Genomic DNA, 115,343 nt, shown 5'->3' on the forward strand with positions numbered 1-115,343 from the left:
AAATATAAACTATATAATACTCTTATTTACAGTATATTTTTATTTATTGTTAAATAATGAAATTATATATATAGTATAAAATAGAAAAAAATGATATAATAATCCATACTACCTTGCACATACTAAAAACTAATACTATGAGCACAATATACAATCAGCGGAAAAAGATTGTGGTCATCGGTAGCTCCAATACTGATATGACTGTGAAAGCACAAAGATTGCCAATACCCGGAGAAACAATTCTGGGAGGTACATTCATAATGAATCCAGGAGGAAAAGGAGCTAATCAGGCAATTGCCGCGGCGCGTTTAGGCGCGGATGTTACATTCATCTCGAAAATCGGTAACGACTTATTTGGCATACAGGCTCTGGAAACATATAAATCCGAAATGATAAAAACCGAGTATATATTTACCGATAACCAGAATCCATCGGGAGTAGCATTGATCTCAATCGACTCATTCGGAGAAAACTGTATAATTGTTGCGGCCGGAGCCAATATGTCATTATCTCCACAAGATATAAATAAAGCTTTTAATTCTATAAAAGAGGCTGATGTAATACTTATTCAATTAGAAATTCCATTAGATACGGTCGAATATGCAGTGGATATGGCATATGGCCTGGGAAAAAAGGTTATACTTAAGCCAGCTCCCGCACGACCGCTGAGTGTTAAGTTAATAAAAAAACTTTATGCAATAGTTCCCAATCGTGTGGAAGCTGAAATCCTTACAGGAATAAAAGTCTCAGACGAAAAGAGCGCCCATAAGGCGGCACAGATAATTAGCCGTAAAGGCGTTGGGAATGTTGTCGTAACAATGGGAAAAAACGGCGCCTTTGTAAAAGAAGGAGACGCTTGCCGGTGGTTATTGGCAAAAGATGTGGAAACGGTAGACACCACCGGATCAGGAGATGTATTCTGTGGAGCGTTGAGTGTTTATTTGTCTGAAGGGTATTCACTAATGGAATCTGTAGCTTTTGCAAATACTGCGGCAGCAATTGCCGTGACACGTATTGGTGCGCAGAGCGCTATCCCATTTCGTTACGAAGTAGACATAACCTGATTGATTATTTTATTTATCAACAAATATTAGACATTATGTTTATTGTAGAAAAATATTCTATTGCAATTCTGTTCTGCATTATTACAATGCTGTGTTGGGGTTCCTGGGGAAATACACAGAAAATGGCGGCGAAAAACTGGCGTTATGAATTGTTTTATTGGGACTATGTGATCGGGATTGTGGTTCTGGCTCTCGTACTTGGGTTTACACTCGGTAGCCATGGTGAATCCGGACGCGGTTTTATGGAGGATTTACAACAGATAGAAAGTTCAAACTTCTGGAACGCCTTTTCTGGCGGTATCATTTTCAACGCAGCCAATATTTTATTAGCAGCTGCAGTATCATTAGCCGGAATGTCTGTTGCTTTTCCTGTAGGAGTGGGGTTAGCGTTGATTATAGGAGTATTTGTTAACTATTTCGCTGTCCCCAAAGGAGATCCGGTCACATTGTTTACCGGGGTTGCTTTAATTGCTGTTGCTATTATTCTGAATAGTATTGCATCAGGTAAAATGACTACTACCGGAGAAAAGAAAAGTTCAGGAAGAAAAGGTCTGTTGCTCGCTGTATGTGCAGGTATACTCATGTCATTGTTTTATCGTTTTGTAGCAGCATCCATGGATTTAGATAATTTTGAATTTCCGACTCAGGGTATGGCTACACCATATTCCGCCTTTTTTATTTTCTCTTTGGGGATACTCGCTAGTAACTTCGTTTTCAACACCTTTGTTATGAAAAAACCATTTGTTGGCGAACCTGTTGCATATAAGGAATATTTTTCAGGAAATTTCAAATCACATTTAGTAGGAGTTTTCGGAGGAGTTATCTGGGGTGTCGGCACACTATTCAGCTATATAGCTGCAGGAAAAGCCGGAGCTGCTATTTCATATGCTTTAGGCCAAGGTGCGCCTATGATAGCTGCTCTTTGGGGAATATTTATCTGGAAAGAATTTAAAGGTGGACCGAAAATAAATAATACTCTGCTTACCTTAATGATTGTCTTTTTCTTATTAGGCTTAGGCTTGATCGTTTATGCAGGGAAATAAATTGTGATGAATTATGAAAGATGTAAAAGCAGAAATACTTGTTGTAGGTAGCACCAATATCGATACGATAATCAGGGTTTCTCATCTTCCGGCGCCAGGCGAAACAGTTGGTAATGCTACATATACTACTGCTTATGGCGGAAAAGGTGCTAATCAGGCTATTGCGACAGCACGTTCAGGTGGTGAGGTAACATTTGCAACCAATTTAGGAGAAGACTCCTATACCTATAATCTGATTCCGTATTTTGAAGAAAACAGTATAAATACAGATTATATCTTTTTAGAAAAAAAGTATCAGACAGGAGTTGCTTTTATTTTTGTAGCAGATAATGGAGAAAACTGTATCGCTGTTGCGCCGGGAGCAAATGGTGTTTTTAAAGATAAAAAGCTGGATCAGATTCTGGATAAAATCGGACGGTATAAAGTTTTACTTTTACAACTTGAAATCCCTTATCAATCTGTTACTGAATTGATAAAATACGCAAAACAGGCAGGAGTGAAGGTGGTGCTTAACCCGGCTCCCGCAAGGCCGATCGAATCTGAAATCCTGAGTCAGATAGATATCCTCATCCTGAATGAAACCGAAGCGGAAATAATATCCGGAATTAAGTATGCAGATTCCACACCTGAAATAATAGCAGAAAGCTTATTTAAAAAAGGACCCGGCATAGTCATATTGACGATGGGTGCAAAGGGTGCTTATATTTATACCGAAACTATCCGGAAATATATTAAAGCTCACAGTGTCAAATCAGTAGATACTACTGCGGCAGGCGATACATTCTGCGGTGCTTTTATCGCGCACTTGATGGATACGGACAATATCATTGATGCTGTAAATTATGCTACTGCCGCCGCTGCAATCTCCGTAACCAAACTTGGCGCACAACCTTCAATCCCGAAAAAAGAAGAAGTTATGGAATTCTTAAACTCTCAATGCGAATTGAAAGAAGAACTAATAAACTATCAAACCATAAATAAATCTAGTCTATAATGAAGAAAGAACAACTAGTAATAATTATTCTTGTCTTGTTTGCATTGTTCTCGTGTAAGCAGGTTGAAGAATTTCCTCCTGAAGTAACATTAACTAAAGAACGTCTTCTGGATAAAATAAAAGGGGGGTGGGCCGGACAAGCTTTGGGTGTAACTTATGGAAGTTCTACAGAGTTTAAATTCAATGGAACCTTTATACAGGATTACCAACCGATAGAATGGTATGAAGGTTATGTAAAAGATGTGATGACAGAAAGGCCGGGCATATATGATGATATCTATATGGATTTGACCTTTGTGGAAGTCTTTGAGAGAGTGGGCATGGATGCTCCTGTCGATTCTTTTGCCCATGCATTTGCCCATGCCGATTATGAACTGTGGCACGCCAATCAGGTTGCACGCTATAATATTGTAAAAAGAGTGAAAGATCCAGGTCATTGGCTCAATAATCCACATGCAGATGATATAGATTATCAGATAGAAGCCGATTATGCCGGATTGATGACCCCGGGCATGCCGAATACAGCTTCAGAGATAAGTGATAAAATCGGCCATATTATGAATTCGGGAGACGGATGGTATGGAGGAGTATATGTTGGAGCTATGTACAGTCTGGCATTTATTTCTGACGATATAGGGTTTGTTGTCAGTGAAGCATTAAAAACAATTCCTCAGCAAAGTAAATTTTACAAATGTATTGCTGATGTAATAAAATGGCATAAACAATATCCTAATGACTGGCATCAGACATGGTTCAAAATTCAGAAAAAGCATTCGGAAGACATCGGTTGCCCCGATGGCGTATTTGAAGCATTTAACATTGATGCTACAATAAATGCAGCATATGTTGTATTAGGATTACTGTATGGTGAAGGTAATTATACAAAGACTATTGACATTTCGACTCGTGCCGGATACGATTCAGATTGTAATCCGGCAACAGCAGGAGGAATTTTAGGAACAATCCTAGGCTATAGTAATATTCCTGAATATTGGATGAAAGGCCTTAAGGACGCTGAAGATATCAATTTTAAATACACAGATATTTCCTTAAATAAAGTCTATGAGATGAGCCTGAAGCATGCTTTATATATGATAGAGAAAAATGGAGGAAAAGTAGAGGAAGAGAATATTTTTATCAAAACACAGAAACCTGTAGCAGTCCATCTCGAACAAAATTTTGAGGGCATGTATCCCTCCAAAAAAGTAGAATTTTACAGTACGGATAAAAATCCTGTTGAATTTGAATTTGAAGGAACAGGCTTTGTTCTGAGAGGTGATGCGCAAAGGAGGCACGAGAAAGCTCCATATGGCGAATTGACAGCCAAATTGTATATAGATGGTGTAGAAGTAGAAACAGCAGAGTTCCCAATGAGTTATAAATATCGCCGCCACGATTTATTTTGGAAATACCAGCTGCCATTTGGCAAACATAAAGTAAAAGTGGAATATGCTCCGAATGACGACTATCGTCTGAGGACATGGGACTATGTAATTTACTCGGATAAACCGGCTATCACAAAACACTCCGAATAAGTTAAGATTCAGAATCTGGAATATAATGCTATGAAACCCAACTACTACCAAAACTGAAAACACTATGAAATCAATTATGCCTTGTTTAATTTATTAAACAAAATTCTGATAAGCTAAGTCAAAGTACATAAATATAATAACCCATAGAATATTAGTTTATACCGGGAACCCGAGTGTTTCTGGTATAGACGGAACTTAAATTTTTATCTCATGAAATCACAAATTATTTCAATTTTATGCTGTTTCCTTAGTATATATGGCTATGCTCATGAAACTAAGATCAGCATTAGCGAGAACAAATCTATTGAAAATGAAACACGTGCTGCTCCTGAACAAAAGGATATAATTTCAGGAACAGTTACCGATCAGACCGGATTCCCTGCTACTGGAGCTACTGTTTCTATTAAAGGGACTACTAAAGCTACAATGACTGATATAGATGGAAAATTTGAAATTGATGCCAAAGCGGGAGATGTGCTTATTTTTACATATGTAGGTTTCCTGACACAGGAAATCACAGTCGGCTCACAGAAAATGATAAATGTTACATTAATTGAAAACAGCCTTTCTTTAGAGGAAGTTGTAGTAATGGGATATGGGGTTCAAAAAAAGAAACTCATTACCGGGGCTACTGTACAAGTAACGGGACAGGATATTGAAAAACTGAATTTCACAGATGTATTAGGAGCATTGCAAAGCCAGTCGCCGGGAGTAAATATTACATCCAACTCAGGTTTGCCGGGAGAAGGATACAAAATCAACATCCGCGGTTTGGGTACAATCAAAGATGCCACCCCCTTATATGTAATCGATGGAGTAGCCGGAGGAGATATTAACAATCTAAACCAATCGGATATTGAAGCTGTGGATATCCTGAAAGATGCTGCATCGGCTGCTATATATGGAGCGCGCGCCGCTAATGGGGTTGTTCTTATTACGACCAAAAAGGGAAAGCGAGGTAAACCCACAATATCATATGATACATACTATGGGTTTCAGAATGTGTATAAAATGTTGAAACCACTGGATGCCAAACAATATATGGCAATTCAAAACGAAGTGAACTTCAATGAAGGCACTCCTGCCTTTGACTATGCAGAAAGGTTACCTGTCATTTACAAACAAATAATGGATGGCACCTTTAACGGAACTGACTGGATGGATGAAACCCGGAATAAAAATGCACTTACCTATAGCCATGCTATAAATATGACGGGAGGAACAGATATGTCTACATACTCTCTTGGTTTCTCATACACTTCACAAGATGGTATTTTGGGTAAACAGGCAGATCCCGGTTATGAAAGATATACGGCACGTATCAATTCTGACTATGTCTTGTTGAAAGTAAAGGACTTTGATGCGATAAAAATAGGAGAAAATGTAACATTTACCCAAAGGATAAAAAATGGAAGGATCGGGATTGATGATATGTATTGGAACGATATCAGGAACATGTTGACTAATTCTCCGTTGATACCTGTTTATAATAAAGATGGTGGATTCTATGATCAGACCAACAAGTTGGAAGACGAATGGAATATAGAAGGAACTACCTACAACCCTATTGCCGCGATGGTTTACCAGCGGAGTATGAATAAAGAAAAATCAAATTCGCTGCTGGCAAATGTATATATAGAAATACAACCTATTAAAAACTTAAAGTTTAAGAGTAGCTATGGCTATAAAAAAGAAGACGGAACATACCGCCAATATGTACCAGCATTCCAGTTGTCTTCTACTACCGGTCAGGCTGTAGACCAGATAAGCCAATCAGCATGGAATGGGTTCAATTGGACTTTGGACAATACACTTTCATATATCTTTAAAGTAAAAGATGTCCATAACTTTGATGTCATGGTAGGGCAATCAGTAGAAAAGAGTGGCAACGGAGAATCTGTAGGCGCCTCTAATACAAGTTCTCAATTCCCTGGTTCTTTTGACTATGCATGGGTTAGTAATGGATCAGGAGATGCTAATATGAGATCTTCATCAGGTTCGAAATGGGGTGATAGCGCATTAGCTTCTTTCTTTGGGCGTGTCAATTATAATCTGAAAGAAACTTATTTGTTCTCTTTTATTTTCCGTGCCGATGGATCCTCTAACTTTGCAAAAGGTAATCAATGGAGACAATATCCATCTGCTTCGGCAGGATGGGTAATGACTAATGAAAAATTTATGGAACCTGTCGCTGGCATTGTGGATTTTTTCAAATTGAGGGCTAGTTGGGGACAAAATGGAAACTGTAATATTGGTTCATGGTTATATTCTGCTCAAATGGCTCTTTACGCACCATATGGTTTTGGTACAGACAAAGATAGGAATTATATAGGAGCTTATCTTAGACAGATACCAAATCCTGAGATAAAATGGGAGACTTCGGATCAGACAGATATAGGCTTTGACTCGCGTTTCTTTAATTCCCGTTTAGGCATATCTTTCGATTGGTACAGAAAAAAAACAATAGACTGGCTAGTGGAAGCTCCCGGACTTGATATTTGGGGAGCAGATCCTCCAACAATAAATGGAGGTAGTGTAAGAAATCAGGGTATTGAAGTTGCTTTGAACTGGAATGACCGGATTCAGGATTTCAATTATGGAGTTAAACTGAATCTTGCGTCAAACCGCAACAAAATATTATCAATTGATAATGACGAAGGTATCATACGTGGACCTTCAGGTGTATTGATTGATGGAACACCTGAAATATTCCGGGCTCAGGTCGGTTATCCGATAGGCGCTTTCTGGGGATATAAAACAGCAGGAGTATTCCAGAACGCCGAACAACTGGCAAGCACACCGGTAAAACTAAATAATGCAAAAATAGGAGACGTTATTTTTGTCGACCATGATGGTAATGGTGTCATAGATGATAATGACAGGACAATGATTGGTAATCCTCATCCAAAATTGACACTTGGTTTTAGCTTGAATTTGGGATGGAAAGGAGCTGATCTGTCTGTAACTACTTATGGGGCGTTTGGACACCAGATTGCCCGTTCGATACGGGCTTTCAATACACAGCAGATATTCGAACGCTGGCATGGAGAGGGAACTTCAAACTATCTGCCTCGCCTGACTAATATGAGTCACCCTAACTGGAATTACTTTTCGGAAACCCACATAGAAGATGCCGATTACCTGAAAATTCAGAATGTCACATTAGGATACGACTTTAAGAACATTCTGCCGAAACTTCCACTTGGGCAGGCCAGATTGTATATTGCTGCCCAGAATTTGTTCACATTCACCAAGTATTCGGGTATGGATCCCGATATAGGATATTCGGCTGGTGTTCCTTGGTCAAAAGGAGTAGATTTAGGTTATTATCCTACTGCTAGAACAATAATGTTTGGTGCTAATCTTAAATTTTAAAATAATAAGGATATGAAACGAATAATATATTTTATATCAATAGTTACTATCTTATCTTTGGTAAGTTGCGATGACTTTCTGGACACTAAGAGCTATAATGAAAAAGAACTGACTAATTTCCCTGAAACAGTGGACGATATCAATCAGATGCTGACGGGTGCTTATGCTTCGATGAATGTTGATATATTATCCGGCTTTTACCTTGCGGAATTAGCTTCTGACGACCGTTTTGGTGGTGGCGGGGAAGGTGATAAGTTTATGCATGCAATAGACCGGCTGATGAACGTCGGCACAGATATGTGCGGTGGCTTGTGGTGGGGACGCTACAGAGGAATCCAAAGAGTAAACTTATTGTTTGAGAACATAGATAGGGTAAAAGCTTGGAAGAATGAACAACAAAAAAATCAGATAATTGGTGAAGCTCTCTATTTACGGGCTATGTTCTATTTCGAACTGGCACAGGTATACGGAGAGGTTCCATTGATGCTGACGACAGAAGCTTTAAATCTGCCCAAATCTCCGGCTAATGAAGTTTATGCCCAGATAGCTTCTGATTTGAAGAATGCAATCGGTATGATGGGAACAGATAAATACAATCCCGAAATGGCCGGACATGCCACCAAATGGTCGGCAGAGGCGCTGATGGCTCGTGTTTTCTTATTCTATACAGGATATTATAAAAAAGACGCGTTGTCTTTGGTAGAAGGAGGCAGCGTGACAAAAGCTGAAGTGATCAATTGGCTGAACGACTGTATCGAAAACAGCGGACATGGATTAATCATTGATAACACAAATCCGGGAAATGGTTTTTATAACCTTTGGCCTTATTCAAATGAATATACAGCCATAGATTACCAATGGGCGAAAGATAAAAAAGTGAAATGGGTAGGCGATGGTAATGAAGAAACTGTATTTGCTATTAAGTTTAACAATTTTGGTAGCTGGGACCAGACAGGCTATACTAATATGCATGCCACGCATTTTGGAATACGCACGCCAAATGGAAATACATCTACTTTCCCATTCGGAGAAGGTTATGGTGCGGGAACAGTTAATCCTCAACTTGTAGAATATTGGAAAACAGCAGAACCGAATGATATCCGCCTGTGGGGATCGATTATCGATGTAGAGAATGATTTGCCTGATTTTCAATGGGGTGCCGATTTGCAAATGGAGGAAACAGGTTATGTCCAAAAGAAATATCTGGCCATTACAGCTTATGATCATACAGATGGTGGTTCGGAATTCCTTACTTCTTATTCCCCTCTTATGTACAATACCCCTAGAGCTCCTGTAGAACTGGCTTCCACTCAAGACCTTGTGCTTATACGTTTCGCTGATGTACTTTTAATGCACTCCGAACTGACTCAAACGGCAGCAGGAATAAATAAAGTACGCGACCGTGCCGGACTAACAGGTATCGGTGCTTATACTCTGGATGCATTGAAGAAAGAGCGTAGGCTTGAACTGGCATTTGAAGGAGTTCGTTGGTACGACCTGATGCGTTGGGGGGATGCTCCTACTGCATTGGCCCGGCAGGGAGATGTAATGGTGAGGAATATGGCAGGCGATCCTGTGCAAATGGCATCATATGGCGGCGGTTGGGTAGCCCGATATGCGGCTACCGGAGGATTCTGGCCGATACCGGGAACTCAGATTGCTCGGTCTGCCGGAGTTCTGGTGCAAAATGAAGGTTGGGGAACTACCGAAGCTGAATATCGTGGATGGTAACATATTATTAAAGAATTATACGCCAAATTAAAAGATATAAATTATGAAAAAGATAATATATACAATACTGTCATTGACTCTGTTAATAGCTTGTAGCCCTATTGAGAAAGAATATTCGATGGGTAGGGATTATACTGCCGATGAACTTGATGTTTCAGTCAGGGCTGTTGTTGTGAATGGTAAGAATACCAATAAACTGATATTTGAAAATCACTCGCCCATTTTGGGTGAATGGGACTACTCTTTTGGCGTTACCAATCAACAGGTTGTAGATACGGCCATAATTGTGGTAGAAGGGCCTCTGACAGTTACTTTCAAAGGATTGAATCCAAGCGGATCGATGATAACTAAGAAGTTTGAAGTGGATATTCAAGATTTATATTTTCCAGTTCCACCGGAATGGGGTCTATTCTGTGGAAACGGAACAAAAGTTTGGGAATGGGAAGTTGACGAAGATCCTTTTGGTGCAGGAGGATATATGGATAGTCATGAGCCATGGGATCCGACAGACCTTTCAGAATTGGAAGGTGGATGGTGGAACCAAGCCGGATGGGGAGAAGGAGCAACTATGTCGTTCTCTATACGGGGGGCTGCATTCTCTAAAACCAATGCCTCCGGAACAAAAACAGAAACAGGAACTTTTACCTTTGATATGTCGCAAAAGCTAATGAATATATGGGAGCCAGATGAAATCTGGTCTCATGGAAAATTACGCATAAATGGAGGAACATCCATTTTGGCAGGACGGGTTCCTCACTACGATTTTTGGTATATATACGATGTATACGAATTTGACATCGTCGAATTGGAAGAAGACAGGATGGTATTAGCTCATTGGATGGAACCCCGGGAATGGAATGACGAAGCGTATTTTTGGATTTTCAGAGCTAAAGAATGACAATTTGAAGGAATCAGTACTGTATTCTGATTTCTGATTCACATTATTTAAAGAAAATCAGAGAGTAATAATTCACTCTCTGACTTTCTTGATTTCGATATTTATTTTATAAACTTTATTATATTAATTCAGGGCAAACGCACAAAATATGTGTTTTTATGCAGAAAGTTTATCTATATATAGCTGATAGCCTTTAGCTATTGGCTTATAGCTCTTTGAAAAATTGATTAGCAGAAAAGTTACGAGTTTGCCTCGCCTTCGCTTCGGCGAATGTTATTTCTTCGCCCTGCAGGCAGTTACGAGTAGACGAGATACAAGATACAAGTTGTTAACTGATAACTGTTGACTGAAAAAACTGTTACATGTGTTACCTTTTTTAATTGAAAGTTGAAAGTTGGCCCGATCGCGCAGACGTCCCGTCTGTGTGTTGCGTAGCAAACATTTTGCTCTATCGAGCAAGACACGGACTAGAAGTCCGCGCCAACAAAGGGCAAATCCGATGAAACGAGAGGATATGAGAGTTTTCAAAAAGCTACCGGCTAAAAGCTATCAGCTAATAGCTGAAAAAGTGTCAGATATGTCAGATTTTAACTAAATACAGTTAATAAATTCAAAATAAATCGATAGCTAAAAATCCTCTATTTTCATGCGTTTGCCCTAATATTAATTATTATGAAAAAGACTATTCTATCCTTTTTATTCTTGTTTTCGATAGGATTATCAATATCTCCTATAATTTCAGCTCAGGCAGGATTATATGATTTACAATGTGAGGCTCTCAAAAATCCATTGGGTATAGATAATATATCGCCTAATCTCAGCTGGAAAATTAAATCGGAAAGAAATGGATTTAAACAGTTGTATTATCAGATACTTGCTGCTTCCGATGAACAATTGTTATCAAAGGATAATGGCGATTTATGGGATTCCGGAAAAGTAAAATCAGATAAGTCTGTGTGGATTCCATATTCAGGAAAAGCCTTGAAATCGAGAAGTTTGGTTTATTGGAAAGTAAGGATATGGGATGAGAAAGGAAATGTTACGACCTGGAGTGAGAATGCCTCTTTTTCCATAGGTTTACTATCTACCAATGATTGGGATGCTGTTTTTATTGGAGGAGCAATAACAGAAGATGCAAAAGCAGAATCTCCATTATTAAGAAAAACATTCAACTGCACAGGCGAAGGACAAATATCTTTATTGCATGTCAACTCATTAGGTTATCATGAAATATATCTAAATGGCAAAAGAGTTGGTGATGTTGTCCTTACTCCGGCGGTATCACAGTTTGATAAGCGTTCTTTGGTTGTGACATATGATGTGTCTTCTTTCCTGAAAAAGGGTAAGAATGATTTAGTTTTGTGGTTAGGGAAAGGATGGTACAGGAATCAGGGTGTAGTGAGCGGAGGCCCCTATGCTAGGGCTCAGTTGGAAACATACTTTAAAGGGAAATGGATAAATCCGGTTAATACTGACGAAACTTGGCTTGCAAGAAGAAGTGGTTATTCAGATCCGGGAAAATGGACGGCATGGCAATTTGAAGGAGAAATAATAAATGCGACTGAACTTTTACCGGATTTCACTTCCGGCTCACTTAATAGTGTGGGATGGGAGAAAGCCCGATGTGCGAAAATACCCCGGCATGTAGCTTCCCCGCAAATGGTAGAGCCGGACAGAATACAGAAAACAGTGAATCCCATTTCTGTTAAACAATTAAATGATTCAACCTGGATATTTGATATTGGCACGAATATAACCGGTTGGACAGAAATTAAATTCCCCCAATTAAGAGAAAACCAGAAAATAAAGATTAGTTATTGCGATTTTCTGAACAATGACGGAAGTTTCAGGGATAAGAATGACTGCGATTACTATATTGCTTCGGGAAAGAATAATGAAACATTTATAAACAAATTCAACTACCATGCATACAGGTATATCAAAATAACTAATCTTAGAGAATGCCCTGCGTTGTCGGATATATCTTCTTATCTGATCCATACAGATTATGGCGGAAATTCTTCCTTTAGCTGTTCTGATAGAGATCTGAATGCAATACATGATATGGTGCAGTATACCCTGCATTGCCTTACTATCGGCGGATATATGGTAGACTGTCCGCATCTCGAACGGCTGGGATATGGAGGCGATGGTAATGCCTCTACTTTAACGGCACAAACCATGTATAACCTTGCTCCGCTATACAATAACTGGATGCAGGCATGGGCAGATTGCATCCGAGAAGATGGTAGTATGCCGCATATTGCGCCTTGTCCTTGTTCAGCTGGCGGAGGCCCTTATTGGTGCGGCTTTATTATAACAGGTTCATGGCAGACCTATGTCAACTATGGTGACAAGCGGCTGATAAAAAAGCATTATCCGGTAATGAAAAAATGGTTGGAATATGTAAAATTATATATGAAAGACGGATTGCTGAAACAATGGCCCGATACAGAATACAGGAACTGGTATTTAGGGGATTGGGCAACGCCGGAAGGTATAGACCAAACGAATGCCCTATCAGTAGACTTGGTTGCCAATTGCTTTGTCAGTAACTGTTATAATACAATGGAAAAAATAGCCGGAATTTTGGGTTATAATGAAGATAAAAATGAGTTTGCCAAGAAACGTGATGAACTGAATAATCGGATACATTTTGCATTCTATAACCCTGAACGAAAGAGTTATTCTACAGGTACACAAATAGACCTGGTGTATCCGTTGCTGGTGGGAGCAACTCCTCTAAATATAACACAGGATGTAATAAATACTTTACATAAAGAAACAGAAAAACGGTTTAATGGGCATTTGTCTGCAGGGCTGGTTGGTGTACCTGTTATTACCCAATGGGTTACACAGACTGGTTCCGCTGACTATATGTATAATATGTTGAAAAAAAGAGAATATCCCGGATATCTCTATATGATAGACAATGGCGCTACTACAACATGGGAACACTGGAATGGAGAACGTAGCCATATACACAACTGCTATAATAGTATTGGCTCGTGGTTCTATCAGGCATTGGGCGGCATCATTCCTGATGAAGAGCAGGCAGGCTACAGGCATGTATCGATCCAGCCTCAATTGATAAAAGGTATTGAATGGGTAAAAGTTTTGAAAGACACACCTTTCGGAAACTTGTCTGTCGAATGGAAACTGGCAGACGATAAATATATACTGGATGTGGACATTCCTGTTGGTTGTAGCGCAACTGTTACGCTTCCTGTTAATGGAAAAACATTTATAAACGGCAATAAGAATAATTCCGAAATAATGCAGGTGGAAAGTGGTAAATATCAGATTATAAGTGAGCTTTGATTGAATTTTTATCCTTTACTTAGATTAATAACTATGAATACACTTCACAAAATATCCTCTCTGGTTTTAATAGGAATAAGCCTTTTCCTTATTTCCTGTAATGGAAATAAAATCGAAAATGTAGAATCTATACAGATCATACCTATACCACGGGAAATAATTATAGGGACTGGCACATTCGCGCTGAATACAAATACCTCGGTTTATACAAATATGATAGGTGATGAAAAGAATCGTATTTTAGAATATTTAAGGCTATCATCACTACTGCTTAACAAAGAAGCGCAAAAAGAAAAGACAGGAACCCTTCAGTTACTTTTGGTAGAAAGTACGAACAAAGAAAATTCTGAATCTTATCATTTACAAATTAATTCTTCAGGAATCAAAATAGAAGCAACAGACGGAGCCGGCATATTCTATGGCATTCAGACATTATTGCAACTTGTAGAACAATATGGCATGGAAAAGATCCCTGCAATTTCAATAAATGATTATCCATATCTTAAATACCGGGGACTTCTTATAGATGTGTCCAGACATTTCTTTTCGAAGGAATTCATAAAAAAGCAAATAGATATGATGGCCTATTATAAGATGAATCGTCTTCATTGGCATTTAGTTGATGGTGCGGGCTGGAGGATCGAAATAAAGAAATATCCTGAACTGACAGATAAAACTGCATGGCGGCTTCATGAGAACCTTGTAGAATGGTCAGATAATGGAAAACAATATTGCAGTAAAGGCACACAGGGGCATATGGTGGTTATTATACACAGGAAGATATAAAAGAAGTCGTTGAATATGCTGCCAAAAGATATATTACAATTATACCGGAGATAGAGATGCCAGGGCATAGTGAAGAAGTACTGGCGGCTTTTCCTGAGCTATCCTGTGCTGGAGAGCCATATGTGAATTCAGATTTTTGTATCGGTAATCCTCAAACGTTTGTTTTCCTCGAAAATGTATTAAGTGAAGTAATGGAGCTTTTCCCTTCCGAACTTATCCATATAGGCGGTGATGAAGCTGAAAAAAATGGATGGAGAACATGTGCCAAATGTAATAGACTGATGAATCAAGAAGCGTTGAAGGATGCGGATGAACTTCAGAGTTATATGATTCATCGCATTGAGACTTTCCTGAATGCCAATGAACGCAGGCTTTTGGGTTGGGATGAAATAATGCAGGGAGGGCTGGCTCCAAATGCTACTGTTATGTCCTGGCAGGGTGAGAAGTATGGTATTGATGCCGCACGAAAAGGGCATGATGCAATTATGACACCTATTAATTATTGTTACCTTAATTTTTATCAGGATGCGCCGGATGCGCATGTTCTGTCATGGGCCGGTTACACTCCATTAGAGAAGGTTTATGCATATAACCCAGTTCCGGATTCTCTGGATATGGAAGCACTAAAACATATATTGGGTATACAAGGCAATGTTTGGGCTGAATATATTCCTACAGAAGAAAATGAAGAAATGATGATTTGGCCGAGAGCTTTGGCAATAGCGGAAACAGGCTGGTCATTACCTGAAAAAAAGTCATACGAGAGATTCAGAAAGAATGCATTGAAAGCCGTTGAATTTATGCAGTCTAAAGGGTATAGTCCATTTGATCTCAAAAATGAAGTGGGACAACGTAGAGAATATGCTGACACGGTATGTCACCTGGCCTATCAAAAGCCTGTTGAATATAAGAAAATGTATACGTATGAATATACGGCAGGAGGAAAAACAGCTTTAACAGACGGATTGCTGGGTGGCTGGGCTCCGGATGACAATCGTTGGCAAGGATTTATAGGCAATAGCATGGATATAGTAATAGATATGGAAACTGTACAGGTAATAAATTCTATAGAAGCTACATTTATGCAGGACGGCTTTGGTTGGTACTGGATGCCTAAAGAAGTAGAAATATCTATATCTCCAGACAATAAAAATTTTACTTTGTTGACAACTGTAAAAAATGATATACCTTTTACTCAGACTGGCTTTTTTCTTAAGAACTTCGGATGGAACGGAAAGACGGGTGGCCGTTATATTCGCTACATTGCAAAGCCTGATAAGGAAAGTCAAAAAGTAGGATTTCTCTTTGTTGATGAAGTAATCGTCAAATAACATATAAACAGGCCCGGATAAAACCGGGTAAATTATTTATTTTCAGTATCATATTACTGTATTAGTGAAATTTTAAGAAATCAATAAATTTAAAAGGGATATGAATCATTTTATCGATAAAGATTGTAACCAGTCATAAAATTATATAACTTTTAATATAGCTTCCTTAAATTTCCAAAGAAAATGATTCGGCTATTATCCAACCAGCGCCGACCATTAGTTATATAAAGAATATATTTATTGACTTATTTGCCTGGCCTTTTGAAATATCAGGGATGTTTCTTTGTATTAAAAAACATTGTGTATCTTTGCTGAAAGAGTTATTTGAATCTATGAAAATAAAGCAGAACGAGGTATCCCGGTTGTTTCTAAATCGTTACCTGTCTCTCTCTTTTCTCTTCCTTATCAATTGAATATCAATTAGATTCTATTTTTCTGTATAGTATAGATACAAAAGTACCAAAAGAATTCTTCCCTTAGATTATTTTCTTATTACAGACTTTAAATTTGTACTCTTTTTCAATTTTAAAAATGATTTCATTTGCTATTTTATTTTTGTAAACATGGGGCAACAGTTTAATTTTGAACAGATTCATTCGGGTAATATATTGTAATAATTTTAAGATTAATTTATTGTACGAAGAGAAACCATAGTATATCCATTCGATAAAGGCTCCTGACATTATTTTAGGATAATAGCTGGTTTGTCCAAATTCTACTATTCCCTTATCCATCTGTTCAGAGAGTTCAATAATCTTAAATAACATATTTATATAAAGGATTCTGGCATCATCCGTTCCATAGGTCATACCCAAATATAATGGGATTAACCGGTCCTCCTCCTCTACAACTAAAGCCATAGACCTGATCAATCCTTTTCCGTCTCTTGATATGATAAAAAAAGTATTATCAGGAAGATTCCTGTTCAGATTAAGAAAAAAAGATCCATTTAAAATTTCAAGTTTATTTTTAGCTTTACGGAGAACATTTAAATACATTTCTTCGAATATGTCTTTATAGGGAGTAATATCCCTGATTATTTCCCATGTATAATACTTATTATATTCGTTTCGTTTCTTTCGGTATCGCCGCTGATGGTTAGCTTTTAAAGCATTCGGATATGGCCTGCATTCCGGGAATGTTGGCACAAAGGAATTGGGAAAAGACCGGCAGAAACAAAAATTTTTCCCTAGTGTGTTTCTTGCCTTATCAATTTGTGTTTCCCTGATTTCTTTAATTAATATTAGTTTGGCATTTTTGTTTTTTGCCTTTAATTTCAATTGTTTGTTTATCAAAGAGAATATTACCGCCTCACAATTTTTATATCCACTACTTACACCTACAAAATATTCACAACTGGCAGCATAGGATCCTATAACAAAAGTTTTAATTTTAAGAAATCTTGGAAATTTACTTCTTACTTTATAAAATAAAACCTTTAAACTTGATTCATCAAGCAAATCAATCAAATCCAGTTTAAAATAAAAGCATGGTACTATCGCAACAGTTTTTGAATTTTCTGTAATCAGTAGATAGTAAAATTCTACATCCGGAATATTAGATTGTTGTATAGATTTAATAAAATTTATGCCTGTTATATGTTTGGTACCGAAAATTAATTTCCATTGTTCTTCATCTATCAGATTAATATCCGTCAACCATTCACATTTAAAGTCTCTGTATGTCATATTTATTGAACAGATTAATTAAAATTGAAACAAGCATATCCAAATCACTTTTTGTATGAGTAGCCATTACACTTATTCTTAACCGCGATAAATTTGCAGGTACGGCCGGAGTAAATATGGGATTTACAACAACACCTAAATCTAAAGCATCTTTAGATATAAGTGAGGCTTTTAAATCATCTCCAATGATTACGGGGATTATCGCCGTTTTGCTGTTTAAGATTTCAAAGCCATTATCTTTTAACTTCTCTCTCAGATAGTTTGAGTTAAAAAACAAGCGTTTAACAATATCTGTGGATCTTATTAATTCTAAAGATGCCAGGACAGATGCACAATCACCCGGAGGCAACGATGTTGAGAACATATTACTTCGTGCGTATACTCTCAGGTAATCGATTATCTCCTGACTTGCAGAGATATAGCCACCAACCACACCGAGTGCTTTACTTAAACAGCCTGTAAGAATTATATCTTTAGAATAACCAATATTAAAATAAGAAAGCGTCCCGCCTCCATTTTCACCAATTACACCTGTTGCATGTGCTTCATCTATAGCCAACAGGCATTTGTATCTTCGAACAATATTTAATATAGCCGGAATATCTGCAATATCACCATCCATACTGAATACACCGTCTGTTACTACCAAGATACCACCGGGATATTTTGAAGTATTTTCCTTCAGTATTTTTTCTAAATGGGTTAAATCATTATGTTTAAAACGTAACATTTTTGCTCCGGATAAAATAGTTCCATCAATCAGGCTGGCATGATTCAACTTATCATGAACTATTAAGTTTTCCGGACCTAATAAGCCTGAAACCATTCCTAAATTAGCGCAATATCCTGAAGTAAAAAGAATGCTGTCTTCAAAACCCGTAAGTGAAGAAATTGAGCGCTCCAGTTCATTTTGAACAATCGTCGTTCCTGTTAAAAGAGGAACACCTCCGGAACCAACACCGAGTTCTTTAATACATTCAATAGATTTATTAATTACATATTCTGAATTACAAAGGCCTAGATAACTATTGGAACCAAACATAATGGCATTTTGCTCTTTAGATTCATGGCGATCAATATATCTTACTTGGCGGTCACAAGCTGTGATAAAAGGATTTTTTTTATATACATTGTAGGAGGAATTCTCATGTTTTATCATCTCTTCTTTAAAATCCAATACTTTCCCCATAATTGAACCATCTTTACTCTTGCGGTTTGCTGTTAGACTAATACGATAATCTTCCATAATAATTTAATCTTTCTTAAAAACATGTTGAACGTTCGGTATTATTTTAGCAAATTTAAAGTTTTCAGTTAATTATAATATACTAATTGTTATTTTTTTTTACAGAAAAATTATATCCAGGCTATATGGAATCGATTTTATATAATATTTCTGTTTCTATCAGAGACTAACAGGTATAACATTATGATTATTACTTTTTTAATATTACTTTTGTTTCTTATTATTTGTAAAGTGTATGTAGTGTATGAAAAAAACGAAAGATAAAATTCTATTTGAGACATTTAAACTTTTGGTACAAAGTTCTTATGAACGTACAACATTTGATGAAATTGAGAAAATAACGGGCGTGACCAGAGGCGCGATATCTTATCATTTCAAGACAAAAGAAAATCTCTTTATGGCCGTTATTGAAGAATTTGTATTCAAGCGAGGTTCTATTTTGCAAATACCTGTAAGGGATACTGAAAAGTTTATATTAAAAAATTTTATTGGTAACTTTATTGAACACTGTTACGAGGAAAATCAACGTGTCAACAATCTTGGCATAACAAACTTCAATCTGGCTTATTTTAATATTGAACTCCAGGCTCTGTTTTTTTATCCTAATTTTATCAATAAAGTTCTCCAGTGGCTTGAAATAGAGAATAAAGTATGGGAGGATATTATAAAGGCAGCGATCGAGAACAACGAAATTAGTGAAAATGTTGATATTAAAAGATTAGCCTCTATATTTGTGAAATCATATCTTGGGGATAGTTATATTGGCATTTTTCATAAGAATGGACAGGATTTAGAAGAGTTGAAAAAAGACTTTATGCATATTTACGATTTAATTAAATTAAAGTGAGTAGTTTGTAAAAATATACATTTCATTCTCTCTTTCTATTTATGAAAATAAGCATTCCTGTTATACAGGAATGCTGTTGGCTCGTAAATTCTCCAAATTCAAATACAATCCGGCTTTATCAGTCCTGCCCTCTTTTAATAATTCCCATAAAATATGACAACCCAATGTCGCCAAAGAACTGTTAATGAACAGGTCTTGTTTTGATAAAGCCTGAGCTTGCGAACAGGAAGGTCCGGAATCCTTATCTTTTATCTTCTTCAGGTCAAAACGTTCACTTATAACCGGTAACTGCGAAATGTTCTCATATTTTCTGGACTTAGGCTGTTCAATATTTTGCAGCGTACCCAGAACGGCCTGCCCTGTCTTCTGCATATTGCCATAATCCATCCAGTATAGGGGATTCTGATAAGGACTATATGATCCATTCCCTGTTTTAGACAAGATTTCGCCTATTTCCAATCGTGCTTTTACATTATCCACACAGGATATGTAAATATTGGCTCCACCTGCTGTTTTTTTATTGAAATGCTCAGGAACTGCATTCCATGCCGAACCAAAGGTGCGGTTAATCCTGGAAACCAATACCACGGCTTTATTCAGGGAAAGGTCGCATTCATAAAACAATTGGCGCCCTATATTCGGTGTTTCTACTATATCCCCGTCATAAACCGTAACGTAAAGTCCCGGATGCCCTAAAGCCTGAAGACTTGCATCCATCATTGCTAAAGAAGTGAGTACACGGCAGCCGGTTCCTCCGCAACCGATCATGATCACAGTGACCGGATGGGACGGATTCAGCAGGTATTTGTCTGTATAATGATATCTCTTTTTCATTTGATTAAATCTTTAAGTGTCTTATCGTATGGCAATAACTCTTCATAGTCAAATCCATCCTGCCATTTTTGAGTCGCTGTAAACAGGTTGCTCTTTGTCGGATTACTATGTCCTCCCAAATGGGAAAACTCGGTCATCCAGAATTTCTTCTCCCAATACAACAAAAGATCGTTGTAATCCGGTGATTCCGGATAATCCAAACTTGCATTTCCCAAACAAACACTGGATTCCGTCACATTGAAAAAAGGTGCTTTATAGAGCTTGTTGACCGGTTTCTTCCCTTTAAATGCATAAATATGGAGTGAAATGTTTGTAGCTACATAAAGCACGCCGGGGATATAGTACATGGCATTTTCCAGATTCAGGTCTTTGGTAAAATACATCATGCGTTGTCCCGGAGGATTAAACCAGACATACCTTTCATGCCCTGTCCGGTTGTCCGCATAGAGCAGGTTAGCCGGTATTTTCCCCGAAGGCATCTGACTTTGCTCTAAGGAGAAACCACTGACAAGATCAGAGATACATTCTTTACTTAAAGGGACTCCCTCCAGCAACCTTCCCTCCGGGTCAATAGTATGGGACTCAATATAATATTCACTATCCTTATCTTTATCTTTATAGGCCACCAGTGCGATAACAGGCTTGCTAACTCCAGCCGATTGTTCTAATATTTCATCCGTTGTATAATACATAACTAAAATCGTTTATCCATTCTAAAAATTCAATCACAAACTTATCAGGCTTAAACAGGCCTTTTGTACGGGGTGTCACTGTCCTGTTTACAGACGAGAAAAATTCATAGCCGGATTCATAGGCATAATTATTCATATATTCTATCAGGTTCTCAAGAATAAGATCATCATCATAAATGATCATAAAGGTTTCATCGGCATCAACGGGATATTCATCACTGTGATGCCTCGGAGCATTCGTATAATGCAACAGCACTTTCCCTGTCCTTAGCAGCTTGAGTCCTTTTCTCATCCCGGAAAGTATTTTTTTCTCTTTGGCGGAAGCCGGCTTATAGTGGTCGATCAACGCCCTGAGGGAATAAACATCAAATTCCGGCTTCTGATCCACCAGATTTAATGTTTGTGATATATCTCCTTCTATATATCGTTTTACCAGTTCCATCCATATATCCTCCGGCTCCTCCCCTGTATTTTCACAATAGCTTTCCACTTCTTCTTTCCACATTTCAAAATGCTGGCTTTCCAACAATGGTGTCATCCTTTGTTTATCCTGCAACAGCCGGAAGAATTCAATCAGGATATTACGGAATACACCTTGTGTTTCATCTATTATCTTACAAGGGATATAATACAGGAGGTTATCAGCCAGATTATCTATAATTTTCAGGCGTATTTTGTTATTCTTTTCAAACAAACGTACCTCCAAATCATTGGGTAAAAGGCTATTAAGTTTATCACAAATAGCCTCGAAGTTTCTGGGTTCCGGATCCAACACAAAGTTTTCGCCGAACAATCCGGCACAGTTCTTTGCCGAATCATAGAGGTAATGATAACTGTCCGGTTGAAACATCGGATTTACATCTGCTTCATAGAACGGTTTAAATACAGTGGTCAGAAAACCATTAACTGGTTTTCCGACTTCTGTAATTTCCTTTTGTAATTGTGTATCCCCCACCGGATGCCTTTGCGCGACTCTTCGCTGCTTAGAATGCGTCCTATTTTTTGGTGCAATGATTGTTGTTGTTCGCATAACTGTTTTCTCATCCTTTAGTTCCTATGGTTGTTTTGAATGTATATACTGCTTTATCGTCCTCGAATTCGGGGCCTTGTACGCTTGCTGTTGTTAACTGGGGATAAATGGCGGAGTAAAATCCCATTACATCTTCCAGTGACATTTCCGGATCAATATCATTGAGTTCTATGTCTGTTTTCTCAATCCTGAATACCCGTGTTACGGTTGTTATATTTAGTGCCATATGTTTATCTCTTTTATGTTTAACCTATTTTTTTTGCTATTCCCATTATTTGAGCGAACATATCTACAGGAGCCTGTTCTGTGGGCTGAGATGAAATATTGTCCTGTTCCGGAACACCAGTTCCGGTAACTTCTAAGTCCTCAGACTCCTCATCATCTATTTCCTCTTCCTCAGTTTCTTCGTCACTATCATCTTCCATTGATGGATCCGCCAAAGTATCTTCGGCTTCTACCTGTATCTCATCCTCTTCAGGTTCAAAAAGCGGTCTTTGAGCCATTTTACTCCATACTTCCATGACCTTTTCTTTCAGTTTTATATTGTCAGGATCTGCCGCTGATACTTTTTTATAAATTGCGTAGGCTTCCGGCCAGCGACCGGCTTTTTCATGAACCTCTGCATCTGCAAGCATACGTTCACTTTTAGATGTCTTGGTATCTTTTGCCGCATTGGTAGTGGTAACCTGCGTTTTCTTCGATGTTGCCACTTTTGTGTTCTCGCGGAAAGCATCCACATTGGTTAAAAGGCCTAAACGTTCCTGCAGCGGTTGGCTGATTGCTTCCAGGAATCCCTGATCCAGCTCTGTAGGGGTTCCGCTTACATTCAGGGGAATAAGCTTTATTATCGCCGATCCCGGCATGTCCTGTACTTTAGGCATAAGGCTGACAATCAGCCTATCCCCTTTTTTCAGCAGGTTCAGATTTACGATCTGACCTTCCTGCATTAATTCTGATAATCTTGTAAAAAACATAAGATCTGATTTTAATTTATAATTCAAGTAATTAGTTTATTGTTATTCTTTTAAATACATAGCCTTCAATTTGTATAAATTGTTCTTCAAGCAGCTGCACGCCAAACAATGCATAATCAAAGTCAGGATTGGTTATTGCAAGGCATTCTTTGGCATAGTACCTGCCGAATAATTCCGTTTCTTCATAATATCCCTGATAGGAGTTTTCAAATAATCGGATAATCTCTCTTGATTTGCAATTAAAAATTTCTGGGCTAAATCGATCAATCCATAGATGGAACGCTTTGTTCCGGTAGCTGTCAAAACCGGAAAGAAGATTCATCAACTTAAATATTTTTGATGAAATATCATTTATACAGATTAAAGGCTTTGGTACATCCTGCCAGTAGAGGATTAATAATACAGGTTCCTTTTCTGAAGGATATAGTGAACAAAATGCCGATCTGAATTCCTGCTTATTCTTATAATCGCATAATTGCATCCATTGTCCAAAAAAGTTTCCGCTGTTATATACATAATCAGTGGATACATATATCCTTGCATCCATCATGTTTATCAACCTATCCATAATAATACATATTGGGTTTATTCCTGAATTTTTCGAGGTAATAAAAGGTTCGTGTTTTGTCTTGGTCAAGTTTTTCGAGAAAAATACCGCAACGCGCAGCGGCGGCTATTTTTCGAAGAAACCGAATGGCTTGAACTTGAACAGCCCAAAACACGTATTACCTTTACCGGAGAAAAAGAGGAATAAACCCGATTGATTTTTTAGACCTATCCGGCTTGGATATTTTACTTAAGGAAGTGAAATGAATGAAAATGCTATTCTAGTAAGAAGAGAATAATATAGCTGTCCTTTATATGATTTTATAAAGATGTGATGTGTTTAAATTTCAAAATCGGGGTTATAAGAGTTATAATTGATGCTATTCCGGAAAAATTCTTTCATCAGGCTCTGACATTCCGTGTTCGGTTATATGTTGGTATCCGGCGGGTAGTTCTTCAATTATAATCCCGTCTTTGCGTTGCAGTAAAATCCGGCCATTGTCATCTAAAGCCTGAAAAAAGATACGAAAACCCTCTTCATATAATGCTGAATACCAGCACCTGTCAACAAAATCTGTAAGCGTCTCCGCGATGACGTCTATCCTGTAAAAAAAATAAGCAGGGAGTACGCTTGCCTGCTATTTTTTTGTCCACATGTCCGGGAGTAAGTCGCGGTATTTTTCGAGTGATGTATCCGGTGGAAGTGCCGCAGCATTGTTGATCACATCGCTAAGGTATTCGAAGAAGTTGATATTATTGAGCCTGCACGAACAAGCCAGCGAGTAGAAGATAACGCCTCTTTCGGCTCCCCTATGACTACCAAAGAACAGTGAGTTCCTTCTGGAAAGGGATATGTAACGGTTTAGCCTTTCAATAGTATTTGTATCAAGTTTATAAAGTCCGGAGGTAAAGATATTCTCCAGGCCTTTCCATTCACCCAGCATATAGTTTGCTGCTGCATACATCAGACTCTTTGGAGGATATTCCGGAGAAGATACTATTCTTTTGAGTGCGACCTTCAAGGCTTTCATGATATCTTTCGAGTATTTTCTTCTCCATTTCAAGTTATCATCCCGGGTCCACCCATCCACTCCAATACGATGCTGATGCTCTTGTCTGTAAAGCTGGTTGATCAGTTCGATTATGCTGTCCGCATCCGGATTGTCCCGGATATCCAAAAACTTGCGTTTACAATGCTGGAAGCATGACAGCCTGAGGATTCCATCCCCCAGGGATTTGTAAGGAGCATACCCGTCACTCTGGACTGTCCCTTTATACTTTTCCAGTTTCTTGTATATGACTGCACCCTGTCTTGAACCATTCTCGTAGAAGTAGTATGCCAGATTGAGGTTCATTGCGGATATGGCCCAGATATATTCCTTGTTGATGTTTGGCGCATCCGCATTATCAGCCCTGTCCATTACTTTATAGTAGGTCTCATCACAGCTTATGTAATCATCTTCCAATACAGCCCTGCCGAGAGCTGTATAAAGGTTCTCGAACATATCTGCCGTCTTGGACAACAGTCCGTTTGCCGTTGCCTTGTTTACATGAAAGCCGTTGTCATTGAAGTACCTGACTATTCGTTCAACAGGCATTGAGTAGATATACCTGAGCTGTGCCATTCCTGCTATAAAGGAACCGTCAAAACTTGAGTTCTGGAGCGGGGCCTGGCTTGCCTTACAGGAGTAAATCCGTTCATCCTGTCTGTATGTGTGAAGCCTGTAGACTATCTTCTGGAACTTCATCGGAACCATCCGGTACCGGATAGATTCACGGATGCCGATTTGGATAGCCGTTCGTATATCAAACTCCGTATCATCGGGATAGACATCTTTAACCACTTCTTCCAGTTCATAATGCATATCCCGTTTTGCTCCATTATTCTTGCGGGCTTTCAGGTCGGCTTTCGGCTTTACTTTTCCGGAAGCTGTTTCTTGTTCCTGCCTGGGTTGTGACTGCTTTTCTGATTTATTGGATATGAGTTTGGATATGCCTCTTATTTTATTTGCTGATTTAGTGAGGGATTCGTCTTTCTGAAGCAAGGCTTCCTGTAAGGAAGCGATGGTTCCCTCCATGGATTTAACCGTTGCGGATAGCGTTTCTATCTGGGCCAACAACTGCTTGTTGAACGCATTGACTGCTTCCAATTGCGCCGCCAATATTTCTTCCATTCTGCTTCCTGCCATGCTTTAAAGGTACAAAGAAATATGGAGATAAGCAAGAGTTTGCGTAGCTTATTTAATTGATTATCAAATTATTAAATGGACAAAAAGCGCGTTCTGTAGCGTTTGCGGAAGCGTACACTTTCAAGTGAGACCCCCGACATGATGAAGCTGAAAGTCTCCCAGGATAGCTCATAATAGCCTGTAGCCGGATCTATTTTAGGCAGTTCAAAACTGCCCCGTTCAAGGCGCTTGTGATATAACAGAAAACCGTCGGTATCCCACTTTAAGATCTTTACGTTTTGTCTGTTCTGGCCAAAGAAGATATAGATATCACCGTTCATTGGAGAAAGCGGGGATTCGGACTTGATCAGATTGAACAATGCGTCAATCCCTTTATTCATACGAACAGGGTGTTGGCACATAAAGTACCTTACATTATCGTTAAGGCCAAACATAGAATACTACTTTTCAGGATGATACAATGACAATAACGAAATCAGGCTTTCCGCCGTACATTCCTGCAAGGTCAGACTGATATTGTGTGGAAAGGTAATGCTGACTCCTTTGAGAACACTGCCTGTCCCGACAGGATGGCTCTGTGGCCTGAACTGGATAAAGGTTTGTTGATCTTCATTGGTGATACCTTCGCCTCTTGCCTCTGCTTGAAGCCGTCTCATAAAGATTCCGCGACGTTGCGCCCAATCTAAGATTTTTTCATATTTAATGTTATTATCCCGGCAATAAGATTTGAATGATAAATATGAATCTTTCTTCAAATATTCTTTATAACATTCAATAGCTCTCATCTGTACTGATGATTTATTCATTTCTACGAAATTATTTTCCATGCTCTTTTATTTGCAAATGTACAGGGTTACAAAAAGCGAATCAAGACGTCATCGCGGAGACGCTTACCAAAATCTTCCATTAGAATAATAAATATTAAGCACAATTCCAGTTTTGTTCTGTCTTTAAGAATTGTAATGCAAAGATAAGCCAATAAAGAACGTAGGTCAATAATTCATAAAAGAAAAGAAATAGAAAATAGGGACACGATATATATCAAAATATATATGCAGAGGTTAAGGCAGGCAGCTTTTGTTCCCCTTAAAGACCGGATTTATTATAATTGAGGGCTTTTCGTATGACTCTTTTGTACGGATAATGACAAGAGAAGCTCGTCCCGCTATATGCGTCGGAATCGGCTTTGCATGCTATGTCCCGTCGGCCCGTAAATGTAGTGTTCAAAACGTCAAATTTTTAACAGGAAATACGACACGAAGTGTACGAGGTGTCGTATTTATTGTTAAACCCACAGGGCCTGAATTTGACCGGTGAAGAACACAAATATAATTTTGCCGGCAAGCGGACATAGGCTAAAGACGTATTCGGTGTAGTGTGGAATTAGTAGTCTATGTAAAACCATCGTAATTATAACCGGACTAATTTTGCTATAATAAGCCCGACTTTTGTTTCATCCTCAAATTTTTCCATAGAGATCATATAATTTTGGCTGAAATTTGGCCGCTCTTTATTACAAATCTGTGCCTTCAGATTATATTCGGATATATTATAGTTCTGGCTAAAGCAGTTAATTGTAGCTTTCAACTGACGGCAAGCTGATGAAACCCACCCGCTGTACTGGCGTTCTTTTAGTTCTATAAAATGAACTGAATTATTATAATGTAAAAGGCAATCACACTTATTTTCGATAGATCCATCTTCACGAAAAATAGCCAAATGATTGTCAACCGGATAAAAATCAACTGTCATTTTAGATGGATTTTCAACTACTCCGATCCAGGCTAAAGGATTTTGAATATCCAAGTAAGCAGGCGCGGGTACTTGGCCTGGAAGAGTTTCATCATCGCACAAACCGAATGATTCCGCATCTGTTGAAGCTCTAACTGTAGGTTCAAAAAAGTCTATCGGCATTGTCTTTCTATTTCTTTAAGGTCTGAAAATAGATAATTGGCTTCGGATAACAGATTATTCAGGTAATTCTCATCTGAAGGCAACCCTTTATAATTTTCTAATACCGATATTATACCATTAGCTGCTATTTCATAAATAACTATATCTGAACTGCTAACTGTCGAATTAACAGGAACAATATGATTTACCCTTTCTCTGAGTTCTTCTGTAATCTTTGGATTATCCAATATCATTTTAGCTTTTATTGCCAACGTCAGGTAATTTATGATATAGGGGCTATGGGTAGTTATAACAAGTTTATTCCCAACCGAAAGATTATTGTAAGACAAAAGGCTATTTAATATACTTCTCTGGGAAGATGGAAAAAGATTCTGCTCCGGTTCTTCTACGATATTTATAAATGCTGTTTTGTTGAAGCGGGCGGATAAAACAGACAAGGCAGCCCGGCGTTGCTCATCGGAAAGAGAGTAATCTGACCAAATAGTAGAAACACCATCTTTGAACCGTTGCAGATCCTCGCTACTCATATCAGTTGCATTTTTTGTTTGACTTAAAATGGAATTTGCCAGATAATCTGTCACAACAAACAAAGGTACTATTGACTGGAAACCACTGGAAGATTCATGCAACTTAATCTTATAGTCTTCTCCTTCAATATAAGTAATATCATTTTTTTTATCGTAATTCAGATATGCATTATTGATAGGTAATTCCATGGGTGATTCCAATGACTTTAATGCCAGGCCGAATTCTGTTGTCAGTTCCAAAACAGGCTCAGCTATTTGCCTTAATTTACGGGCATTACCATCCTGTACATTACTGATAAAACTTCTTTCAGCAGGAACATACATTACTTGAGGAAGCTTATATATTGAATTCTTTTTCTCCTGAACAAAAAATTGCCCGTTTTTATATTGCATGGAATAGGACTCGCCTTCGTATTCGATTTCGGCTTTATCAATTCCTTCTTTATTATAGAAATAGTTCTCTATCCTGTGATAGGCACAATAAATATCTTTGAATCGCCCGCTTCCGGTAAATTCCTGTGCAGTATAATCACCCCGGGTAAGCGCTTTCTCTATCCAGGTAAAAGTCGATATTAATTTGGCAATGCTGCTTTTACCGGTACCTTGATTTCCGATAAACAATGTGATTTTTTGTATTTCGATCCAGCCTTCATTTTCTTGATAGCCATTTTTTACCGGACCAAAATTGCGTATTCTGATTTTACTCATCTAAGTTTAAATTATTGGATGAACAGATGTTTTATTATTTAAACATATATAATCCTATATTATATAAATATATAATTATACAAATATATACTGAAACATTCAAAGATACATAATATCATTCTATTTTGATTGAATAATAGATTTGTATGCATAATATATGAAAATTATACCCAGCTGATATTTATTCTTTCTGTTTATTTTAATACCAGCCGGGTGTATTCTCTTTTTAAATGGCAGGTACTGCTTTTTCTGCTTTATCTTTTAATGTTTCCAGCTGCTTTTGAATTTTCTGGTATTTCTGATTATAGATATCCGTATGTTTCCGCATGATATCCATCGTTTTTTCCTTGAAGTGTTGCTTAGAGAATTCTATTAACAACATCATCCTCAGATTATGGCCTGTGTGATTGATCAGATTCTTTATTAAAAAGTTTCTATACACAAGTGCCTTTTGTTCTGCAGTCAGAGTCTTGATTATCTTATATTTTTCATCGGCAGTCAGAACATCCTTTTTCTCATCTGTATATCCGAAAGCCGGAAAATATTTTTTATCCAGGTAGTCCAACATCATAAAAATAAGCAGTTCATCTTCAAATACTGACAACTGCCCGTTATTGATTTCTGAATTTTGTAATAGGGAGGATACTTCTTTGGCTGCATTACGCGTTGCTGCCGTTTTATTTTCCTGATCCTGCTTTTGCAGATTTTCCAGTGGGTTCAGGTCCTTTCCTTTGATAACCTCTACATACCTGATTCCGGGGTTATTATCACCCACATAGATAACCTTCTTTATTTTACCTGATTTTTCTTTTTCTTCGAGTTCTTCCATTTCCTTATAGAAAGACATCTCTTCTATCGTGTATTCTTCCAGAGCCGCCTTGTATTCCTGATCCGATTTATAGCTATTTTGAACAGGAGGTAGTGGTTTTTCAGGGTATTCTTCAGCTTTCATTGTTCTTATATCGACACCGATCTCCTTCATGTCATTATTAACGGTATCATTCATCTTGTCATAAGGAGCTATACAAACACTTATTTCCGGATATTTCTCGGATACCACTTTACAGAAATTTATGGTAAACTTGCTCTTTTTCTCCTGTAAACAGGTGTTGTTCGTACATCGCCCTGATTTCTCTGGAAATAGTTCATAAAAGGCTGTATTGAACTGGCATTTTTCACATTCTGACTTTTCAAAATTAAACTTCGACAAATCATTGGTATACAGCTTTTCGATCCGTTCGGTAAAATCTTTTAATCCCAGTTCTTTCCAATTGTTTTCTTCATGGCTGAAATATTCCTTGTAAATTTGTTTTTGTATAGTTTTGGAATATTTTGCAGTTTCAATCCCGATACCGAGCATGATGTCGTCTTTTTCCAACAAATTTCTAAATTCGTCTATCAGGCGTTGTAGTCTCAGGCGTTTACGGATATAAGATTCATTTTTACCTGATTTATAACAAATATCTTCTATACTGTAACCTCTGACATCCATCAGTTTTTGGTAAGCATCGGATTCTTCGATAGATGTCAGGTTTTCCCTGTTGATGTTTTCGACAAGTGTAATCTCCAGTATCTGTTCATCCGTATATTCCCTGATAATTGCAGGTATCTGGGTTTCTCCGTTCAACTTGAAGGCCCTGTAACGGCGTTCACCATTTACAATTTCGTAACCATCCCCTTTTCCACGGAGCGTAATCGGGTGCAACAGTCCATGTTCTTTGATGCTGTGAGCTAGTTCATTTAATTCTTCCTGATTGAATTTCTTTCTTGAATTCTCGGGATTAGGCGATATCTGGTCTATTCCCACTAAAAATACTTTTTCTGCTTCCATAAGTCGGTTTTCTTTTAAATTGGGTTCTTTAATAATTTGATTTTTTTCGTTTATTTTTTGTTTATTCAGGCGTTCATCCCGGTATGCTTCTGTTAAGCCTACAATACAGACCTCACAAATCCATTTGGTATGGTAAAACGGCTCCAGAATGTCTTCCCTGTGCAGCATATCAAAACGCTTCAGGTATTCTACCAGCATCTTCGGGCGTTCTTTATTCATATAATCCTTTGGTATGAGAAGTACTGCCCTACCCTCGTCACTTAGGGCAGAGGATAACCAGCCGAAAAATGAGATTATATCTTTTTGTTCATGTGGCGGATTGGAAACGATCAGATCATAATAGCGTCCGCTTTCCTTGTCACGAAAGTCATACAATTCAAATTTTGCCTGCGGATAAGAAAGTTTACAAATCTCTACCATGTCCGGATCATTATCGAATCCGATGACATTCAAATTGTTTAATAACAGGCATTTTGTCAATTGCCCTGTTCCGCAACAGGCATCCAGCACGAGGTTGTCTTTAGGCAGGAAGTTATTGGTCAGTTCTGCAATCTGGGCTGCTGTTTTCTCGGGTGTCAGGTACTGGCTGTTTTGTACGCCGTGCCGTTTCTGCCGTTCAATCATTGCCTCGTACAGCCAGTTGAAGGCCGTACAATCGAAAGGTAATTCCCCGAATTGCTTCTTGTATTTAACTATATCCAGAATAGTATCCGGATAATTGTGTTTCCTGTTTTTAAAATAGGAATTATTCAGGGCATATTTTTTACCTTCTATTTTTTTTATTGTATTCATGGTTTCCGGATATTGGTATTTGTTTGATATTTCTCGGCAAGCTTATCCGTCCATTTTCCATTCTCATAAATATGGTGCTGGACCAACTCATTAGATATTTCATAGGTGATGACCTGTATATACAGGTCTTTTCCCGTATAATTACCGGTTATATCCTCCATCAGTTTTTTAGGGAAAGGTCCGTGACTTGTAAATTCGAGATCACAACTTCCATTTTCAGTTTCGATATCCGAGTAACACTCGAAATTCTCGGATATTTCTTTTACTGTTTGCTCCAACACCGATTTGTCTGCACTGATTATAACTGCAATATTGGTACATATATTTGCCATCGTTTTTTATCATATTAGTAATTATAAATTATTTTTATCTATCATTTTATAGAGCTTTCGGACTTGTTCCAACCTGTTATTATTTAAATAAGCATGCCAATAGCGGTACTTGCGGCTCCAGCGGAAATTATAGGTCCGTATTTGCTTGCGATGCTCCGGTGGCGGTTTAATAAAGAATACCAGCATGATTTTTTTCTCCTGCATCCTGATAATCAGTTTTAAAAAATTCTTGTCAGGAGTAACCTGTCTTTTACGGTAGCATTTACGTACAAGCCATTTTAGTTCATTATACATATCAGTCCACAATTACAAGTTCATCGGAGAGGACTCCTTCCTTCTGTTTCTTAACCGGTACAGCATCCGGTTTTGCAAATTCCCCGAACGGATTAAATTCCATTTGGATACACATATACTTGACAGCCTGTATTACATCGGTCAGCACATCCATCAAAAAGCTGTTATCTTTATGCAGGGCCTCCAGCCAGCTCTTTAAATAAGAAGCATGGTCTTCCCGGATCGTCGTTTCTATACCCAGATAAAATCCCATCAATGCAGCGGATAATTCGGCCACAAGCTCTTCTTTTGCATAATCATCAGTTCCTTTAGTTGCTCCTTTCTTGATCCGTTTCAACCGGTCTTCATGTCCCGTGGAATGGGTCATCTCATGCAAAGCTGTACCATAAAAAGCTCTTTTATCCGGGAATTGCGTTTTGTAAGGCAGCACAATCTTATCCTCTGATGGTGAGTAATAGGCTCTGTTGGATAGCCTCTCCTGTATCGGGCATACCCAGGATTGGTCAGTAATCACCTTATCCAGTAGGCTGTTATTAAAGTTATCATGATCTTCACTCTGAACAGACACTTGATGTTTCAGAAGTAATGAAGCCCACTCTTCCGGGTATTTCTCATTGTAATCGGTCTGGTCGAGGTTAAATACATCATAACATTTAGGAGTCATAATTAGATAATAGTTTCCTTTTTCTGTTTCCGGAAGCTCTTCATATTTCTCAATAGAGATCCTCTCCTGCAACTTTGGGTTATAATACATCCAGGCAATATGGTAAACCGGAAATGACTGTGCTCCTTTTACGATGTGGATACCCAGGTTGTTTGCTTGGAGAAATGTGAGAAAAACAGGCGTTCGGAAATCAAAATACATGGAATAGATGAGTAACATCAGTGTATTACCCCCACTGTAAAAACGTCCCGTAATATTAGAGGGCAGGTAATCCTTGCGTTTGACGGCCAACCAGGGTTTAGTCCAGTCTTTTCCTACTTCTGTGATACGCCCGATCATCAGGTTCGTGAATTTCTCCGCTGTTTTTTCAAGCCTTTTGTTATTGATCTTCATAATACACTTATTTAATGAATATTATGCGCCATATTAGGCAGGCGCTTTACCTTCAAAGGCCCAAAAGTCCGGGGCCGGGAAACACAAAGATTTTCGGGCAAAATACACTCTGTTAAGAGTGGAGATTTTGCCCGAAACCGGTAAGGGAAATCTTTGTTTTCACGAATTAGCCACGGAATAACTTTGCCTTTGAAAGGTGAAGCGTCCGATTAAACACAGGAAGAGATTTTACCTTGATTCTTAATTAAGGATATTGCGGAGAGTATATTTTAGGATTATTATATTGGGGGGGAGTAAAATAGATTTAAAATGGCATAATTGAAACAGGGAATGGCTATCTGGTTTTATATGCGACCAGATTAAACTTATTTTAATATCAATATTCTGATTGATTTAACTTTTTCGCTCAACAATATACATTCCTTTAACATCTGTCGGAACAATTAAATAAGTCCCCAATTTCTCATAAATTTCTCCCAAGGTTTTACAACCATACCGGCGGGGTTTGTATTTGGGCAATAGTTTCTTTATAGCCATACCTAATTGGGAAAGGGTTACTTCAGATTTTCCATCATTAGACGCATTATTATATGCTTTCTCAAACAGATGAGCCTCTTTCTTGAGCATCGAATCCGGCGTTTCGTTGTTTGTGGATTTTATTGAAGTTGTATCGGTTTTATCTGAAAACTTAAATTCTTTGCAGGAGTTTATAAAGGATTCCGGGGTCTTATTTTCACCATAGCCCAGCACCAGCATGCCTTCTTCACGTATACGTTGAGCCAGGAGTGTATAATCACTATCGCTGGAGACAATACAAAAGCCATCGACAGAACCTGAATGAAGTAAATCCATCGCATCTATTACCAAACTGATATCGGTCGTATTCTTTCCTTTTACATAAGGCAAAGCCTCTATTAAACGGAATGAATATTCCCTAGCTGGCTCTTTCCATGATGACAGGGCAGGTTTGCTCCAGTCTCCATAGATACGTTTTACTGTGGCTTGTCCATAATGTGCCGTAAACACCAGTAATTCGTGTATTTTTGAAACAGAGGCATTATCTGCATCGATCAATATCGCCAGTTTTACGTTCTTATTGTTGGATGGAATCTTATTTTTCATATAATATAATTCAGCATTTGAAATTTGTATACAGATAACAATAAAAAAGAGTAACTTTTAAAAGTTACTCTTTCAAAGATAAGCGATACTTGCTTACTTTTTGCTTTGGTCGATAGATAATTTACGAAATTCTTTCAATTTCTTTTCTATTTCAAGAGATACTTTTCGTGCGCGTTGCCCGGCTGCTTTGTTATTATGTTAATATTGACATAATAATAATTGTACTAAACCTACGGTAGTTTTCATATAAGAATATATAGTTCTATTCTAACTCATTGTGTTGCTTTGCATGGAAATTTAGTTATTCATTTAAATTTAATTTCTATGCAAAATCAACAAAAAAAGTGTTCCGTCTTCAGGGATGAAAATTATGTGCCTATTGTAGAACAGGCCTGCAATAAAGTTACCGGTTTCAGGGAACTGTATAAAGAATTGGAACGGTCTATAACGATTAATGGCAAGAGTAAAAGCGCCCTTGAAAATTATTCGCGTCAGTTAGCTCATCTGGCTCTTCACTACAATCGGATGCCATTGGAGCTGGATGCGGAAGAAGTAATGGATTACCTATATCAGGTAAAAAGGAATGGAGAAGCTTCGGATTCCTTCTTCAAGTTCACAGTGCATGGAATGCGTTATGCCTGTAAAATGCGGGGATTGGATTACGCTCAATTCGAGTTGCCTTCTTTAAAAGGTCCTAAAAAGCTGCCGGTCGTTCTAAACGGTTCAGAGATAAAGGCCCTGATTAGTTCCTGTAAATTACTTAGACACCGGCTTATTATAGGTTTGTGTTACGGATGTGGACTTAGGAGCAGTGAAGTACAACATCTGGAGCCATCCCATATTGATTTGGAACGGAAAATGCTGCACGTGCATCAGGGCAAAGGCTTGAAAGACCGTTGTGTACCGCTTGGAGAACTGTTGCCCAGGGGAATTACCAGCTATCTTGACAATCATGTTCCCGTAAAATACATGTTTGAATCCAAAACAGGAGAGCCTATGACGGGGAACGGCATCCGGTGGGTTGTGAAAAATGCAGCACGCCAGGCAGGAATTATCAAAGATATTTATCCTCACACCCTTAGGCACTCTTTTGCGACCCATCTACTGGAGAATGATGTAAATATCGTACATATTAAAGATTTGCTGGGACATAAGCGAATAGAAACCACCCTTATTTATTTACAGGTAGCCCGGCCCCAATCCGGTAAAATACTTAATCCGCTGGATATCTTATACGGATTAGAATGACTACTGCTATCCATGAGGTTGCCGATATACTGAAACAGCATTGGACCTCAGTGATAGAAAACGGAAAATTGAATACTTGGCAGTTGCGTATCCTCAATGCGGTAAAAGATTGTAGGACGGCAGCACTGGGAGCCCATGTGGATGGTTGTACGCAGTGCGGATATTTACGGATTAGTTATAACAGTTGTCGCAATAGGCATTGTCCAAAATGTCAGGGAATACAACGGGAAGATTGGATACAGAAGAGAGAAAGCGAGCTTTTACCCGTACCTTATTTTCATCTGGTGTTTACATTGCCCGATACGCTTAACCAGCTTTGTCTGTATCAAGGCAAAATACTATATAACCTTTTCTTTAAGACGGCCTGGAGTGTATTAAGCAGTTTCGGTAAAGATCATAAATGGCTGGGTGCCGATATGGGAATGATCGCTGTCCTGCATACATGGGGACAAACAATGAGCCTGCATCCCCATTTACACTGTATAGTACCCGGCGGAGGCCTTACCCGGCAAAGCAAATGGAAAACGGTCAGATCCAAGGGAAAGTATTTATTTCCCGTAAAAGCTGTGAGTAAGGTCTTCCGCTCACGGTTTATCGAAGAGCTAAAAAAGGTACTGCCTGATGAAATGAACCGTCAGGTGGTTGCAACCCTTTATAAAAAAGATTGGGTAATATATGCAAAACGACCGTTCAGCGGACCACAAAGTGTGATTGAGTATCTGGGTCGTTATACGCACAAAATTGCTATCAGTAACTATCGGATTAAAAACATATCGAAAGATAAGATAACCTTTAGCTACAAGGATTACAGGAAAAACGGACTAAAAAGGGAAATGGAGCTTGAACCCCTTGTCTTTATTCACCGATATGCTTTGCATATTTTGCCGAAGGGATTTGTCCGTATACGTCATTACGGTATATTAAGCAGTAGAAGTAAACTAAAATGCCGTATTGAAATAAGCAAGCAGATAATCAGCTGTGATGCAATAAATACTAAACAGCACCACCAATTATTTAATCCGAAAGAGTGTCCTTGTTGTAAGCAGGAAACCCTGAGAACCATCATGTGTTTCAACCGCAGAGCACCGCCGGAAAACTGGGCAGAGCTGGCAACGATAATTTTAAATAGCTATCAACCATCACATTGAAGTCAAATGCACAAGCATAATGGGGAACATATGTCCTACTGTGAGCAATTGTTGACAAATAATCCTAAAACACTTATAATAGGCATGTAAAAGGAAGTCAAATAAAGCTTGCAAGCCCCTGAATAATTTAATCTTTACCTTGGATATAGCACAAACAAAATATCTGCATGAATTATTTACGGATAGACCTGTCCATTAAAAACCCATAATAAAAGACCGATATACTTGCCCGGTTTCGTACAAGCAGGCTTCATTTTTCATGCTTCGCAAAAACGAAGCCTTAACTATTAGGTAAACATATACATAATGTAAAGAAGCGGTTGGAATCTCTTATATTCCAGCCGCTTCTGATTTCAAATCTTTACATAATTATTTATACTTTAGTTATACTTAAAAACAAATAGTTATGTATAAGAAAAACAAACAGATCACAGAGGTTATCGATGAATATCGATATGAGTTAATTGACAGAGATTACAACAAAGGGACTATTCAGACATATTCGAAGATATGTAGGACTATTCGAAAATGGTGGGACGAAAAAGGTCTCGAAGAGTTCAACGAGGTAAATGCGTTCCGGTTTTGTGATGAATTCATAGGAACACGTTATTTAAGCGTCTCTTTAACATCCGACCAAAAGCGTACACTTCGTGTTATTAGAATGATTTTATCTGTATATAGAGGTGATGATTTTGAGAATATATCTCCTTCAGAAAAAAAATCTTTTAAAACAAAGTTGGGAGAAGTATTTGAAAAGTACATTGAATGGTGTGCGTTAAGTTTGAAACTATCATCCAATACATTGGAAACCCATACACGAGTCGCCTTAAAGTACGATTCATATTTGTGGGAAAGAGGGCTTCATCTCGAAGACGCATCAACTCCGATTTTTGAAGATTTCATTACTGCCGAATCAAAATCCAATCGAATAAGATATAAAGCTGTTTTGCGAAACATTTACCGCTTTCTGCATAACTCTCAAATTACAAAAGGAGATTTGTCGATGTTTATTCTTAGAGAGCCACAGACATCACAAGGTTCAAAATTAACAACAACTTATACTGAAGAAGAGGTTCGAAATCTGATTTCATCAGTAGACAGAAGCACATCCTCTGGGAAGAGGGATTATCTCATCTTACTTTTAGCTTCAGAATATGGGATGAGGGCATCGGATATCCGGAGCTTAAGTTTGAAGCATATCAACTGGGAATCCAATACAATATCCTTCAACCAACAAAAGACTGAGGTTCCAATATCTTACCCTCTTATTCCATCCATAGGTAATGCAATTATTGACTATCTGAAATATGGCCGGCCTCCAGGAGGAGACGATGTGATCGTTGTACGACATGATAGTAAACGTAAAGGTCATCAAGTCACATCCAGTGGAATTTACTCCATCGTAGAATCAGCTTTTAAGGCAGCCAACATTCCTAACTGGAGAGAGAAGAAACATGGTCCTCACTCCCTGCGACATAGCTTTGCTTCAAATCTGTTAAAACGCGGTGCTGGATACTACATTATCAGTATGGCAATGGGGCATAGTCATACGAATACGACTCGAACATATTTGAATATCGATATCGAGCGCTTACGAAAATGTAGCCTACAAATCCCGGTTATTCACAGTGTACATTACGCAAATATTGGAAAGGAGGTGATAAATGATCAGGCCTATTCTTAATTCGGTTTTCTCCACGCATATATCTCTTTTTCTGGACTATAGAGAAAAGAGCGGCATAAAATATATGTACGCAGAATTTTATCATCTTAAAAAACTTGATGATTTTTTTATTCAAGAAGGGATCACTGAGATTTCATTCTCCAGGGATCAAGCTATCAAATGGAGACAACGGCTTGAAGGTGAAACCGAAAAAACGCAGTATTATAGAGTCAATACAACAAAAAGATTCTTTGAATATCTTTTTATTCAGGGTTTCCCGGTGTTCCAGCTAAGAGACACTAAATGTCCCAAAACAGATTTTATTCCTCATATTTATACGGATGAAGAAATTGAGAAATATTTCCTGGCATTGGACAACTATGTGTCGGTACAAAATCGGAGACATAATATTCAATTATCCGTATTGTTCAGAATCATGTTCTGTTGTGGAACTCGAATGACGGAAACGATAACTATTCACAAGAAAGACATCGATTTAGATGAGGGTATTATAAAATTATCCGAAACAAAAAACTCGAAGGAACGCTATGTGGTTATGTCCAGTAGCTTATTGGATCTTATGAGATCATTTGCTGATAAAACATTTTACGACTTATCTGATGACGATTACATATTCAGATCTCTTTACCGTAGACATATTTCAGCGTCCATTATTGCTGAAATACACCATAAAGTCCTCCAACATGCAGACATACCTAACTGTGGGAGCGGACGATACGGAAAGCGGGTTCACGATTGGCGTCACACTTTTGCCGTAAGATCTTTCAAACAACTAATTGATTCTGGAATGGATATGTATGTTGCTCTCCCAATTATGTCTGCTTATTTAGGACATAACAATATCTATTCTACAGAGCGCTATTTACGCTTAACTATCAGCTTGTATCCATACCTTACAGAGAAACTTGAAAAGAGTCTTGATGAAATATTTGAAAAGAACGACTATGAAAAGAACTGACTTTGCTAGCGCCCTTCACCGGTACTTTCGTGATTATTTGATAAATGAACGTGGATGTTCGCAGCGCACAATAGAAACCTATCGCTATGCTTTTATCCAATTTATTGACTTTATGGAAAATAGCCAGAGAATAAGGCCAGAGAAAATAGAACTCAAACATATTACCCACAAAAATATTCAATCTTTTTTACTTTGGTTGGAGTACGAGAGAAAAGTATCTCCGGCTACTCGCAACCAACGACTTGCTGCGTTTAAGTGCTTCGCCACCTTTTTGAAATATGATCTTCCAGAATGTATTGATGATGTAATACAAATTCAGAACATCAGGATGAAGAAATCTCTTACAAAAGAAATCACCTATGTTAAGCCGGAAGGGATAAAAATGTTGCTATCTCAGATTGATCGAACTACTCAAGGCGGAAAAAGAGATTTTGCTATGTTCACATTGCTGTATGCTACCGGAATAAGGGTGAGTGAACTAATTAAGATAAGAGGGAGGGATGTTTCAATGAGCGCACCAAAACATATAGTTATTCATGGTAAAGGGAATAAGATAAGGCATGTGCCTATAGTGCAACAACTGTCATCTGTGCTAGGAGATTATTTGAAAGAAACCGGTTCTATGCTTCCTCAAAATCTTGACAAGCCCATTTTCGTAAATCACTCGGATGAAATGTTTACCCGGCAAGGTATTAATCATCTCCTGTCTAAATATGTGAAAATGGCGCGAAAAGTGGATTCATCGCTTATACCAGATAGTTGTAGCCCACATAAAATCCGACACTCTACAGCAATGGCCATGGTAGAAAATGGAACGGATTTAATCATTATTCGGGATTTTCTGGGGCACTCCAGCGTTCAAACCACGAATCCTAAACTCAAACAAATCCTAAATTAAAATATGATAATTCTTTAAATCAATAGATTATCCATAGAAAGTTTAGGATTTATAATATACATTGTCTTTATTCGAGACTAAATATGGTTCTAAGATTATCTTCATTCCATTCCTCCCTCATTGTATTTTCGGTATTTTCATCTTCAAGGTTTTTCAGGGCATTAGTAATCTGGGATATACTGATGTCAAGATATCTTGCCGTAGTCATATAATCTTCATGTCCCAGCATTTTAGATATGACGGGAAGGGTGATGCCATCCTCCAGCCAATGAGAGGCTCGGGCATGGCGAAGCTGGTGTGAATGAAGGCCGAGAGGTACTTCGTTACATTCTTTATTAGCCAACATTGCGTATTTTTTTAATCTGTAATTTACAGCTTCTTCGGTCATCTTTTCATCGCGTCCCTTTTCCCTTGAGAAAAAGAGATAATCATTCGTTGATTCATTTCCGTTGAAGAACCTTTTTATATAAATCTTCAGATTGGCTATAAGTCTTGGGAGTAAGACCAAAGTCCGGGCTTTACGTCCTTTACCAATGACAACAACATAACCTTCAGAACTACTTAAATGAAGATCGGATACTTTTATTGACAGAGCTTCATCTATACGTGCTGCTGTTCCATACAGGAATGAGATAAGTGTAAAGTCCCGACATCCAATCTTGTTTCTTGTATTAATGCTATCCATCAGTGCTTTTATAGCATTCTTACTCATTCCTGTGACCTTTGTTTTAATTTCCTTTCTTCTGGGTATTTGTTGGGCTTCATAGTATAGATCCTTGTATTGTTTCTCTATTCTGGAAAGATATTTAAGAAACGACCTGATTATGGATAATCTTATGTTGCACGTTTGTGGTGTACATTTTCGATGAGTCTTTAGCCATTTTAACCAATCTGAGATTACGGTTTCCGAAAAGCATTTTTCTGTTAAAAAATTATTCCCGTTGTATCCAAGCTCTTCATAAATGAAGTCCATATAAATATCCATAGTCAATTTATAGTTCTTAACTGTAGACGAACTTTTTACGTTTATTGATTCAGCCATCCATCCTCTGTAGAAACGGGCTATTTTTGAGGCTTCTTTTCTACTCTTATTCATATTCTTCATCATAATCTAATTCTTGTACAATGTTATTGTATGATTCTTCGCAAAAATCCTGAAGAATCTTCCCAAAAGAGGGTACGTACGAATAATAATATAACGTATTTACTATAGAGTCATGTCCCATGCTACGGCTTAACGCCAGAAACTGATCAGACACAAAACAGTCCGCGTGCTCTTTTGTTATCCATCTATTCATATTTTTAATAGCATAACCATGTCTAAAATCATATGGTATGGCGTAAACTTTATTGTAGCGATACCACATTTGATTAAAATTATCATTTAACCAGTGATTGCTAAACGGTTTATCATGGATATTGGGGAAAAAGATGGTTCTACCCGGCATGATGTTTTCTATTGCCACATCATATTGTATAAGAAGTTCACGCATAGAATCGTGTAAGACTATAATGTGCTCGCTGTAAGTTTTTGAGATTACAATATTTACTACACCTGTTTCGAGGTTAACGTCACATCTTCTCAGCTCTCTGGCTTCGCAGGTTCTCAGACCACTGCTATAAAGAAGTCTGAAAATTACTGGTACCACAATTCTTCTTATCCTTTCAAATTTCCTAATCTTGTATTTAGATCCTATATTATCGCAAGCCTTGAAGAATTTGCAAAGTTCTTCTTCTGTAAATTCATGAGGAACTCTGTGGCTTGTTTTCTCATTAGGCAAATATGGAGGGTTTTCGAAGTCTATGTAATTTCTTTTTCTCAAAAAGTCAAGAAATGTACAAATCAAACTTATTCTGGTGTTTCGTGAACTTGGCAGTTCATTTTCTCTTTTTGCACACCATGTATCTGTCATATGTTGCGTCAGATGACTTTCTTTATAATTCCTATTACAGGCATTAGCAAATGTCGTAAGATTTTTAAGTGCTGATTTGGATACCTTTAGACCGGAAGCTTTTCTGTACTCAACATATATCCTATATAATTCGTTTCTTGATGGTTTTGTAAATGGTTGTTTACCCAAAGTTTCGTAAGGAATATCCTTTTCCCAGCATGGAATATTCTTCTGAAGTTCAGAGTCTTGTTTCTCCTTAGGCAAAAATTGCGGGAACTCCGGTATTTCAATATTAAAATATCCGGATGTCTTAAGATAGTACAGAAAAGAACGTATAAGATATATCCGTTTATTATAAGAACTCGCTTTTTCCGTTCCTCTTTTCTTACACCATTCATTTATCATTTGTAATGAGAGGTACTCCTCTTTATAATTTTTATTGCAGAAATTGATAAAATTAAAGAGGTTACACAATGCACTGTATGTATTTTTCCTTCCTGTTAACCTTCTGAATTCAACGAAGCTATCGTACATTTGATTTCTGGATAAATTGTTTTTATTCATTGAAAAAGTCCTTTCCTGTTTGATAGTTTGCAATACTAAGAGCACAAGCCTTTAATCTTGTCAAATCAGTTTCAACATATGCATTCAATGATTCCGGGCTTTTGTGTCCTAATACTTTTGATATGACAGGTGCAGGGACACCACCATTAAGTAAACCTGTAGCAAAATAGTGTCGTAATAAATGTAATCCTTTTCTGCCTCCATCTACTCTGACACCTGCTATTCTAAAAAATTTCTGAGCCAATAGTCTGATTGCCTGAGGCGTTATAGGCCTCGTGTCTTTATCGCTGGTTAGGAAGATGAATCTATTTTTATGCTTTGGCCTCTCGTTCGTAATGTAATCGTATATCGCATTCGATACGCAAGGAAGTATCGTCAGTTTTAATTCTTCTCCGTTTTTTTTCTGTACAATATGCAATTCATTATATTCTCTGTTAATATCGTTAATGGACAGTGATGCTATATCACACCCTCTCAAACCTGTGTACATCGTAATTATGACAATTGCCCGGTCTCGTTTCGATGTCAATCCCTTTTTGTTGTCATCAAACAATAAAGTCTTTATTTTTTCTATCTCCGATTCTTCTAAGGCCGGATAGATTTTCTTTATTTTTTTCTTTTGTGGGAAAAAAGAAACCAGACGGCTGAAATCTATATTTTGAACAGTGTCCGCCAATATTTTTATGGACGACCTTATCATTTGCAGATAGTCCGCTCCTCTTAATTCCTTCTCTCCATCATAGAAATAGCCTAAGACAACATCTTCCGTCACGATATCCAATGATGTGATATTATTGACTTGCAAGTGATAGAAGAAACCAGCCAAAATATGTTGCCGGGAATATACAGTACTTTTAACATAACCTTTTTCTCTTATTTTAGAAAGATATGAGTCTATAAGATTATGATAATACATATTCAGCATAGAGTATTTGTCTTTCTTAAACAAAGGTCTGCTATGTTCATGATAACGTGGAAACTGGTCAAGCTCTTCAAAATCTGCTATCCTTTTGATCTTGGTACGTTTTTCCTTTAATGTGGATGCGGCCAGATTAGTTTCACGAACCAAATAATCGTAAACTTCTTCGTAGGATTTGATCTCCGATGTAGATTTTTCTAACTTGAAAATCAGATCAATTACAGCCTGATAATCCCGAACCGTACTTTTTGAATAATGTAACTCTTCTGCTAAATGCCGAATGAAAAGAGGATATGACCTCTTTAATTTTTTGATATTCATGTTAATCGATATTTATATGTTTATCATACAAATATGATAAAATCCTAAATACATTACTCATAACATGTTGATATCTTGTCTTTTTTGTCTTGGGTTTAGGATTTGTTTGAGTTTAGGATTCGTTGTCTAATCCGAAATTTCGTATTAGACAACAGAGATATATGCAAAGCTATCAGCTTCTCGTAGAATAGAAGCGATTGAGGCAGCCAGTAAAGAAATAGTTCCACCGGAAGATGCTCTTTGGGTAAATAACACATCTCTTAAAGAATGGTTAAAGTCTATCACGAACCCCCAAATTATGTAAAGATTTGAAATCAGAAGCGGCTGGAATATAAGAGATTCCAACCGCTTCTTTACATTATGTATATGTTTACCTAATTATTACCATTTTCTACCTGAGAATTAGCATCCTTTGAAAATTCGGTAAATAATCCGCTTAGTTCTTCTACAAGTTGTTCCATTTTTATTTTATTTATATATGTTCTTAATCGGGAACGAAGATACTATTTTATCGGCAAAAGTATGATAGGTTTTTATTTGTGCAAATAAATATTCCGGACTTTTTCAATCATAAAGGCTTCAATTTCTTTGGCTGAAATCATGTATTTAGGTTTTAGCCGGTAAAAAGAAGAATCATTCTTAAACCTGTCCGGGTTGGCTAACATTCCCAATAAATTTTTACTCTTCAAACTGTGGCCCGAATACTTGAGGGCATTATCAATAATAGATTTGACTTCGTGCGGCTGCTTCGTATTTAGAATACAATAAAGATCGTAATAATCAAGGAAAACAGTCCGGCGCATCATTGTTTCCATTTTTAAAGAAGCAATGGTATCAATATCAGCCAGTACCAGATTATTTAAGTAATGAATAGTTTTTATAACCGGGCTTTTTTTTCAGGAGCATAGAATGGCAGCTTTACACCTCCATCAATATAATACTCCACATGGTTAAACTCCAAAATATTTATTGAGTCAATAGTATACTTAACTTTCAACTCTTTTTGGATCTGAGATATATTAATATCCATTTTTTCAAGCTCTCCAATCCATACTTACAATTATTAATCTTATCCATATTATCCCTCTCTTTATACACTGTTTATACTCTGTATATTTGATTAATTCTTTTTTTCAAGATATCCTGCCAACTCATTGATAGCATATAACGGAAGGTTAGTTAACCATATTTCTTCCCTGAAATCCGACATGGAGGTACGTATTGCTATTTTGGGTTTATTCTTTTCCACAAAAGCACGCAAGCTTTTTGCCTGAAGGTTTTCAGCTGCTTTTACTTCTATCGGAACTAGCTCGTTCTTATATTGTATCAGTAAATCTATTTCACTATCCGATTTATCTGACGACCAATAGAATATTGAAATATCCCGGTCGGTCACTAACTGCTGTAGAACATACTGTTCGGTCAAAGCTCCTTTAAACTCGGTAAAAATAAGGTTTCCATCAAGTAAGGTTTTCACATCAAGGTTTGCCATTGCCCCTAACAGTCCGATATCAAGCAGATACAGTTTGAAAGCCCCCATATCTTCATAGGCTTTCAAGGGTAAAGCAGGCTTAGATATTCTATTGACCTTATGTATTAAACCGCAGTCCAACAGCCAGGACAAGGCCAATTCAAATTCTTTGGCTCTGGCTCCTTGTTTTATCAAGCCGTATATGAATTTACGGTTTTCTTTCGATAGTTGAGCAGGAACAGAATTCCAGACCATGCGGATACGTGGAACCACATCTGTGGGAGCATGCTTAGAAAAGTCTTGCTCGTATGAATCGAGTATTTGTTGTTGGATCTGCCGTACTTCGCTAAAATCCTGATTCGAAGCAAAATTAGCAACAACTTCGGGCATACCTCCCACATAGTAGAATTGCTTTAACAGTTCTATATACTTTGTTTTGAAGGTGTTTATCATTTCCCATTGTTGCTTCTTAATTAAATCATCCAAATCATGTTCGCCCAATGCTTCTAAAAATTCAGTAAAGCTAAGCGGATATAAATCTAAAAATTCAACTTTACCAACCGGAAATGATGTATTCCCATGTAATGCAATACCGAGTAAAGAACCTGCTGCTACAATATGGTATTCAGGAGCATTTTCTCGAAAATACTTCAACGAAGTTAACGCTCTTTCTGCTTCCTGTATCTCATCAAATATTATCAGTGTTTTGTTCGGTTCAGGTTTTATCCCTGTTGCGATCTGAATAGCCAGCAGGATACGTGGTATATCAAAATCATTTAGAAACAATGTTTTTAGCTGCTGATTGTCCTCAAAATTTATGTAGGCGAAATTCTCATATTCGGTTTTGGCAAATTCCTTCATCAACCACGTTTTACCAACTTGGCGAGCTCCTCTTATGATAAGAGGTTTTCGTGTATTTTTTTGTTTCCATTTCTGTAAGAAACTTAATGCTGTTCTTCTCATACAGTTATTTTTTAGCCAATTACATTTTTGCCCTATGACTTTATGTGCAAATATACATTTTTACCCTATAACTTTACGCATACAAATACATATTTTATATGCTGGGTCATTGGGGGAGAGTTATATTTATATTCTTTAAGTACATATAGAAATTGAAGATTACACACTATTTAGAGCGTTCTGTCAGTAGTTATATTGCCAGATGGTATATGAACTGCCTTTACCGTCCCTGTAAGCAATACACTTTTCCTGATATTCACTCCATACTGAATGCTGTTTATCAAAGAATGACAGGAAGTTGTCCGAAAAAAACCGCGTTATTATTAAATACAGCAGGTTTTTATCGCCTATATTATCCGGATCAATATAAATAACATACCGGTCTTTTTTATCTTCGATCTGTATAAAGAGGATGTCCGTGCCGTACAGTCGGATTTTATCCGGTTCGGTATCGAAAAAGTCCATGATATCCGGAATTTTATGCTCCTGCATATAGTTATATAAGCCAATATGATGCCCGGCTTCTTCCATGCTTAATACCTCAAGATTCTTCTTGTATTTAATATAATTAAGGATGGTATCAAGAGATAACCCGGTATCTTTTTGAGCAAAATAATATTTTTCTTTGTAACAAGCGTAAAGAGGTAATATTCCGAATGCGGATTCTTCTCCGTCCAGATAGAAGAACTTTAATTCTTTACTTAGAAAATGACGACGGATTTTTGATTCATTGATCCGTATATAAAATTCTTCTTCACTGATTTCGGTGAAATTTGTCTGGCAGGAAGCAATATACACTTCCCGCCTTTTTTCAAATTCTTCTACGCTGACTGCAATTAACCCCGGCAATCCCATTTTTATTTTGTAGGGATCGAGTTTGAGTGCCGTATGGTTTATATATTTGTCATTACTCATTTTGGCTACGATACAGCCATTAAAATTGTCTTTGTCGATTACATATAACATAAGAATCAGGTATTTAATTATAAAATGTATATAAAGTGATTATGTGTTTGACATCATCTATTTCTATTTTTACAGGGTGACCCGGCTTCGCACGGAAAGTTGTTCTTGGCAAGTCAAGAGATTTCCACTTATCTATTGGGATTTTTACATTCTGTTCAAAATAACACCAAAGTTCAAAGCTGTTCGGCCAGTAGACAGTATATAGTTTTCCATGGAATAAAGCCATATACTCATCCAGTTCCTGTTGCGTCCTGAATGCAATTCCGTTACCATAGTAGAGATATTCGGGTTTTGTGGTTGTTACATCTTTAGACAGGTGTATTTTTCGCCAGTCTTTGGTTGTATAATCATCGTAAACGGGATCAGGTTCTGTGTATTCCCAGACACTTACTTCAGCTTTGAAACTGACCGCACCGTTACCCCTTGCGCCACATGCCCCCCAATCTTTAAAGAATTTTTCTTCTTTACCGACATATTTCAGGGCTTTAGGAGGAACACTAAGCCAGGCTCCTCCGCTGGTCGAACAACTGATACCGTTTTTTGTAGGATGCGGGAATATGAAGGGTATATATGGCCGTTCACAGACAGAGAAACCATCTTCATATAGCTTTTCCAGATGGGCACAAGGATAATAGTCCCCATGTTTGGTAGTCAGACGTATCATATCTCCGTTTCGGGGTTGTTTATCCGATCTGGAACTTTCAATCATTCGTACATAAGCATTTGCCATATCGACATCCGATTGCCTGATTCCGTGATCGTAATGGTAGCTGCCGTTTAGTTTTATCAGTGTATGTTCTGTATATTTCTGTCCTTGCGGTTTTATACGGACATAGTTCTTTCTTCTTTTCGGATACGGTTTTCTGTGGCTATGGGGATATTCTCCACGCCAAAGGTCATCCAGATAGGAGCGGTGCCTGAGTGCTTTTACTTCCGGCAAATCCGTTTTTCTCAAGACTTCGGTTTTAGGAAAATCCTTATCGCAATTATAACACTGGAAGTCAAATTCTTTCTGATTCGATTTATACAACGGACGTCCGCACCAGGGACAAAATCTTTTTGTTTTCATATATTTTTTTATTGTTTAGTTTGATTTCAAACAGGTAATAAAGCCTTTACTGTGACAGAGGATATGTTTATCCTGATTGCTATAACTCAGGTCTCCTGCTGCTATAAGGTAGCCTAAGGCGTTCAGGTAAACATCTCCGTATACCCTGTTGCCATCAAGCCCTATCGTGCTTATAGGAACCTGATAACCGGACCTGCTTCTGCCTTGTTTTATCAATGGTACTCCTTCCCTGTTAGAGTCTGGATAGCGGTTAGAGAAGAATGGGTATGCGGAAAGTTTCTGGTGAACCTCATTGTGATATGTATTGTCATGAAACCGGTCATTACTCATTTCCAGCATGCAATCGAGTTGTTCGGGGCGGGATTCTTCTCGCTGGTAAGCATAGAGCTTCGAACAAACGTCTATAAATTCATCTGACATAGAGGTTTGGGAACCGTTGGTAACGATATGGAAACTGCCAACAGGTATTTTCCTGCGTTTAAGACTGCTCCATACAAACCTGATAGCTTCAACATTCATAGAAGGTTCGCCTCCTGTCAGATTCAGGTAGCCGATATTTTGGGTATGACTCAGTATATTGGTTATGTATTCGGGCTTGATATCCGTATTACGGGCTTTTCCATGCATGCAATGGGAACATTTCATATTGCACCGGCGGGTGATCTCTATGGAAAGCCTTTCTATTTCCAGTTTTTTCATTATATCTTATCTATAAAAGGAGAAGGCAGCACCTTTTATACGGTACTGCCTGTTCTATCCTGTATTCTTAACCGGGTTATTTACTGACGATGTTATTTCTTTTTTGAACTGTTTTCCGCCAGATCATATTCATAGGCATACCATGAAGCATAATTTGCATCCGGGTCGGGAGAGATTGCTATGTATTCATACCAGAGGGCATCACACAACAGGTGTTGTTTGGCAATCCGAGCGATTCGGTATATTTCACCCATAAAGTCAAATGAGTGGATGACTTCTGTTTTAATTGCAGGGTGAGTCACTTTTTTGATCCAATTTAATCCTTCGATAATATTATCCGGATCAATCAATACATAGCGGTGTGACCACCAGTTGATTGTATCATCATAGGATGTATCTTTCGGCATCTTTGCATCCAGCCAGTCACAAAAGCCGTCTTTGGTAGTATTCGGATATTTATCTTTAATCTTAGTCCACTCCCTTTTGCAAAGTTCTTCCAGTGATGGGAACCAATCGGGATGCCTGACCGGATTATTGGAATCCCGGAGCACTTCATTCCAGTCTTTATCACAGCAGATAAACTCAACTGACGGATTTACCGGGTAAGCGGGTTCACAATACCCATATGGGGCATCGGACAAGTAATACCATAAATAATGTCCGTAAGTGTATCTGCCCAGCCATATTGATTTCTTATTGTTGGGTTCAGATTGCCAGACTTCCAGACAGTTTCCTGTATCTGTATGATGCAATCTTACCTTCATTCCTGTTATCGGGATATCAGTACAGGGATATACTTCCAAATCTTCATTAAATATTTCGGTATATTCTTTTCCCTGTTTCGTATAAAAATAGATACCTTGTCCGTTCACCTGATACAGATACAGGATACCACCTGCTTCCGTGCAGAACATCTCCCCTACCCCCAGCTCAGCGATCAGGCATCTGTTTCTCTGCCTTAGATCCGGTTCGGTTACGATTATGTTTTTTTGCATCCAGACCATAAGGCTGCCTACCTGCTCTAAAGGCAGGTATTGCAATCCGTATTGGCGGAGGCACTCTCTTGTGCTGTTCTCATTTATTCCATACAGGTAAAGGCATTTAGGAGTCTTTCGATAGCCGGTACAGTAGATATCAACCTTGTTACCCTTATAGCTTATTTGTATTCTCATTGTATGTTGCTTTAGAGGTTTCCGTTATTTTATCATCGTTCCGTCTTTACCGATCCCAACTTCATGGTGGATAACACCGGACGAGGGTTTCAGTGCGTTGAATATGCTTTCATCCCGGTTATCGACTGCCATGCTTTTAATCAAGTCATCGGAGATTTCTTTGGTGAGTTCCTGTAAAACGGTCATATTACGGCGGAGGCATTTCTTATCCATGTAATGATGGAACCTGCCCAAGCCGTAACTCCACATCATGAATTCTCCTGATTTGGTCCAGATACTTACATTTAATATCGGAATCCGTTGTCCGGTATTCCTATACTCTATGATTTCATCCTGAAAATAAAGGGTTGCTTTGATAAGCCTGTTATCGTCCAGATGTATAGTCTTGGACAGGTTCTTGTCTCCACGCTGACGATAATCCTGAATATCGAATTGAAAGCCGTTTGAACAACTGCTTTTTATCTTCTTTATCGATGCGATTGATATGCTTGCCATATTGGTAGATTTTAATTAGTTGTAAATAAGTTTGATTTCTTTTCCCCATGCGGAAGACATGAGTCCATATACCTCGTTGATACAGTAACCGTTGCCGCACCGGGGCTCATCGACACAGATTTCACAGCGGTCATATTCTGTTTTGCGGGTAAACTCGACCGGGATATACAGGTCACGCAGCAGCTCCATTTCCATCAGAGAGCCTCCGCCATTCCAGCTGTTGAACATGCCGCAGTTATTGCCCTTGGGAATAATGATGGTTTTATACTCCCCGAAATTGTTTTGATAGAGGTCTGTCAATGGCATTAATCCCATAAAGGTGAGCAGGCAGTAACAGCATTGGTTTAGCATTTCGTCTGCCAAATCTTCATAACGCACAGCTTCATTGCCGTTACGTTTTGGTTTATTTGGCCATTTACCTATGGTATTAATGCCTTTCTGATTGAATACCTGCTTTACTTTTGCCGGATTCAGGCACAGTATATCGACCATATCCTTGAAATACTCATCGTAATAATAGGTATTGTTCATATCGTAGTTATGGGGGAAGCAGTCGTAATTGGTAAACAGGGTTGCCCTGCCGCGTATTTTACTCCGTCCCAGCATTTCTTTATAGGGTTCACTGGTGTCCCGGTCTTCTATAATTTCGAGAATTTTATTTTTATTATCATCCATATCCAGCCAGTCCTCGATATAGGGATGCAGGGACTCGTACTGGTCAGCGACCATGATTTTATTCTGTAAATTCTCCAGTACATATTCACTGCCTTCGCGCCGGGCATCGGATTCCCAGTGGTTATCGTACAGGGCTTCATCACTTTTTGCATCCAGACATTTCTGGATAAGTTCTCCGCTATTATCATAATTTTCCCTGTAATCGGTATAAATAAGGCTATATTCCTCGTCCATTATATCGGTGAATGCCTGCCGGATGGCTGTCGATATTTCGGGGCTGATCGCTGTTATTGATGCATATTCCATAATGGTATGTATATAAATGCAAAAAGCCCGGACTTTATCAGCCCGGACTTTTCGTGGTTTTATTTATATTTTGTATTAACTGTTATCTTCTTCATAGTTTGACGCGAAGAATTTACGCTGGCAATCGGGACACATACCTGTTTTTACGGTCTCCCGTTGTTCATTATTCAGATAAGGAAAACAATCCTGTACCAACGCACCTCCTGCTTCATACTTATCGTAATCACATTCGAGCAGGTATACCCAGGTAATTTTCTCTCCTTTTGAACAGCTCCGGCATTTAAACCCGAACTTATTCTTCTCCTTTTCTATTTTCTCCCGTTGGTCTGATACCAGTGCCAGTTGATTTTTCCAGTCTATGTGTACGGGAAAATAGTTTTCATTCTTGCTTAGGAATTCAGATAATTCAGCGGTAGCTATTTCCTGTACATCGAATGTAGTACGGCCTCTTTTGTATTTTTTTGTTTCCATTATCTTTTCTGTTATTAAATTGAATCCAGATATTCCTTGATAATATCGCCGTGACAGGGATTGGGTTTGCAGAAACAACCTAAAGTCATTCCTTTGAGTGCTTTGATGCGTTCTTTGAACTGTGGATCAGTTTGCAGCCTGTTATAAAAGTATTCTCTAAACTTTTCAAGTGTTGAACCTCTTGCTTCTCCCTGATTGAGCCGGATGGGATTACCAAAATAGCCGTCCTGCCCCTTGCCTGCCCGACCGATATAGACATCGTAAGCTTCTTTACGGATGTTTACTACCCGTGTTGCCTGTTGCTTAGTCATTTTCAATCGTTGTATCGGCTACTGCCATTAATACTTCTGTTACTACCGAACGGTAAGCAGCCTTGATCTCATTACGCCCCCAACCTGTTTTTTCTTCCAGCTTTTCTTCGAAAGCTTCGTCTATCGCTTTTAATAATTCAGATGTTTTCATTGCTATTTATTTTTAAGTTTAATATTTCGTATTGGCTTTATCGTACATCGTAAAGATCCAGTGGTGTACGCCTTCTTTCATTTCGGTTTTCATATAGCGGTAATACCGGGTAAGAAACTCACAGATTGGCTTATCTGCGATAACTGTGATATAGTCTGCATCCGAGAAAGCTGCAACTTCGATATTTATGTCCTCAAAATGGGAACTCAGTGCCCTGCTGAATATTCCTTTTAACTCCTGTACATCGATCTTTGAGAATTCGACAGGTTTTAATACCGGATAGGGTTGAGTTTGCGATGCCGATGAATTGTTATACTTAGCAAATCGTTCGATACAATCTATTGCTTCTTGTGACATCTTCTTATCGTAATAAGTAATATCCCGGTTATAACCGATATGAGCCACCGTTTTATAATCGCTACACTCTTCCTGATTACGGTCGGCAATAGTTATTCCGTTGCCCATGCTACAGAACATTAAACTTTCTTTCATTTCAGGTAATATTAATAGATTAGTAAATAGATGACATAGAAAAAGATACCGATTTGGATAAGCAGCAAGATCAGCTTGACAAAGAACTTCCATATTCTCCAGGTAAGGATAATCCCTAAGAATATATACAGCGTGGCTTGGGATATGGTATCAAAGAACTGAACCACTGTATAGATTAAAAATGCCAGTAATGATATCTTGATGAGTATCACCCCTAGTTTATAATACTTATTCTCTCTTATATTATTCATAAGGCTTTCATTTTAAATTTCAGCGGCAAGAAGTTGGTGCGTTCCGGATATACAAGGTTTTTTGAATGAAATACACCCGAAGGGTGGAGATTTCTTCAAAAACCCGTCAGGGCGTGACCTTGTAGCATCCGAAAAGAACGCATCATAGCTTCGCCGGATGAAATAAAATGAAAGCTTTGTTTTATTTTAATTCTCTTTGAAAGAGTATGTTCAGTTTGGTAAAATTCCATTACTTTTGCAGTTAATTTTAAATTAGAGAATTATGACAAAAGCAGATGTAGTGAGTGAGATTGTAAAGAATACAGGCATAGATAAAGCAACTGTATTAAAAACGGTTGAATCGTTTATGGAAGTAGTGAAGGATTCCCTTGGCAAAAATGAAAATGTGTACTTAAGAGGGTTCGGTAGTTTTATTGTAAAAACAAGAGCTCAAAAAACAGCCCGGAATATTTCAAAAAACACTACGATTATTATCCCGGCTCATAATATTCCTGCTTTCAAAGTATCAAAAGCTTTCAAGATATAAGATAGAACTTTTGCCTTATTATAGAAAAAGCAAATAGAGGACATATCGAGTATGTGAACTTCTATTTGCTTTCATTTTATTATTTACAGGTCAAACTTTTTGAGTAAATGCATCGATAGCTTCGGTATATAGTTTTAAAGAGAGTGCTTCCAGTTCTGCCTTTGCTTCTTCAGGGGTCAGGTCTGTAATGCAGGATTCTTCGCCATCTACCAGTAACTGTAGGTTAGAATGCCTCAGGACATCATCACGTGTATAATAATTGGGAAGGTTTTCTTCGATAAAATCCCAGAACTCATTTGTCATTTCCATGTCCTTTCACCTTTTTGTAATCATCAATCAATTTTATTCTTTTTCAGATTTTTTATCTGAGGATGGAATATTCAGGATATCAGCAGGTATATTGGTATTAAATATCTGATTCCCCTCCTCTTTAAGTTTTTTGATACGATTTCCCAGCATATTCCGGGAGGAAGGTGTCGATAGCATAACAGTAATAGAGACTTTCTTGTTACCTTTCGTTGTGAACCATGTGTATTGCATTTCTGTTTTGCTTTTCCCGAATACAATATTATTCGCCTCTAGTTTTTTTACGGATTTCTTAAACTCGCGTTCTACAATGTCTACATTAACCAATTGTCCGATAAAAAGTTCAAGATCCATATCCAGATCAAAGTCGTATTCGGTTTTAACTGCGGGTAAGCTTTTGGTATATTCTTCGGCTTCTTTCAGGAGCTTTTCTCGCCCTTTTACAACATGAATATCTATACATCCGCCTTTACCGGTATCTGAACATTCTGCCGTAAGGATATCATTGACATAAAGTTTTGCAGAGAAAGCATTCGTTTCATCTGTCAGTGCATAAAAATGTTTGATGTTCTTTAATTCAATTTTCATTTTTTTCTTCTTTAAGGGTTATTAAAAAACAAAAGACTCACAGTAACCTTGGGCTTCTGTAAGTCTTCTTTTATAAGCTAATTAAAGTCTATATATCACGGGCCCGAATCCAGTGGCCACGTTTTGCCGTTTCGGTAAGAACGTTCCAGAATTGTATGCATTTGGAACGGAATGCTGAATGATCTTCGTCGTTTTTGAAACTCTTAGCTGACAAGCCTGTTATCTCTTCCAGAATACTAACGGATGCCGAATTGAACCAGCGGTCGATAAGTTCAACCGGTGTATTTGATTTATTATATTCCAGATAACCCGTATTTCGCCGGCATTTTTTGCAGAAAACAGTATTATCAAAATTATCATAGAACTCAATAAACTTGTTATCCGCATTGGCATCTACCCATGCCAGTTTTTGAAGGTTAGTCCCGCCACAGAAATAGCAGTGTTTGACAGGTGATACATCATCAAGATAATTCTGAAGTTGCAGCCATTTAATGATTGCATAAAGACTTTCTATTGACAGACAATGTATAAAATCAGCTGAGTCAAAACCTCTTTCTACGTGTATATACTTAAATTTAAGACGTTCTTTTTCTAAATAGATATCGGTTATTATAATCTTTCCCTCCTTTCCAAAATTGGTATATATAAACTTTTCATAGAGTGTATCTACATCATTATCTAACAAGTGTCCTTTATCCGAATAATAAGTGCTAATATATTTTTTGTTGTCGATTAAAACCGACAGTAGCATATCTGTCAGATACTGCCGGATACGGTCTAGTTCTGCTTTAACTATCATAAGTAATTGTTTACCATTTTAGTTAATCCGGTATTGCTGACAAAAATGGTCGACAACTCCAGGAATATATTTCTTGTAATATGGCTGGTTTTCCATACATCATTTTTTTACCTGATCTCTTGTTTCAAGTTTGTCATGACAGCTTTGTCCTGTCATAATCATATCGAATACAGGTTGAAGTTCATCAACAAAGGCCTGCACTGTCCAGCCTTCCCATATATGCTTCGAATAATCTATTGCTTCCATTTCCGATTGTTTTTAGCGATTTTCTTATTCGTTTTATGTGTGGGATAAGAAGGACTTAGTCCTAATTCTGCTCCTATACGATCTTCCAACTGGTCTTTCAGCCGTCTTTTTCGCTTTAATAGCGACTGGCTTTTCTGAAGTGTCAGTAAATCGTCAATCAGGGTCAGTTCTTTTTGTATTTCCTCTGCTGAGGTAATACCATCATTTTTAAAAACTTTCACCCATAAGAGCAAATCCTGGATCGGAATGTTCGCAAACCCGGGAGTCAGTATATGTTTACTCATGTTTAGATGATTATATTTGTTTTATATTTTTTCTATGGAATAATATCAGAGCTTGGATAATTGCTCCATATAGCTTTTAAAATATTCATCGTATTTCTTTTGATAAACTTCTGCATATTTTCCAGGATTGTTTTTATCGCAGAACTCATCAGGAAGCATTTTAAATACATCCGTCAATTCCTTTTCTGCCAGTTGGCTGGCTAATTTCCTGATGGTATTTTGTTTTGATTCTGCTATTATATCATCGGCATTGGTTAATATGGAAGTTTTTAATGAATCGCATTTAAAATACTCTATTGTCGCCTGTCCTTCATTTTCTCTCAGGCTTACCCGGGTATTGGCTTCCAGCAGATACTCAAAAGAGTCATAAGCAATAAGAGGATGATCTTCGAGGTCATACACATCCTGAAAATGAAGTAAGCGAATGGATTCGACGGCTTGCTCATAAGATATGGCTTTAACATTGAATAATGACCTGCCCCACCCTTTCAGTAATTCATCCTGATAGAAATGATGATATTCCATTTCCCTGTTAAACAGGTTAAAAACTTCGAGACCTTTACGGAGTGCATTTTTCACCGTGTAGTATGTACCTCCTTTAGGAACATTATCATAATAGGCTATCAATTGGGTGGAATTATCGACCAGGTAATCGTTCCTTCTCAGAAAGCAACCGTCATAATACTTTTCACTCAGGTATATCTCATAGTCGGCTGCCGACAGAATTGCATTATAACGCAGCTTGTCTTCCGGATTCATCCTGTCGGATTGTCCCGCAAAAGGAATAATACAATGAAGTTCAATATCCGGATAATGTTCTTTTATTTTCAGTACCTCTTCTGCTGCAATCAGATCCAGTCCTTCTGCCATTCCTGTAAGAAAGACTTTATAGCCCTTGAGATAGAAATAAATGACTGCAGCTGTAATAAGACCGGATAACTCTTGTTTTTCGATCCGGATACGATTCATCCGGTGTCCTGTAAAGGCGATTGTTTTTAATTTGTTGTTGTTCATAATTATAGTTTATTAATTATCTTTTTTTCTTACTGAATTGTAGATGATAAGCTTTCAGCATTAATTCGTAAGCTTCGGTGTTATTCATTCTTCCTGATTGATTATCCGAATCCAATAAGCTAAATTCTCCGAAGAATTGATTACGGTGGATGCTCTGTATTTGAGCGGTGTTAGTCTCTATCAACAGGACATACCCTTTAATATTGGGATTAAAAATGAGATAGCTTTTTGTAGATTGGATACCATAAACAATTCGTCCGGAATCAGGCTGGCAGCAGTTCTCCAACCATAGATCCCTCGACTTGCGACAGTCTTCCAATGTTTGCTTTATACACTTGAAACAGGCACCATTGGTATGCAGGTAATTATACATAATATATACGACTGAACGCTTTACCTTTTTAATGGATTCTTTTCCTGCTCGTGGCATGTTACTTTGTTGCTTATTCATGATATACCGGAATATTAGCTTTGTAAAGAGTATTCAGGTTCCCCAAAATACTATCAGACGTTCTTTTACCCATATTATGAAAGGCTACAGAACGGGGTATTTCGAAAGTAAAGTCAAATTCGGCCAGAGTCCTTTTGCCGTCTTCGATGTGGACATCCATGCATTCGGTGCCAGAGGTTACATTGACCCGGTATCCGTAATAAGGAAAAACACCTCCCATATAATCTTTATGGGTTATCTTTTTTAATAATCTCTTATAATTCATAAGCGTGTGATTTTTTTTCGAGGGTGGAACATGCCCGGGTACTGTTCCTGCAAGATTTTTAGCGGAAATACACCCTTCAGGGTGGAGATTTCCGCTAAAACCTGAATAGGGTATCTTGCGGGAACAAAAAGGGGACGGGCGAACTTATCCGAAGAAAAAGAAGCTCACGCATGCAGCAATTTGTAAGGCATTTATCTATATCTTGAATTAAGGATCAACATATTAACAAATGGTAAATACAGTCTATGATTTGACTTTTTTAATCTGAAAGAAAGATACGGGAAGATTATCAACGAAAAGTAGTACACCGTTGATTGTATAAATTATGCGTGTTACTTCTCGGATGTATGTATTGCATGAAGAAAATAGCAGAATAAAAATTGCCTATACTATATAATCGAAAAGCCGGATTACTGTTTTTTATAAATAGCGGACATTAATTTAAGCAGGTAAAAATAATTTGGGCGGAACATGCCCTGTCAGGATAGGAAGATATCTATCGATATGATATAGATAATATTTGGAACAACAAACGCGCAAAAGTTGGCCGGCCGGATTCTCGAAGTTACGAAGAAACAGCTTTCTAAATTTCCGGAATCGGGAACGATTAAGGCTAATCTTACCGGACGAAAATACTTGTACCAATATTTACTGTAAAACAATTTATAGTTTCAATAATTGTTTGGCTTCAATAGTCAAGTGTTTGACTGTAGATTGGATCCTGATAAGATAAATAAGAATGTACATGAAGAAAGCTGGTTATTGATCAACAACCAGCTTTCTTGGTAAGCGTCTCCGCGATGACGTCTTGATTCGCTTTTTGTAACCCTGTACATTTGCAAATAAAAGAGCATGGAAAATAATTTCGTAGAAATGAATAAATCATCAGTACAGATGAGAGCTATTGAATGTTATAAAGAATATTTGAAGAAAGATTCATATTTATCATTCAAATCTTATTGCCGGGATAATAACATTAAATATGAAAAAATCTTAGATTGGGCGCAACGTCGCGGAATCTTTATGAGACGGCTTCAAGCAGAGGCAAGAGGCGAAGGTATCACCAATGAAGATCAACAAACCTTTATCCAGTTCAGGCCACAGAGCCATCCTGTCGGGACAGGCAGTGTTCTCAAAGGAGTCAGCATTACCTTTCCACACAATATCAGTCTGACCTTGCAGGAATGTACGGCGGAAAGCCTGATTTCGTTATTGTCATTGTATCATCCTGAAAAGTAGTATTCTATGTTTGGCCTTAACGATAATGTAAGGTACTTTATGTGCCAACACCCTGTTCGTATGAATAAAGGGATTGACGCATTGTTCAATCTGATCAAGTCCGAATCCCCGCTTTCTCCAATGAACGGTGATATCTATATCTTCTTTGGCCAGAACAGACAAAACGTAAAGATCTTAAAGTGGGATACCGACGGTTTTCTGTTATATCACAAGCGCCTTGAACGGGGCAGTTTTGAACTGCCTAAAATAGATCCGGCTACAGGCTATTATGAGCTATCCTGGGAGACTTTCAGCTTCATCATGTCGGGGGTCTCACTTGAAAGTGTACGCTTCCGCAAACGCTACAGAACGCGCTTTTTGTCCATTTAATAATTTGATAATCAATTAAATAAGCTACGCAAACTCTTGCTTATCTCCATATTTCTTTGTACCTTTAAAGCATGGCAGGAAGCAGAATGGAAGAAATATTGGCGGCGCAATTGGAAGCAGTCAATGCGTTCAACAAGCAGTTGTTGGCCCAGATAGAAACGCTATCCGCAACGGTTAAATCCATGGAGGGAACCATCGCTTCCTTACAGGAAGCCTTGCTTCAGAAAGACGAATCCCTCACTAAATCAGCAAATAAAATAAGAGGCATATCCAAACTCATATCCAATAAATCAGAAAAGCAGTCACAACCCAGGCAGGAACAAGAAACAGCTTCCGGAAAAGTAAAGCCGAAAGCCGACCTGAAAGCCCGCAAGAATAATGGAGCAAAACGGGATATGCATTATGAACTGGAAGAAGTGGTTAAAGATGTCTATCCCGATGATACGGAGTTTGATATACGAACGGCTATCCAAATCGGCATCCGTGAATCTATCCGGTACCGGATGGTTCCGATGAAGTTCCAGAAGATAGTCTACAGGCTTCACACATACAGACAGGATGAACGGATTTACTCCTGTAAGGCAAGCCAGGCCCCGCTCCAGAACTCAAGTTTTGACGGTTCCTTTATAGCAGGAATGGCACAGCTCAGGTATATCTACTCAATGCCTGTTGAACGAATAGTCAGGTACTTCAATGACAACGGCTTTCATGTAAACAAGGCAACGGCAAACGGACTGTTGTCCAAGACGGCAGATATGTTCGAGAACCTTTATACAGCTCTCGGCAGGGCTGTATTGGAAGATGATTACATAAGCTGTGATGAGACCTACTATAAAGTAATGGACAGGGCTGATAATGCGGATGCGCCAAACATCAACAAGGAATATATCTGGGCCATATCCGCAATGAACCTCAATCTGGCATACTACTTCTACGAGAATGGTTCAAGACAGGGTGCAGTCATATACAAGAAACTGGAAAAGTATAAAGGGACAGTCCAGAGTGACGGGTATGCTCCTTACAAATCCCTGGGGGATGGAATCCTCAGGCTGTCATGCTTCCAGCATTGTAAACGCAAGTTTTTGGATATCCGGGACAATCCGGATGCGGACAGCATAATCGAACTGATCAACCAGCTTTACAGACAAGAGCATCAGCATCGTATTGGAGTGGATGGGTGGACCCGGGATGATAACTTGAAATGGAGAAGAAAATACTCGAAAGATATCATGAAAGCCTTGAAGGTCGCACTCAAAAGAATAGTATCTTCTCCGGAATATCCTCCAAAGAGTCTGATGTATGCAGCAGCAAACTATATGCTGGGTGAATGGAAAGGCCTGGAGAATATCTTTACCTCCGGACTTTATAAACTTGATACAAATACTATTGAAAGGCTAAACCGTTACATATCCCTTTCCAGAAGGAACTCACTGTTCTTTGGTAGTCATAGGGGAGCCGAAAGAGGCGTTATCTTCTACTCGCTGGCTTGTTCGTGCAGGCTCAATAATATCAACTTCTTCGAATACCTTAGCGATGTGATCAACAATGCTGCGGCACTTCCACCGGATACATCACTCGAAAAATACCGCGACTTACTCCCGGACATGTGGACAAAAAAATAGCAGGCAAGCGTACTCCCTGCTTATTTTTTTTACAGGATAGACGTCATCGCGGAGACGCTTACCGTAAACGGGCAGGTTCTTGAAGTAACTGACAAAGGTTCCGGGTTCAATATCTGTCCTGTTTTCAGGAAACCACGATGCCTGCGGGTTATGCCTGTCAGGAAAGTTGGGATGCATAACATCTTTCGTACAGGCTGTAAAAACCACTTTAACTTTATTATGAGATTCACATGTTTGTTTCTTCCGTTTGCTTGAAAAACAATTGGCCGTACCTCTGATAATCTCATTTACATCTGCGTTTTTACGGATTTCCGCAAGGATATCCCTGGCTACGATACTGCCGTTAGCCGCGGCGTTTACAAGTCTGGATTTCAATTCGTCACTGACATTAATTTTCATAACTTTTTTGTTTGGTTAATAAATTGTTTAATGGTACGTGAGTATTGAAAATGAATTCTTTATCAGATATACTATCTGTTATTACCTGCTGTAGATGTTTCATTTTCTATTTCACAGGCTGGCAAAACGGGAATGGTTCGGGATGCAAGTTTTTTTGACGAAATACTACCCTTGGCGTGGAGATTTCTTCCAAAACCCTTTAGGGCGTGACCTTGCATATCCGTTAGAACCACCCCGTATTTTTGCCGGACGAAATAGAAAATGAGAGATTTACAGGCAGGAGTGGTCGGAAGAAATATCTTCCGACTATTTTTTTTATATAATCATTTGATATTAAGCTGATTATGTTTGTTTTTATCACATAGTTTTATTATCTTTAAGTATTGATAATCATATATTTATGGCAATATTTAAAGATCATAGGATTGGAATAAATCAACTATTGGGAGTTATTCCAGAGGCACTTTTAAGTCATTTATCCGAAAATACAAAAGTTGACTATTATTCAAAAGTTCTGCATGGCAAGAAATTGTTTTACCTTTTGATGTATAGCATTTTAGAGAATGACAGATTAAGTCAGCGAACCTTAGAGGATACCTTTAATGATCCAGTCTTCAAGATGCTTTTTAACTTAGACAAATCAGAGAGTGTTCGCCGAAGTTCCATATCAGAACGGCTTTCTAAGATTGATGCGGACTTCTTCAAACAAATATATGAATGTATTTATGAACAATTCTCAGCAGCCTATTCATCGACAGAAAAAGAGGAATATAATCTGATACGAGTTGATTCTTCAATGGTAAGTGAAGCTTGTAGCAAACTCTTAGAAGAAGGTATTGACCATAAAAACGGAAAGAAGTCAGTTAAGTATAGCATTGCTTTTGATGGCATTTTACCTTGTGATGTTAAGATATTTACAGACTCCAAATACTCTGGCGAAGAAACAGCTTTACCTGAGGTTATAAGAAGTCATGTGAAACAAGAAACCGGACATCACAATATTTACATTTTGGACAGAGGATTGCAGTCAGCTAGAACCATGAAAGATTTTTCCGGAGAATCTATCCCTTTTATAATAAGAGCAAAAGAGAATCGAAAACATGTTGAACTAAAATCCTTGAAAAGCGATGATATTGATCTAGACTTGGGTAGTTTGATGCTTTTGAAAGATAGTGAAGTTTATTTATATACCGGTAAGCCTATTAATAATAAACGAGGTAATATCCATTACAAAGAAGAGCTGGTAGAAGTACCTTTTCGCTTAATTGTAGCACAAAGCAAAGATGATCCTGATAAAGAATTTTGGTTTATCACCAATGTGCTTAACTTATCAGCCAAAGATATTACGGACGCTTACAGGCGAAGGTGGGATATCGAAGTATTCTTCCGATTTATAAAGCAGGAACTAAATGTGAGTACTCTTGTGTCACTCAATAAAAATGGAATAAAAGTTATCCTATATATGACTTTGATTGTGGCTATACTTATCTTGATATATAAACAGGCTAATAAACTTGGATATAAAACTGCTAAAAGAAGATTTTCCATGGAATTGAGAAACCTGATTATATCTATGATTGTTGTGCAGTGTGGTGGTGATCCTTCTATTTTCTTCAAAACGTAGAAAACAAAAAGTGATCGGAATTTCTTCCGACCACTCCTGGATTTACAGGAGTCCTTTTTTATTATTATATGCTATCATAATAATTATAAGAAAACAAGCTGTTTTTGATAAAAAAAGGAATTAGCCTTTTGACCCGATAGGGATTATGAAATATAAAGGGAAGTTGTTTTTAGATTATATACTAATGTTAGATATATTGAAAGTTGAAAGAATTTATTATAAAGAGTTTTCGCTGGTCTTGGGCTGTTTTTATAAGAGTTAGACAGTAAACTGGTAGATAATTTTCGTATTTTTGTATATATTTTTATATGAAAAATTCCAGAATGTTTTGATTTATGAAAGTCCAATTTGCTTCCGACCTGCATCTTGAGTTTGAGGAGAACTCCTTATTTATAAAGGATTTTCCACTGATTCCGTGTGGGGATATACTTTTGCTTGCCGGGGATATCGGATATATTGGACATGGTACATATAAAGAACATCCTTTCTGGGATTGGGCTTCAGAAAATTTTAACCAGGTATTGGTTGTACCCGGAAATCATGAATTTTATGGCGGTTATGATACCATTAGGCTCAAGAACGGGATGAAAGAAGAGATACGGGATAATATCCACTGGTATTATAACAAATGTGAAGTAATTAACGGTGTAGAATTTCTGTTGACCCCACTATGGTCTTTTATACCGGTATCCGCAGAAGATAATGTTACGAGCCATATGCCCGATTTTAAATTTATTAATTATAATGGGAAAGGGCTGACGGCTGATATTTATAACAAAATGCATGAGCAATGCATTTCGTTTTTAAAGTACGCCCTGCACGAAGATAAGAAAGGGATACGGGTAGTTGTGTCCCATCATTTACCTTCCGTTAAATGTATGGCGGAAGAATTTAAGGGCAGTGCCCTTAGTAATGCATTTTATACGGATCTTGACAGCCTTATTAAAATGAATATTCCTGAATACTGGATATTTGGGCATTCACACAGGAATATAAGGGATATCCGGATAGGGCAAACACGGCTTTATTCAAATCAGCTCGGATATGTAAATCTGAAAGAAAACCTTTCTTTTGACCGTTCAATGTCAATTGTTTTATAGGATATTCCATCGGATGGATTTTCTCCGTGATAAATTTTAATTAAATTCAAATTGACATTTATACCTCAGAAACTGTTTGTTAAATTAGAAGAATTTGGATCTGTCAATCAAACTATCAACTCAAATTTATAATAACAGAAGGTCCTATTTGTAGTATTTAGTCCTGAATATGAAAACACCGGATTTTATAAATTAAAAAACCGATAGAAAATAATCTGCCGGTCTTTTATAATAATTATTCTACTATATATGTAACCAATTATAGAACGCAATAGAACAAAGCATGCTTACCTTTTAAAGATTAACAACAAGAACAACATACTAATTATTAATGCGAATCAGTATTTAAAAAATTAGATAAATAAAAGCGATGGCAATTTTACCCATCGTATGTACTAAAAGTCCGGATGTCGATCTGACTTTCTGCGCTCTTTGAATTTTTGTACATTCATTCAACCAATTGAAGAATGATTCTATGGGTTGTCTGACTTTAGAAACAGCAGTAGAAAATAAGTCATTATATGCTTTGTTCCATTGTTTTTCTTGTTCAGACTGTCCTTTGACTGCTTTAACAGGAGTAAGCATTTGAATATTCTGCGTTTGCTTTTTATTATCATTAAAGTATTCAAAATCAGAATATATTTTATCTCCAAAAATCATTCGGTTAACTATCGTATCACCCCAGTTCTGTTTAAATACAGTCAGGTCGTTATCTTCAGCAGGAGTGTAGGTTATGGATTCCGGAAAAGGGATTGTCCCTTTTCGTCTGAATGCCAGAGCATGAAGCTTTAAACCATAGTAATATTGATTCTTTGTTGAACAATATCCTTTAGTGGTGATTTCTTTAGCAACCTTTGCTATTCTGTTTCGTCCTGCACAAGTGATTACAGGCATAGAATCAACCAGCGATACATCAAAATCACAATCTTTTGGCGTGAATGAACTTATCAATCTCTGGGATAATACCTTAAAACATTCATTCAGGCGGTTTAACCTTAAGTTAAATGTTTGATACGATGGCAATGAAGGAAACCAGGAAGATAGATACTCTTTTGTAAAAGAATGTATATCTTTGACCATGAAATACTTCTGACAACATCCTGCGAACAGGTAAATTGTCATTATTTCCTGATCAGTAAAAGATGGAGCATTGTTGTTACTGTACCGTTGACAGTAATATTTTAGCTCTGAATCGTATAAATCACAGATATACATATAAATTCTTATCAGTTTAAGCTCTTTCTTCTTGGGAATCATTGTTAAAGAAATGTGTGGTAATATTCCTTTAATTTAATGATTTTCAAGAGATTGAGCAAGCATTCGGTACGCTTATTTTATTGATAATTAATCTTTTAATTAAATAAATCAGCCAATAGTTGCAACTACTGATTCGCATAATTAACAACACACTTTACCCGTCAAGCATGAGCGAAAGAAATAAATGATGTTACCTGAGTGTAAACATATGTACTTAAAGTTATCTTTATAATGCATGTTTTTTCCTAAAATTGCATAATGAAATAATCATAAAACAAATATCATTTATCATGAAATTCTTAAGAACACACGTATTAGCCATTTGTATTATCTTTTTATCGAATATCTCCATATTTGCGGGAGATATATCGATCCGGATAACAAAGAAGTATCTGAACCTCCCTGTTTCCCATAAAGCAGACCGCTCCCGGATGTCCTTCGAGATCGACGGCAAGCAGGAACGCTCGTTCGTTATCCGCCTTGCCCCCGGGGAAGCTGACTATTGGGTATTCTGCGATGTCACCTCCCTTAAGGGAAAGACTATAAAAATACAATATGACGGCGATGCTGCCGGACTGGGCAAGATATATCAGGACGATAATATAGAAGGTTGGGAAACCCTGTATAAAGAAAAGAACCGCCCGCAATTCCATTTTACTACGCAACGGGGCTGGATAAACGACCCTAACGGACTGATATTTTATGAAGGTGAATACCATCTTTTCTATCAGCACAATCCATACGAACGTGATTGGGAAAATATGCACTGGGGACATGCGGTCAGCAAAGACCTCATACATTGGCAACAACTGCCCGAAGCGCTCTATCCCGACCACCTGGGCACCATGTTTTCCGGCTCGGCCGTAATAGATTACGACAATACTGCCGGATATAATAAAGGCAATACACCTGCAATGATTGCATTTTTCACAGCCGCAAGCCCCGAAAAGCAGGTACAGGGCATGGCATACAGTCTCGACAAAGGGCGTACATGGACCAAATATGATAAAAACCCGCTGATAGATTCCAAAGCAAAATGGAATAGCCAGGATACCCGTGACCCTAAAGTATTCTGGTATGCACCGTCTAAACACTGGGTGATGGTACTCAACGAGCGCGACGGACATTCGATATACACATCGAAGAACCTGAAAGACTGGACATACGAGAGCCATGTGACAGGATTCTGGGAATGTCCCGATTTGTTTGAACTGGCTATCGACGGGAACAAGAACAATACCAAATGGGTGATGTACGGGGCTTCGGGTACATATATGCTCGGCAAATTCGACGGGAAAGTGTTCACCCCCGAATCCGGCAAGTACTATTACACAACAGGGTCTATCTATGCAGCCCAAACTTTCGCAAATATTCCCGCCAGTGACGGCAGGCGCATACAGATAGGCTGGGGCAGGATACAGCAACCGGGAATGCCATTCAACGGGATGATGTTGTTACCTACAGAGCTGACACTGCGTACTACAAAAGACGGCCCGAGACTGTTCAACGTTCCGGTAAACGAAACCGGGCAGTTATTTACGCCTGTGAAAGAATGGAGTAACCTGACATCCGGCGATGCAAACTCAAAAATGAAGGAGTTCTATGATTCTGACCGCCTCCGCATCAAAACGACAATCAAATTATCGCATGCAACCGATGCCGGATTCAACTTGTTCGGCCAGCGCATAATCGGCTACGATATGAACGGTAATTTGCTGAATGGTATGTTCTATTCACCGCAGGACATGACGAGTATGGAGCTATCTGCCGACATATATGTAGACCGGACTTCAATAGAAGTATTCATCGACGGCGGGGCATACTCGTATTCCATGGAAAGGAAACCGGACGAAAACAACAGGGAAGGATTCCATTTCTGGGGAAATAATATAGAAGTGAAAAAGCTTGAAGTATACTCCGTAAAATCGATTTGGTAATAAGTCTTCATATCGGCAAACGCTCTGTAATATCAATTCAGGGCGTTTTTGTATTTATCCTGATTGTATAATAGTTAAAAACCCGGTTTCATGCTATGGATATAACAAAAGTCATCTACTTTTGACTTAAGCTATAAAAACGCTGAGCGAACTTATTGCAAAGGCCAATATTCCATATACCTTGTCAGTATAATGCTTAGTCACGAAAGTATCTTCCTTATTTTCGACACTATGATAAACAAAATACAAGTCCGCACGCTTCTATTGCTAATATTGCTATCCTGCATCTTTTCATGTAGTGATGAAGGAAAGGAAAAGCAAAAATACGTCATCGGGTTTTCTCAATGCACTTCCGACCCGTGGCGGGAAGCTGTGATTCTGGAGATGCAGATAGAGGCTTCCAATTACAAAAATGTTGAGCTCGTCGTATACAATGCTCTGGGTAACAACAGCCGTCAGATATCCCAGATACGCAAACTTATATCTCAAAATGTAGATGCACTGATAATTTCACCTAACGAGGCTATCCCGATTACCGACGTTGCTGTCGAAGCATATGAGAAAGGAATACCTACGATCATACACGATAGAAAAATAAAGTCGGACAAATATACGGTCTCCATAGGTGCAAACAACTACAATATAGGTTTAGCCATAGGAGAATATATCAACAATATACTTAGCCCCGGCTCGAAAATACTGGAAATATGGGGGCTTGAAGGTTCTTCTCCTGCTATAGAACGTCACGAAGGCTTTATTGCCGCTCTCAACAAAAACAACGACTACAAGATAAATGAAGTTTACGGCAAATGGCAATACAACCTTGCGTTGGAAGAAACCAAGAAAATCAGTTCATATAATGATATCGACCTGATCTTCGCCCACAACGATATAATGGCCATAGCTGCCAGGGACGAGATTATGAGGCGCGATTCACTTGTGGCAAGGCGTATAAAGTTTATAGGCATCGACGGTGTCTATGGAGACAATTCAGGCATAGAAGCCGTTGCCAACGGCAACTTCGAAGCTTCTTTCCAGTACCCTACGGGCGGAGCCCTTGCCATACAGGTTGCAATAGATATACTGAACGGGAAACTTGTGAAAAAGAATTACATCCTCAACACGACAATCATAGACAAGACGAATGCCAAAACGATACTGGCCCAGTCCGAACAGCTGAATAATTATCAGGTAAGGATAAACAGGCAGAAAGAAGAAGAGCTCAATTTGTTGTCGCGGTTCAGGTTTCTGAGGAATTCCACATTCCTGATACTCGGTCTGCTCGCTGTCATAGTGCCCCTGTTGAGTTATGTGATGTATATGAACCTCAAGATAAAAAACAAAAACAGGGAACTGCATGACAAAAACCTGCTGGTAGAGACCCAAAAGCAGGAATTATCCGTCAAGAATGAGCAGATAGAAAATATCTCGAACCAGAAACTGCAGTTCTTCACAAATATCTCCCATGAAATCAGGACTCCGATCACCCTTATTGTCGGCCCTATAAATAAAATAATAAGGAGCAATAAGATCGACGTTTCTTTACGGGAAGATATTATTCTGATGAAACGGAACGTAGACAGGCTTTACCGCATTGTAAATCAGATACTGGACTTCCGGCGGATCGACAATAACAAGATGAAATTGATTCTGACCCAGACAGATATTGTTTCGCTGGCGGTCGAAGTCTTTGATTACTTTAAGGGCATTGCCGGGGAAAAACAAATCCGCTATGAATTCAGGACAGACATAAGAGAGCGGCTCATATATATCGATATCAATAAAATAGAGCAGGTTCTGGTCAATATCATATCCAATGCCTTCAAATATTCTTCTTCCAAAGGATTTGTCCTTGTCTCCATCGAAGAAAATAGCGATTCCATCAAAATAAGCGTAAAAGACAAAGGCATAGGGCTGACCGAAGAAGAACAGAGGCATATCTTCGAACGTTTCTATACAAGTAACAAAAACCTCGGCTCTTCGGGCTTCGGCATCGGATTGAATCTGGCCAAAGAATATATCGACTTACACGACGGAACAATCGACGTGGAAAGCCGGCAGGGAGAATATACAGTCTTCAGCATTACCTTATATAAGGATATCAACCATTATTCGCATGAGTATATAATCGAAGACATTTCATCCTTTATACCGAAAGACCGGAATGAAATGATAAACCAGGGTTTAATCCAGGAAAAGCTGGCTCAGTTTTACGATTATAAAATCCTGATAGTCGAAGACGATCCCGATGTACGAAGCTTCCTGCGAAAAGAGTTATCCGCCAATTTCGAAGTCAGGGTAGCAGAAAACGGGAATGAAGCAATCGGCATATTGAACGAAGGTAGCGATGTTACCCTGATTGTAAGCGACGTACTGATGCCCGAAATGAATGGCTTCGAACTTAGCAATAAACTAAAGACTAATATTGCATTCAGCCATATCCCTATCATATTGCTCACGGCCTTGTCCGAGAACAGCCAGCGCATGTACGGTTTTCTGGAAGGAGCGGACGAATATATCCAAAAGCCTTTTGATATCGATTTCCTGAAAATCAGGATTATAAATATCATATGGGAGCGACTGAGGATAAAAGAAGCCTTCATGGAAAAAATGCAGGCAGGATTCATTGAAAGTTCCGATCTCGACAGTGTAGTAGGCATGGATAATGCTTTCCGGAGTAAACTGATGAACTTGATAGAGATTTCGTATGAAAACTCCGATTTCAGCATAGAAGCCCTGAGCGAACATATAGGACTGTCAAGAGTACACCTTTACCGAAAGATAAAGACGCTTTTCGGCGTTTCACCTACCGATTTTCTCAGGAATTACAGGCTGAACATAGCGATTCAGTTACTGAAGCAGAAACAATACACAGTCAGCGAGATTGCATATATGACAGGGTTTACCTCTCCGGCATATTTTACAAAATGCTTTAAAACGCTGTATGCCACAACTCCTACCGAATATATTACATCTCTGTCTCAGGAAAACTTTCGCGGTTAAAAACTTTCACGAAGAAATCATAAATTAACTATATATAATCAAAAAGTAACAGAAGTAACGGAAAACTAATGTGCTAATTAGCCAATGTGCCAATTTCGTATCTCGTCTACTTGTATCTCGTAACCGTTCGCAGGACGAAGTACCTTGCAATTGAAAAAGGTAACAAACGTAACAGTTTTTTTGCAGGGGCAGACCTATATAGATAAAGTTTTCCTTTACCGATCCACATATTATCAAATTAGTTACATCGCAGTAACATAATTGATAGTATATGCAGCTTTTTTACAGATGTAACTATTGTTATATCATTTGTTTCATCCGTTATACTCCTATTTGTAAGATATGATTAAACTTGCAATGTTTTAGAATATCCATCAACGTTAAATCTAAACCTGTCTTATAAATGAAAAAGAATAATCAATCACTGTTTTTGTATACTTTCATCACGGTTCTGGGAGGACTTATTTTCGGCTTGAATATGGCCGGGATATCGGGTGCGATTCCTTTTATCCGGGAATATTTCGGGCTCGACGATATGACCCTGGGCTTTGTTGTCAGCATACTCACTATCGGCTGCCTGTGCGGTGCCATTATGGGAGGACGCTTCGGAGACCAGTTCGGGCGAAAGAGGGTCATGCTCTTTTCCGCGATATTATTTATCATATCTTCAGTCGGCTGCTCGGTGAGTTCGGGTATATACGGACTGATGATATTCCGTTTAATCGGTGGATTCGGCGTCGGGATGATTTCCGCAGTAGTGCCTGTATACATATCGGAAATATCTCCGGCAAAGCTGAGGGGAACATTAGTCTCTTATAACCAGTTGGCGGTAGTGATAGGTATCCTGATAGCCTATATCGTGGATTACATATTGCTGAATAATGAAAACAACTGGCGGATGATGCTGGGCTTCCCCCTTATTTTCAGCATTGTATATATACTGCTCCTGTTCATCCTGCCCGAAAGCCCGCGTTGGCTCTATATGAAAGGGCAAACCGACAAAGCAGGCCGGACAATAGAAAAGCTCGGATTGAGCAAGCAGGAATTCGACAATGTGACGCCAACAGGGAAAGCGGAAAAAGACGGCATGCAACTGAAATCGTTATTCAAGGGCAAGCTGGCCAAAATACTTATCATCGGCTCATTACTGGCCGCATTCCAGCAGATTACAGGTATAAACGTGATTATAAACTATGCCCCCACCATATTCGAGATGACAGGCGTTGCAGGCGATACAGCGCTGATACAATCCATTTATGTAGGTATTGTAAACCTGCTATTCACGCTTGTTGCCGTGTGGCTGGTAGACAGGCTGGGGCGTAAAGTGCTCCTGCTGTGCGGTTGTGCAGGCATGATACTGTCGCTCTTATATCTCATTTATACATTCATTGTCCCTTCGGCAAACGGTATAGGCGCATTGATTGCCGTATTATGCTATATAGGCTTCTTCGCGGCCTCTCTGGCTCCTGTCATGTGGGTGGTTACATCAGAGATCTATCCTTCGCGTATCAGGGGTACGGCCATGTCTGTCTCTACAGGCATAAGCTGGCTGTGCACTTTCCTCACGGTACAGTTTTTTCCGTGGATACTGAATAACCTGGGAGGTTCTATTGCTTTCGGTATCTTTGCCGCGTTCAGTGTTGTCGCCTTCATCTTCATTCTGGTATATATTCCCGAAACCAAAGGTAAATCATTGGAACAAATAGAAAAGGAACTCGGATTAAATGAATAATTTTATGGGAAATAAACATATAGTCATCGGAATCGGCGAATTATTATGGGATATACTGCCTTCGGGCAAAAAAGCAGGAGGAGCGCCTGTCAACTTTGCATTCCACGCCTCACAGACAGGAGCGGACGGCTATGCCATAAGCGCTCTGGGCGACGATGCCCTGGGCAATGAACTGATGCACGAACTGGATAAGAATAAAATCAATTACCTGATCGAAAAGGTCGGCTATCCGACCGGTACCGTACAGGTTACCCTTAACGAAGGCATACCGCAATACACTATAAATGAGAATGTGGCATGGGATTACATTCCGCTGACGGAAAGCATGAAACAACTGGTATCAAAAGCAGATGCTATATGTTTCGGGACTTTGGCCCAGCGGAGCCCTGTATCGGGAAATACGACTCTAGGGTTGCTCAGGCTGGTGAAAGAAGATGCCTATAAATTATTTGATATCAATTTGCGGCAGCATTTTTATTCGAAGGATATTATCGGGAATTCTCTGATGCACGCGAATTCATTTAAGGTAAACGATGAAGAACTCGAGGTTCTGAAAACACTGTTTTCGCTCGATATGGAAAACGAACAGGCCTGCCGTTGGTTTCTTTCCCGGTTCGGGCTAAAACTCGTTATACTCACGGCAGGAGAACTATACAGCACGGTATATACTCCCGGCGAAACATCGACTATAGAAACACCGAAAGTAAAAGTGGCCGATACTGTCGGCGCAGGCGATTGCTTTTCGGGCGTCCTGATTACGGCGCTGCTGAAAGGAAAAACGCTGAAAGAAGCCCACTCGATGGCTGTAAATGCAGCAGCGCATGTCTGTTCCTGTCAGGGAGCATGGGTAGCGCATCCGATATAATTATTATTTGCTGAGAACTTAAAATCTGATAGTATGAATTTACTCAAACATGCTTTATTACTCACTGCCGGTATTGGATTTATATTCAGTCCGGCAACCTGTAAAGAACACCGGGAAAAAGTCGTCACGATGGAGACACTGCTCGAAGAGATGGTTTCTGTCGAAGAATTATCCCGTTTCCCCGCTCCCTGCTATACCTGCCATCAGGAAAGCAGCTATGACAGGCGGTCTGTATCGCCCGGCGATCCTGCATGGTTCGCAAACGATGATGGATTCGGCATTGTCAGGGTAGATACGACAGGCGGCAGAATAGAGAAAGTAATGTTCGACCAAACAGGGCCGGGCGTGATAACCCGTATCTGGATTACTACATTGGATAAAAGAGGTACGTGGCGTTTCTATTTCGACGGTTCAGCCGAACCGGGATGGATTATTCCGGCCTACGACCTGATGCGGATAAATATTCCTTCTCTGGGACCCGGATTGCTACAGCCTCACACCAGTTATGAACCGGAAGGCAAAGGCGGAAATACGCTCTTCTTACCGATACCTTATGCCAAAGGCTGTAAAATCACATTCGAGGACGAACTGGGTGTGAATCCGACTCCTAAATATTACGGAATTAACTACCGGAAATACCCGGAGAATACAGCCATTGAAACCTTCTCGGCCGAAGTAGTAAAAAGGGCAGAAAAGAAAATTGCCGGAGTGGATAATTTACTGCTAAATCCTGTCCCGTCCAAAAATGGTAAAGTGATAAGCGACACTAAAGTACTGGCTGCTGCCGACTCCTTAACGCTGGAATTACCGGCAGGTGAGAACGCAGTTTATGAGATCAGGCTCAGTGTCAATCTGCAAGACTCAGCCGGTTTCGGACAACTGATGAGAGAAATTATCTTCTGCGCTCAATTCGACGGTAAACAGACAGTCTGGGCTCCCCTGAGCGATTATTCGGGAGGAGGAATGGGCGCACCTTATGTAAAAAGCTGGTATCTGTCCTCCGACGGAAAAGGCAATATCGTAAGCCGCTGGCTGATGCCATATCAAAAGAGCGGGATACTAAAGTTAATGAACATATCTTCCGCAAGCATCGGTGTAAAGATGGAAGCAAATGTATCGCCCCTCGCATGGGACGGGCGTTCTCTTTATTTCCATTGCTCATGGCGTCAGGAAACAGGGATTCCCGTTCACAAGTACGATGAGCCGGAGAATTGCACGGAATGGAATTTTGCGACTATCGAGGGTAAAGGCGTGTATATGGGAGACTTGCTATCGCTGTTCAACCACGCTCCCCGCTGGTACGGAGAAGGAGATGAAAAAATATGGGTAGACGGAGATACTTTCCCTTCGCACTTCGGCACAGGCACAGAAGATTACTATAACAGTTCGTGGGCGCCCGTTGTCCCATTCCACACACCTTTCGGCGGTGCGCCGAGGGCAGATCTGGATAGTTCGCATGGTTACAATGCCTTCTTCCGCACGCGTAACCTGGATGGAATCCCGTTCAGGGAAAAATTCAAATTCGATATAGAGATGATCGGCTGGCAGAGAGGGTATTCCGATTATGCAACAACGATCTATTGGTATGGAGACTTCAATGCCCGGGCCATCGGTACTTCAGGCATCGAAGAAGCTGCAAGAAAGCTAGTCCCTGTACCCGAGGATCCTGCAAACTACAAAATACCTGAAAGTATTGAATTCGAGGCCTTGAAGCCAACAAGAAAATCTACATCGTTACGCCTGGAAAAACAAAACGCTGCCGATTCATGGGATGGCAAATGGAGCGGAGCCGCACATTTACTGGCTCCGAACGGAAAAGCAGGAGATTTTGTCGAATTCGAATTTGATAATCTGAAAGACGGCAAGTATAAAATGGTCGTATATGCGACTCAGGCCAACGATTATGGAACCATCTCTTTCAGTGTGAATAACAGTCCGGCGAATATATCTTTTGACGGATATAGCAGTAATATAAAGCACTCGAAACCAATAAATCTTGGAAACTTTTCACCTGTGATGCAGAAAAGATTAAATTGAAAGTAGAAATTACGGGAACCAATAAATTATCGCAAGGTGCAAAGTATATGTTTGGATTGGATTGTATACAGCTAATTCTTCTACAATAACTTCATAAAACACTGAATATAAGCCTTTCTGATTAAGCCGCTATTCAGGCTTACGACAGATATTGATGACACTCGGAAACAAGTGTCACAGTGGGTACTATATCCCTTTTCGGATGAGCGGATACGAATAATACGAACTAACAGATATATTTTATATTCTATTTTTTTACTAAATCTAATATTGATTATGAATCATTTAAAACATTTGGCGGTGACAAACTTTATCAGTCTGTTACATACGCGGGTCAGGTATCTTGGCTTAGTCTTTCTATTTGTGTGGACAACAGCCATTGCTTACGCTGATACAAACCTCACGGCTCCCCAAAGAGTTGTCTCAGGGATGGTAACGGAAAAGGAAACAGGAGAGTTTCTTTCAGGAGCAACAGTCAGCATCAAAGGTTCTGCTAAAGGGACAATGACGGATGCCGACGGTAAATATTCGATTGAAGTAACTTCTGAAGACGACATCCTGGTATTTACTTTTATTGGCAAGAAGACGGTGGAAAAACCGGTAAGAAACACCAGTACGATAGACGTCGTTATGGAAGATGACGCTACTGCACTTAACGAGGTCGTTATCCAGACAGGTTATATGACGCAACGGAAAGCTGACCTCACCGGGTCGTTGGCTATTGCATCAGCTTCGGATATAGCCCAGAATCCATCTACGAATGTATTGAAATCGTTGCAGGGCAAATTGCCGGGAGTATTCATTACAGGCGATGGCAGCCCCGGAGCCAGTGTAAATATTCAGATAAGGGGGCTTACCTCATTGAATGCCCAGCCCGGGCCTCTGATTGTACTGGACGGACTAGCAGGCGATTATAATCTGCGCGATATAAATCCTGCAAATATCGAGTCCATACAGGTATTGAAGGATGCCTCTTCGGCGAGTATATATGGTTCGCGTGCCGCTGCCGGGGTAATTATTATCGAAACCAAAAAGGGTAAAGAGGGCGAGACAAAGATCAGTTATGACGGCAGAGTGCAGTTTTCTACGTGGACAAACAAGCCGGAACTGCTCAATACCGAAGAATACGGACACGCTTTGTGGCAGGCATTTGCAAATGACGGCAAACTGGGAGAAATAAAGCAAGGTGTAAGATATTTCAATTATGACTGGGATTATGACAGCAACGGGCATCCCGTACTGAAATCGGTGAAACCTGTAGAATGGCTGAACAACGCAAAAACAATGCGCCCTGCCGATACAAACTGGATTGATGAAATATCCCGGACAGGAGTATCCCACAATCATCAGATTTCTATTTCGAGCGGAAACGACAAATCCCGTACATTCTTCAATCTGGGTTATGAAGATACCCAGGGCATTCAGATAGAGACTTTCTGGAAGAAATATTCGGCACGTCTCAACACCGAATTCAATCTGATCAATAACCGATTGAAGATCGGCGAAAACTTCGAGATGAACTATATCAACTACCGTGAAGCAAATGAGGCCAGCTGGGCTGTAATGGAACCGCCTATCATCCCTGTTTATACCGATGCAGGAGGATGGGGAGGCGCCTCGCTGGATGTGGGAATGGATGACTACCGAAACCCTGTCATGAATCTGAAATTAGGCAAAGACAATGTAAATAAGTTCCTGAAAATAATAGGGAATACCTATGCCGACCTGATGATCATAAAAGGCTTGCATGCCCGTACTTCCTTTGGCGTGGATTATCGCGGATCATATTACCGTGCCGTAGATCCTAAATGGGATGAAGCGGATGGAGCCGGCAGGTCGGAGAAACTGAACTATGTGAGAAACGACCAGAACCATTTTCTCGAGTACCAATGGACCAATCAACTGAATTATAGCGGAAGATTCGGTAAGCATGATATCAATGCCGTTGCCGGAATCGAGTTTACAAAAGCGGAAACGGAAGGTTTCTATGCAAGAAAGAACGGGCTGATATTGGAAAACAGGGATTATGCATTCCTGGATGTAGCAACAGGCGACCAGATTACAGAAGCAAAAGGCTCAGGCGATGAATATGCATTGTTCTCTTATTTTGCAAAAGCAAATTATACTTACGACTCAAAATACTTGTTATCGGTAACATTCCGCCATGACGGGTCTTCCAAATTCGGGACTAACAACCAATGGGCTTCTTTCCCTGCATTTTCTTTAGGCTGGAGAATCAAAAATGAGCCTTTCATGGAAAAACTCGATTACCTCTCCGACCTGAAACTTCGGTTCAGCTGGGGTAAAAACGGTAACTCGGCTATTCCGGGCGGATGGCTGCAAAACAGCTATATGGCAAATTATGACAGGACTTCTTATGACCTGAATGGCACGGGAAGCGGTTCGTTAATGTCCGGCTACTATAAAGACAGGACGGGAAATCCAAGCCTTAGATGGGAAACGGTGACACAAACCAATTATGGTATCGACTACGGTTTCCTTGATCAAAGAATCAGCGGATCTATCGACTATTTTTATAAAAAGACAACAGATATGTTATACAGGCCTGAATATATGGCTGCTATCGGCGAAGGAGGCTACCGTTATGTGAACGGGCCGAGTATGGAAAACAACGGTATCGAACTTTTGGTAACTTACAGGAGTAAACCGTCTACGGACTTTAATTACAGCCTGACAGGAAACTTCGCCACTTTTAAAAACAAGATACTCGACCTGCCCGAATCTGTCCGCAGTGTATACGGTGGCAACGGTATGTTAGACGATATGATAGGGCGTCCGCGTTCTTCTTTCTACGGTTATGTCGCCGATGGTATTTTCAAGACACAGGAAGAAGTAGACAATTTGCCTCAACAGCCGGGGAAAGGCGTTGGCCGCATACGATATAAAGACCTCGACGGAGACGGAAATATAACATCCGACTACGACCGCACATGGATTGGCGTCGGTGATCCTGATTTCACATTCGGTCTCAATTTTCAGGCAAACTATAAGAATATAGATATGTCGGTATTCTTCCAGGGCGTATATGGAAACCAGGTGTGGGATGAATGGGTAGAATACAGCGATTTCTGGAATATCACTACCCGAAACAATAAGAATCACCTGAAAGGTGTTTTCGATGCATGGACACCTCAGAATCCGAACTCGGATATACCTGCACTGTCTACACAAAACCTGAATAACGAGGGGCGCTCTTCCACCTATTTTATAAAAGACGGTTCTTATCTGAAACTGAGAACTGTAGAAATAGGCTATACATTCCCGAAAAGCATAATAAAGAAAGCATCTATAAACCGTCTCAGAACCTACCTGTCTGCCAATAACCTGTTCACTATCAAGAAATGGTGGGCCGATGACAAGTTTACAGGGCCGGATCCCGAAAATGCAGGATTTGGATACGTAGTCCCATTTACTGTGACCTTAGGAGTTAATGTAACATTTTAATTAAACGAAGATTATGAAAATAATATATACATCTTTATTGCTGCCTATCCTGGCTTTAATAATGATTGGCTGCAACGACCAGTTGAATGTAAATGCAAAGGGGCTTCTTTCCGAAGATTTTATGTTCGGAAAGCCCGAATATATCGAAGGCTTTGTTACTCCGTGCTACTCGGCAATACCAAACCTGCCGTGGACAGATTCTCATAACGGGTGGATGCATGGCTCGATAAGGTCGGACGATGCTTATAAAGGAGGTTCAGGTACCAGCGACCAGCAAGCCTGGTATGAGATGGAGATTTTTTCGTCGGTAGTACCTACCATCGACAGGAATGACGGGGTATGGACAAGCGGTTATTTTGCCATATCCAGGTATAATACCGCCCTCCATGCACTATCTATGGTAAATGACGAGAACTATCCGCTGAAAAGTGTACGCACGGGAGAAGTAAAGTTCCTGCGCGGGTCTACATACTTTTTCATGAAAACCCTGTGGAGATATATCCCATGGATCGATGAAATTACAGCCCGTGATTCGGACGCAATCAGGCAGACTTCCAACAGAGCTGATGGTTCGGACGACTCTCAACTATGGAAAAACATTGTAGCCGACCTCGAAGAAGCAGTAAGGCTACTACCCGATAAGCAAACCGAACCCGGCCGGGTAAATAAAAACACCGCCCGTGCAATGGCTGCAAAAGCTTTACTCTTCATGGCTTATGAACAAGATGAAAGGCATCAGGTGGTAAATATCAATAAGGAAACGCTCAACCGCGCTTTGGTATACATCAACGAAATTACAGGACAGGAAGGTAAAACCGTAGACCTTTGCAGTGATTATGCTGATAACTTCCTGCCCGAATATGACAATAATACAAAGGAAGCATTATGGGAGCTGCAATATTCCATGAGTGACGGAACCTCGAACGGAGGGAATACAAATAACGGATCGGAACTGAATGCCCCGTCATGGGAGCCTTATTTTCCATGTTGCGATTTTCATAAAGTGAGCTTTAATCTAGCCAATGCCTTCAGGACAGATGCCGACGGGTTGCCACTTTTCACTACTTTCAACGATGCCGAACTGAAAGGCAACTATCCGACTTATTTTGCATCCAACTCATTCGACCCTCGGCTCAGCCACACGGCTGCCATACCGGGATATCCGTTCAAATATGATCCGGAATTACTCTTTCAGGAGAGTGCTTCGCGAAGCCCCGGAGACTATGGATATCTGAAATCCATGAAGGAATTGGTACATCCCGATTGTGCCTGCCTTATCGTAAACCGGAATTCACTGAATGTAAAGCAGATCCGCTATGCTGAAGTTCTGCTGTGGAAAGCAGAAATCCTGATTCAACTGGACAGGTTTGCAGAAGCCCGTCCTATCATCAATCAGCTTCGCAAAAGGGCTGAGGACAGCACCATCCGCCTGAGAAAAAAGGATGGCTCTTATCATCTCAATTACAAGATAAGCCAATATCCGAACGATGCCAAATGGACTAAGGAATATGCATGGAAAGCCCTGATGTTTGAAAACAGAATGGAGACAGCTTGCGAAGGCAGACGTTTCTTCGACTTGCAAAGATGGGGTATACTGGAGCCTACAATGAATGAATATTTCAGAAAAGAAAGAACCCGGTTTTCGTGGATGAACAATGCTTCATTTGTGACTGGAAGAGACGAATATAAACCTATTCCGCAAAACCAGCTGAACTGGTCTATGGGGGTTTATATACAAAACCCGGGCTATTAATCCAATGATCATCAAAAACAGAATAGATATGAAAAGAATAATATATATACTTTCGGTTATATGCATAGCCCTAATGGCTAACAGCTGCTACGACAGAGATATAATCGATTATAAAGAAGGAGTGACGCTCCCCACAGTGACAGAGCTAAAATATACGCTGACCAATCCCGATAAGATTAAACTGGAGTGGAACATACCCGGCAATATACCTGATGAAATGAAAAGGCCTGTATCAGTATATATCCAGGTATACAGGAATACAACTGTTCCCGAACACCAGATCGTACTGACCGGTGAGCCGGCCAGCTGGGAATATACGATGCAAGAACCCGATGCGAAATATAAGGTAACCGTAAAGATGGTAGGGAAGCTAAAAGAGAAGACATACGGCCAGTCCGATGACATATACTCTTTAGGGCAAACAGTAGATATAGATTGAGGTTTTATTAAGCAGGTAATAATACATTACCTGCTTTTTCATATCTATAAACCAAACAAATATATGATAATCATACAATTACAATGAATTCCTGATATTAAGATTCCACGGATTCTCGATAGTCTCTATAGCCTTTTTGTTTATAAGGGAAGCCATTGTTTTTCCCATTTGCTTGAAATCGGCAGACAGGGTAGCTATGCCGCCAGCCAGAATCTCTTTTAGAGGAGTATCATTATATGATATTATCCCGAATTGCTTGCCGGCAGTGAATTCTTGTTTATCAGCCTGCTTCAGCAAATCCACTAAAACCCTGTCATTCACCAGAATAAACAAATCTCTTTTCTTTATTTTCCTGTCTTTGACGGAATCCAGATATTTATGTTCAAACCCGTGCTCCTTACAAAATCTCTGTAAGCCATCGTAGCGTTCATAGGGCTCTTTTTCCTCGCTTTGAACCATAAAAATACGCTCGTATTTCTGGATATGCGACAGTCCGAAATTCAGGGCTTCATATGTATCTTTCTCAAAATTCAGGGCTACGGACGAATATTTTCCTTCTAACTCAGGATGGTAAGTAAAGATTTCAAGCATAAAATAATATTAAACAAGCAAAATAAAATTGATTTTTAATTAAACCTTATCTTGTTTTAGATAATAAAACAAGAAGCTCTATTGAACCTTAGTTGTTCCGATTTGCCTATATATCCAAGCTGATTACATAAAAGAGTTGTATTGCCAACCTGTATACTTCCTGTATTCCGGTGAGAATGCCTATAAATCCAATAGTCTGGATTATAAAGCTTTATGAGTTTTTCCAAATCAGAATAGTATGCACAATTCATCCGGTTTCCTTTGAATTCATCGGCCATACACTGAAGAGCAGGTGCATGATGCGATACTATAACCCTTTTTCCTTTTCTCTCCTGCAATTCTTTCATCAGGAATTCAATGTATTGGCTATGCAATTTATTGTATATATCTACCGTCAGTAATTCTCCATTATGTCGGATAAACTTAAAATCGGGATATGTATTCTTAACTATGTCCTCCGCTGATACCGGAATAAAAGACCAGAGAGGGGGCATTATAATTCAATTCCGCTTATAACTTCGCATTTGTTATAATACCAATGGATGTTTTCCCTGATTTTTATTTTCATCCCATTTTATTTATAGACGAAACAGGATAAACTTTGGTAATATGGCCTGCCAGACGATCAGCAATGTAGGGGGTTGTTGAGATAAGTATAAAGCCTATCGGTTATCCACTATTAATCCGGGCAATGTCATCTTCAGTAATATAGACTGTTCCAAATATAGATTTTATAGAGTCAGGAAAGATGGTATATAATATGATCCTCTTTACTGAGAAGATCAATGTTATATATCTAAGGCTTCTAATGTCTTTTTATAGCTATTCAAACTCTTGAAGCCGACCAAATATATGAGCTCTTCTTCCTGAAGGGTGGCATAAGCTGAAGATTTTCTTATTTGCTCTAATTCTTCCAATCTGCACTTATTAATGTAAACACTAAAACTTGACAGGTAGTTTTCATTAATAAAGCGGGATAGGTATGTCCGGTTCGTGCCAAGTAATAATGCCAGATCGGTTATACTCAGGTTATAGTTGAGAAAAGGTTTTTGTTTTTTTATAAATGCTTCGAACTCATTTTTGTTTAAGGGCCCGTAATTGCCGCCCTCATTTTCTTTTTCCTGTGATACTACATCTTCAGTAATAGAAATAAAATTATTCGTGAATATATTATAACACAGGATAATTTCAAAAATAAAGGCAAAACAATTGAAAAATATCTTTGTAAGGTATTCAAGTGTGCTCCCGGGATCCGATAAAAGGAACAGGATTGGAATAGGAACATAAGTTATCAGATAAATCAATAATACTTCATAAATCCAGTTTAATGAAGAAGCCTCCACATTTGCAGAATAATGAATGATATTCTTCCTGTATTTTAACATCCTTCTAAGGGATAGTATAAAATAAAATATTATAAATACACTCCTTACCGGGATTCTCATGTAATCAAACCTGCAGAACCACTCATGATTTTGCACAATATATATTTCCCGGGTTGCTAAACCTGTCCTGATTTCATCAGGAACGAAAAAGCTCCATGAGGTATAGACAATATAAAATAATACCGGGAAAACATAATGCTTATAGGAAAAAGGTTCGTCAATGTGAAGCTTGGTTAATAAAAATATTATGTGATAAAAACCGACCGAAGCCAACATGACTATCAGGTAAAATAAGGAGGATATATTTATAAATACTTCTATCTCATAATTCAGGAAAAATGTACATATATGATACGAAGAGAGAATAAGATAGAAATATATCGTGTGGAACTGCACTTTGCGGTTAAACGTATTTTCCTCTGATAAGTAAACCTGTTTTGCCGATAATAATACAGTACAGCATATAGCTGCAGACAAAGATATTGAAAAAGTCGCCAATAATATGACCTGATTAGCATCTAACATATATTTCAATAAATCTAATGATTATTCTTTCGTTTTTTTTACTCTCCAATAACTTCTTATACTTCCGAATCCTGCCTGACCGCATAATGATCCAATGCTTTTTCCCTGATTTTTTTTTAATCTTAAAAGCCTATCCATTTCCATGAGACGCCATGAATTTACATAATCCTTGAAATTCATACCGTAAATTTCATTGATAAAACGGGACAGGTAGGTTCTGTTTGTAATGAAAATACCGGTTAGATCTGTAATTTTTAAGTCTGCATTAAGATATGGCTTATGTACCCTGAAATATTTTTCAAATTCTTTCTGGTTTATAACACTATTATCAAACGTTTCATTTTCGCTTGTTCTCAACTCATTTATAACATCCGTGCGGATATTCATTATATTCCCTCCACGGGTCATTATACTGTTGCTGATATCCTGATACACAAATACATATTCCCTCAGTAACGTATGAAAAGTCAACAAAGAGCATATAAGAGGCTGTACAATAATATATAAAACCAGAGAGCTTATGGTTGGATTCAAAGCATATAGTACCATGCATGCGACAGTTATAAATTTAAGCGAAATAACCCAGTATAACCAGGTTATGCGTATCTCTTTTTTATCGCCGGAAAATTTCTTGTTCAGTGTTTCATGGTATTCCTTTACCTTTCGCAAGCTTAATATCGTATAAAAAAGGATATATAAACTGCAAGTAACAAAAAAATAATTTTCCAGATAGTAACTGAGATCTCCCAGAGACGTAAGAATTCCAAAATCGCGGTAATAAAACAGGGACTGGACAAGTAACAATAATATCGGTACATAGTAATGGAATATTGGTATTGTCTTATTTCTCCTCTCATTAATAGTCACCTCAGAAACAAAATGGTAAAACAATACCTGCATTACCTGTATTCCTAAAGATGATAATGGCAGTATATACCTGATAATACTTTCCAGCGCCTGGTACATACCTGAAAAGAAAAGAATCGTAAATGATATTAAGAGATAAGCAGCCACAATTACCCTTATCCGGTTTTCTTTAGGCGGAAGTTTCTGCCGGAAAGAATAGGCAAACAGCCCGAACGAAGTCAAAGCTATTGCGGCGGGAATAAACGATGATGTACTATTTAAATCTTCAAAGGATATACCACCTAAATCCATTTTGTCTCTGTGCCAAATTGTAAATTTACATAAGAAAAGTCATACAAATATATGTATATTTTATGCTTAAAATCAATTGTTTCCAAATAATTTATTATATGGCATTGGTAACTTTTTACCAAATAAAATATAATACATTAAAACAGGGCTAATTTTGTAATCCGATAAAATATCGAACATATAATTTGAAGACGAAACAATAAACAGCTTATTTATCTTATCAACAATGAAATATTTATTTTCAAAATTAATCATAATTATAACTTTACTGATTATTACACTTTATGCTCAGGCTCAGGTAACGATAGGTTCCGGAGTTGAGCCTCAGAATGGAGCCCTCCTTCAGCTGAAGGAAACGGAAAATGAAGATGATAACTCCAGCAGGGGATTACTTTATCCCCGCGTATCACTCGTCAAAGCGAATGGACTATTCCCGATGTACGGTATGCCCGGTAATGAAAACGCAACCTACACAACAGATAAAGCTACAGTGGATAAATCCCACACCGGTTTGGTCGTATTCAATACAACAGACAATCCAACCCCAACACAAGAAAAAGATGTTTTCACTCCGGGCCTGTATATCTGGGATGGCAGTTTATGGAAAAGGATGGACACCAGGTTAGTTGTCTCCCCGGAAATCCAGGAACTGAAGTGTGCCAGTGCCACTTTATCCCCTGCACAGTACCAGGCGGGTACCCCTTATTCCGGAACACTGATAATACCCTATATTGGAGGTAACGGTGGAGAATACAACTCGCATATGATTTCTACGACTAATGGCCTGACCGCAATATTGCAACCCGGGAATTTAGCTGTAGGTAATGGCTCTCTGTATTATAGCGTTGAAGGTATGCCTATAGAATCATCACCCGTAACGACTGAGTTTGTAATAACTGATTTTCTGGGACAAAATTGCTCCGCTATAGTCGGGGATGTAAAAAATGTCAAAGTAATGGAATATGCAAGATCCGTTATCGCTCTTCCGGGTGCTCTATCTCTGGGTCAAGACTTCTATGCAACTCCCATTACAATGGGAAACCTGAATATCCGGTATGTAGGCTGGAACTATCTATTGGGAGGAAGCGGAGAAGGTTTTCAACTATCGACAAATGTCGATACGCATTTAAGTTATTATTATGATAAAGCCGGCCTGGGAGGACATTACAGCCTCTGGGGTAAGAAATCGCTGAAAGCGGGTATATGGCTGGCTCTGGATAAAGGAGACAATGTTTACCAGAGTAGCAGCACTGCTTATACAATAAGTTCGATCAACAGGGATTTTGCCGTATTATTGGTATCCCTTCACAATACGCAGGAAGTTTACAGGGTAACATTTAATATAAACGGAGAGATAGCGGCCTCAAATGGTATTCTGGGAATTCCTGCTACACTGACTACCTTTATCGAAAGACTGGAATAATCCAAATATCAGGGGATATAGTTTCCCTGCACGTTCTTATAATAATGCCAACATGTAATCTTTAAGTTGTCTTGCATGAAACATCAGTACCCACCAGGGAGATATTGCTTGTAGTCTTCAATACATTTGTCTCAACTAGCTTACTTATTCCTGTCCGCCACTTGAGAAAGCAGCCGGCACGGGACTTGGAGGGTATTGATGTTTTATATGAAACAACGCAATGACTTACACTAATCTTTTGGATATACAACAAAGCTATAAACTAAACAGGATTGAACGACATGAAACTAGCAAACTTTAAGCAAAAACGATGTGTATGGACAATATTCAGAATGCTGCTGTTACTGGGTATATTTTCCTTTACACAGACTATACCCGCCCAGGTAACAATCGGCTCGGGAGAGCCTTTTCACGAAAAAGCACTCCTTGACTTGAAAGAACATGCGGACGGAACGGCTTCCAAAGGATTAATACTGCCCCGTGTATCACTTCTTTCATCCAGTGATTATTTTGGAATAACGGATCATATGAAAGGAACAATCGTGTATAATACCAATACTTCTGATTCATCGGTCCCTATTGAAAACAGGGTGTCCGCAGGCTTTTATTATAATAACGGGTCCCGTTGGGAAAAACTGTACCTAGGATATACCAACTGGTTTTATATGCCTTCCATCGTTTTCGACACATCATCCACCGGACTCCAGTCGGCAAAGAACATCTATCAGTTGTACATAAACCAGTTTAAAACGCCGAAGCTTGTAAGTCCGGGGGCTCCACCCTCTATCCCGTACCTGCCTCTTGCAACCGACCTGTACTACTATATCACCGATTATGATGAAGATGTTTTTGAGATCGTATCTTTAACCGACGAGGGTATATTAACCTATAAAGTGAAACAGGCAGCCTCGGATTACTCGCTGATCGATATTGTTTTTGTTTTAAAATAAGTGTCTTATGAAAAACAAATCTGTAATTATATGGATGGTCTTGATATTGGTATCTTTAGGCCTGCCACAGGCAAAGGCACAATCGATATACGGCGATTTTCCTTATTACCAGAGTTTTCGTACTTCAGGTCAACCCGGCGAAATAGAAAAAGCGACACCACAGGGAGGAAAGGCTAATGCTGCAACTTTCTCTGCCGATGGCTTACGGTTAACGCCGGCAACAGCCCAACAATTCGGCGCGGTCTTTATAAAAAACAAGCAATTTCAATCTATACAGGGAATCCGGATAGAGTTTGAATATGTAATGTACGGCGGAAACGGAGCCGATGGTATGAGTGTATTCCTTTTCGATGCAAGCGTAGCTATTCCTACTATCGGGGCTCCCGGGTGCGGGCTCGGCTATGCTTATAACCGGGCGAATAATAACTATAGTGCTTCCAGGGCTACAGGATTAAGTGGCGCTTACCTGGGAATTGCCCTGGATTCTTACGGGAACTTCAAGCAAAGAAGGTTCCAGGGAGAAGCCCGGGTAAACGGGATACCTGATCTTACCACCAGTACCAGCGACCTTTATACCAGTAATGTTACATTGCGTGGAGCCCAGGGCGGAAGTGCGCAGGCTTTACAATTTTCTTCAATAAGCGGAATGGGAGCCGGCTATACCGGTTATCCTGTATTGATCAGCCAGCCGACAAAAGGATACAGCCCGGGCTGGAAACTCAACGATACAGGCGGGGCTTATTCTTCCATAAACACATATAAGGGGGACTTTGATTTAAGGGGCGGCCAGAATTCTTACCGGAAAGCGATCATCGAACTTTTTCCGGATGCGGGTGCAAACGGGTTTCTGGTGACGGTCAGTATACAGCACGAACAGGATACTACAATTATTATCGACGGTTACCATTACAAAAAATCCCTACAATATGCGGAAAATGCCTATACTTCTGCCGGGGATTATAATACCACTAATCCTGTCCCTACAAGCGCTAACAGCACTCTGGCCGCCTCCATCCCTGATTTCTTCCGTATCGGTTTTGCCGCCAGTACGGGAGAATCTACGGATATCCATTTATTAAGGGAGTTGAAAATCACCCTTCCGGGTTCAGCCGAAGCGAATGATGATCATGCTTCGACACACAAGGGAGTGCCGGTTACTATTGACTCGCTGTCCAACGACATAGGATATACCGGGCATATTGCACAAAAAATGACAGGGGACACGAACAACTTCGATCCGTCTTCATTCCGTTTCTGTGATGAATCAGGGGCTGATATAGGTGTGCCCTATGCAGGCGGGGTGTCTTATAGTGCCGCAAATGGTATCTGGCAGTTTGATTTTGCTACAAAAAAACTGACATTTACTCCGGCGGGCAGTTTTATCGGGGAAGCTTCAGTAAAGTATAATATCAAAGCCGGGTTGAATAATGAAGTGCCGTATAATGACGATGCTTACCGCTCCCTGCCTACCACGGTAAGGATAGATGTCGTTCCCGGGAAAGCTGTAATTTCCAACCGGATGGTTACGGGAAATCTCAAATGAAATCTGCCATTTATAAATTAAAAGAGAATGAGAGGTTTTCTGATATGTATTATTCCGAATAATAAAACTTCTTAACTGACTATGTTGTTATTAATTTATACTATGAATCTTTTCTGGATATTATGAGAACCAACCTGCTGTTATTATTATATTTCGTATTAATTCAACATCCATTATCAGCAAAAGATGTTTATTTTAAACATCTTTCTACAAACAATGGATTTTCTATCCAGTCGGCCATTTCCATCTGGCAGGATCAACTTGGAAATATGTGGTTTGGAAATGATGTGTTGAATAAATATAACGGGAGTGTATTAAAAACATATCGTCTATCAGACTATCTGGATGGTATTAAGGATACGAATATAAAACAGATATGCGGGGATAATACAACTATGATATATATATATTAGCAAATACTGAAATAGTTGTATATGATGCACGTTACGATAAATTTACAAAGACAGGGATTGAAGCCGACTATATACTTTCTACATCAGATCAAAAATTACTTTATACTAAAAAAAACTGTTTGTATATATACGACTACAAAAGTAATACTTCATCTAAAATATTGGAAATAAGCGGGCCTATCACCTCAATAAAAAACGTACTACTTTCCGGTAACGGTAATATATGGATAGGAACGAACAATGGATTGTTTGTTGTAAAAAATAATAAAACAGAATGTCTGATAAAGGATATAAACGTTTCTTGCATGTTTGAAGATTCTAAGAATAATATCTGGGTGGGTACCGTTAATGACGGGGTCAGATTCTTAGAAAAAAAAACAAGAGAAATATCTTATTTTAAAGAAGAACTAACTTTGCCAGACAATGTAAAATTGTCTAATAACCGGATTCGCTGTTTCTGCGAAGACGACAAACAAAATATATGGATTGGAACATATAAGGGTATTACAATATACTCACCCGAAACAAAAAAATCTTCTATCCTGATACACAATGAATCAGCATCTTACTCACTCCGTCACAATTCTGTTTATTCTATATATAAAGACAGGCAGGGAACAATATGGGTTGGCAGTTATTATGGTGGTGTCAGCTATTTCAATCCTGCTATAGAATTATATAGTTTCTATGGTACCAGTAGTAAAGACCCCTCCATGTTAAATGGGCTTATTATCGGGAATATGACAGAGGATGAAAAAGGTAACCTATACATTGCCACTGAAGAAGGAGGCATAAATCTTCTTAATCCCAATACAGGCTTAATTAAAACATATGACAAAAGCAACAGCAACCTTCCCCACAATACAATTAAGTCAATTTGGTACGATACCAAATATCAGCGGCTCTATATAGGCACATTTACTGAAGGACTATGGTATAAGGCTGAAAATTCTCAAAAATTCAATAAATTAGGAAATACTATTTTATCAACAAATATTCAGAAGGTAATAAGTCAAATCATACCATTCAATGACAAATATATTATCATTTCTACACAAGACAATGTCTATAAATTAGATAGGAATAGCCTGGAACTTTCTACATTAGTCAGCTTTCCAAGCCTGGATTTCAATAATATTGGCATCATTCAAACGATGTTTATCGATTCCGATGAAATACTATGGATCTCTTCTTCTGAGAAAGGATTATTTAACCTCAATCTGAAAACATCCCGAATACAAAATTTCAATAATTTGGGGGTTGGATTGAATCCGGCTAAATCAGGCATTCGACAAATACAACAAGGAGCGGACGGAAGGATTTACTTATTATCCCAATCCCAACTGTTATCTTACGATAAGGCGACTCAACAGTTTAAAATTCTAAATAACAATGATAGCCTCTTACTTTCAGATAACTATTATAAATTGGCATGCTTATCTTCCGGACACTTTATCATAACAGCAGATAGTGGAATTACCCTTTTAGATCCTGTCTCACTTAGAACTGTACACTTACCGTTCGCTGAAATATTTCCCCTGAAGTCTATTAACAAAAGTAGTGGTTTATATACCGCTTCCCGAAATAAACAAATATACATTGGAGGGCTGGGCGGTATGTTAGTCTTAAATGAAAAAGACATTGAAACAATAAGTGAATTGAATAAAAATTCTCATCGATTATTTTTTTCTTCCTTGTCAATCAATAACAAGATGGCAGATTCTCAATCATCACCTGATATATTACCTACGGATATATCATATGCTGATTTCATAAGATTGAATTACAAACAAAATAATCTAAGTCTGACTTTTGCATCTTCTGACTTTATCCATAATAATAGTGTCCTTTATGAATATATTTTAGAAAACTTCGATAAACAATGGACTATTACAAACGATAAAATAATCAGGTATACCTCACTTCCTCCGGGCCGATATTCACTTACAGTAAGGGAAGCAGGTAATAAATATCAAAAAATTCATTTGGATATCAACATATCCCCACCGTTCTATTTTTCGATCTGGGCTTATATTATATATGCCATTTTACTCATAAGCCTGTTTATATTCTTTGTATGCTTTACCCAAAGGAATATATACCTGAAAGCTTCATTAAATATGGAACATCGGGAAAAACTGCAACTGGCAAGTCTGAATAAAATGAAAATTAATTTTTTCACAAATGTTTCCCATGAATTCAGAACCCCGCTTACTTTAATTTCGAGCCAGATAGATATAACACTTAAGAATACAAATATGCCCCAATCGCTAAAAAAAAGTTTTCTTAAAATAAAGAAGCATACAAATGAAATGCGGTTCCTTATAGATGAATTAATGTACTTCAATAAATTAGAGCAAGGAACATTAGCTATAATGGTTTCGATGGAAGATATATCTTCGTTTATAGAAGATATTTATGAATCTTTTAAGGAATATGCCCGGATGCGTAATATAACTTTTAAGTACGAACAAGCAAATGAACCAATAAATGTATGGTTCGATAGAATGCAAATACAAAAAGTAGTATATAACCTATTATCAAACGCATTTAAATTTACAAATGATGGTGGTTCAATCACAATAAAACTGAAACGAAAAAAAGATCATGTTGAATTTAGCGTTCTAGACACAGGCATTGGCATGAAAGCCGAAGAACTGGAAAAGGTTTTTGATAGGTTCTACCAGGTCAACCAGGATTCGGCAACCCAGAGGGTTGACGGAATGGGAATAGGTTTATCTCTCAGTAAGAATATTGTAAACCAGCACCATGGAGATATATTTGTAGAGAGTAAAGCAGGAGTAGGTACTTGTTTTACAGTAAGATTATTATTAGGTAGCACTCATTTTACTGAACTACAAAAGAGCCAAAGGTCTTTTGATGAAACTGAATATTTTTCAAAAATCCAACATATAGAAAATAAAGAAGATAAAGAAACAGAAGAAGAGGAAGAAAAAATATTCAAAGAGAATGCAGATCTCAAAGCAAATATATTAATTATTGAAGATAATGAAGAACTGCTTCAACTCTTGATAGAAGCATTTTCTTCCCTCTACAATGTAACTACGGCAGATAACGGGGAATCAGGCCTGAATTTTGCAATAGAAACGAGACCGGATATAATACTGTCAGGCGTAATGATACCCCGTATTTCCGGACTTGACCTATGTAAGAAACTCAAAACCAGAGCTGACACATCCCATATCCCCATTTTACTTATAACAGCACGTTCTTCGTTAAAACAGAATGTAGAAGGCCTGCAATATGGTGCCGATGATTATATCGTTAAACCTTTCAATATTGAATTATTATTATTAAAATGTAATAATCTGGTGAAAAGCAGAAAAGAAATGCAGGCAAAATTTCAACAGGTCTTTTCAACAATAGAAAATGAAAAAACAGGTATTACAACAAACGGCAGGGATCAGCTCTTTCTGAAAAAGGCTGTAACTATAGTTGAATCGAACCTGATCAATACTGATTTTGACATTAATTCATGGGCAAGGGAACTAAACGTCGGCCGATCTAAATTATTCCAGAAAATAAAAGAAATCACAGGATATACGCCCAATGAATATATCATAATAATCAAAATGAAAAAAGCTACAATATTATTAAAGGAAGAGCCCAATATGACTATCGCCGAGATTGCTTATAAGGCAGGATTTACTTCCCCCGGGTATTTTAGCAAATCATTCAAAGAATATTATGGATTAACGCCTTTGCAATACAGACAGAGTTGATTCCAATCTATTTTAGTGGACATAATAGTTTATAATATCGTACGAAAAGTTATAAAATCGTCCGATATTTTTTTATCATATAGTATCACACAGTTTTGCATCATTAGTCAGCCACTCTTCTGTAATTTTAAATTAAAAGAGTTGAACCAGAAATGGGTTTCAACAAGACGTTAATTTAATATTTACCTGAATGAAAAAGACGTAATTGATAGGGTAGGATATTCTTTAATTTTACTTACATATGATATTCCATATTCTACTATATCATAATTTATTTACAGGTTTTAATCTTATTAATACTAAATCTTTTAATCTTTAATTTAATTTGAAAAACTATGGGAAAGCTATGTGAAAGGATTTGCCTGATGCTGATTATTATTCTAATCAGTACCACTGGAAATATGTTTGCATCCGGCACAAATGAAGGAAAAGCAATAAGAAAGGTTCAACAACAGAAGAAACTTACAGGAACCATAAGTGATGATACCGGTCCTGTTATCGGAGCCACAGTAGCCATTAAGGGAACAACAACCGGTACTATTACGGACAATAACGGACAATTTACACTCACCAATATTCCCGATGGTGCTACTATTCTCATAACATTTATGGGATACCATACCCAGGAAGTAAAGTATACAGGACAAGAATCCCTGGATATCAGATTGGTAGAAGACTCAAAATTGCTGGATGAAGTTGTTGTGACGGCATTGGGTATAAAGAAAGAAAAAAGGGCCCTTCCTTATGCTATGGGAGAAATAAAATCTGAAGAACTGCGTACAGTTCCAACTCAAAATTTAGGAAGTTCATTGTACGGTAAAGTAGCAGGTATGCGTATATCTTCAACAGCCGGAGGTCCAATGGGGGGGACAAAAATACAATTGCGGGGCATCAATTCTATTTCTGGAACAAATCGTCCATTAATAGTAATGGACGGGGTACCTATATATGATGATGATTCAAACTGGGCAGGACGTGAACGCAATCAGACTCAGGATGGATCAGCCCTGAATGATATTAATCCTGAAGATATAGAATCGATGTCGGTATTGAAGGGCGCAAATGCAGCAGCCCTCTATGGTTCCAGGGCAACGAACGGAGTTATAGTGATAACAACAAAGAAAGGATCCAAAAGCAGGGGGCTTGGTATTGATGTAAGCACTTCATATACTACAGACAGAATTGCCTATCTTCCGGAATATCAGGATGTCTTTGGAGTAGGTACTAAAGGCTATTTCGATAAAAACAGCAACGGACAAAATATCCTCGAAAGCACATACCGCAGCTTCGGTCCCCGCATGGACGGTACCAAAGTACTGTGGTGGGATGGAGTAGAGCGTCCGTTCAACCCTCAGCCGGACAACTATAAGGATTTATTTCAGAATGGTTTTTCAAATAACAATACCATATCTATTACCAATGGTTCTGATAAAAATTCGATGCGTTTGTCTTATGCAAATAATAATTATGAAGGCTTCTTAAAGAACATGAAGCAAGAGCGCCATAATTTTAACTTCTCAGGAACGGCAAAAGTCTCTGAATGGCTATCATTTGAAACTTCAATTACATTTAACAGAACTAAAAATACAAATAACGCACCCCGTATAGACCGTGCATCTAATTTCCCGATGCCAAGAAGTGAGATAACTTCATTATACAAGGACCATTACAAAGATGCCGACGGTTATTATATGACATCTGAAATGAGAGATGGAGCTCCGAATACCGGAGGCGGTGTAAACTCCAGCATTAGGGATAATATAATAAACTATATGCTCTGGCAACAAAATGAAAACCTTTATACTAATGGAAAGGATAGATTAATGGGAACTATCACGACGAATGTGAAAATAATTGATCCCCTGACTCTTCGTCTGACAGTAGGAACAGACCGTATCCGAATCCTGAAAGAAGACAAGGAAATGTTCAAAGAATATTCTGTACCTACAGATAGTAAATCTCAGGGATTATACAGAAAGATCAACCAGGATTATACTAAAAATTTCTATGAAGCCATGTTGCTCTTCAACAAATCGTTGAATGAAAAATTCAGCCTTTCATTAATGGGAGCGGTATCTGGGGAAGATATAAAGGAGAGTAAATTACAATGGCAATCTAATGGGCTGAAAATGAATGGGGTGTTTTCGACTGCAAACAATAAAAGTTTACCGGGATTAAATGACCTTAACGGATGGGGGAGTAACTCCAGCGAAATACTTTACTCTGCTTACGGTTCCGGACAGTTGGCTTACAATCATTACCTTTACTTGGATATAACAGCCCGTAACGACTGGACCTCGCGCCTGCCGTCCTATTCCCGTAGCTTCTTTTATCCTTCAATTGGATTAGGTTTTGTATTTACAGATGCATTTAAATTACCGTCATGGCTGACATATGGAAAAGTAAGGGCTTCTTACGCTATTGTAGGTAACCATACTCCCGAAACTTATTTTGCGAACATTTCTTACAAATTGGAAACGCACGATAACACAGTAACGACGAATACATTTGACAAAAGTGTACCACCTGTAAAAATAGAACCTGAAAAAACGCATTCATGGGAATTAGGTACTGAATTAAAAGCATTAAATGGCCGCATAGGACTTGACCTTACCTACTTCTCAAGCGAAACCCGTAATCAAATATTATCAGTAGCCATACCTGTTTCATCCGGGGCAACATCAATGAAAATGAATGCCGGTACTATAAAAAATCACGGAATTGAGATACAATTAAGTGGAACTCCGGTACAAACAAAAAATTTCAGTTGGGATGCATCCTTCAATTTCAGTTATACAAAAAGTATGGTTAAAGAACTAGCTGAAGGATTGTCTTCATACCAAATCGGAAGTTCTTGGGACGTAAATTTCTGGTCAAATACCAACTCTCCAGTTTATGGGATATATCTAAAAAAATGGAAACGTGATGCAGACGGCAATATGATCGTAGGTTCTAATGGAAGATATATACAAGAAGATAATGTTTCCTACTGTGGGGATGCAATGCCTAAATTTATAGGAGGATTCAATACGACCTTCCGCTATAAGGATTTCTCCCTTACAACACTTATTGACGCCCAATTTGGAGGTAAGTTAGTTTCCTTTACGAATCTGTATTTACGAGCTACAGGTTCAGGAAAAGAATCCCTGTTTGGCCGTGACCAAGAGTATGGCGGTATACCATATTATATCGATGGTACAGGAAATAAAATAAAGCTGGATAGCCACAATACAGTCGTTCCGTCAACATCTGCAGACGGACAAGTATATCATGATGGTATAATAGCTAAAGGAGTTAAAGAAGACGGTACTCCTAATGATGTGATACTCTCAGCCTATCAGTATTATAATTATCGATACAATACAACAGCTACAGAGGATCAGATCTATAACAATACATATATCAAATTCAGGGAGTTGTCTTTGACATATAATATTCCATCCAAAATATACTCTAAAATAAAATTACAGGGATTAAGTGTTTCGCTCATAGGCAGTAACCTGTTTTACATTTATAAAAGTGTGCCAAATGTAAGCCCAGAGAGTGTTTTAGGGACAAAAGCGCAAAACGCATATGTTGAATATACTTCATACCCTATGGCCAGAAGCTTTGGATTTTCCCTAAAAGCAAGATTTTAAAAGTACAGATAAAAACATATAAACAGAAAAATATGAAACAAATATTATTATATACATCAACCCTCCTGCTACTTCTCTTTACTTCATGTGAAGATGAACTGGATAAAAGGCATTTTACCTCTGACGGTTTTACCAGTGCTAATATAGAATTTCTCTATACACAAGGAGCGTCAAAAACGATAGATAATGACTATAGTGACTTCTATACTTATATATTCCGTATGTTGGAAGTATATACGCAAACTGTAGCTCAAAAATATGGAACAGGAAGATCCTCTACATATGAAATTAAAACTGATAATGGACGCTGGGAGAAATATTATGTTACCCGTATGCAGGAGCTTGCAGAAATGGATAAGATTTATAACTTCTCTTTGACCGAAGGTGAGAAAGCACAATATAGCCCGTATATGGAAACTGCAAAAATTTTAAAGGTATTTAATACTATTATGGCTACGGATGTTTTAGGAGCGATGCCATATTCCGAAGCATGGGGAGCCCGCAATGGGCTATATGGTCAGCCTGTAAATATAACTCCGAAATACGATTCTCAAAAGGACATTTACTTTAGTCTCATCAATGATCTGGAATCAGCTGCTACCTATCTTAAAAATAGTTCCTTAGACAATAATATAGAAAAGCACCGATTGTTTTCTTCTCAGGATATAGTATATAAAGGAGATTTTAGTAAATGGTACAAATTTGCCAATTCTTTGTGTTTACGGGCTGCTATGCGTATATCAAATATAGATGAAGCAAGAGCTAAAGAGGTTCTGAGTAGATTATCATTGGTCGATTTGATTACAGGTAACGAAGACAATGCATATACATACAAAGAAAATACTGCCCTGGTGGGTGACTGCACAGGTATATGGAGAGCCTTACGGGAAAGCCAAAATCAAAATAACGGAGAATATGCTTATGCACCTCAAAATATGGTTAAAATATTTAATTCCGCGAACGATCCCCGTATGATTGTGTATTACCAACCTCCAAGTGACCTTAACGGTAATGTTTATGATGCGACAAAACCTATCTTAGGATATCCTGAGTCAGCAGATGCTGCTGAAGCTATAATTAAAGATAAGACCGCAGATGAGATTAGAAAAACTTATGGTATAGTAAATTCTGTAACTATTCGTAACAATAGCAAGTTCCCTAATGGGATTGGTATTACAGCATCTGATGTATACTTCTTCCTGGCAGAAGCCCGGGTTAGAAATCTTATAAGCTGGGGTAATGCAGAAGAATTTTACAACCGAGGTATTATTCTTTCCATACAGGAATATTATAAATATTACAAAAATAGTACGGAAACAGCCATGAAAATAGCGGCAATTGCTGACGCTGATGTTTCAGATGCAACTTTAACCAATTGGTTGGCATCTTCTCCCTACAAATTCAATTCAGCAAAAGCGCTGGAACAAATTGCAACCCAACGTTGGATACACCTTTGGATACTTCAGCCATTTGAAAACTGGGCGGAATACCGTCGTACAGACCTGCCGCTAATGGTAGAAGATAGAGAGCTGATGGTATTGCTAAACCAGCAAAACGCTCCGGTACGGTTTATGTATCCTTCATCTGAAGCAACGATGAACGGGGAAAACTTCAAGGCGGTGTCAAGTGAAAATAATCCTAAAGTAAAAGTATGGTGGGATATGAAATAATATTATATTTTATTTGTTAGTCTTACCTTTGATTACAGTTAATAGTTGGGGCAAAGAAAATTAAAAAAGGATTCCTTTCAGTCATCTTTGCCCCGATTAAATATCAATGCAGAGTTATTTATCCGTTTTAATCAAAAATAACGGATAACCGCACAAAATAAATTAAAACGAATGAAATTTATATTTTTATTGGTCGCCCTTGTTTTTTCAGGCGTAGCATATTCTCAATCGAAATCAATATATCAAAAAGGCTGGATTGATTTTAACAAAAATGGCAAAAAAGATGTGTTTGAAGATCCTGGTGCTCATATTGAAGATCGTATAGAGGATCTGTTGAATCAAATGAATATGGATGAAAAAACGGCTCAAATGGCCACCTTGTACGGATCGGGAAGAGTACTGAAAGACGCGTTGCCTACACCCGAATGGAAAAATGAGTTATGGAAAGACGGCATAGGAAATATAGATGAACAACATAACGGTCTAGGGACATTTAAAGCTGAATATGCTTTCCCTTTTTCAAAACATGTAGAAGTAATAAATACAACACAACGCTGGTTTGTAGAAGAAACCCGCCTGGGAATCCCGGTTGACTTTACAAATGAGGGGATTAGGGGATTGTGCCATTATCAGGCAACCTTGTTTCCCGCACAGAGCGGGCAGGGTGCAACATGGAACAAAGACCTGATCCGTCAAATATCGGAAATAACAGCTAAAGAGGCAAAAGCACTGGGGTATACGAATGTGTATTCCCCTATATTAGACATTGCTCAGGACCCACGCTGGGGACGGGTTGTTGAAAGTTACGGAGAAGACCCTTATCTGGTAGGGCAATTGGGTAAAGTCATGATCGAGGGATTACAAAAAAATGGAATTGTATCCACTCCAAAACATTTCGCAGTATATAGCATCCCTGTAGGTGGTCGTGACGAAGAAACCCGCACAGATCCTCATGTGGCTCCACGCGAGATGAGAACTCTGTTTCTTGAACCTTTCCGCATTGCTTTTCAGGAAGCCGGAGCGTTAGGCGTTATGAGTTCATATAACGATTATGATGGTATTCCAATCACAGGTAATTACCATTTTCTTACCGAGATATTACGTCACGAATGGGGTTTTAAAGGTTATGTTGTTTCAGATAGTGAGGCTGTGGAATACCTGCAGACAAAGCATAAGGTATCAAAGAATGAAGTAGATGCAGCAGCTGCCGTTGTTAATGCAGGTCTGAATATACGTACTAACTTTACACCTCCTTCCGATTTTATTCTACCACTGCGGGAAGCCGTCAGGCAAGGTAAAGTGTCTATTCATACAATAGACGCGAGAGTAAGAGATATTCTCCACGTTAAATTTATAATGGGATTATTTGATAATCCATACACCGGAGACAAGAAAGAGGTAGAAAATATTGTGGCAAATCCTACACATAAAAAGGTATCCTTGGATGCAGCCCGCCAGTCTATTGTTCTAATGAAAAACAAAGACAATATATTACCATTAAGTAAGGATTTAAAACAAATAGCACTGATAGGTCCGAATGCTGACGAGCGTAAAGACTTCATATGCCGTTATGGGCCGGCAAACCCACCAATTATAACTGTTAAGGACGGATTGGAAGCTTTATTACCTAATACTAAAATTGTATATGAGAAAGGCTGTGACCTTGTTGACAATAATTTCCCCGAAAGTGAAATTATTAAAGAACCACTTAACAACGAAGAGCAGATAATGATAGACAAAGCGGTAAAAGCTGCCTTAGCATCAGATGTTGCAATCGTAGTGCTTGGAGGATCTGAAAAAACAGTAAGGGAATATTATTCCCGTTCCAGTCTAGACTTGATTGGCCGGCAACTTGACCTGTTGCAGGCCATATATAAAACCGGCAAACCTACCGTTTTAGTATTGATTGACGGACGTGCTGTATCTATTAATTGGGCCGATAAGTATATTCCAGGAATTATACAAACCTCATTCCCCGGAGAATTTACAGGAACAGCCATTTCTGAAGTTCTGTTCGGCGATTACAATCCGGGAGGAAAACTTACAGTTACCTACCCCAAATCTGTGGGACAAATACCTTTTGCATTTCCATTCAAGCCAGGATCAGATACAAGTGGCCCGGTACGGGTATCCGGGGCATTATATCCTTTTGGTTATGGATTAAGCTACACTACTTTCGAATACTCAGACCTTAATGTTTTACCAAAGCAATCAGGTTTATTATCAGATATTGAAGTCACATTCAGGATAACCAATACAGGAAAAATTGCCGGAGATGAGATTGCACAACTATACATCAATGATGAAGTTAGTAGTGTTACTACTTATACACAGGTTTTACGAGGATTTGAACGTATTCATTTAGAATCCGGTGAAACTAAAGAACTTGAATTTAAACTTACATCACAGGATTTAGGTTTATGGAACAGACATAATGAGTTTGTCGTAGAGCCCGGATTTTTCGAAGTAAGGGTAGGGGCTTCTTCACAAGATATTAAATTAAAAGAACGCTTTGAAATTATAAAAAAATAGTCACCAATTGACAGTATTTCAAATTTCCCCTATCTCTGTTCAAAGCATCACCTAATCTGTATCGCAAAATTGAATGCCTGTAAGATTTGCCCGGATCATAAAGTTTTTGAAATAAAATATGGTCATGGATTCATTTTACGCGATCATTTTAAAGATATATATATATGTTGGTATTGATATTTCACAAGCTATTGTAGAAGTGGCTAATTACGTAATGATGTTATTTCTTAAATCCTTTTAGCCCCACTAGGATAACTTTGTTCTGCTTCCATTCTTTATATTTGACAGATTCAGGAATATGCTCAATATAAGGCTTTATAAAAGTTTCTTGCTTTTGTTTGGAATCGGCTCGTGCATAAATTTCTCAGATCATATCAAATGAGACATTATATAAGCATGTTATGTGGGATTGTTTTTTGGTATGAATAAGGAAATTGATATTCAAAATGACATTAAAAGCAGGATTGCTATTTCTAGAAAAATTAACAAGCCTACTCGGGTAGAAACTAAATTGACGGAAATACTCAACAAAAAATGAAGATGTTTCGAAAAGAAATATAAATATTATAAGAATCATACCAATATGACTTTACAAAAAATCATTATATTCGCTATTTTGTTAACAGATAAATAATTCAACATAGATTAAAATGGGATCGACAAAGAAGACCAGGATAAGGCGAACCAGTCAGGAAATTGAAGAGACGCTGTATAAAGCTGCCGAAACGATTATCGGAGAACATGGGTATCACGGTTTATCAATGAGGGCTATTTATCATGAGGCAAACACGGAACATGCCGTTTTCTATAAACGGTTTGAAGACTTAAATGATTTTTTAGAAAAATTTGCAAGGAGGTTCGACTACTGGCTCAATGATTCTATCAAAGTGGATATAAAAGATAATACGGTAAAAAATGCTCAAAAGATTATGTCTGACCTGATAGATGTGCTAATTGATAACCCCTGTATTCAAAAGCTGTTAATTTGGGAAATGAGCGAGAACAATTATATTACGCAGCGAACCGCTCAGAACCGCGACAATAACTGCCAAAACCTAACACGATATTTTATGAAGGGATTTAAAGATTGTGAGGTTAATTTTAACCATGCAAGTTCTATTCTTATCGGTGGCATATATTATATTGTACTCTTTCGGAAAATGGGTACTTTCAATTTAATCGATTATTCAGAGGAGGAAGCTATAAAAGAACTGAAAGAAACCATAAATATAATGGTTAAGCGCGTCTTCACGGATTACGATGAAGCAACTATCAAAGCAAAGTCTGCTAATAATGAAGCTGTAAGGATTGCGAAGAGTCTTCTCAAAAAGGATGTAAGTTATGAAATTGTTAAAGAAACTACCAGGCTGGATGATAAAACATTGAAGGGTTTACAAAATAGTAAAGAGTAGCCATATGCGCTCTTTACTTCTCCATTGTCTATTTTAACTTATACCTTTTTAATAAGTCATTCAAAACGTCAACCAGATAATCAATATCCGCTTTTGTATGGCTAGCCATAACATTAACTCTTATCCGGGACAGATTGGGGGAACAACAGGAAAAAAATATTCATTTCATCAAGTAGTTCTTTTGACAGAGAGGTCAATTTATACACTTCACCTACTATTACGGGCACAACCGCTGTCACAGAATTCAAAATATTAAACCCTCTTTTCTTCAGTTTCTCTCTAAGATAAGCTAATTTCTCAGCCAGCTTTTCCACGATATCTAACTCTTGCATGTATTGCACTATAAAAAATGAAAAAGGCCGGGCCCGGCCTCTTCCTAATCTGATGCATCCCTGCATTAAAAAAGTGTATGTAATTGAAAAAAAGTTGTAATGTTTAAGGAGTACAACTAACCTCCTTTTTTTGTATATTTATTGTTACCGATACAAGTTAGAATTACAATATATCTAAAGAAAATGGCAAATCATCCTATTTTATAACATTACTTATTATTTAAATTAGGGTCTGCTGAAAAACTCAGCAGACCAATTCATATTTAATTCGGTTTGCGTCCGCTATTTCCCGGTTCCGATAACTATTATTGCGTCCATCCGATTTATTAGCGATTATCTCCAACAGCAATGCTGAAAAACTAAACCATAAGTTCTGAATAAGACACGGGAGTGCCATCCCCGCCAATTTGACCAGGTTTAGCACAAGGAAGATGCAGGCAATCCATGATTCGCTTGTTTGTCGGAGTCTGGCTTTGATACGGTTTAAGCCATAACCTGTTTTGGCTTGTCCAAACTTTCCTTCTATTGGATTACGCTCTCCCGGACTTACATGAATTGACATGGGCGAAGGCCTGCCCAGTGGCTTTGCTAAAAGTTTGATGCCTTTTTCCTTGAGCATAACCCGATTGGGACGACTACAGTAAATCTGATCAGCGAGTACTTCGCGGGGGTAGCATCCGAACCGTTCACGATACTTTTCAACATAGTGCTCCATGTGACTTCCCTCGTTAAAAGCATCCCAGGAAAGTTCATCCAGAAACGAGATGCCATCAATAATGGAAACATGTATCTTGGAACCAAACTCTACCTTGGCTTGACTCTTTCCTCTGACTATGGGGCGTACATGAGGTTGATGGATGCTTACTATCCGGTCTTCCACTGTATGCGTCCTGGACTTATACATGTACAACTGTTGATCAAACAAGGTCTGGATAACATACAAATATTTCCGATCCTTCTTCTTTAAGGGAAGGTTAGGATAAGCATCCAGCAACCGATGGATAGAATTTATATTCCGCTTGAGATACCCCAATTGAATGCGAACGGAGTTTCTGATCTCTTTCTTGCTCTTTTTCTTCTTCTGGGCTGTCTTCAGATAGCGTTTGCGAGCAACCTTGCGGTAGCTACGCGGCTTTTTATCATGTAACAGATGGGTATAGAGCTGATCAATCAGGTTTTCCGATATTTCACGAGCTTCGTTGAGCAGATTCAAATCCGTTGGATAAGCAATATCCTGTGGACAAGCAGTAGCATCAAAAATGATCCGGCCTTTGTTCGCTGAGCCACCGGATAAGGAATCCTCATCAGGATCAATGCCGGAATCGTCTTTATCCGATTCTTTTTTCACAAACTCCATCCCTGTCTTCAACTGAACAATCCGCTCGTTGATCGCATTGATCGTATCTAGACCCAAGCGTTTTCGTAAATCCACAAACAGTGAAGCATCAAATGGGGCTTCATGGGTGAAGCTACAGTACCCCAGAAAGTATTGCATATAGATGTTTTCCGAAATCTGACTCACTGTCTCCCGATCATCCAAATTGCAAAGATGCTTGATCATTAGAGAACCCAAAACCACACGAGGACTCAATCCCGGTCGACCCGTTGAACTAACCCCTACATGTTTGAGGTAAAGATTGCAAATCTCATCCCAGGGAATCAAATGGGACAATACAACCCAACGGTTTCCCGGATCGAGTTGCTGATCGAATGGATTTTCAAATCCCGATAAAACCAACTGATTCGGACTCGCATAATTGGGACTAAGTGCACGACTTTTGCGCTGTTTCTTCATATATCCTTGCATTTGGAAAAAACAAATATAAGTATTTTCACTCATCCTTAACGAATTATCAGTTTATCAGCAGACCCTAAATTAGTCCTTAATCGTATCCAGCATAAATTGACAAAATAATTTTAAAAATGATAATTTTATTCCTTCTCTTTTATCCTAAACCTCAAAATATTAACCTCATAATAACTGACGTTGTGCTGTTTTTATCTAAATCCTTAATTTGAAGAGTTGCATATTGCTCAGGCTCTTCCCCAAGCCCTACCGTCACTTGAGCGTTTGCAGTTTGAGAGAGACTCAGTATGACAAGAATTAATAACATTAATTTGAATGTCGCTTTTTTACTTACGCTTGTGTTTAAAGTTTGTTTCATGTAAATTTATTATATATTTAAAATTAAATTACTATGCCGTATTACTTCCGGCTATTGTCTTATATTTTTTCTCTTACTTGCCAAGTGATATATAAATAAGTTATCTGATTCACCTTATCTCCCAATTGCATGTCAATGGAGAGATTCTTGCCCTACTCATGCTAATAACCTACTAAACCAAGCATGATTTCTGGCAGCATCAAAGCTTGCATTAAAAAAACTTGAACCACGGATACATTTACGTAATCCTGAAGAGTCTTCATCTTATTCCCGCTAACTTCTTCTGTTAAAACTGAATTGTTTTCTACCGGTCTATTGCCAACTATAACAGACTTGATAAGGTTTGTTGATTGTGCGACAATATATCTTATGCCACAAGAGAAATAGAAAATAATATATCTCTCTCTATTTCTTATGCTTTTATTTAAAATATTGACATTGCAAGTGTACATTGATTGAATATGTCAGTAAAAATTATTATTCAGAATCCTAATATCACTTCATATGTTTGATAATAAGATGCCGCCTCTTATGATTGTACCTACTATTATCTAATGATAATAGAAATACATTATCAATGATATATAAAATAGAACCAACTAATAAATAGATGCAGTGGGTGACTATTTTCAAAAACAGCCACAAAATTGAAATAAATAGTAAAGCAAGGTGTATAAATGTGTATATTATTCAATATGACAGAACGTAAAAAATATATAAACAATTAACATAAAAGAGATTACATGAATATTCTGTTTGTGATTTATTATAATTTAATATATAGTTTGTCACAATGATAAATTGTAATACAAATATTATTTTGTTTGATTGATTCAAATGATGTCCAGCTATCTTTCCATGAGATAAAGAATCAGGTATTATTTGGCTTTTTCATTAATTAATATCTGTCTTACCGATTATTGAATTGAATAGGATTGATAATGCCTTAATTTGCAGAATAAAGGAAAAAACTATTCCTGTTCGTAAACAGGTATTATGGAAAGCCGGAATTACACTTTCTATACAAGTTACTACGATTGTGGTCTGATTTGGATAAAACAGAAATAGTATTTAATAATAAATTAAACATCATTAAAATATGCAATACTACGATATAAATATTATGAATATATCATAGCCTACTTACTATACTGACTTATCCATCATATTAGACTAATGTTAAAATATGCTGCACCTTACACTAAAAAAGGGTTGCCTCTTCTTTTCACAAGTATAGACAACCCTAAACGAATACAAATTCTAGTCAGACAAGTTTGAATTATTGATAGGCAACTAGCTTATTACCTATAATTATTAAAACCATGACAGGTTTGAACAAGGCATTCATATTAACTTAAAATCCAAGAAGTATCTTTTATTTTTATTCAGAGTCCTTCTAAAAAACCAATGTTCCCTGCGGTTCGATACTAACCTGTGTTATCAAATAACTGCAAATAATAAAAAATTTAATAGATCAAAAAGTACTATATAATAATATCAATGTTAAGATTGTCTTAATTTACTTATGAGTTAATATATTCATTGCATTTAAAATATGTTGCGAAAGTGCATAAATAATTAAAATCAAATTACCATCTTCGTAAAATATCTGATGTGTCAAAACGTAAAATAAAATGAAACGGTTATAATTAAGACTTTTATTTGTTATTTTATCTTTTAAATATTTACCGGAATAATAATTTGACACATAAAATATATTCCGGATTTATGTTTCTTATTCGCAAAATATCTGTACGGTACCATTTTTTTACATCATGTGAAGTATAATAATGCGTTCATTTCAGTTACTACACAGTCATGCCCCTCAGATTTATTAAAATAATCACCCATATTTATTATCAATTAGCGATGTATTAATTAAAGTAATTATATTCTATTTAAGGCGGCTGTATCCTTCCGAGACGATATGATTGGTTCCGGAGTCAAGCTGGTTATTTTAAGATAGATATAAAAGATATATGATCATTTGTTAAAAACAATACGATCAGATTTTATTGTACAGCAAAGAAGAAAGACTGCTGAAGGTTAGATTATCAATAGTCTTATTTTATTTTCAACTATTATGGCACATCTTTTTTGCATCGTACCGATACATACATTTCATACATTAGCAGACTCCTTCGAACTTTATTACTGTTTGAATAAAAATTGCGTGTATACATAGAAGGATTTCCGAAACCGGCGGTATTTACTAACGAACTTGAAACCAGATTCCCTTCGTTTCCAAAGTTAATAGTTTTAACAGGCGCTGTCGTAATTCTACCGGCCAAAATAACATAAAACCCTCCTTTTGTAGTGGGCTTACTTTTTAAGGTGTTTCCCAAAACCGATGTCTGACAAGGGGCTATCATAGCCAAGTTATGCCTATTCGATGAATCTGAACCTCTGGTCCAGGTCGGAGGATATGGCGATTGTGTTTCCCAGTCGGAATTCCAGATTGCGGGCGAGAATGGAGTATCAGTCAAAATATAGTTACTATATTTTTCACGGTTGTTATATATTACCTTTTCCAGTTGATTCCATTCACGGTCGCTCGGAATATGCCATCCATTGGGGCAGATACCTTGTATCCTTCCGGTTCCTACGGACTCTACTTCATCAGGGCCAGGGGTTTCTCCCGCTATCTGACTTTGGTCTATACTATTTAGCTTATGTCCCCCAAATGCAGCATAACCGTTATACATTAAACCAAGTGGTTCATAATCTTTCACCCATTTATCATCCATGCCGTCTCCTCCGTCAGGCATGGGATATAGCCACATAGGCTCATTTGAAGAAAAATCTAGTTTTGGGGAATCAGGAAGAGGGGTGCCGTCTGCATATTTCCTGGCACGCAAATTATAAAGCATCCACCGGCCGGCATTTCCAAAGTCTCCGGAATAAAATTGATTGCCATCTTGATCTACATGAACTTGTACCCCTGAGGTTAAAGAAGATGTTTCATCGAACAAAGATACCCACCTTTGTCCATTCCAGATATAAGCTCCTGTTCCATCTGCAGTAACAGCGTTGATGCAGTTGTTAGTATTATAAACCATAAGTCCTACATGTTCTTTGTCATAATTGTCTTTCCAGTTAAAATCCAAACAAATTGGATGATTATTTTTAATTAATTTCAGTTTTATATCTTTATGTCAGGATGTTAAGAGGAAACAGGCACTGCTGGGGAGCAACCTGTCAGCAATAAACATCCTGACGGTACGCGGTAACGCTACTTGGGAGGCCGGTTTTCTGCCTCTCTTTTTAAGTTACCGATACTGTCCGTATGGCTTAAAAAACCCGATATTAAATCCTTCGGTAAACAGACTTTCCACAGCGGTCAGTCTCTGCCGCAAGTTCCTGCATTAGTTCACAAAGGCGAGAGGAGCAAACTTTTTTAAGCGGACTTCAAAGCCGCAACAATTATGTAGTATTCTCTCTCGGAAAATCCGTCTACCGGAAGGAAGTTCTCTCTATGACACAATACCATTGATATATTCTGTTTTGTGTTTCAGTACGAAGAATAATCTGTTAACCAGTTTACGCGCCACCTTTACGATGGCTTTGCTTGGAGCCATCCTTTTGCAGTTATGCGTGTAGATCAGGTTCATTGCAGGATCTTGCCGGATTGCCACCCACGCGGCCTCAATCAGATTACAGCGCATAGCAGCGTGCTTGCGCACGGTAATATCTCCTGTCCCATCTTTTTCTCCGCTTGAATGACACATGGGGATCATACCGATATAAGCCGCCAGTTGTTCGGCATTCCTGAAACGGGATATGTCGCATATCTCCGACAGGAACACCATACCCGTGGCCTGACCGATACCCGGAACTGTCATGATTAACCGTAGCGGTTCGCGGAACTGTTCCGTCCTGGCCAGAGCCCGCAAGGCCCGCGTCATCTCCAGCTTCTGCCTGCGCAATTCCTCCAGATGCCTGATCCGGATGTCAAGCGACTGACGGCCGACAGATGTGAGTGTCTGTACCTCCTTCAGCCAGACGATGAAGCGCTTCGACCAATTAGAGTACGGCTCCAGATACTCTACGGGAATCTCTATCCCCAGATAGCGTAACTGTGACTTGATGCGGTTCTTCTGCCGGGTCATGTCTTTCGTTATCGAGTTTTTCAATCTTATCAAAGAACGCATCTCCAATGACACACTGTCCGGCGTGTAGATGCCTTTCAGCTCTTTAGCCCGCAGGCTTCGCGCCAGTTTTCCACTGTCTATGGAATCGGTCTTACGCAGCTTTTCACTGCTTTTGGTCGGAACATCGGCCGGATTTACAACAATATTATCAATTCCTAACCCTGTCAATCTTTCATGTATCCAAAAACCACAGAATCCCGCTTCGTATACCGAGTGATAATCCGCTCCCGGATAATTCGTGACCAGAAACTTATACAACGCTTCCGGTTCTGGTATTTGGCTAAACTTCTTCATTACAGAGGTTTCCGACAAAACTGTTACCGACCAACTCTTCAAATGAACATCTATCCCTACATAGATATTTTGTCCTTTGAAATCTAATTCCTTTCTTTGTCTCATAAGCTATATTCTTTGAGGTTAATAAGTAAGTAATCTCTATTACTAAAATTAACCAAAAACATATAGCTTATTTTTTCTACTCAGCCATCGCTTCCGATTTTAAACATAGGAACTTTTTTATCTCCCATATTATTTATATAATCAGGATCAGTAGAGAACATCGGGTATAAACTTCTCCAATCAGTAAGGTTGACACGAGGAAGCAGCAGGCCTTTTGTTGAATTTGATTCACCGTTGGCTGAATCATATTCTTTTAAATCCAGCAAAGCTCCCATAGAGGGAGGTATACCGGAACCAATTGTTACCTGAGCCTGTAAATTTACGGGGCTAATAGAAAAAATAGTAAATACAAAGATAAAATGAAGGAAATTCTTAATTGTCATATCCAATAATTGTAAAGTTTTAAAAAATAAGGATTTTGTCTTCAATATTGATTATTCATATAAGTTCTAAAACCGACACAAAATTGAGGTTAATTGAAAAACAAAAATTATTTTAATGTAAAATATTTAATGTGCCAAAACGTAAAATAATATGAAACTGTTATAATATAGGCTTTTATTTGTGATTATATCCTTTAATTATTTTATCAGTATAAATGATTTGTGTCATGGATGATATTCCAGTTTTATTATTCCTATTTTCAATGTAACTGTTTTTTGTTAATGTTAACCGGCGTAATACCAGAACCTGAAGTTTTCAGGATCAGTATATCCCCGATTGTATAATACATATCCCCGGTTGTTAATAACAAGGAAGATTCATGGTTTTAATAGCTTGTTTGTATAATTTCGGTTATTTAAATATCTACTGATAAAGTATGCTTTAGCTCTGTACCAGACTTGGCAGTTTTGAGAATAATAATATCCCCTATATAACTTTCATTTTTTGTATAAATGCATTTTACCAGCAATTCTCAAACTTATCATTTGATTGTATTTTATAAAATTTGATTTAATAATAAATTGGTTATTTCTCTTATTTATCAAAAATATATATAACCTTCTGTATTTTCATTCCTGTCTCTGCTAAAAGGAATGTCCATGAAATAAATCTTCGTCTTATAAGACAAAAAGAATCCGATAATATCCATCATTCATATTTCGCTTTCTTTAATAAATTAATTAATATAATAGTTAAGGCTTCGTTTTTGCGAAGCATGAAAAATGAAGCCTTAACTATTATGCTGAGTTGAAAGTTATGTAAGGTTACATTTAAATATAATTCAAATAAAGTATTTCGATAATAGGTTCCTTGCATAAATAACTGCATGGAAATTCTAAATAGATATCTTGTACTTAATAGTATACCCAAAATAGTTAATATATTTCTTCGTATTTAAGGAATAAACAAAATGTAAAGAAAATCAAATTCAACATATTGATATGAATACAGCTGAAATGAAGAAAGATCCAATTTTAAAATATTTTTTAGTTTTATCTCCTATTCTGGTTTTAATAATAACTAAAATAATTGTTGAAATTTGCACAAAAAAAATTGAGCCTCAAATATCATGGCTTCCATCATTTATTGGCTATTATCTTACAATTCTATTAATGTTTTTTATTGCAAAGAAAATTAACTTAGTTTCATTCAAGGATATTTTCAATTTTTCATTTAAACCGATTCCGAAAGTTTCCTGGATTTTGGCTGGTGTAATTTTTCCTGCATTAATTCCGCTGAATGTATCTATATTAAAAATAGGTTTAGTCCCTTTTGAATATATGATTTACATTCTTATTTTTTCAGTTATCAATCCGATATTTGAAGAGACTTTTTGGAGAGGGCTTCTTGCCCATATTCCATTCAACCGTATATTTATTATACTATATTCTGCTATTCTCTTTGGCTTCTCTCATTATTTATTTTGGCATTTTTGGTTCAATATACCAATAGTTACAGTTGTTACCGTAATTTCAACCACTGTAATGGGAATAATGTGGATGTGGTTTTATCAAAAGTGTAAAAATATTATATATCTCATAATATCCCATTTCTTTGTGGATGTATTCAATTTATCGGTAGCAATATATTCAGGTATAATTCCTGCCTGGTAATATACTAATCGTTATTATTTTCCAACTTAAAGACCTTATTATTGGTAGTATTATATCTTTTTATGCAATAAAAGAAGCATCAGGATTATTATAACTAACTAAGAATAAAACAGTTGTTTTATAGACAGATCAAATAGTTTATCAGTTTAATGATATGAATGAGGCATTTGGTGGAGACGAAGTTTCAGAAGCAGCTCGTTTTTGAAACCGCTTTTCCAGATCGAAGATGGTTTCGCCACATTTACGTCTGTAAGGGCGGTTCGTTTTAGATTGCAAATCTTTTAATTTTTCCCAATAATCAGGCAGATACAGATAGATATTATATAATTCTTTCAGGTTTTTATTCCCACAAGACCAACAACTGACTCTATCAAGTATTGAGTATAGGGCGATACCGTTTTCCCTCCAGTCAAAACCTTTTTCATAACAATAAGCAAGGGCTTCGGCTTCCGTTATCCCCCAATCGGCTAAAGGAAGTATTCGGTTAGGACGCCATTCTTTTTCGAATCGGAACTGTTCATCGGCAGCCAAGCCAACATAATACATCGAATCCTTAATATACTTGCGGAGGACACGTAACTTTTCGCTGGTACCCCAGCGGCAAGTGCCGCCACACCATGAGTATCCGTATTGGTGGATTAGCCCTGTTTCCCGTTTTCGCACAGGTCTTTCCAACATCGAATACAGGAAAGGTGTTTCCGGATACAGTTCGGTATATTTAATTCCGTTGGCTTGCAGTATTGGAAGCATTTTATCTCGTGTGTCATACAATGCCTGAAACTCCATGCCGGTATTATAAAATACCACTTCATCCAATGGATATTGCTTTTCTATCAGCATCAATGTCTGACAGAGCGAATCTTTACCAAAGCTTATGGATGAAATATATTTGACATCCATCAGTACAGTTTTAATAAAATGGGGCTTAATCGTCTGTTAACACAGATTTTTCGTCCGTAATGATTCTCAAAGGCTTCAATAAGTTTTTGGGTATCGATTCCGTATTCTTCAGAGTCATCCCGTGCGATATGGGATATGATGCGATCTATCGTCCATTCTTTTTTTATAAAATAGGACCATATCCAATATCTTCTAATGGGATTCTTCTGTTTCATTTCCTCCCATTCCAAATCTGTTGCCGGGCGCTTATAAATTATATTATACCAATGAGTTTCTGCCATACGTGCCCTATCCTGCCATGGCATCAGGTCGATTACAACAGCTATTTCTTCTTTTTTTATACACTTATGTTTTTTACGGATGCCATACATCACGACAGGCCTCTCCCAGCCGGGATGTGCCTGCCGGTATTTCTTTGTTTCGTCAATCTGTTTTAGTAATGCATCCAGATCTATTTTATCAAGAAATTCCATAAGCCAGCGTTCCCTGCTGACTGTACAATAATCAGATTTGAATGAATGCATAATATTTCCGGATGGTGAGACAGGTTAATATGAAATTGTATCAGGGAATATCATCGTTGAGTAAATATGTTTTATAAAAACTATATTAAAACGGAACCCCATACTTAAGTTAAGCATGGGGTTTTTAATTTCCGTTCATGATAAATCTATACTTCCGGTATTATCTCTATTTCTTCCATTCTCTCATCATCGTATTTTCGAAAAAAGATATTACCTTCCGCCCAATTCATAGCTTTCAGATACAAGTAAAACGCCTCTTCAACAGATAAACCATCAGCCGGGACAGAGGCTAACATCTCTCCCATTACCACTTCACTTGTTTCATATTCTTTCTGAACTTGCCTAAGTGTAGGTTTACGTGTATTATTTTTCAGTCCGGTAGAACAAATTACCTCCAGCTCTTCTTCTTTATAATCGGCAAAGGATGTTGCATCGAAGATTATTTTTACCTGAATATTTTGTGTATCCGGCTTTTCCTTTGCTCTTACTTCTGTAACAATAGCGTAAGGAGGGATATTAAGATGTTCACTCTTTCCCGTGATTGTATTGGCGAATGCAAAAACGACCGAGCCATAATTGGCTTTTACGATATCACCTACCTTTATACTTATGTGTTGATTATTCATTGTTTATACTATTTGTCTATAAATGAACCCGGGAAATTTCCTCTCAGTTTACCTATATATAATTTGTAATCAGTTTATTTACTTTATCTGCCGGGCTGAACTACTGGTTCAGCCATAACTTCAGACAATCCATGTATCACTATCCAGTTATTGGTATTATCTACGAGAATATCATCATTAACATCCTGCAGAAAGCCTGAGAGTTTATATTTGGTTATCTTTCCCTTTTTCCACAACCTGTTAAGTTCTGCCAAAGAAAAGTTTTGCGATTCTTCATAAGAAAAACCGCAAAGAGGCAATAGGAATATCTGAATATCATCCAATTTCATATATTCATTTTTTTAATCATCTATCAATAATCTATCCATAAACTCAATCCGGTACTCCGTATTCTCGTAACGCCAGATATCTTCGCTGTCACTGTCTTCTTCCAAGGTGGAATATAACCATTTTTTCAGGTCTGCATACCCGTCAAAATTCATATAGATCTGCTCATCTTCTTTTTCATCCACTTCCTGCACCAGTTTAACCGTCGCCGGCCATTGCAGGTCATAACAGATTCTATTTTCAAGCCAGACTATAGCATATAACGGCTCTTTCCCATTCTCTTTTTTATACGCTTCATACAGGCTATCCATCTCAGTACGTAATTCAGGTAGTTTGCATTCATTTTCAATATGATATTTCAAAGATACCGGAGTTTAAAATCTGCTAAATCAGCAATGCGGTTATAGTATTTATCATAAAGCGGATTAAATACGTCTTGATAAAAGTCTGTATATTCTCCGTTTGAGTTTGCAAAGTATTCAGGAAGCTTTCCATAGCCGTCCACCATTTCTTTCTCAGCCAAATTACATGCCATTTCCATGATATTGGAATTAATCGCATCCTTCATATTTTGTGATTCTTGTCGATTGCCTGTCCAGCCCAGGACATATGCGATAAAGTAGAGTATATCGGAATACTGATCCGGATCAATCTTGAATTCGATTTTGCGACAGCCGGTATCATCATCTATTCCATCAGCATAAATAAGTCCGCCATTATCCAGATAGACATCCGTAATGGAAATGAAATAGATATCCTTTCGTCCCGAAAGGATGGTTGTCAAAGGATAATCGTCGTCGTCATCCTCTTTTGTGAAAGTGATGCGCCCGTTATTTTCCTTAATAGCTCTTTCTATCAGGGATTTCATTTTTTCGCTGATAACATCTTCTTTGGATTTCAGCATGTGATATTCTTTTTCCATATCCTATATCATATTAGTGTTATTCAAAATCGCGCATATTAAATATTTTATTCATATAAACCCGGACAGGGCCCTTTATAGGTTCGAACCAATCGTCTTCCTTTGGCAAATGATCCATTGCAAATACGGTTTTGATCTCTCCCTGGATAAGGTTCTTTATCCGCTGACTCATTTTCCGTTCGACAATTACTTTTACTCCTCTTTTTTGAATCTGAGGATCGGGAGGAAGGTTAAATCCCTTTACTGCATTTTTAACCCTGGTCAGGGATATCCCATCTGTATAACCGATAAGGATACAACAATAATCATCCTTATAGTCAGTACTACAATTAAAGTTTACTTTCGGGAAATATACTCCCAGAATGGTCCTGATCTGACTGAGTTGTCCGGTTTCGGCAGGAGTTGTCAATACTTCACTCATATACTATTATTTTTTATTAATACTTCGAATCCCCTGAGACACAGGTATCCGTTTATTTTCAGGCGATTAAGCTTGCAGGGGTACGGCGTGGCAAGGTTTTAAGGGAAAATACAGTCCGTAAGGAGTGGAGATTTTCACTTAAACGCCGAATGGCAGACCTTGCAAAGCCGGAAAACCGCTGCAATAGCTTGCCTGAAGAATATACGGATAATTATTTGCTATAGAAGTGAGATTTAATAACCGATGTTGTAGTATTTAAACCGCCAAATGATATAATATAATCCATAATATATTTCGCGCCAAAATGTAAATTCTTACTTAAAAATCAAGTTAAACATATTCATATTCTACGCTTAATATCAATTGTTTCTAAAAAATTTATTATATGGCA

Annotated in this window: 98 protein-coding genes and 4 pseudogenes; 40 read left to right on the plus strand and 62 right to left on the minus strand. The window is 38.3% G+C overall.

The features are described from left to right. Positions 1–137 precede the first annotated feature (137 nt). The 10 genes from rbsK (ACYQ3L_RS00265) to ACYQ3L_RS00310 all read left to right on the plus strand — a co-directional run bounded on the left by rbsK (ACYQ3L_RS00265) (position 138) and on the right by ACYQ3L_RS00310 (position 16,078). On the plus strand, positions 138–1,064 hold the full coding sequence (rbsK, locus tag ACYQ3L_RS00265; protein ID WP_380000935.1) for a ribokinase: 927 nt from the start codon (positions 138–140) through the stop codon (positions 1,062–1,064). A gap of 35 nt (positions 1,065–1,099) precedes the next feature. Then, entirely contained in the window at positions 1,100–2,107 is a 1,008-nt protein-coding gene (locus ACYQ3L_RS00270; RefSeq protein WP_380000933.1) for a GRP family sugar transporter, read from the plus strand. Between the two features lie 13 nt (positions 2,108–2,120). Then, entirely contained in the window at positions 2,121–3,101 is a 981-nt protein-coding gene (gene rbsK, locus ACYQ3L_RS00275) for a ribokinase (protein ID WP_380000931.1), read from the plus strand. Beyond that, positions 3,101–4,636 (plus strand): ADP-ribosylglycohydrolase family protein, encoded by a 1,536-nt coding sequence (locus tag ACYQ3L_RS00280; RefSeq protein WP_380000929.1) that lies wholly within the window; start codon positions 3,101–3,103, stop codon positions 4,634–4,636. Before rbsK (ACYQ3L_RS00275) ends, ACYQ3L_RS00280 begins: the two co-directional genes overlap by 1 nt. Positions 4,637–4,846: 210 nt before the next feature. Beyond that, positions 4,847–8,011, plus strand: coding sequence for a SusC/RagA family TonB-linked outer membrane protein (locus ACYQ3L_RS00285; RefSeq protein WP_380000927.1), 3,165 nt, complete (start codon positions 4,847–4,849; stop codon positions 8,009–8,011). Positions 8,012–8,023: 12 nt separating this feature from the next. Continuing rightward, positions 8,024–9,742, plus strand: a complete 1,719-nt coding sequence (locus tag ACYQ3L_RS00290; protein ID WP_380000925.1) for a RagB/SusD family nutrient uptake outer membrane protein — start codon at positions 8,024–8,026, stop codon at positions 9,740–9,742. Positions 9,743–9,785: 43 nt separating this feature from the next. Then, on the plus strand, positions 9,786–10,640 hold the full coding sequence (locus ACYQ3L_RS00295) for a hypothetical protein (RefSeq protein WP_380000923.1): 855 nt from the start codon (positions 9,786–9,788) through the stop codon (positions 10,638–10,640). A gap of 672 nt (positions 10,641–11,312) precedes the next feature. Beyond that, on the plus strand, positions 11,313–13,961 hold the full coding sequence (locus ACYQ3L_RS00300; RefSeq protein WP_380000921.1) for a family 78 glycoside hydrolase catalytic domain: 2,649 nt from the start codon (positions 11,313–11,315) through the stop codon (positions 13,959–13,961). A gap of 33 nt (positions 13,962–13,994) precedes the next feature. Next, positions 13,995–14,747: a family 20 glycosylhydrolase gene (locus tag ACYQ3L_RS00305; protein ID WP_380000919.1), complete on the plus strand. Its 753-nt coding sequence runs from the start codon at positions 13,995–13,997 to the stop codon at positions 14,745–14,747. Beyond that, on the plus strand, positions 14,744–16,078 hold the full coding sequence (locus ACYQ3L_RS00310) for a glycoside hydrolase family 20 protein (RefSeq protein ID WP_380000946.1): 1,335 nt from the start codon (positions 14,744–14,746) through the stop codon (positions 16,076–16,078). The genes ACYQ3L_RS00305 and ACYQ3L_RS00310 overlap by 4 nt, the downstream gene beginning before the upstream one ends. Before the next feature lie 476 nt (positions 16,079–16,554). Here the strand turns inward: ACYQ3L_RS00310 and ACYQ3L_RS00315 are convergent, their stop codons facing one another. After that, positions 16,555–17,766, minus strand: a complete 1,212-nt coding sequence (locus tag ACYQ3L_RS00315; RefSeq protein ID WP_380000917.1) for a hypothetical protein — start codon at positions 17,764–17,766, stop codon at positions 16,555–16,557. Continuing rightward, positions 17,747–19,012, minus strand: coding sequence for an aminotransferase class I/II-fold pyridoxal phosphate-dependent enzyme (locus ACYQ3L_RS00320; protein WP_380000915.1), 1,266 nt, complete (start codon positions 19,010–19,012; stop codon positions 17,747–17,749). The genes ACYQ3L_RS00315 and ACYQ3L_RS00320 overlap by 20 nt, the downstream gene beginning before the upstream one ends. Positions 19,013–19,256: 244 nt before the next feature. Between ACYQ3L_RS00320 and ACYQ3L_RS00325 the strand changes: the two genes are divergently transcribed. After that, positions 19,257–19,859: a TetR/AcrR family transcriptional regulator gene (locus ACYQ3L_RS00325; protein WP_380000913.1), complete on the plus strand. Its 603-nt coding sequence runs from the start codon at positions 19,257–19,259 to the stop codon at positions 19,857–19,859. A gap of 60 nt (positions 19,860–19,919) precedes the next feature. Here the strand turns inward: ACYQ3L_RS00325 and ACYQ3L_RS00330 are convergent, their stop codons facing one another. The 17 genes and pseudogenes from ACYQ3L_RS00330 to ACYQ3L_RS00410 all read right to left on the minus strand — a co-directional run. Beyond that, complete coding sequence (locus ACYQ3L_RS00330) at positions 19,920–20,693, minus strand: PRTRC system ThiF family protein (protein ID WP_380000911.1); 774 nt, start codon at positions 20,691–20,693, stop codon at positions 19,920–19,922. Continuing rightward, positions 20,690–21,385: a PRTRC system protein B gene (locus tag ACYQ3L_RS00335; RefSeq protein ID WP_380000909.1), complete on the minus strand. Its 696-nt coding sequence runs from the start codon at positions 21,383–21,385 to the stop codon at positions 20,690–20,692. Before ACYQ3L_RS00335 ends, ACYQ3L_RS00330 begins: the two co-directional genes overlap by 4 nt. Further along, positions 21,366–22,415 (minus strand): hypothetical protein, encoded by a 1,050-nt coding sequence (locus ACYQ3L_RS00340; RefSeq protein ID WP_380000907.1) that lies wholly within the window; start codon positions 22,413–22,415, stop codon positions 21,366–21,368. Before ACYQ3L_RS00340 ends, ACYQ3L_RS00335 begins: the two co-directional genes overlap by 20 nt. Positions 22,416–22,425: 10 nt before the next feature. Continuing rightward, a complete protein-coding gene (locus ACYQ3L_RS00345) occupies positions 22,426–22,641 on the minus strand; it encodes a PRTRC system protein C (protein WP_380000905.1) in 216 nt (71 codons plus the stop codon). A gap of 19 nt (positions 22,642–22,660) precedes the next feature. Further along, positions 22,661–23,389, minus strand: a complete 729-nt coding sequence (locus ACYQ3L_RS00350) for a PRTRC system protein E (protein WP_380000903.1) — start codon at positions 23,387–23,389, stop codon at positions 22,661–22,663. A 31-nt stretch (positions 23,390–23,420) separates the two neighbouring features. Continuing rightward, positions 23,421–23,957, minus strand: coding sequence for an antirestriction protein ArdA (locus ACYQ3L_RS00355; protein WP_380000901.1), 537 nt, complete (start codon positions 23,955–23,957; stop codon positions 23,421–23,423). A gap of 616 nt (positions 23,958–24,573) precedes the next feature. Continuing rightward, entirely contained in the window at positions 24,574–26,124 is a 1,551-nt protein-coding gene (tnpC, locus tag ACYQ3L_RS00360; RefSeq protein ID WP_380002139.1) for an IS66 family transposase, read from the minus strand. Positions 26,125–26,195: 71 nt separating this feature from the next. After that, positions 26,196–26,558, minus strand: coding sequence for an IS66 family insertion sequence element accessory protein TnpB (gene tnpB, locus ACYQ3L_RS00365; protein WP_380002141.1), 363 nt, complete (start codon positions 26,556–26,558; stop codon positions 26,196–26,198). A 6-nt stretch (positions 26,559–26,564) separates the two neighbouring features. Continuing rightward, positions 26,565–26,951, minus strand: a complete 387-nt coding sequence (locus ACYQ3L_RS00370) for a hypothetical protein (protein ID WP_459952242.1) — start codon at positions 26,949–26,951, stop codon at positions 26,565–26,567. A 583-nt stretch (positions 26,952–27,534) separates the two neighbouring features. Continuing rightward, positions 27,535–28,038 (minus strand): hypothetical protein, encoded by a 504-nt coding sequence (locus ACYQ3L_RS00375; RefSeq protein ID WP_379999253.1) that lies wholly within the window; start codon positions 28,036–28,038, stop codon positions 27,535–27,537. Further along, entirely contained in the window at positions 28,029–29,273 is a 1,245-nt protein-coding gene (locus ACYQ3L_RS00380; RefSeq protein ID WP_379999251.1) for an AAA family ATPase, read from the minus strand. Before ACYQ3L_RS00380 ends, ACYQ3L_RS00375 begins: the two co-directional genes overlap by 10 nt. A 226-nt stretch (positions 29,274–29,499) precedes the next feature. Then, a complete protein-coding gene (locus ACYQ3L_RS00385) occupies positions 29,500–31,896 on the minus strand; it encodes a ParB/RepB/Spo0J family partition protein (RefSeq protein WP_379999249.1) in 2,397 nt (798 codons plus the stop codon). Further along, positions 31,893–32,228 (minus strand): hypothetical protein, encoded by a 336-nt coding sequence (locus ACYQ3L_RS00390; RefSeq protein WP_379999247.1) that lies wholly within the window; start codon positions 32,226–32,228, stop codon positions 31,893–31,895. The genes ACYQ3L_RS00385 and ACYQ3L_RS00390 overlap by 4 nt, the downstream gene beginning before the upstream one ends. Before the next feature lie 21 nt (positions 32,229–32,249). Continuing rightward, entirely contained in the window at positions 32,250–32,522 is a 273-nt protein-coding gene (locus tag ACYQ3L_RS00395) for a hypothetical protein (RefSeq protein ID WP_379999245.1), read from the minus strand. A gap of 1 nt (position 32,523) precedes the next feature. Further along, entirely contained in the window at positions 32,524–33,579 is a 1,056-nt protein-coding gene (locus tag ACYQ3L_RS00400; protein WP_379999243.1) for an ArdC family protein, read from the minus strand. Between the two features lie 393 nt (positions 33,580–33,972). Then, on the minus strand, positions 33,973–34,701 hold the full coding sequence (locus ACYQ3L_RS00405) for an NYN domain-containing protein (protein ID WP_379999241.1): 729 nt from the start codon (positions 34,699–34,701) through the stop codon (positions 33,973–33,975). A 93-nt stretch (positions 34,702–34,794) separates the two neighbouring features. Next, positions 34,795–34,896 (minus strand): annotated as a pseudogene (locus ACYQ3L_RS00410) (histone H1); the annotation flags it as partial. 129 nt (positions 34,897–35,025) lie between these two features. Between ACYQ3L_RS00410 and ACYQ3L_RS00415 the strand changes: the two are divergent. The 5 genes from ACYQ3L_RS00415 (at position 35,026) to ACYQ3L_RS00435 (ending at position 40,637) form a co-directional block, all read left to right on the plus strand. Further along, entirely contained in the window at positions 35,026–35,949 is a 924-nt protein-coding gene (locus tag ACYQ3L_RS00415; protein WP_379999239.1) for a tyrosine-type recombinase/integrase, read from the plus strand. Continuing rightward, positions 35,946–37,097, plus strand: a complete 1,152-nt coding sequence (locus tag ACYQ3L_RS00420; RefSeq protein WP_379999236.1) for an IS91 family transposase — start codon at positions 35,946–35,948, stop codon at positions 37,095–37,097. The genes ACYQ3L_RS00415 and ACYQ3L_RS00420 overlap by 4 nt, the downstream gene beginning before the upstream one ends. 406 nt (positions 37,098–37,503) lie before the next feature. Next, the gene (locus ACYQ3L_RS00425; protein ID WP_379999234.1) at positions 37,504–38,781 is read left to right on the plus strand and encodes a site-specific integrase; all 1,278 of its coding nucleotides are present in this window, start codon (positions 37,504–37,506) and stop codon (positions 38,779–38,781) included. A 64-nt stretch (positions 38,782–38,845) separates the two neighbouring features. After that, on the plus strand, positions 38,846–39,739 hold the full coding sequence (locus ACYQ3L_RS00430) for a tyrosine-type recombinase/integrase (protein ID WP_379999232.1): 894 nt from the start codon (positions 38,846–38,848) through the stop codon (positions 39,737–39,739). Beyond that, positions 39,726–40,637 (plus strand): tyrosine-type recombinase/integrase, encoded by a 912-nt coding sequence (locus ACYQ3L_RS00435; RefSeq protein ID WP_379999230.1) that lies wholly within the window; start codon positions 39,726–39,728, stop codon positions 40,635–40,637. The genes ACYQ3L_RS00430 and ACYQ3L_RS00435 overlap by 14 nt, the downstream gene beginning before the upstream one ends. A gap of 67 nt (positions 40,638–40,704) precedes the next feature. Here ACYQ3L_RS00435 and ACYQ3L_RS00440 read toward each other — a convergent pair whose 3' ends face one another. The 16 genes and pseudogenes from ACYQ3L_RS00440 to ACYQ3L_RS00515 all read right to left on the minus strand — a co-directional run bounded on the left by ACYQ3L_RS00440 (position 40,705) and on the right by ACYQ3L_RS00515 (position 53,825). Next, a complete protein-coding gene (locus ACYQ3L_RS00440) occupies positions 40,705–41,733 on the minus strand; it encodes a tyrosine-type recombinase/integrase (RefSeq protein ID WP_379999228.1) in 1,029 nt (342 codons plus the stop codon). Then, positions 41,726–43,093 carry a tyrosine-type recombinase/integrase gene (locus ACYQ3L_RS00445; protein WP_379999226.1) on the minus strand — a complete coding sequence of 456 codons (1,368 nt, stop codon included), beginning with the start codon at positions 43,091–43,093 and terminating at the stop codon, positions 41,726–41,728. Before ACYQ3L_RS00445 ends, ACYQ3L_RS00440 begins: the two co-directional genes overlap by 8 nt. Then, positions 43,086–44,333 carry a tyrosine-type recombinase/integrase gene (locus tag ACYQ3L_RS00450; protein ID WP_379999224.1) on the minus strand — a complete coding sequence of 416 codons (1,248 nt, stop codon included), beginning with the start codon at positions 44,331–44,333 and terminating at the stop codon, positions 43,086–43,088. The genes ACYQ3L_RS00445 and ACYQ3L_RS00450 overlap by 8 nt, the downstream gene beginning before the upstream one ends. 533 nt (positions 44,334–44,866) lie before the next feature. Then, the gene (locus tag ACYQ3L_RS00455; RefSeq protein WP_379999222.1) at positions 44,867–45,148 is read right to left on the minus strand and encodes a hypothetical protein; all 282 of its coding nucleotides are present in this window, start codon (positions 45,146–45,148) and stop codon (positions 44,867–44,869) included. Positions 45,149–45,453: 305 nt separating this feature from the next. Then, entirely contained in the window at positions 45,454–46,767 is a 1,314-nt protein-coding gene (locus tag ACYQ3L_RS00460; protein ID WP_379999220.1) for an ATP-binding protein, read from the minus strand. 183 nt (positions 46,768–46,950) lie between these two features. Continuing rightward, positions 46,951–47,733: a hypothetical protein gene (locus tag ACYQ3L_RS00465; protein ID WP_379999218.1), complete on the minus strand. Its 783-nt coding sequence runs from the start codon at positions 47,731–47,733 to the stop codon at positions 46,951–46,953. Positions 47,734–47,746: 13 nt separating this feature from the next. Further along, complete coding sequence (locus ACYQ3L_RS00470; RefSeq protein ID WP_379999216.1) at positions 47,747–48,802, minus strand: DUF4121 family protein; 1,056 nt, start codon at positions 48,800–48,802, stop codon at positions 47,747–47,749. 15 nt (positions 48,803–48,817) lie between these two features. After that, positions 48,818–49,501 (minus strand): radical SAM protein, encoded by a 684-nt coding sequence (locus tag ACYQ3L_RS00475; protein ID WP_379999214.1) that lies wholly within the window; start codon positions 49,499–49,501, stop codon positions 48,818–48,820. A gap of 92 nt (positions 49,502–49,593) precedes the next feature. After that, positions 49,594–50,673: a hypothetical protein gene (locus ACYQ3L_RS00480; protein WP_379999212.1), complete on the minus strand. Its 1,080-nt coding sequence runs from the start codon at positions 50,671–50,673 to the stop codon at positions 49,594–49,596. A gap of 24 nt (positions 50,674–50,697) precedes the next feature. Further along, entirely contained in the window at positions 50,698–51,168 is a 471-nt protein-coding gene (locus ACYQ3L_RS00485; protein WP_379999210.1) for a hypothetical protein, read from the minus strand. 15 nt (positions 51,169–51,183) lie between these two features. Then, positions 51,184–52,149: a hypothetical protein gene (locus tag ACYQ3L_RS00490; protein ID WP_379999208.1), complete on the minus strand. Its 966-nt coding sequence runs from the start codon at positions 52,147–52,149 to the stop codon at positions 51,184–51,186. A gap of 75 nt (positions 52,150–52,224) precedes the next feature. Continuing rightward, positions 52,225–52,620 (minus strand): hypothetical protein, encoded by a 396-nt coding sequence (locus tag ACYQ3L_RS00495; protein WP_379999206.1) that lies wholly within the window; start codon positions 52,618–52,620, stop codon positions 52,225–52,227. Positions 52,621–52,643: 23 nt separating this feature from the next. Beyond that, positions 52,644–52,931: pseudogene (locus ACYQ3L_RS00500) on the minus strand (DUF4326 domain-containing protein); the annotation flags it as partial. Further along, on the minus strand, positions 52,924–53,082 hold the full coding sequence (locus tag ACYQ3L_RS00505; RefSeq protein WP_379999204.1) for a hypothetical protein: 159 nt from the start codon (positions 53,080–53,082) through the stop codon (positions 52,924–52,926). The pseudogene ACYQ3L_RS00500 and the gene ACYQ3L_RS00505, both read right to left, overlap by 8 nt. 18 nt (positions 53,083–53,100) lie before the next feature. After that, positions 53,101–53,574, minus strand: a complete 474-nt coding sequence (locus ACYQ3L_RS00510; protein ID WP_379999202.1) for a hypothetical protein — start codon at positions 53,572–53,574, stop codon at positions 53,101–53,103. Positions 53,575–53,585: 11 nt separating this feature from the next. Beyond that, entirely contained in the window at positions 53,586–53,825 is a 240-nt protein-coding gene (locus ACYQ3L_RS00515; protein ID WP_379999200.1) for a hypothetical protein, read from the minus strand. 262 nt (positions 53,826–54,087) lie between these two features. Here ACYQ3L_RS00515 and ACYQ3L_RS00520 point away from each other — a divergent pair, with 262 nt between their 5' ends. Beyond that, positions 54,088–54,351 (plus strand): HU family DNA-binding protein, encoded by a 264-nt coding sequence (locus ACYQ3L_RS00520; protein WP_379999198.1) that lies wholly within the window; start codon positions 54,088–54,090, stop codon positions 54,349–54,351. A 90-nt stretch (positions 54,352–54,441) separates the two neighbouring features. On the opposite strand, the gene ACYQ3L_RS00525 is transcribed toward ACYQ3L_RS00520, so the two are convergent. The 8 genes from ACYQ3L_RS00525 to ACYQ3L_RS00560 all read right to left on the minus strand — a co-directional run bounded on the left by ACYQ3L_RS00525 (position 54,442) and on the right by ACYQ3L_RS00560 (position 58,304). Then, positions 54,442–54,660 (minus strand): hypothetical protein, encoded by a 219-nt coding sequence (locus ACYQ3L_RS00525; protein WP_379999196.1) that lies wholly within the window; start codon positions 54,658–54,660, stop codon positions 54,442–54,444. Positions 54,661–54,693: 33 nt separating this feature from the next. Then, on the minus strand, positions 54,694–55,245 hold the full coding sequence (locus ACYQ3L_RS00530) for a hypothetical protein (protein WP_379999194.1): 552 nt from the start codon (positions 55,243–55,245) through the stop codon (positions 54,694–54,696). 88 nt (positions 55,246–55,333) lie between these two features. Beyond that, the gene (locus tag ACYQ3L_RS00535) at positions 55,334–56,044 is read right to left on the minus strand and encodes a hypothetical protein (protein WP_379999192.1); all 711 of its coding nucleotides are present in this window, start codon (positions 56,042–56,044) and stop codon (positions 55,334–55,336) included. A 99-nt stretch (positions 56,045–56,143) separates the two neighbouring features. Beyond that, positions 56,144–56,290 carry a hypothetical protein gene (locus tag ACYQ3L_RS00540; RefSeq protein WP_379999190.1) on the minus strand — a complete coding sequence of 49 codons (147 nt, stop codon included), beginning with the start codon at positions 56,288–56,290 and terminating at the stop codon, positions 56,144–56,146. Next, positions 56,278–56,574, minus strand: a complete 297-nt coding sequence (locus ACYQ3L_RS00545; RefSeq protein ID WP_379999188.1) for a hypothetical protein — start codon at positions 56,572–56,574, stop codon at positions 56,278–56,280. The genes ACYQ3L_RS00540 and ACYQ3L_RS00545 overlap by 13 nt, the downstream gene beginning before the upstream one ends. Positions 56,575–56,619: 45 nt before the next feature. Further along, a complete protein-coding gene (locus ACYQ3L_RS00550) occupies positions 56,620–57,588 on the minus strand; it encodes an SLOG family protein (RefSeq protein ID WP_379999187.1) in 969 nt (322 codons plus the stop codon). Between the two features lie 16 nt (positions 57,589–57,604). Beyond that, a complete protein-coding gene (locus tag ACYQ3L_RS00555) occupies positions 57,605–58,039 on the minus strand; it encodes a DUF3873 family protein (protein WP_379999184.1) in 435 nt (144 codons plus the stop codon). After that, positions 58,032–58,304: a hypothetical protein gene (locus ACYQ3L_RS00560; protein ID WP_379999182.1), complete on the minus strand. Its 273-nt coding sequence runs from the start codon at positions 58,302–58,304 to the stop codon at positions 58,032–58,034. The genes ACYQ3L_RS00555 and ACYQ3L_RS00560 overlap by 8 nt, the downstream gene beginning before the upstream one ends. A gap of 852 nt (positions 58,305–59,156) precedes the next feature. Here ACYQ3L_RS00560 and ACYQ3L_RS00565 point away from each other — a divergent pair. From ACYQ3L_RS00565 to tnpC (ACYQ3L_RS00575), 3 genes are all read left to right on the plus strand, one after another. Next, complete coding sequence (locus ACYQ3L_RS00565; protein WP_459952242.1) at positions 59,157–59,543, plus strand: hypothetical protein; 387 nt, start codon at positions 59,157–59,159, stop codon at positions 59,541–59,543. Between the two features lie 39 nt (positions 59,544–59,582). After that, entirely contained in the window at positions 59,583–59,912 is a 330-nt protein-coding gene (tnpB, locus tag ACYQ3L_RS00570) for an IS66 family insertion sequence element accessory protein TnpB (protein WP_459952347.1), read from the plus strand. A 71-nt stretch (positions 59,913–59,983) separates the two neighbouring features. After that, complete coding sequence (tnpC, locus tag ACYQ3L_RS00575; RefSeq protein ID WP_380002139.1) at positions 59,984–61,534, plus strand: IS66 family transposase; 1,551 nt, start codon at positions 59,984–59,986, stop codon at positions 61,532–61,534. 63 nt (positions 61,535–61,597) lie between these two features. Here tnpC (ACYQ3L_RS00575) and ACYQ3L_RS00580 read toward each other — a convergent pair. After that, positions 61,598–61,933: pseudogene (locus ACYQ3L_RS00580) on the minus strand (hypothetical protein); the annotation flags it as partial. Between the two features lie 400 nt (positions 61,934–62,333). Between ACYQ3L_RS00580 and ACYQ3L_RS00585 the strand changes: the two are divergent. Further along, positions 62,334–63,557 carry an IS4 family transposase gene (locus ACYQ3L_RS00585; protein WP_459952243.1) on the plus strand — a complete coding sequence of 408 codons (1,224 nt, stop codon included), beginning with the start codon at positions 62,334–62,336 and terminating at the stop codon, positions 63,555–63,557. 335 nt (positions 63,558–63,892) lie between these two features. Continuing rightward, positions 63,893–64,657: a metallophosphoesterase gene (locus tag ACYQ3L_RS00590; RefSeq protein WP_379996717.1), complete on the plus strand. Its 765-nt coding sequence runs from the start codon at positions 63,893–63,895 to the stop codon at positions 64,655–64,657. 345 nt (positions 64,658–65,002) lie between these two features. Here the strand turns inward: ACYQ3L_RS00590 and ACYQ3L_RS00595 are convergent, their stop codons facing one another. Next, positions 65,003–65,737, minus strand: coding sequence for a transposase (locus ACYQ3L_RS00595; RefSeq protein WP_459952244.1), 735 nt, complete (start codon positions 65,735–65,737; stop codon positions 65,003–65,005). 467 nt (positions 65,738–66,204) lie between these two features. Here ACYQ3L_RS00595 and ACYQ3L_RS00600 point away from each other — a divergent pair, with 467 nt between their 5' ends. The 8 genes from ACYQ3L_RS00600 (at position 66,205) to ACYQ3L_RS00635 (ending at position 81,145) form a co-directional block, all read left to right on the plus strand. Beyond that, the gene (locus tag ACYQ3L_RS00600) at positions 66,205–67,851 is read left to right on the plus strand and encodes a glycoside hydrolase family 32 protein (protein ID WP_380000473.1); all 1,647 of its coding nucleotides are present in this window, start codon (positions 66,205–66,207) and stop codon (positions 67,849–67,851) included. A 231-nt stretch (positions 67,852–68,082) separates the two neighbouring features. Beyond that, positions 68,083–70,854 carry a substrate-binding domain-containing protein gene (locus ACYQ3L_RS00605; protein WP_380000470.1) on the plus strand — a complete coding sequence of 924 codons (2,772 nt, stop codon included), beginning with the start codon at positions 68,083–68,085 and terminating at the stop codon, positions 70,852–70,854. A gap of 403 nt (positions 70,855–71,257) precedes the next feature. After that, on the plus strand, positions 71,258–72,586 hold the full coding sequence (locus tag ACYQ3L_RS00610) for a sugar porter family MFS transporter (RefSeq protein ID WP_380000468.1): 1,329 nt from the start codon (positions 71,258–71,260) through the stop codon (positions 72,584–72,586). A 4-nt stretch (positions 72,587–72,590) separates the two neighbouring features. After that, on the plus strand, positions 72,591–73,451 hold the full coding sequence (locus tag ACYQ3L_RS00615) for a carbohydrate kinase family protein (protein ID WP_380000466.1): 861 nt from the start codon (positions 72,591–72,593) through the stop codon (positions 73,449–73,451). A gap of 33 nt (positions 73,452–73,484) precedes the next feature. After that, entirely contained in the window at positions 73,485–75,488 is a 2,004-nt protein-coding gene (locus ACYQ3L_RS00620) for a glycoside hydrolase family 172 protein (protein WP_380000464.1), read from the plus strand. Between the two features lie 276 nt (positions 75,489–75,764). Next, a complete protein-coding gene (locus ACYQ3L_RS00625) occupies positions 75,765–78,953 on the plus strand; it encodes a SusC/RagA family TonB-linked outer membrane protein (protein WP_380000462.1) in 3,189 nt (1,062 codons plus the stop codon). Positions 78,954–78,966: 13 nt separating this feature from the next. Further along, positions 78,967–80,706 carry a RagB/SusD family nutrient uptake outer membrane protein gene (locus ACYQ3L_RS00630; RefSeq protein ID WP_380000460.1) on the plus strand — a complete coding sequence of 580 codons (1,740 nt, stop codon included), beginning with the start codon at positions 78,967–78,969 and terminating at the stop codon, positions 80,704–80,706. Positions 80,707–80,734: 28 nt separating this feature from the next. After that, a complete protein-coding gene (locus ACYQ3L_RS00635; RefSeq protein WP_380000458.1) occupies positions 80,735–81,145 on the plus strand; it encodes a DUF4945 domain-containing protein in 411 nt (136 codons plus the stop codon). 78 nt (positions 81,146–81,223) lie between these two features. On the opposite strand, the pseudogene ACYQ3L_RS00640 reads toward ACYQ3L_RS00635, so the two are convergent. From ACYQ3L_RS00640 to ACYQ3L_RS00655, 4 genes and pseudogenes are all read right to left on the minus strand, one after another. Further along, positions 81,224–81,739, minus strand: a pseudogene (locus ACYQ3L_RS00640) (substrate-binding domain-containing protein); the annotation flags it as partial. 53 nt (positions 81,740–81,792) lie between these two features. Beyond that, entirely contained in the window at positions 81,793–82,230 is a 438-nt protein-coding gene (locus tag ACYQ3L_RS00645) for a metallophosphoesterase family protein (protein WP_380000456.1), read from the minus strand. A gap of 294 nt (positions 82,231–82,524) precedes the next feature. Further along, positions 82,525–83,121 (minus strand): helix-turn-helix domain-containing protein, encoded by a 597-nt coding sequence (locus ACYQ3L_RS00650; protein ID WP_380000454.1) that lies wholly within the window; start codon positions 83,119–83,121, stop codon positions 82,525–82,527. Positions 83,122–83,667: 546 nt separating this feature from the next. Further along, positions 83,668–84,804 carry a helix-turn-helix domain-containing protein gene (locus tag ACYQ3L_RS00655; protein WP_380000452.1) on the minus strand — a complete coding sequence of 379 codons (1,137 nt, stop codon included), beginning with the start codon at positions 84,802–84,804 and terminating at the stop codon, positions 83,668–83,670. 226 nt (positions 84,805–85,030) lie between these two features. Between ACYQ3L_RS00655 and ACYQ3L_RS00660 the strand changes: the two genes are divergently transcribed. The 9 genes from ACYQ3L_RS00660 (at position 85,031) to ACYQ3L_RS00700 (ending at position 102,128) form a co-directional block, all read left to right on the plus strand. Continuing rightward, on the plus strand, positions 85,031–86,227 hold the full coding sequence (locus ACYQ3L_RS00660) for a hypothetical protein (RefSeq protein WP_380000450.1): 1,197 nt from the start codon (positions 85,031–85,033) through the stop codon (positions 86,225–86,227). A 281-nt stretch (positions 86,228–86,508) separates the two neighbouring features. Beyond that, positions 86,509–87,177, plus strand: a complete 669-nt coding sequence (locus ACYQ3L_RS00665) for a hypothetical protein (protein WP_380000448.1) — start codon at positions 86,509–86,511, stop codon at positions 87,175–87,177. 7 nt (positions 87,178–87,184) lie between these two features. Next, positions 87,185–88,720, plus strand: a complete 1,536-nt coding sequence (locus ACYQ3L_RS00670) for an L-type lectin family protein (RefSeq protein ID WP_380000446.1) — start codon at positions 87,185–87,187, stop codon at positions 88,718–88,720. Between the two features lie 122 nt (positions 88,721–88,842). Next, positions 88,843–89,133 carry a hypothetical protein gene (locus tag ACYQ3L_RS00675; protein WP_380000444.1) on the plus strand — a complete coding sequence of 97 codons (291 nt, stop codon included), beginning with the start codon at positions 88,843–88,845 and terminating at the stop codon, positions 89,131–89,133. Between the two features lie 245 nt (positions 89,134–89,378). Continuing rightward, positions 89,379–92,876: an ATP-binding protein gene (locus ACYQ3L_RS00680; protein WP_459952348.1), complete on the plus strand. Its 3,498-nt coding sequence runs from the start codon at positions 89,379–89,381 to the stop codon at positions 92,874–92,876. A gap of 335 nt (positions 92,877–93,211) precedes the next feature. Next, positions 93,212–96,514 (plus strand): SusC/RagA family TonB-linked outer membrane protein, encoded by a 3,303-nt coding sequence (locus ACYQ3L_RS00685; RefSeq protein ID WP_380000439.1) that lies wholly within the window; start codon positions 93,212–93,214, stop codon positions 96,512–96,514. 32 nt (positions 96,515–96,546) lie between these two features. Continuing rightward, positions 96,547–98,184 (plus strand): SusD/RagB family nutrient-binding outer membrane lipoprotein, encoded by a 1,638-nt coding sequence (locus ACYQ3L_RS00690; RefSeq protein ID WP_380000437.1) that lies wholly within the window; start codon positions 96,547–96,549, stop codon positions 98,182–98,184. Between the two features lie 171 nt (positions 98,185–98,355). Then, positions 98,356–100,716 carry a glycoside hydrolase family 3 N-terminal domain-containing protein gene (locus tag ACYQ3L_RS00695; RefSeq protein ID WP_380000435.1) on the plus strand — a complete coding sequence of 787 codons (2,361 nt, stop codon included), beginning with the start codon at positions 98,356–98,358 and terminating at the stop codon, positions 100,714–100,716. A gap of 650 nt (positions 100,717–101,366) precedes the next feature. Continuing rightward, positions 101,367–102,128: a TetR/AcrR family transcriptional regulator gene (locus ACYQ3L_RS00700; protein WP_380000433.1), complete on the plus strand. Its 762-nt coding sequence runs from the start codon at positions 101,367–101,369 to the stop codon at positions 102,126–102,128. 113 nt (positions 102,129–102,241) lie between these two features. On the opposite strand, the gene ACYQ3L_RS00705 is transcribed toward ACYQ3L_RS00700, so the two are convergent. The 6 genes from ACYQ3L_RS00705 to ACYQ3L_RS00730 form a co-directional block, all read right to left on the minus strand. Then, a complete protein-coding gene (locus ACYQ3L_RS00705; protein WP_380000431.1) occupies positions 102,242–102,460 on the minus strand; it encodes an aminotransferase class I/II-fold pyridoxal phosphate-dependent enzyme in 219 nt (72 codons plus the stop codon). A 244-nt stretch (positions 102,461–102,704) separates the two neighbouring features. Beyond that, positions 102,705–104,255, minus strand: a complete 1,551-nt coding sequence (locus tag ACYQ3L_RS00710) for an IS5 family transposase (protein ID WP_459952245.1) — start codon at positions 104,253–104,255, stop codon at positions 102,705–102,707. A 163-nt stretch (positions 104,256–104,418) separates the two neighbouring features. Beyond that, complete coding sequence (locus ACYQ3L_RS00715; protein ID WP_379994048.1) at positions 104,419–104,625, minus strand: hypothetical protein; 207 nt, start codon at positions 104,623–104,625, stop codon at positions 104,419–104,421. Positions 104,626–106,706: 2,081 nt separating this feature from the next. Further along, positions 106,707–107,732: an FISUMP domain-containing protein gene (locus ACYQ3L_RS00720; RefSeq protein WP_459952246.1), complete on the minus strand. Its 1,026-nt coding sequence runs from the start codon at positions 107,730–107,732 to the stop codon at positions 106,707–106,709. Between the two features lie 366 nt (positions 107,733–108,098). After that, on the minus strand, positions 108,099–109,175 hold the full coding sequence (locus ACYQ3L_RS00725; RefSeq protein WP_380002099.1) for an IS110 family RNA-guided transposase: 1,077 nt from the start codon (positions 109,173–109,175) through the stop codon (positions 108,099–108,101). A gap of 80 nt (positions 109,176–109,255) precedes the next feature. Beyond that, complete coding sequence (locus ACYQ3L_RS00730) at positions 109,256–109,558, minus strand: hypothetical protein (RefSeq protein WP_379994584.1); 303 nt, start codon at positions 109,556–109,558, stop codon at positions 109,256–109,258. A gap of 1,002 nt (positions 109,559–110,560) precedes the next feature. Here ACYQ3L_RS00730 and ACYQ3L_RS00735 point away from each other — a divergent pair. Beyond that, complete coding sequence (locus tag ACYQ3L_RS00735) at positions 110,561–111,232, plus strand: CPBP family intramembrane glutamic endopeptidase (RefSeq protein WP_379994583.1); 672 nt, start codon at positions 110,561–110,563, stop codon at positions 111,230–111,232. 141 nt (positions 111,233–111,373) lie between these two features. Here ACYQ3L_RS00735 and ACYQ3L_RS00740 read toward each other — a convergent pair whose 3' ends face one another. The 7 genes from ACYQ3L_RS00740 to ACYQ3L_RS00770 all read right to left on the minus strand — a co-directional run bounded on the left by ACYQ3L_RS00740 (position 111,374) and on the right by ACYQ3L_RS00770 (position 114,952). Next, positions 111,374–112,132 carry a phosphoadenosine phosphosulfate reductase domain-containing protein gene (locus ACYQ3L_RS00740; protein ID WP_379994582.1) on the minus strand — a complete coding sequence of 253 codons (759 nt, stop codon included), beginning with the start codon at positions 112,130–112,132 and terminating at the stop codon, positions 111,374–111,376. Next, positions 112,132–112,656 (minus strand): hypothetical protein, encoded by a 525-nt coding sequence (locus ACYQ3L_RS00745; RefSeq protein ID WP_379994581.1) that lies wholly within the window; start codon positions 112,654–112,656, stop codon positions 112,132–112,134. The genes ACYQ3L_RS00740 and ACYQ3L_RS00745 overlap by 1 nt, the downstream gene beginning before the upstream one ends. A gap of 146 nt (positions 112,657–112,802) precedes the next feature. After that, complete coding sequence (locus ACYQ3L_RS00750; RefSeq protein WP_379994580.1) at positions 112,803–113,282, minus strand: hypothetical protein; 480 nt, start codon at positions 113,280–113,282, stop codon at positions 112,803–112,805. A gap of 83 nt (positions 113,283–113,365) precedes the next feature. Next, entirely contained in the window at positions 113,366–113,611 is a 246-nt protein-coding gene (locus ACYQ3L_RS00755) for a hypothetical protein (protein WP_379994579.1), read from the minus strand. Positions 113,612–113,623: 12 nt separating this feature from the next. After that, positions 113,624–113,971 (minus strand): hypothetical protein, encoded by a 348-nt coding sequence (locus ACYQ3L_RS00760; protein WP_379994578.1) that lies wholly within the window; start codon positions 113,969–113,971, stop codon positions 113,624–113,626. Next, complete coding sequence (locus ACYQ3L_RS00765; RefSeq protein WP_379994577.1) at positions 113,968–114,531, minus strand: hypothetical protein; 564 nt, start codon at positions 114,529–114,531, stop codon at positions 113,968–113,970. The genes ACYQ3L_RS00760 and ACYQ3L_RS00765 overlap by 4 nt, the downstream gene beginning before the upstream one ends. Positions 114,532–114,550: 19 nt before the next feature. Beyond that, positions 114,551–114,952 (minus strand): hypothetical protein, encoded by a 402-nt coding sequence (locus ACYQ3L_RS00770; protein ID WP_379994576.1) that lies wholly within the window; start codon positions 114,950–114,952, stop codon positions 114,551–114,553. Positions 114,953–115,343 lie beyond the last annotated feature (391 nt).

Source organism: Dysgonomonas termitidis (assembly GCF_054657735.1).

Coding starts and splice junctions, on each gene's coding strand:
- ACYQ3L_RS00380 (WP_379999251.1), bottom strand. CDS start 29,273: ATGAGTAAAATCAGAATACGCAATTTTGGTCCGGTAAAAAATGGCTAT.
- ACYQ3L_RS00650 (WP_380000454.1), bottom strand. CDS start 83,121: ATGTTAAAATACAGGAAGAATATCATTCATTATTCTGCAAATGTGGAG.
- ACYQ3L_RS00585 (WP_459952243.1), top strand. CDS start 62,334: ATGGCAATATTTAAAGATCATAGGATTGGAATAAATCAACTATTGGGA.
- ACYQ3L_RS00270 (WP_380000933.1), top strand. CDS start 1,100: ATGTTTATTGTAGAAAAATATTCTATTGCAATTCTGTTCTGCATTATT.
- ACYQ3L_RS00370 (WP_459952242.1), bottom strand. CDS start 26,951: ATGGAAAATAATTTCGTAGAAATGAATAAATCATCAGTACAGATGAGA.
- ACYQ3L_RS00550 (WP_379999187.1), bottom strand. CDS start 57,588: ATGAACAACAACAAATTAAAAACAATCGCCTTTACAGGACACCGGATG.
- ACYQ3L_RS00660 (WP_380000450.1), top strand. CDS start 85,031: ATGAAATATTTATTTTCAAAATTAATCATAATTATAACTTTACTGATT.
- ACYQ3L_RS00490 (WP_379999208.1), bottom strand. CDS start 52,149: ATGGAATATGCATCAATAACAGCGATCAGCCCCGAAATATCGACAGCC.
- ACYQ3L_RS00535 (WP_379999192.1), bottom strand. CDS start 56,044: ATGATAGTTAAAGCAGAACTAGACCGTATCCGGCAGTATCTGACAGAT.
- ACYQ3L_RS00730 (WP_379994584.1), bottom strand. CDS start 109,558: ATGACAATTAAGAATTTCCTTCATTTTATCTTTGTATTTACTATTTTT.
- ACYQ3L_RS00675 (WP_380000444.1), top strand. CDS start 88,843: ATGAGAACCAACCTGCTGTTATTATTATATTTCGTATTAATTCAACAT.
- ACYQ3L_RS00595 (WP_459952244.1), bottom strand. CDS start 65,737: ATGGTCAAAGATATACATTCTTTTACAAAAGAGTATCTATCTTCCTGG.
- ACYQ3L_RS00330 (WP_380000911.1), bottom strand. CDS start 20,693: ATGAAAAAGAGATATCATTATACAGACAAATACCTGCTGAATCCGTCC.
- ACYQ3L_RS00385 (WP_379999249.1), bottom strand. CDS start 31,896: ATGAATACAATAAAAAAAATAGAAGGTAAAAAATATGCCCTGAATAAT.
- ACYQ3L_RS00750 (WP_379994580.1), bottom strand. CDS start 113,282: ATGAATAATCAACACATAAGTATAAAGGTAGGTGATATCGTAAAAGCC.
- ACYQ3L_RS00355 (WP_380000901.1), bottom strand. CDS start 23,957: ATGGATAGGTTGATAAACATGATGGATGCAAGGATATATGTATCCACT.
- ACYQ3L_RS00440 (WP_379999228.1), bottom strand. CDS start 41,733: ATGAATAAGAGTAGAAAAGAAGCCTCAAAAATAGCCCGTTTCTACAGA.
- ACYQ3L_RS00700 (WP_380000433.1), top strand. CDS start 101,367: ATGGGATCGACAAAGAAGACCAGGATAAGGCGAACCAGTCAGGAAATT.
- ACYQ3L_RS00300 (WP_380000921.1), top strand. CDS start 11,313: ATGAAAAAGACTATTCTATCCTTTTTATTCTTGTTTTCGATAGGATTA.
- ACYQ3L_RS00335 (WP_380000909.1), bottom strand. CDS start 21,385: ATGTATTATACAACGGATGAAATATTAGAACAATCGGCTGGAGTTAGC.
- ACYQ3L_RS00735 (WP_379994583.1), top strand. CDS start 110,561: ATGAATACAGCTGAAATGAAGAAAGATCCAATTTTAAAATATTTTTTA.
- ACYQ3L_RS00770 (WP_379994576.1), bottom strand. CDS start 114,952: ATGAGTGAAGTATTGACAACTCCTGCCGAAACCGGACAACTCAGTCAG.
- ACYQ3L_RS00620 (WP_380000464.1), top strand. CDS start 73,485: ATGAATTTACTCAAACATGCTTTATTACTCACTGCCGGTATTGGATTT.
- tnpC (WP_380002139.1), bottom strand. CDS start 26,124: ATGGCAGGAAGCAGAATGGAAGAAATATTGGCGGCGCAATTGGAAGCA.
- tnpB (WP_380002141.1), bottom strand. CDS start 26,558: ATGTTTGGCCTTAACGATAATGTAAGGTACTTTATGTGCCAACACCCT.
- ACYQ3L_RS00655 (WP_380000452.1), bottom strand. CDS start 84,804: ATGGATTTAGGTGGTATATCCTTTGAAGATTTAAATAGTACATCATCG.
- ACYQ3L_RS00740 (WP_379994582.1), bottom strand. CDS start 112,132: ATGGATGTCAAATATATTTCATCCATAAGCTTTGGTAAAGATTCGCTC.
- ACYQ3L_RS00600 (WP_380000473.1), top strand. CDS start 66,205: ATGAAATTCTTAAGAACACACGTATTAGCCATTTGTATTATCTTTTTA.
- ACYQ3L_RS00470 (WP_379999216.1), bottom strand. CDS start 48,802: ATGAAAACAAAAAGATTTTGTCCCTGGTGCGGACGTCCGTTGTATAAA.
- ACYQ3L_RS00755 (WP_379994579.1), bottom strand. CDS start 113,611: ATGAAATTGGATGATATTCAGATATTCCTATTGCCTCTTTGCGGTTTT.
- ACYQ3L_RS00340 (WP_380000907.1), bottom strand. CDS start 22,415: ATGCGAACAACAACAATCATTGCACCAAAAAATAGGACGCATTCTAAG.
- ACYQ3L_RS00560 (WP_379999182.1), bottom strand. CDS start 58,304: ATGAATTATAAGAGATTATTAAAAAAGATAACCCATAAAGATTATATG.
- ACYQ3L_RS00450 (WP_379999224.1), bottom strand. CDS start 44,333: ATGAATATCAAAAAATTAAAGAGGTCATATCCTCTTTTCATTCGGCAT.
- ACYQ3L_RS00725 (WP_380002099.1), bottom strand. CDS start 109,175: ATGAGACAAAGAAAGGAATTAGATTTCAAAGGACAAAATATCTATGTA.
- ACYQ3L_RS00690 (WP_380000437.1), top strand. CDS start 96,547: ATGAAACAAATATTATTATATACATCAACCCTCCTGCTACTTCTCTTT.
- ACYQ3L_RS00350 (WP_380000903.1), bottom strand. CDS start 23,389: ATGTTTTTTACAAGATTATCAGAATTAATGCAGGAAGGTCAGATCGTA.
- ACYQ3L_RS00510 (WP_379999202.1), bottom strand. CDS start 53,574: ATGAAAGAAAGTTTAATGTTCTGTAGCATGGGCAACGGAATAACTATT.
- ACYQ3L_RS00465 (WP_379999218.1), bottom strand. CDS start 47,733: ATGTTATATGTAATCGACAAAGACAATTTTAATGGCTGTATCGTAGCC.
- ACYQ3L_RS00375 (WP_379999253.1), bottom strand. CDS start 28,038: ATGCCGATAGACTTTTTTGAACCTACAGTTAGAGCTTCAACAGATGCG.
- ACYQ3L_RS00395 (WP_379999245.1), bottom strand. CDS start 32,522: ATGTATAATGAACTAAAATGGCTTGTACGTAAATGCTACCGTAAAAGA.
- ACYQ3L_RS00390 (WP_379999247.1), bottom strand. CDS start 32,228: ATGGCAAATATATGTACCAATATTGCAGTTATAATCAGTGCAGACAAA.
- ACYQ3L_RS00705 (WP_380000431.1), bottom strand. CDS start 102,460: ATGCAAGAGTTAGATATCGTGGAAAAGCTGGCTGAGAAATTAGCTTAT.
- ACYQ3L_RS00670 (WP_380000446.1), top strand. CDS start 87,185: ATGAAAAACAAATCTGTAATTATATGGATGGTCTTGATATTGGTATCT.
- tnpB (WP_459952347.1), top strand. CDS start 59,583: ATGTGCCAACACCCTGTTCGTATGAATAAAGGGATTGACGCATTGTTC.
- ACYQ3L_RS00285 (WP_380000927.1), top strand. CDS start 4,847: ATGAAATCACAAATTATTTCAATTTTATGCTGTTTCCTTAGTATATAT.
- ACYQ3L_RS00320 (WP_380000915.1), bottom strand. CDS start 19,012: ATGGAAGATTATCGTATTAGTCTAACAGCAAACCGCAAGAGTAAAGAT.
- ACYQ3L_RS00405 (WP_379999241.1), bottom strand. CDS start 34,701: ATGAAAAATAAGATTCCATCCAACAATAAGAACGTAAAACTGGCGATA.
- ACYQ3L_RS00460 (WP_379999220.1), bottom strand. CDS start 46,767: ATGAGAAGAACAGCATTAAGTTTCTTACAGAAATGGAAACAAAAAAAT.
- ACYQ3L_RS00525 (WP_379999196.1), bottom strand. CDS start 54,660: ATGGAAATGACAAATGAGTTCTGGGATTTTATCGAAGAAAACCTTCCC.
- ACYQ3L_RS00625 (WP_380000462.1), top strand. CDS start 75,765: ATGAATCATTTAAAACATTTGGCGGTGACAAACTTTATCAGTCTGTTA.
- ACYQ3L_RS00540 (WP_379999190.1), bottom strand. CDS start 56,290: ATGGAAGCAATAGATTATTCGAAGCATATATGGGAAGGCTGGACAGTG.
- rbsK (WP_380000935.1), top strand. CDS start 138: ATGAGCACAATATACAATCAGCGGAAAAAGATTGTGGTCATCGGTAGC.
- ACYQ3L_RS00665 (WP_380000448.1), top strand. CDS start 86,509: ATGAAACTAGCAAACTTTAAGCAAAAACGATGTGTATGGACAATATTC.
- ACYQ3L_RS00610 (WP_380000468.1), top strand. CDS start 71,258: ATGAAAAAGAATAATCAATCACTGTTTTTGTATACTTTCATCACGGTT.
- ACYQ3L_RS00290 (WP_380000925.1), top strand. CDS start 8,024: ATGAAACGAATAATATATTTTATATCAATAGTTACTATCTTATCTTTG.
- ACYQ3L_RS00475 (WP_379999214.1), bottom strand. CDS start 49,501: ATGAAAAAACTGGAAATAGAAAGGCTTTCCATAGAGATCACCCGCCGG.
- ACYQ3L_RS00295 (WP_380000923.1), top strand. CDS start 9,786: ATGAAAAAGATAATATATACAATACTGTCATTGACTCTGTTAATAGCT.
- ACYQ3L_RS00635 (WP_380000458.1), top strand. CDS start 80,735: ATGAAAAGAATAATATATATACTTTCGGTTATATGCATAGCCCTAATG.
- ACYQ3L_RS00645 (WP_380000456.1), bottom strand. CDS start 82,230: ATGCCCCCTCTCTGGTCTTTTATTCCGGTATCAGCGGAGGACATAGTT.
- ACYQ3L_RS00545 (WP_379999188.1), bottom strand. CDS start 56,574: ATGAGTAAACATATACTGACTCCCGGGTTTGCGAACATTCCGATCCAG.
- ACYQ3L_RS00505 (WP_379999204.1), bottom strand. CDS start 53,082: ATGAAAACATCTGAATTATTAAAAGCGATAGACGAAGCTTTCGAAGAA.
- ACYQ3L_RS00710 (WP_459952245.1), bottom strand. CDS start 104,255: ATGAAGAAACAGCGCAAAAGTCGTGCACTTAGTCCCAATTATGCGAGT.
- ACYQ3L_RS00430 (WP_379999232.1), top strand. CDS start 38,846: ATGTACGCAGAATTTTATCATCTTAAAAAACTTGATGATTTTTTTATT.
- ACYQ3L_RS00325 (WP_380000913.1), top strand. CDS start 19,257: ATGAAAAAAACGAAAGATAAAATTCTATTTGAGACATTTAAACTTTTG.
- ACYQ3L_RS00420 (WP_379999236.1), top strand. CDS start 35,946: ATGACTACTGCTATCCATGAGGTTGCCGATATACTGAAACAGCATTGG.
- ACYQ3L_RS00480 (WP_379999212.1), bottom strand. CDS start 50,673: ATGAGAATACAAATAAGCTATAAGGGTAACAAGGTTGATATCTACTGT.
- ACYQ3L_RS00715 (WP_379994048.1), bottom strand. CDS start 104,625: ATGAAACAAACTTTAAACACAAGCGTAAGTAAAAAAGCGACATTCAAA.
- ACYQ3L_RS00435 (WP_379999230.1), top strand. CDS start 39,726: ATGAAAAGAACTGACTTTGCTAGCGCCCTTCACCGGTACTTTCGTGAT.
- ACYQ3L_RS00630 (WP_380000460.1), top strand. CDS start 78,967: ATGAAAATAATATATACATCTTTATTGCTGCCTATCCTGGCTTTAATA.
- tnpC (WP_380002139.1), top strand. CDS start 59,984: ATGGCAGGAAGCAGAATGGAAGAAATATTGGCGGCGCAATTGGAAGCA.
- ACYQ3L_RS00415 (WP_379999239.1), top strand. CDS start 35,026: ATGCAAAATCAACAAAAAAAGTGTTCCGTCTTCAGGGATGAAAATTAT.
- ACYQ3L_RS00530 (WP_379999194.1), bottom strand. CDS start 55,245: ATGAAAATTGAATTAAAGAACATCAAACATTTTTATGCACTGACAGAT.
- rbsK (WP_380000931.1), top strand. CDS start 2,121: ATGAAAGATGTAAAAGCAGAAATACTTGTTGTAGGTAGCACCAATATC.
- ACYQ3L_RS00495 (WP_379999206.1), bottom strand. CDS start 52,620: ATGGAAACAAAAAAATACAAAAGAGGCCGTACTACATTCGATGTACAG.
- ACYQ3L_RS00695 (WP_380000435.1), top strand. CDS start 98,356: ATGAAATTTATATTTTTATTGGTCGCCCTTGTTTTTTCAGGCGTAGCA.
- ACYQ3L_RS00345 (WP_380000905.1), bottom strand. CDS start 22,641: ATGGCACTAAATATAACAACCGTAACACGGGTATTCAGGATTGAGAAA.
- ACYQ3L_RS00555 (WP_379999184.1), bottom strand. CDS start 58,039: ATGAATAAGCAACAAAGTAACATGCCACGAGCAGGAAAAGAATCCATT.
- ACYQ3L_RS00485 (WP_379999210.1), bottom strand. CDS start 51,168: ATGGCAAGCATATCAATCGCATCGATAAAGAAGATAAAAAGCAGTTGT.
- ACYQ3L_RS00590 (WP_379996717.1), top strand. CDS start 63,893: ATGAAAGTCCAATTTGCTTCCGACCTGCATCTTGAGTTTGAGGAGAAC.
- ACYQ3L_RS00520 (WP_379999198.1), top strand. CDS start 54,088: ATGACAAAAGCAGATGTAGTGAGTGAGATTGTAAAGAATACAGGCATA.
- ACYQ3L_RS00425 (WP_379999234.1), top strand. CDS start 37,504: ATGTATAAGAAAAACAAACAGATCACAGAGGTTATCGATGAATATCGA.
- ACYQ3L_RS00515 (WP_379999200.1), bottom strand. CDS start 53,825: ATGAATAATATAAGAGAGAATAAGTATTATAAACTAGGGGTGATACTC.
- ACYQ3L_RS00605 (WP_380000470.1), top strand. CDS start 68,083: ATGATAAACAAAATACAAGTCCGCACGCTTCTATTGCTAATATTGCTA.
- ACYQ3L_RS00280 (WP_380000929.1), top strand. CDS start 3,101: ATGAAGAAAGAACAACTAGTAATAATTATTCTTGTCTTGTTTGCATTG.
- ACYQ3L_RS00445 (WP_379999226.1), bottom strand. CDS start 43,093: ATGAATAAAAACAATTTATCCAGAAATCAAATGTACGATAGCTTCGTT.
- ACYQ3L_RS00305 (WP_380000919.1), top strand. CDS start 13,995: ATGAATACACTTCACAAAATATCCTCTCTGGTTTTAATAGGAATAAGC.
- ACYQ3L_RS00565 (WP_459952242.1), top strand. CDS start 59,157: ATGGAAAATAATTTCGTAGAAATGAATAAATCATCAGTACAGATGAGA.
- ACYQ3L_RS00615 (WP_380000466.1), top strand. CDS start 72,591: ATGGGAAATAAACATATAGTCATCGGAATCGGCGAATTATTATGGGAT.
- ACYQ3L_RS00745 (WP_379994581.1), bottom strand. CDS start 112,656: ATGCATTCATTCAAATCTGATTATTGTACAGTCAGCAGGGAACGCTGG.
- ACYQ3L_RS00400 (WP_379999243.1), bottom strand. CDS start 33,579: ATGAAGATCAATAACAAAAGGCTTGAAAAAACAGCGGAGAAATTCACG.
- ACYQ3L_RS00315 (WP_380000917.1), bottom strand. CDS start 17,766: ATGACATACAGAGACTTTAAATGTGAATGGTTGACGGATATTAATCTG.
- ACYQ3L_RS00685 (WP_380000439.1), top strand. CDS start 93,212: ATGGGAAAGCTATGTGAAAGGATTTGCCTGATGCTGATTATTATTCTA.
- ACYQ3L_RS00765 (WP_379994577.1), bottom strand. CDS start 114,531: ATGGAAAAAGAATATCACATGCTGAAATCCAAAGAAGATGTTATCAGC.
- ACYQ3L_RS00455 (WP_379999222.1), bottom strand. CDS start 45,148: ATGGAAACAATGATGCGCCGGACTGTTTTCCTTGATTATTACGATCTT.